The sequence below is a fragment of the Serratia sp. HNCC26DJ206 genome (assembly GCF_057180605.1).
In genome coordinates, this window is the sequence record NZ_JBXUGP010000015.1 from 1 (window position 1) to 115,343 (window position 115,343).

The 115,343-nt window shown below is 53.8% G+C and carries 103 protein-coding genes, 6 tRNA genes and 1 riboswitch (1 of these 110 running past the window's edge); of the genes, 57 read left to right on the forward strand and 52 right to left on the reverse strand.

Features of this window, described 5'->3' with window-relative positions; genetic code table 11:
• Nucleotides 1-3 precede the first annotated feature (3 nt).
• From nei to AC2A1E_RS11560, 12 genes are all read right to left on the reverse strand, one after another.
• Nucleotides 4-795 carry an endonuclease VIII gene (gene nei / locus AC2A1E_RS11505; protein ID WP_484383854.1) on the reverse strand — a complete coding sequence of 264 codons (792 nt, stop codon included), beginning with the start codon at nucleotides 793-795 and terminating at the stop codon, nucleotides 4-6.
• 67 nt (nucleotides 796-862) lie between these two features.
• Entirely contained in the window at nucleotides 863-1,507 is a 645-nt protein-coding gene (pcp, locus tag AC2A1E_RS11510; RefSeq protein ID WP_484383855.1) for a pyroglutamyl-peptidase I, read from the reverse strand.
• Between the two features lie 9 nt (nucleotides 1,508-1,516).
• Nucleotides 1,517-2,524 (reverse strand): DUF979 domain-containing protein, encoded by a 1,008-nt coding sequence (locus AC2A1E_RS11515; RefSeq protein ID WP_484383856.1) that lies wholly within the window; start codon nucleotides 2,522-2,524, stop codon nucleotides 1,517-1,519.
• Nucleotides 2,521-3,252, reverse strand: coding sequence for a DUF969 domain-containing protein (locus AC2A1E_RS11520; RefSeq protein ID WP_459399423.1), 732 nt, complete (start codon nucleotides 3,250-3,252; stop codon nucleotides 2,521-2,523). The genes AC2A1E_RS11515 and AC2A1E_RS11520 overlap by 4 nt, the downstream gene beginning before the upstream one ends.
• 53 nt (nucleotides 3,253-3,305) lie before the next feature.
• Nucleotides 3,306-4,043 carry a 5-oxoprolinase subunit PxpA gene (gene pxpA / locus AC2A1E_RS11525; protein WP_484383857.1) on the reverse strand — a complete coding sequence of 246 codons (738 nt, stop codon included), beginning with the start codon at nucleotides 4,041-4,043 and terminating at the stop codon, nucleotides 3,306-3,308.
• The gene (pxpC, locus tag AC2A1E_RS11530) at nucleotides 4,033-4,965 is read right to left on the reverse strand and encodes a 5-oxoprolinase subunit PxpC (protein ID WP_484383858.1); all 933 of its coding nucleotides are present in this window, start codon (nucleotides 4,963-4,965) and stop codon (nucleotides 4,033-4,035) included. The genes pxpA and pxpC overlap by 11 nt, the downstream gene beginning before the upstream one ends.
• Nucleotides 4,959-5,615, reverse strand: coding sequence for a 5-oxoprolinase subunit PxpB (gene pxpB / locus AC2A1E_RS11535; protein ID WP_473190467.1), 657 nt, complete (start codon nucleotides 5,613-5,615; stop codon nucleotides 4,959-4,961). Before pxpB ends, pxpC begins: the two co-directional genes overlap by 7 nt.
• A 133-nt stretch (nucleotides 5,616-5,748) precedes the next feature.
• The gene (locus AC2A1E_RS11540; RefSeq protein ID WP_484383949.1) at nucleotides 5,749-6,492 is read right to left on the reverse strand and encodes a type 2 GTP cyclohydrolase I; all 744 of its coding nucleotides are present in this window, start codon (nucleotides 6,490-6,492) and stop codon (nucleotides 5,749-5,751) included.
• 291 nt (nucleotides 6,493-6,783) lie between these two features.
• Nucleotides 6,784-7,764 (reverse strand): MBL fold metallo-hydrolase, encoded by a 981-nt coding sequence (locus tag AC2A1E_RS11545; protein WP_484383859.1) that lies wholly within the window; start codon nucleotides 7,762-7,764, stop codon nucleotides 6,784-6,786.
• A gap of 22 nt (nucleotides 7,765-7,786) precedes the next feature.
• A complete protein-coding gene (gene phrB, locus AC2A1E_RS11550) occupies nucleotides 7,787-9,211 on the reverse strand; it encodes a deoxyribodipyrimidine photo-lyase (protein WP_484383860.1) in 1,425 nt (474 codons plus the stop codon).
• A 15-nt stretch (nucleotides 9,212-9,226) separates the two neighbouring features.
• Nucleotides 9,227-10,180 (reverse strand): YbgA family protein, encoded by a 954-nt coding sequence (locus AC2A1E_RS11555; protein ID WP_484383861.1) that lies wholly within the window; start codon nucleotides 10,178-10,180, stop codon nucleotides 9,227-9,229.
• 133 nt (nucleotides 10,181-10,313) lie between these two features.
• Nucleotides 10,314-10,520: a DUF2517 family protein gene (locus tag AC2A1E_RS11560; protein ID WP_484383862.1), complete on the reverse strand. Its 207-nt coding sequence runs from the start codon at nucleotides 10,518-10,520 to the stop codon at nucleotides 10,314-10,316.
• A gap of 430 nt (nucleotides 10,521-10,950) precedes the next feature.
• Between AC2A1E_RS11560 and AC2A1E_RS11565 the strand changes: the two genes are divergently transcribed.
• From AC2A1E_RS11565 to kdpE, 6 genes are read left to right on the forward strand one after another with little or no spacing between them, the layout of a single operon-like run.
• Entirely contained in the window at nucleotides 10,951-11,040 is a 90-nt protein-coding gene (locus tag AC2A1E_RS11565; protein ID WP_459399431.1) for a K(+)-transporting ATPase subunit F, read from the forward strand.
• Complete coding sequence (gene kdpA / locus AC2A1E_RS11570) at nucleotides 11,040-12,737, forward strand: potassium-transporting ATPase subunit KdpA (protein WP_484383863.1); 1,698 nt, start codon at nucleotides 11,040-11,042, stop codon at nucleotides 12,735-12,737. Before AC2A1E_RS11565 ends, kdpA begins: the two co-directional genes overlap by 1 nt.
• Nucleotides 12,738-12,750: 13 nt before the next feature.
• Entirely contained in the window at nucleotides 12,751-14,820 is a 2,070-nt protein-coding gene (kdpB, locus tag AC2A1E_RS11575) for a potassium-transporting ATPase subunit KdpB (protein WP_484383864.1), read from the forward strand.
• A gap of 18 nt (nucleotides 14,821-14,838) precedes the next feature.
• Nucleotides 14,839-15,408 carry a potassium-transporting ATPase subunit KdpC gene (gene kdpC / locus AC2A1E_RS11580; RefSeq protein ID WP_484383865.1) on the forward strand — a complete coding sequence of 190 codons (570 nt, stop codon included), beginning with the start codon at nucleotides 14,839-14,841 and terminating at the stop codon, nucleotides 15,406-15,408.
• A gap of 30 nt (nucleotides 15,409-15,438) precedes the next feature.
• Complete coding sequence (gene kdpD / locus AC2A1E_RS11585) at nucleotides 15,439-18,132, forward strand: two-component system sensor histidine kinase KdpD (RefSeq protein ID WP_484383866.1); 2,694 nt, start codon at nucleotides 15,439-15,441, stop codon at nucleotides 18,130-18,132.
• A gap of 13 nt (nucleotides 18,133-18,145) precedes the next feature.
• Entirely contained in the window at nucleotides 18,146-18,835 is a 690-nt protein-coding gene (kdpE, locus tag AC2A1E_RS11590) for a two-component system response regulator KdpE (protein WP_484383867.1), read from the forward strand.
• A gap of 209 nt (nucleotides 18,836-19,044) precedes the next feature.
• On the opposite strand, the gene pgm is transcribed toward kdpE, so the two are convergent.
• From pgm to AC2A1E_RS11610, 4 genes are all read right to left on the reverse strand, one after another.
• The gene (gene pgm, locus AC2A1E_RS11595) at nucleotides 19,045-20,688 is read right to left on the reverse strand and encodes a phosphoglucomutase (alpha-D-glucose-1,6-bisphosphate-dependent) (RefSeq protein WP_484383868.1); all 1,644 of its coding nucleotides are present in this window, start codon (nucleotides 20,686-20,688) and stop codon (nucleotides 19,045-19,047) included.
• A 76-nt stretch (nucleotides 20,689-20,764) separates the two neighbouring features.
• Nucleotides 20,765-21,301: a replication initiation negative regulator SeqA gene (gene seqA, locus AC2A1E_RS11600; RefSeq protein WP_459399437.1), complete on the reverse strand. Its 537-nt coding sequence runs from the start codon at nucleotides 21,299-21,301 to the stop codon at nucleotides 20,765-20,767.
• Between the two features lie 415 nt (nucleotides 21,302-21,716).
• The gene (locus AC2A1E_RS11605) at nucleotides 21,717-25,055 is read right to left on the reverse strand and encodes an autotransporter outer membrane beta-barrel domain-containing protein (RefSeq protein ID WP_484383869.1); all 3,339 of its coding nucleotides are present in this window, start codon (nucleotides 25,053-25,055) and stop codon (nucleotides 21,717-21,719) included.
• A gap of 559 nt (nucleotides 25,056-25,614) precedes the next feature.
• The gene (locus AC2A1E_RS11610; RefSeq protein WP_484383870.1) at nucleotides 25,615-26,031 is read right to left on the reverse strand and encodes a hypothetical protein; all 417 of its coding nucleotides are present in this window, start codon (nucleotides 26,029-26,031) and stop codon (nucleotides 25,615-25,617) included.
• Between the two features lie 624 nt (nucleotides 26,032-26,655).
• Between AC2A1E_RS11610 and AC2A1E_RS11615 the strand changes: the two genes are divergently transcribed.
• The 6 genes from AC2A1E_RS11615 to fur all read left to right on the forward strand — a co-directional run bounded on the left by AC2A1E_RS11615 (nucleotide 26,656) and on the right by fur (nucleotide 32,105).
• A complete protein-coding gene (locus AC2A1E_RS11615) occupies nucleotides 26,656-27,288 on the forward strand; it encodes a LuxR C-terminal-related transcriptional regulator (RefSeq protein ID WP_484383871.1) in 633 nt (210 codons plus the stop codon).
• Nucleotides 27,288-29,066 (forward strand): hybrid sensor histidine kinase/response regulator, encoded by a 1,779-nt coding sequence (locus tag AC2A1E_RS11620; RefSeq protein ID WP_484383950.1) that lies wholly within the window; start codon nucleotides 27,288-27,290, stop codon nucleotides 29,064-29,066. The genes AC2A1E_RS11615 and AC2A1E_RS11620 overlap by 1 nt, the downstream gene beginning before the upstream one ends.
• A 111-nt stretch (nucleotides 29,067-29,177) precedes the next feature.
• Complete coding sequence (ybfF, locus tag AC2A1E_RS11625) at nucleotides 29,178-29,939, forward strand: esterase (RefSeq protein ID WP_484383872.1); 762 nt, start codon at nucleotides 29,178-29,180, stop codon at nucleotides 29,937-29,939.
• A gap of 297 nt (nucleotides 29,940-30,236) precedes the next feature.
• Nucleotides 30,237-30,524 carry a LexA regulated protein gene (gene ybfE / locus AC2A1E_RS11630; RefSeq protein WP_431223270.1) on the forward strand — a complete coding sequence of 96 codons (288 nt, stop codon included), beginning with the start codon at nucleotides 30,237-30,239 and terminating at the stop codon, nucleotides 30,522-30,524.
• Nucleotides 30,525-30,787: 263 nt separating this feature from the next.
• Entirely contained in the window at nucleotides 30,788-31,327 is a 540-nt protein-coding gene (fldA, locus tag AC2A1E_RS11635; RefSeq protein WP_484383873.1) for a flavodoxin FldA, read from the forward strand.
• A 331-nt stretch (nucleotides 31,328-31,658) separates the two neighbouring features.
• Nucleotides 31,659-32,105, forward strand: coding sequence for a ferric iron uptake transcriptional regulator (gene fur, locus AC2A1E_RS11640; RefSeq protein ID WP_459399444.1), 447 nt, complete (start codon nucleotides 31,659-31,661; stop codon nucleotides 32,103-32,105).
• Nucleotides 32,106-32,297: 192 nt separating this feature from the next.
• Here the strand turns inward: fur and AC2A1E_RS11645 are convergent, their stop codons facing one another.
• From AC2A1E_RS11645 to nagE, 4 genes are all read right to left on the reverse strand, one after another.
• The gene (locus AC2A1E_RS11645; RefSeq protein WP_484383874.1) at nucleotides 32,298-34,961 is read right to left on the reverse strand and encodes a beta-N-acetylhexosaminidase; all 2,664 of its coding nucleotides are present in this window, start codon (nucleotides 34,959-34,961) and stop codon (nucleotides 32,298-32,300) included.
• A gap of 156 nt (nucleotides 34,962-35,117) precedes the next feature.
• On the reverse strand, nucleotides 35,118-36,506 hold the full coding sequence (gene chiP / locus AC2A1E_RS11650; protein WP_484383875.1) for a chitoporin ChiP: 1,389 nt from the start codon (nucleotides 36,504-36,506) through the stop codon (nucleotides 35,118-35,120).
• A 580-nt stretch (nucleotides 36,507-37,086) separates the two neighbouring features.
• Nucleotides 37,087-38,751, reverse strand: coding sequence for a glutamine--tRNA ligase (gene glnS, locus AC2A1E_RS11655; protein WP_484383876.1), 1,665 nt, complete (start codon nucleotides 38,749-38,751; stop codon nucleotides 37,087-37,089).
• A gap of 189 nt (nucleotides 38,752-38,940) precedes the next feature.
• Entirely contained in the window at nucleotides 38,941-40,977 is a 2,037-nt protein-coding gene (gene nagE, locus AC2A1E_RS11660) for an N-acetylglucosamine-specific PTS transporter subunit IIBC (RefSeq protein WP_484383877.1), read from the reverse strand.
• Between the two features lie 379 nt (nucleotides 40,978-41,356).
• Between nagE and nagB the strand changes: the two genes are divergently transcribed.
• From nagB to AC2A1E_RS11715, 11 genes are all read left to right on the forward strand, one after another.
• Entirely contained in the window at nucleotides 41,357-42,157 is an 801-nt protein-coding gene (gene nagB, locus AC2A1E_RS11665; RefSeq protein ID WP_459402845.1) for a glucosamine-6-phosphate deaminase, read from the forward strand.
• A gap of 17 nt (nucleotides 42,158-42,174) precedes the next feature.
• On the forward strand, nucleotides 42,175-43,314 hold the full coding sequence (nagA, locus tag AC2A1E_RS11670; protein ID WP_484383878.1) for an N-acetylglucosamine-6-phosphate deacetylase: 1,140 nt from the start codon (nucleotides 42,175-42,177) through the stop codon (nucleotides 43,312-43,314).
• Nucleotides 43,315-43,340: 26 nt separating this feature from the next.
• Nucleotides 43,341-44,561 (forward strand): DNA-binding transcriptional regulator NagC, encoded by a 1,221-nt coding sequence (gene nagC / locus AC2A1E_RS11675; RefSeq protein ID WP_484383879.1) that lies wholly within the window; start codon nucleotides 43,341-43,343, stop codon nucleotides 44,559-44,561.
• A gap of 38 nt (nucleotides 44,562-44,599) precedes the next feature.
• Complete coding sequence (locus AC2A1E_RS11680) at nucleotides 44,600-45,352, forward strand: HAD-IIA family hydrolase (RefSeq protein ID WP_459399451.1); 753 nt, start codon at nucleotides 44,600-44,602, stop codon at nucleotides 45,350-45,352.
• A 371-nt stretch (nucleotides 45,353-45,723) separates the two neighbouring features.
• Nucleotides 45,724-47,388 carry an asparagine synthase B gene (asnB, locus tag AC2A1E_RS11685; protein WP_484383880.1) on the forward strand — a complete coding sequence of 555 codons (1,665 nt, stop codon included), beginning with the start codon at nucleotides 45,724-45,726 and terminating at the stop codon, nucleotides 47,386-47,388.
• Between the two features lie 218 nt (nucleotides 47,389-47,606).
• Nucleotides 47,607-47,683: transfer RNA gene (locus AC2A1E_RS11690), tRNA-Met, on the forward strand.
• Between the two features lie 7 nt (nucleotides 47,684-47,690).
• Nucleotides 47,691-47,775 (forward strand) — tRNA-Leu (locus AC2A1E_RS11695).
• A gap of 30 nt (nucleotides 47,776-47,805) precedes the next feature.
• Nucleotides 47,806-47,880 (forward strand) — tRNA-Gln (locus tag AC2A1E_RS11700).
• A 45-nt stretch (nucleotides 47,881-47,925) separates the two neighbouring features.
• Nucleotides 47,926-48,000 (forward strand) — tRNA-Gln (locus tag AC2A1E_RS11705).
• Between the two features lie 35 nt (nucleotides 48,001-48,035).
• Nucleotides 48,036-48,112 (forward strand) — tRNA-Met (locus AC2A1E_RS11710).
• A 16-nt stretch (nucleotides 48,113-48,128) separates the two neighbouring features.
• Nucleotides 48,129-48,203: transfer RNA gene (locus AC2A1E_RS11715), tRNA-Gln, on the forward strand.
• A 91-nt stretch (nucleotides 48,204-48,294) separates the two neighbouring features.
• Here the strand turns inward: AC2A1E_RS11715 and ubiF are convergent.
• Nucleotides 48,295-49,476: a 3-demethoxyubiquinol 3-hydroxylase gene (gene ubiF, locus AC2A1E_RS11720; protein WP_484383881.1), complete on the reverse strand. Its 1,182-nt coding sequence runs from the start codon at nucleotides 49,474-49,476 to the stop codon at nucleotides 48,295-48,297.
• Between the two features lie 184 nt (nucleotides 49,477-49,660).
• Here ubiF and miaB point away from each other — a divergent pair, with 184 nt between their 5' ends.
• From miaB to AC2A1E_RS11770, 10 genes are all read left to right on the forward strand, one after another.
• Nucleotides 49,661-51,085, forward strand: coding sequence for a tRNA (N6-isopentenyl adenosine(37)-C2)-methylthiotransferase MiaB (miaB, locus tag AC2A1E_RS11725; protein ID WP_484383882.1), 1,425 nt, complete (start codon nucleotides 49,661-49,663; stop codon nucleotides 51,083-51,085).
• A 105-nt stretch (nucleotides 51,086-51,190) separates the two neighbouring features.
• Nucleotides 51,191-51,526, forward strand: a complete 336-nt coding sequence (locus tag AC2A1E_RS11730; RefSeq protein WP_484383883.1) for a zinc ribbon domain-containing protein YjdM — start codon at nucleotides 51,191-51,193, stop codon at nucleotides 51,524-51,526.
• A gap of 213 nt (nucleotides 51,527-51,739) precedes the next feature.
• Complete coding sequence (locus tag AC2A1E_RS11735; protein WP_459399456.1) at nucleotides 51,740-52,795, forward strand: PhoH family protein; 1,056 nt, start codon at nucleotides 51,740-51,742, stop codon at nucleotides 52,793-52,795.
• Nucleotides 52,792-53,265 (forward strand): rRNA maturation RNase YbeY, encoded by a 474-nt coding sequence (gene ybeY / locus AC2A1E_RS11740; protein WP_484383884.1) that lies wholly within the window; start codon nucleotides 52,792-52,794, stop codon nucleotides 53,263-53,265. The genes AC2A1E_RS11735 and ybeY overlap by 4 nt, the downstream gene beginning before the upstream one ends.
• Before the next feature lie 74 nt (nucleotides 53,266-53,339).
• A complete protein-coding gene (gene corC / locus AC2A1E_RS11745) occupies nucleotides 53,340-54,218 on the forward strand; it encodes a CNNM family magnesium/cobalt transport protein CorC (RefSeq protein ID WP_459399458.1) in 879 nt (292 codons plus the stop codon).
• 7 nt (nucleotides 54,219-54,225) lie between these two features.
• Nucleotides 54,226-55,755 (forward strand): apolipoprotein N-acyltransferase, encoded by a 1,530-nt coding sequence (lnt, locus tag AC2A1E_RS11750; protein ID WP_484383885.1) that lies wholly within the window; start codon nucleotides 54,226-54,228, stop codon nucleotides 55,753-55,755.
• A gap of 352 nt (nucleotides 55,756-56,107) precedes the next feature.
• A complete protein-coding gene (locus AC2A1E_RS11755) occupies nucleotides 56,108-57,004 on the forward strand; it encodes a glutamate/aspartate ABC transporter substrate-binding protein (protein ID WP_484383886.1) in 897 nt (298 codons plus the stop codon).
• Nucleotides 57,005-57,164: 160 nt separating this feature from the next.
• Complete coding sequence (locus AC2A1E_RS11760) at nucleotides 57,165-57,905, forward strand: amino acid ABC transporter permease (RefSeq protein ID WP_484383887.1); 741 nt, start codon at nucleotides 57,165-57,167, stop codon at nucleotides 57,903-57,905.
• Entirely contained in the window at nucleotides 57,905-58,579 is a 675-nt protein-coding gene (gene gltK, locus AC2A1E_RS11765) for a glutamate/aspartate ABC transporter permease GltK (protein WP_484383888.1), read from the forward strand. The genes AC2A1E_RS11760 and gltK overlap by 1 nt, the downstream gene beginning before the upstream one ends.
• On the forward strand, nucleotides 58,579-59,304 hold the full coding sequence (locus AC2A1E_RS11770) for an amino acid ABC transporter ATP-binding protein (protein ID WP_484383889.1): 726 nt from the start codon (nucleotides 58,579-58,581) through the stop codon (nucleotides 59,302-59,304). Before gltK ends, AC2A1E_RS11770 begins: the two co-directional genes overlap by 1 nt.
• A gap of 46 nt (nucleotides 59,305-59,350) precedes the next feature.
• Here AC2A1E_RS11770 and AC2A1E_RS11775 read toward each other — a convergent pair whose 3' ends face one another.
• A complete protein-coding gene (locus AC2A1E_RS11775; RefSeq protein ID WP_484383890.1) occupies nucleotides 59,351-59,833 on the reverse strand; it encodes a zinc ribbon-containing protein in 483 nt (160 codons plus the stop codon).
• Between the two features lie 251 nt (nucleotides 59,834-60,084).
• Here AC2A1E_RS11775 and leuS point away from each other — a divergent pair, with 251 nt between their 5' ends.
• From leuS to lipA, 13 genes are all read left to right on the forward strand, one after another.
• Nucleotides 60,085-62,667: a leucine--tRNA ligase gene (gene leuS, locus AC2A1E_RS11780; protein ID WP_484383891.1), complete on the forward strand. Its 2,583-nt coding sequence runs from the start codon at nucleotides 60,085-60,087 to the stop codon at nucleotides 62,665-62,667.
• 14 nt (nucleotides 62,668-62,681) lie between these two features.
• Entirely contained in the window at nucleotides 62,682-63,242 is a 561-nt protein-coding gene (lptE, locus tag AC2A1E_RS11785; RefSeq protein ID WP_484383892.1) for an LPS assembly lipoprotein LptE, read from the forward strand.
• Complete coding sequence (holA, locus tag AC2A1E_RS11790; protein ID WP_484383893.1) at nucleotides 63,239-64,273, forward strand: DNA polymerase III subunit delta; 1,035 nt, start codon at nucleotides 63,239-63,241, stop codon at nucleotides 64,271-64,273. Before lptE ends, holA begins: the two co-directional genes overlap by 4 nt.
• On the forward strand, nucleotides 64,263-64,925 hold the full coding sequence (gene nadD, locus AC2A1E_RS11795) for a nicotinate-nucleotide adenylyltransferase (RefSeq protein WP_484383894.1): 663 nt from the start codon (nucleotides 64,263-64,265) through the stop codon (nucleotides 64,923-64,925). Before holA ends, nadD begins: the two co-directional genes overlap by 11 nt.
• Nucleotides 64,926-65,076: 151 nt before the next feature.
• Nucleotides 65,077-65,394, forward strand: a complete 318-nt coding sequence (rsfS, locus tag AC2A1E_RS11800) for a ribosome silencing factor (protein ID WP_484383895.1) — start codon at nucleotides 65,077-65,079, stop codon at nucleotides 65,392-65,394.
• A gap of 3 nt (nucleotides 65,395-65,397) precedes the next feature.
• Entirely contained in the window at nucleotides 65,398-65,868 is a 471-nt protein-coding gene (gene rlmH, locus AC2A1E_RS11805; RefSeq protein WP_484383896.1) for a 23S rRNA (pseudouridine(1915)-N(3))-methyltransferase RlmH, read from the forward strand.
• 38 nt (nucleotides 65,869-65,906) lie between these two features.
• Nucleotides 65,907-67,802, forward strand: coding sequence for a peptidoglycan DD-transpeptidase MrdA (gene mrdA, locus AC2A1E_RS11810; RefSeq protein WP_484383897.1), 1,896 nt, complete (start codon nucleotides 65,907-65,909; stop codon nucleotides 67,800-67,802).
• Nucleotides 67,803-67,810: 8 nt separating this feature from the next.
• Nucleotides 67,811-68,923: a peptidoglycan glycosyltransferase MrdB gene (gene mrdB / locus AC2A1E_RS11815; RefSeq protein WP_484383898.1), complete on the forward strand. Its 1,113-nt coding sequence runs from the start codon at nucleotides 67,811-67,813 to the stop codon at nucleotides 68,921-68,923.
• Nucleotides 68,924-68,933: 10 nt separating this feature from the next.
• The gene (rlpA, locus tag AC2A1E_RS11820; protein WP_484383899.1) at nucleotides 68,934-70,004 is read left to right on the forward strand and encodes an endolytic peptidoglycan transglycosylase RlpA; all 1,071 of its coding nucleotides are present in this window, start codon (nucleotides 68,934-68,936) and stop codon (nucleotides 70,002-70,004) included.
• Between the two features lie 170 nt (nucleotides 70,005-70,174).
• Nucleotides 70,175-71,386 (forward strand): D-alanyl-D-alanine carboxypeptidase DacA, encoded by a 1,212-nt coding sequence (gene dacA / locus AC2A1E_RS11825; RefSeq protein WP_484383900.1) that lies wholly within the window; start codon nucleotides 70,175-70,177, stop codon nucleotides 71,384-71,386.
• Nucleotides 71,387-71,490: 104 nt separating this feature from the next.
• Nucleotides 71,491-71,757, forward strand: coding sequence for a DUF493 family protein YbeD (gene ybeD, locus AC2A1E_RS11830; RefSeq protein ID WP_021180010.1), 267 nt, complete (start codon nucleotides 71,491-71,493; stop codon nucleotides 71,755-71,757).
• Between the two features lie 109 nt (nucleotides 71,758-71,866).
• A complete protein-coding gene (gene lipB / locus AC2A1E_RS11835; protein WP_484383901.1) occupies nucleotides 71,867-72,535 on the forward strand; it encodes a lipoyl(octanoyl) transferase LipB in 669 nt (222 codons plus the stop codon).
• The gene (gene lipA, locus AC2A1E_RS11840; RefSeq protein ID WP_484383902.1) at nucleotides 72,528-73,493 is read left to right on the forward strand and encodes a lipoyl synthase; all 966 of its coding nucleotides are present in this window, start codon (nucleotides 72,528-72,530) and stop codon (nucleotides 73,491-73,493) included. The genes lipB and lipA overlap by 8 nt, the downstream gene beginning before the upstream one ends.
• Before the next feature lie 96 nt (nucleotides 73,494-73,589).
• On the opposite strand, the gene tatA is transcribed toward lipA, so the two are convergent.
• Nucleotides 73,590-73,796 carry a Sec-independent protein translocase subunit TatA gene (gene tatA / locus AC2A1E_RS11845; RefSeq protein ID WP_484383903.1) on the reverse strand — a complete coding sequence of 69 codons (207 nt, stop codon included), beginning with the start codon at nucleotides 73,794-73,796 and terminating at the stop codon, nucleotides 73,590-73,592.
• A 372-nt stretch (nucleotides 73,797-74,168) separates the two neighbouring features.
• On the opposite strand from tatA, the gene AC2A1E_RS11850 reads away from it, so the two are divergent.
• Together AC2A1E_RS11850 and crcB are read left to right on the forward strand one after the other, a co-directional pair.
• Nucleotides 74,169-75,233 carry a diguanylate cyclase gene (locus tag AC2A1E_RS11850; protein ID WP_484383904.1) on the forward strand — a complete coding sequence of 355 codons (1,065 nt, stop codon included), beginning with the start codon at nucleotides 74,169-74,171 and terminating at the stop codon, nucleotides 75,231-75,233.
• A 69-nt stretch (nucleotides 75,234-75,302) separates the two neighbouring features.
• Nucleotides 75,303-75,365: riboswitch (Fluoride riboswitch) on the forward strand.
• Nucleotides 75,366-75,439: 74 nt separating this feature from the next.
• Nucleotides 75,440-75,823, forward strand: a complete 384-nt coding sequence (gene crcB / locus AC2A1E_RS11855; protein ID WP_484383905.1) for a fluoride efflux transporter CrcB — start codon at nucleotides 75,440-75,442, stop codon at nucleotides 75,821-75,823.
• 46 nt (nucleotides 75,824-75,869) lie between these two features.
• On the opposite strand, the gene cspE is transcribed toward crcB, so the two are convergent.
• On the reverse strand, nucleotides 75,870-76,079 hold the full coding sequence (gene cspE / locus AC2A1E_RS11860; RefSeq protein WP_002210315.1) for a transcription antiterminator/RNA stability regulator CspE: 210 nt from the start codon (nucleotides 76,077-76,079) through the stop codon (nucleotides 75,870-75,872).
• A 283-nt stretch (nucleotides 76,080-76,362) separates the two neighbouring features.
• Here cspE and AC2A1E_RS11865 point away from each other — a divergent pair, with 283 nt between their 5' ends.
• Both AC2A1E_RS11865 and AC2A1E_RS11870 read left to right on the forward strand, forming a co-directional pair.
• A complete protein-coding gene (locus AC2A1E_RS11865) occupies nucleotides 76,363-76,842 on the forward strand; it encodes a cold-shock protein (RefSeq protein WP_484383951.1) in 480 nt (159 codons plus the stop codon).
• 76 nt (nucleotides 76,843-76,918) lie between these two features.
• Nucleotides 76,919-77,080: a YnfU family zinc-binding protein gene (locus AC2A1E_RS11870; protein WP_459399480.1), complete on the forward strand. Its 162-nt coding sequence runs from the start codon at nucleotides 76,919-76,921 to the stop codon at nucleotides 77,078-77,080.
• A 2-nt stretch (nucleotides 77,081-77,082) separates the two neighbouring features.
• Here AC2A1E_RS11870 and AC2A1E_RS11875 read toward each other — a convergent pair whose 3' ends face one another.
• Nucleotides 77,083-78,531: a GGDEF domain-containing protein gene (locus tag AC2A1E_RS11875; protein WP_484383906.1), complete on the reverse strand. Its 1,449-nt coding sequence runs from the start codon at nucleotides 78,529-78,531 to the stop codon at nucleotides 77,083-77,085.
• Between the two features lie 891 nt (nucleotides 78,532-79,422).
• Between AC2A1E_RS11875 and AC2A1E_RS11880 the strand changes: the two genes are divergently transcribed.
• The 4 genes from AC2A1E_RS11880 to dcuC all read left to right on the forward strand — a co-directional run bounded on the left by AC2A1E_RS11880 (nucleotide 79,423) and on the right by dcuC (nucleotide 83,218).
• Nucleotides 79,423-79,629 carry a hypothetical protein gene (locus AC2A1E_RS11880; RefSeq protein WP_484383907.1) on the forward strand — a complete coding sequence of 69 codons (207 nt, stop codon included), beginning with the start codon at nucleotides 79,423-79,425 and terminating at the stop codon, nucleotides 79,627-79,629.
• 284 nt (nucleotides 79,630-79,913) lie between these two features.
• Nucleotides 79,914-80,771 (forward strand): MurR/RpiR family transcriptional regulator, encoded by an 858-nt coding sequence (locus AC2A1E_RS11885; RefSeq protein WP_484383908.1) that lies wholly within the window; start codon nucleotides 79,914-79,916, stop codon nucleotides 80,769-80,771.
• A 236-nt stretch (nucleotides 80,772-81,007) separates the two neighbouring features.
• Nucleotides 81,008-81,832 carry an alpha/beta fold hydrolase gene (locus AC2A1E_RS11890; RefSeq protein WP_484383909.1) on the forward strand — a complete coding sequence of 275 codons (825 nt, stop codon included), beginning with the start codon at nucleotides 81,008-81,010 and terminating at the stop codon, nucleotides 81,830-81,832.
• Nucleotides 81,833-81,847: 15 nt separating this feature from the next.
• Nucleotides 81,848-83,218: a C4-dicarboxylate transporter DcuC gene (dcuC, locus tag AC2A1E_RS11895; protein ID WP_484383910.1), complete on the forward strand. Its 1,371-nt coding sequence runs from the start codon at nucleotides 81,848-81,850 to the stop codon at nucleotides 83,216-83,218.
• A 294-nt stretch (nucleotides 83,219-83,512) separates the two neighbouring features.
• Here dcuC and AC2A1E_RS11900 read toward each other — a convergent pair whose 3' ends face one another.
• The 19 genes from AC2A1E_RS11900 to AC2A1E_RS11990 form a co-directional block, all read right to left on the reverse strand.
• Complete coding sequence (locus tag AC2A1E_RS11900; RefSeq protein WP_484383911.1) at nucleotides 83,513-84,475, reverse strand: LysR substrate-binding domain-containing protein; 963 nt, start codon at nucleotides 84,473-84,475, stop codon at nucleotides 83,513-83,515.
• 245 nt (nucleotides 84,476-84,720) lie between these two features.
• The gene (locus AC2A1E_RS11905) at nucleotides 84,721-85,476 is read right to left on the reverse strand and encodes a GntR family transcriptional regulator (protein WP_484383912.1); all 756 of its coding nucleotides are present in this window, start codon (nucleotides 85,474-85,476) and stop codon (nucleotides 84,721-84,723) included.
• Nucleotides 85,477-85,489: 13 nt separating this feature from the next.
• Nucleotides 85,490-86,230: a sugar isomerase domain-containing protein gene (locus AC2A1E_RS11910; RefSeq protein WP_484383913.1), complete on the reverse strand. Its 741-nt coding sequence runs from the start codon at nucleotides 86,228-86,230 to the stop codon at nucleotides 85,490-85,492.
• A 17-nt stretch (nucleotides 86,231-86,247) separates the two neighbouring features.
• Nucleotides 86,248-87,558 carry a PTS ascorbate transporter subunit IIC gene (locus tag AC2A1E_RS11915; protein ID WP_459399488.1) on the reverse strand — a complete coding sequence of 437 codons (1,311 nt, stop codon included), beginning with the start codon at nucleotides 87,556-87,558 and terminating at the stop codon, nucleotides 86,248-86,250.
• Nucleotides 87,559-87,560: 2 nt separating this feature from the next.
• The gene (locus AC2A1E_RS11920; RefSeq protein WP_473190408.1) at nucleotides 87,561-87,842 is read right to left on the reverse strand and encodes a PTS sugar transporter subunit IIB; all 282 of its coding nucleotides are present in this window, start codon (nucleotides 87,840-87,842) and stop codon (nucleotides 87,561-87,563) included.
• A 35-nt stretch (nucleotides 87,843-87,877) separates the two neighbouring features.
• Nucleotides 87,878-88,312, reverse strand: a complete 435-nt coding sequence (locus tag AC2A1E_RS11925) for a PTS sugar transporter subunit IIA (RefSeq protein WP_484383914.1) — start codon at nucleotides 88,310-88,312, stop codon at nucleotides 87,878-87,880.
• Entirely contained in the window at nucleotides 88,284-89,045 is a 762-nt protein-coding gene (locus AC2A1E_RS11930; RefSeq protein ID WP_484383915.1) for a creatininase family protein, read from the reverse strand. The genes AC2A1E_RS11925 and AC2A1E_RS11930 overlap by 29 nt, the downstream gene beginning before the upstream one ends.
• A 9-nt stretch (nucleotides 89,046-89,054) precedes the next feature.
• Nucleotides 89,055-90,026: a phosphotriesterase family protein gene (locus AC2A1E_RS11935; protein ID WP_484383916.1), complete on the reverse strand. Its 972-nt coding sequence runs from the start codon at nucleotides 90,024-90,026 to the stop codon at nucleotides 89,055-89,057.
• A 175-nt stretch (nucleotides 90,027-90,201) separates the two neighbouring features.
• The gene (gene tcuC / locus AC2A1E_RS11940) at nucleotides 90,202-91,512 is read right to left on the reverse strand and encodes a tricarballylate/proton symporter TcuC (RefSeq protein WP_484383917.1); all 1,311 of its coding nucleotides are present in this window, start codon (nucleotides 91,510-91,512) and stop codon (nucleotides 90,202-90,204) included.
• Nucleotides 91,513-91,660: 148 nt separating this feature from the next.
• Nucleotides 91,661-92,779: a tricarballylate utilization 4Fe-4S protein TcuB gene (tcuB, locus tag AC2A1E_RS11945; RefSeq protein WP_484383918.1), complete on the reverse strand. Its 1,119-nt coding sequence runs from the start codon at nucleotides 92,777-92,779 to the stop codon at nucleotides 91,661-91,663.
• Nucleotides 92,766-94,169 carry an FAD-dependent tricarballylate dehydrogenase TcuA gene (tcuA, locus tag AC2A1E_RS11950; protein WP_484383952.1) on the reverse strand — a complete coding sequence of 468 codons (1,404 nt, stop codon included), beginning with the start codon at nucleotides 94,167-94,169 and terminating at the stop codon, nucleotides 92,766-92,768. Before tcuA ends, tcuB begins: the two co-directional genes overlap by 14 nt.
• Nucleotides 94,170-94,255: 86 nt before the next feature.
• On the reverse strand, nucleotides 94,256-95,182 hold the full coding sequence (locus tag AC2A1E_RS11955) for a LysR substrate-binding domain-containing protein (RefSeq protein WP_484383919.1): 927 nt from the start codon (nucleotides 95,180-95,182) through the stop codon (nucleotides 94,256-94,258).
• 45 nt (nucleotides 95,183-95,227) lie between these two features.
• Nucleotides 95,228-96,430 carry a 3-(3-hydroxy-phenyl)propionate transporter MhpT gene (mhpT, locus tag AC2A1E_RS11960; protein ID WP_484383920.1) on the reverse strand — a complete coding sequence of 401 codons (1,203 nt, stop codon included), beginning with the start codon at nucleotides 96,428-96,430 and terminating at the stop codon, nucleotides 95,228-95,230.
• Between the two features lie 123 nt (nucleotides 96,431-96,553).
• Nucleotides 96,554-97,564 (reverse strand): 4-hydroxy-2-oxovalerate aldolase, encoded by a 1,011-nt coding sequence (mhpE, locus tag AC2A1E_RS11965; protein ID WP_484383921.1) that lies wholly within the window; start codon nucleotides 97,562-97,564, stop codon nucleotides 96,554-96,556.
• Nucleotides 97,561-98,499, reverse strand: a complete 939-nt coding sequence (locus AC2A1E_RS11970; protein ID WP_484383922.1) for an acetaldehyde dehydrogenase (acetylating) — start codon at nucleotides 98,497-98,499, stop codon at nucleotides 97,561-97,563. The genes mhpE and AC2A1E_RS11970 overlap by 4 nt, the downstream gene beginning before the upstream one ends.
• On the reverse strand, nucleotides 98,496-99,293 hold the full coding sequence (gene mhpD / locus AC2A1E_RS11975) for a 2-keto-4-pentenoate hydratase (protein ID WP_484383923.1): 798 nt from the start codon (nucleotides 99,291-99,293) through the stop codon (nucleotides 98,496-98,498). Before mhpD ends, AC2A1E_RS11970 begins: the two co-directional genes overlap by 4 nt.
• A gap of 14 nt (nucleotides 99,294-99,307) precedes the next feature.
• Complete coding sequence (locus AC2A1E_RS11980; protein WP_484383924.1) at nucleotides 99,308-100,165, reverse strand: alpha/beta fold hydrolase; 858 nt, start codon at nucleotides 100,163-100,165, stop codon at nucleotides 99,308-99,310.
• A gap of 26 nt (nucleotides 100,166-100,191) precedes the next feature.
• Complete coding sequence (mhpB, locus tag AC2A1E_RS11985) at nucleotides 100,192-101,136, reverse strand: 3-carboxyethylcatechol 2,3-dioxygenase (protein WP_484383925.1); 945 nt, start codon at nucleotides 101,134-101,136, stop codon at nucleotides 100,192-100,194.
• A 1-nt stretch (nucleotide 101,137) separates the two neighbouring features.
• Nucleotides 101,138-102,805, reverse strand: a complete 1,668-nt coding sequence (locus tag AC2A1E_RS11990) for a bifunctional 3-(3-hydroxy-phenyl)propionate/3-hydroxycinnamic acid hydroxylase (RefSeq protein ID WP_484383926.1) — start codon at nucleotides 102,803-102,805, stop codon at nucleotides 101,138-101,140.
• A gap of 133 nt (nucleotides 102,806-102,938) precedes the next feature.
• On the opposite strand from AC2A1E_RS11990, the gene AC2A1E_RS11995 reads away from it, so the two are divergent.
• Entirely contained in the window at nucleotides 102,939-103,748 is an 810-nt protein-coding gene (locus AC2A1E_RS11995; protein ID WP_484383927.1) for a DNA-binding transcriptional regulator, read from the forward strand.
• A 183-nt stretch (nucleotides 103,749-103,931) separates the two neighbouring features.
• Here AC2A1E_RS11995 and hcaD read toward each other — a convergent pair whose 3' ends face one another.
• From hcaD to hcaE, 5 genes are read right to left on the reverse strand one after another with little or no spacing between them, the layout of a single operon-like run.
• The gene (gene hcaD, locus AC2A1E_RS12000; RefSeq protein ID WP_484383928.1) at nucleotides 103,932-105,131 is read right to left on the reverse strand and encodes a 3-phenylpropionate/cinnamic acid dioxygenase ferredoxin--NAD(+) reductase subunit; all 1,200 of its coding nucleotides are present in this window, start codon (nucleotides 105,129-105,131) and stop codon (nucleotides 103,932-103,934) included.
• A gap of 8 nt (nucleotides 105,132-105,139) precedes the next feature.
• Nucleotides 105,140-105,952: a 3-phenylpropionate-dihydrodiol/cinnamic acid-dihydrodiol dehydrogenase gene (gene hcaB / locus AC2A1E_RS12005; protein WP_484383929.1), complete on the reverse strand. Its 813-nt coding sequence runs from the start codon at nucleotides 105,950-105,952 to the stop codon at nucleotides 105,140-105,142.
• Nucleotides 105,952-106,269 carry a 3-phenylpropionate/cinnamic acid dioxygenase ferredoxin subunit gene (gene hcaC, locus AC2A1E_RS12010; protein WP_484383930.1) on the reverse strand — a complete coding sequence of 106 codons (318 nt, stop codon included), beginning with the start codon at nucleotides 106,267-106,269 and terminating at the stop codon, nucleotides 105,952-105,954. Before hcaC ends, hcaB begins: the two co-directional genes overlap by 1 nt.
• Nucleotides 106,269-106,790 carry a 3-phenylpropionate/cinnamic acid dioxygenase subunit beta gene (gene hcaF, locus AC2A1E_RS12015; protein ID WP_484383931.1) on the reverse strand — a complete coding sequence of 174 codons (522 nt, stop codon included), beginning with the start codon at nucleotides 106,788-106,790 and terminating at the stop codon, nucleotides 106,269-106,271. The genes hcaC and hcaF overlap by 1 nt, the downstream gene beginning before the upstream one ends.
• On the reverse strand, nucleotides 106,787-108,148 hold the full coding sequence (hcaE, locus tag AC2A1E_RS12020) for a 3-phenylpropionate/cinnamic acid dioxygenase subunit alpha (RefSeq protein ID WP_484383932.1): 1,362 nt from the start codon (nucleotides 108,146-108,148) through the stop codon (nucleotides 106,787-106,789). The genes hcaF and hcaE overlap by 4 nt, the downstream gene beginning before the upstream one ends.
• Before the next feature lie 136 nt (nucleotides 108,149-108,284).
• Between hcaE and hcaR the strand changes: the two genes are divergently transcribed.
• Nucleotides 108,285-109,181, forward strand: a complete 897-nt coding sequence (gene hcaR, locus AC2A1E_RS12025) for a DNA-binding transcriptional regulator HcaR (protein ID WP_484383933.1) — start codon at nucleotides 108,285-108,287, stop codon at nucleotides 109,179-109,181.
• A gap of 18 nt (nucleotides 109,182-109,199) precedes the next feature.
• Here the strand turns inward: hcaR and AC2A1E_RS12030 are convergent, their stop codons facing one another.
• The 3 genes from AC2A1E_RS12030 to AC2A1E_RS12040 form a co-directional block, all read right to left on the reverse strand.
• Nucleotides 109,200-110,816: an Ig-like domain-containing protein gene (locus AC2A1E_RS12030; RefSeq protein WP_484383934.1), complete on the reverse strand. Its 1,617-nt coding sequence runs from the start codon at nucleotides 110,814-110,816 to the stop codon at nucleotides 109,200-109,202.
• A gap of 76 nt (nucleotides 110,817-110,892) precedes the next feature.
• On the reverse strand, nucleotides 110,893-111,573 hold the full coding sequence (locus tag AC2A1E_RS12035; RefSeq protein WP_484383935.1) for a ZirU family protein: 681 nt from the start codon (nucleotides 111,571-111,573) through the stop codon (nucleotides 110,893-110,895).
• 83 nt (nucleotides 111,574-111,656) lie between these two features.
• Nucleotides 111,657-114,251, reverse strand: a complete 2,595-nt coding sequence (locus tag AC2A1E_RS12040) for a ZirU family protein (RefSeq protein WP_484383936.1) — start codon at nucleotides 114,249-114,251, stop codon at nucleotides 111,657-111,659.
• 694 nt (nucleotides 114,252-114,945) lie between these two features.
• On the opposite strand from AC2A1E_RS12040, the gene AC2A1E_RS12045 reads away from it, so the two are divergent.
• Nucleotides 114,946-115,343, forward strand: partial view of a mandelate racemase family protein gene (locus AC2A1E_RS12045; protein ID WP_484383937.1) — the start only. It continues 757 nt past the right edge of the window; only the first 398 of its 1,155 coding nucleotides appear in the window; its start codon is at nucleotides 114,946-114,948; its stop codon lies beyond the right edge, outside the window.

A 115,343-nucleotide genomic window follows, 5' to 3' on the forward strand; every position in this document is an offset into this window, starting at 1 on the left:
CAGCTATTGCTGGCACTCCGGGCACCAATAAAACGGCCGTGATGACAGAACCGTTTTCTCGATCATCGCCCCACATCGTGGGCAAGGTTCGCCACTGCGATGAAACACATTAAAGCGGAACAAAGTGCCATGGTGGCGATTATCGTCCACCTGACCTCGAGTTTGATAAGACAAGCGGGGAATTTCCAGCAACGCCTGTGCCAATCGGTGTAACTCTTCAGGTGCTAAGCCCTGCGGCTTATGTTTGGGTGCCAATTGCGCCTGCCACAAAATTTCAGCTCGCAGATAATTTCCCAACCCCGCCAAAAAGGTTTGATCAAGCAGCATGCCACCCAATTGCCGCTTGCAGAATTTAGCAGACAACAGCCGCTGTTCAACCTGCTCCACCGTTAATGCTATGTCCAGCACGTCAGGGCCGATGCGTTTTAAAAACGGATGTTGCTCAATTTCGCCACGCAGTGCGAGAGTGATATCAGAAGCGCTATACAACAAAATCGCCCAGTCGGCCGTTTCCAGCCGAACGCGCAGATCGCGCTTGGTTTCCGGTGTCTCTCCGGCTTTCACCACTTTCCACACGCCGTAAAGCTGGTTATGGCTGTACATCGTCAACCCGTTGGAGAAATCGGTTAACAAGGCTTTTCCCCGCGGTTCGATAGCGGTAATACATTCTCCAAGCAAATCAGCTTGATAGTGTTTCAGTTGGGGAAAGGCAAACCAGACTTCAGTCAGCGGTTGGCCAATCATCACCGCCGCCAGTTTATCTGCCGCCCGGCGAATCTCCGGTCCTTCTGGCATACCACACTCCTTAACTGAAAAGGGCCCTGCGTACAGAGCCCTCAGATTTTAACCCATGGAACACGCCTTAATGCGTTGATCCACCCACCACTTTCAAATCATGCTCAACCTGCAACGCAAGCAAAATAGCCAATTCCAATGCAAGCAACACGGTCTGGCCCGCCATACTCGGTGCACCAGGGTGGAACGCGGCCTGTTCCGGCAAATACGGGATATGGATAAAACCGCCCTTCACTGCCTGTTGCCCACTTAAGCGATGCAGCAGACCATACATCACATGATTGCACACGTAGGTTCCGGCAGTCTGCGAAACTGAAGCAGGGATCCCGGCTTCACGCAGCGCATGCACCATCGCCTTGATGGGCAAAGTGCTGAAATAAGCCGCCGGCCCTTGTTCAACAATCGCCTGATCGATCGGCTGTTGCCCTTGGTTATCGGGAATACGCGCATCATCAACGTTAATCGCCACCCGTTCCAGGGTAATATCGACGCGCCCACCTGCCTGCCCCACCGCCAGCACCAAGACTGGTTGCAATTCATCAATGGCCGCGTTCAGCACCGTTAACGCTTCACCAAACACGCAAGGCAGTTGGCGCGCAACGATACGCGTACCAGCAACTTCCCGCTCGTCGAGCTGCTTCACCACTTCCCAGGAAGGATTCACCTGCTCGCCGCCAAACGGCTCAAACCCCGTGATTAATACTTTTTGCATAAGGCCCTCCTACAGGAACATCAGGAAATACAGCAAGAAGACGTTCACTATCAGCAAAGTGACCCCGGTTGGGATCTGCGCCTTGATCACCGCGTTCTTGTCTGGCAGCTCCAGTAATGCTGCTGGCACAATGTTGAAGTTAGCCGCCATTGGCGTCATCAAGGTGCCGCAATAGCCGGAGAACATGCCGATGGCCGCCATCACCGCCGGATTACCACCGTGTTGCAGCACCAGAATGGGGATACCGATACCGGCAGTGACAATCGGGAACGCAGCAAACGCGTTGCCCATCACCATGGTCAGCACCGCCATACCAATAGCGTATACCGCCACGGCGATGAAACGGTTGTCTACCGCCAGGTATTCCTGCGTCAGATGAGAAATCGCGGTGCCAACACCAGCCGTGGTGAACAATAAGCCCAACGTAGCCAGGATCTGCGGCAGAATAAACGCCCAACCGATGGAATCCAGCAGACGGCGCGCTTCCTGCACCGGCTGCAGGGCTTTTTCATGGGTCATCTTCACGGCAATGAGCAGGCCCAGCACGCAGCCGACCGTCATCGAGAATAACGTGATCAGCGTGGCATGATTACCGCTACCGAACACCGCATTTTGCAATGCCGGAATGTTGTTGAACAGCAGCACGCCGATCACCGTCACCACCGGAATGGCCAGAGCAGGAATAAACAGGCGGTTCCCCAGCCGCTGAGCGCTGGCTTCGCGCTCCTGTGGACTACGCTGATGATAACTACCCAGGCGAACACCGCCAAAACCGGCGATCAATGCCATCACCACCACCAGCACACCCACGATAATGTGCAATTGGCGTTTGGCTTCGGCACCGCTGCCGAACAGCCCGTAGGTCCAGTCTCCCACCAGGAAGATCAAACCGTACAACATCCAGAATAGACCCGTAGTCACACGACGTGGGTTAGCGCGATCGCGGAACGACATCACCGCGACGATCAGTAATACGGCACCGGCCAGCCAGTAGAGATATTGTTGCTGGAAATTCATTTGCCAGCTCCTTTCGCTTGCAGCGCGGCTTGATTGAGCTTGCTCAGCTCTGCGGTCAGTTGCTTATCCATGCGATACAAACGGAACGCGTGGATCAGGAAGGCAAAGATCGCCGTTGGGATCCCCCATAGCGCAATATGCAGCGGCTCGGTCTGAATACCGCCGGATTCCAGCATAAAGTTATGCATAAAGATGATCGCGCCAAAAGCCACGAAGATATCTTCACCAAAGAACAAACCGACGTTATCGGTTGCCGCAGACATCGCACGCAGCCGATGGCGCACATGCTCAGGCAGATCACCGTAGCGGTTTTCCGTTGCGCCTTCGGCCATCGGTGCCAACAGCGGGCGCACCATCTGTGGATGGCCGCCCAGACTGGTCAGCCCCATCGCTGCGGTGGCTTCACGCACGAACAGATAGACGATCAGCAAACGCCCGGCGGTGGCACTTTTGATTTTGGCGATCCACGCCTGCGCACGTTCCTTCAGACCGTGACGTTCCAACAGGCCGATAACCGCCAACGGTAACAGCAGGATCAACGGCAGGTTACGGGTATTGATAAAACCCTCCCCCAGTTTTTCCAGAATCACGTCTAGCGGCATCAGTGCCGCCAGCCCGGTGATAATCCCGGCGGCGATCACCACCAGCACCGGGTTAAAGCGTAGAACGAATCCAACCACGATGGCGGCAATGCCGATCAGTGGCCAGAGGTTTACTGCTTGTTCCATAGTTTTCATCCCTTATAGGTTGTGTTTCTTATTTTTATAACAATACAGCCAGGTTAATCCGCACTGACGCGGATCTGCTGTGCGGCAAAGCTCTCACGCAGCTTGCGGGCATAGGCCAACGCATGTTCACCATCGCCATGCAGACAAACCGTTTCGGCCTGAACGGCGGCCCAGGTTCCTGCCACGGTGCGTACCCGATGATGACGCACCATCTCCAGCGTTTGCTCCAGCGCCAGCTCATCACTGGCGATCAACGCACCAGGCTGACCGCGCGGCACCAAAGTGCCATCGGTCTGATAACCGCGATCGGCAAACACTTCCTGCCGCGTCGCCAACCCCAGTTTCTCTCCGGCACGAATCAACTCACTGCCAGCCAAGCCAACCAAACGTAATGCAGGATCCACCGCCAGCACGGCACGGGCAATAGCTTCCGCCAACTCGGGCTCCACGGCAGCCTGGTTATACAACATGCCGTGGGGTTTCACATGCACCATTTTGCCGCCTTCAGCACGGGCGATCGCCGCCAGCGCACCAAGCTGATAAACCACCTGCGCGTGAACCGTTTCCGCAGGTAACTGCATGCGGGTACGGCCAAAGTTTTCCCGATCGGGGAAACTTGGGTGTGCACCAATAGCCACCCCGTATTGCAGCGCCCAGCGCACCGACTGACGCATGGTTTGCGCATCACCGGCATGGAAGCCACAGGCGATATTGGCGGAGCTGACCAGTTGCAGCAACGCCTCATCATTGGCACAGCCTTCGCCGAGATCGGCGTTCAAATCAACGATCATTTAACCCCCAGGCAATCTGTTGAATAAAGTGATCCTGCTCGGCTTTGGCACGCTGCGCGTCGGCCAATGTGCAGGGGATAAAGTGAATAGCCTCACCCAATCTAATCTGCGCCAAATGGTAGAGATCGGCTTCAATCACGCAGGCAATACGCGGATAGCCACCGGTGGTCTGTGCATCGGCCATCAGCACGATCGGCTGGCCGTTATGTGGCACCTGCACCACGCCCGGCAACAACCCATGGGAGAGCATTTCACGCTCAGTGGTTCTTGCCAGCGCAGTGCTGCCATGCAGACGATATCCCATCCGGTTACTTTGCGGGCTGAGCTGCCAGGCCGTGCGCCAAAAGGCATCCTGCGCTTCTTGGCTGAACTCGTGATATTCCGGCCCTGGTAACGCCCGGATGCGGTTGTTGAACAGCAACTGTTTCACGCCTAGGCTATTAACCGGTAATTTGTGGCTATTACCCAAGGGTAAAACGTCGCCATCTTTCAGTTGTCGCCCACCAAACCCGCCGAAACCGGCTTTTAAATCGGTACTGCGCGACCCCAGCATCTCTGGCACCGCAATTCCGCCCGACACCGCCAGATAACTACGCATGCCGCGTTTAGGCGTTTTCAGCGTCAGCTTTTGGCCTTTTTTGACCGGGTAACGCCACCCCGTCCACAGCGAGTTGCCATCCAACTGGGCATCGCAACCGGCACCGGTCAGGGCGATCCAACCATTTTGGGTAAATTCAGCGCTGAACTGCCCAAGCGTGACCTCCAACCCGGCGGCCTCTACTGAGTTGCCCACCAGCAGATTAGCGATTTTCAGCGCAGGCACATCCAGTGCCCCGCCCTGGCTAATCCCCAAGCGGCGAAAACCGTTACGGCCCAAATCCTGAACCGTGGTGTAAATACCGGCACGCAGAATTTTCAGCATACTCCCTCCTTCTGCGGCACAAAGCGCACGTTGTCGCCAGGGCGTAACAGCGTCGGCGGCATTTCATTGGGATTAAACAGGGCAAGCGGCGTACGGCCAATCAGTTGCCAGCCACCGGGCGTGACGAGCGGATAAATCCCCGTCTGGCCGCCGCCGATGCCCACCGAACCGGCAGCAACCGACAGGCGCGGCTCCGCCCGACGCGGCATCGCCAGCCGTTCCGGCATGCCACCCAGATAGGTGAAACCCGGCTGAAAACCGAGGAAATACACCACGTAGGCCACCGAGGAATGGCATTCCACCACCTGCTGCGGCGTCATGCCGGTGTACTGTGCTACCTCGTGCAGATCGGGGCCATCCTCCCCGCCGTAGATCACCGGTATATCCACATCGCGGGATTCCGGTACCAGGCTTTCATTATCCTCCCACCCCTGCCGCAACAGCTCCAACATGGCTTCGGCATCCGCCTGCGGCGTATACAGCAGCAGCGTCAGGTTATTCATGCCTGGAACCACTTCGCGCACGTCAGTATGGTGGTTAAGCTTTTCCGCCAATGCCCAAATACGTTGCTGACTCTGCAACGTAACCGGTGGTGCCAATTCAAGCACGACTGCTCTTTCCCCTAACAGGTAATATTGTGCTCGCTGCACCTTGTTCTCCTTATTTATTGCAAAACGCATCAGTTATGCGTGACGGCGGCCCGGCTGTCAATAGAACAACCTTTGCTAAAGTAAGGGTTTAGAATGGGTTACGGGTTCGGCCAAGCGAACCCGTAAGGGGAAATCAGGCAGGATTCGGGATATCGATAAAGGTCACATCAAAGCCATGCTGCTGCGCCAACCACTCTCCGAGCGCCTTGATCCCACCGCGTTCGGTGGCATGGTGGCCTGCGGCAAAGAAGTGCAAGCCCATTTCCCGCGCCGTATGGATGGTTTGTTCAGAAACCTCGCCGCTGATAAAGGCATCGACACCAAACCGTGCGGCGCTGTCGATAAAGCTCTGACCACCGCCGGTGCACCAGGCCACTTTGCGGATCTGTTCCGGCGCATTATCGCCACAGTGCAACACTGTGCGGCCCAAGCAATTTTCGATACGCTGTTGCAGCTCACTGCCACTTAGCGGTTGTTCAAACTCACCGTGCGGTAGCAAAGATTCAACCTCACCCAGCACGCGGATCCCGAGCATCTTGGCCAGTTGGGCGTTATTGCCCAGCAGCGGGTGCGCGTCCAGCGGCAGGTGATAGCCGTACAGATTGATATCATTGCTCAACAGCGTTTTCAGCCGATTACGTTTCATGCCGCGCACCGACGGCGCTTCGTTTTTCCAGAAATAACCGTGATGCACCACAATGGCATCGGCCTGATGTTCCACGGCGGCATCAAGCAGCGCCTGACACGCCGTCACGCCGGTGACAATACGCTGCACCTGCGCGCGCCCTTCCACCTGTAGGCCATTTGGCCCATAGTCCTGAAAAGCGGCGCAGTTCAGCTCGGTGTTAATCAGATTTTCCAGATCGAGGTTATGCATACTCATCTCACTTTTTTTACCCTATGGATTTCAAGATGCAGGTAGGCGACAACTGAGTGACAAATCGGTCAGAGACCGATTTGAACAGCGCTTGCGCTGGCTCGTATGGGGGAGCCTCAGCCATGAGGCTCATCATCCCCAGGAGCTTACAGAAGTCAAGTGACTGGGGTGAGTGACAAATCTGCGAAAGCAGATTTGAACGCTGCTTGCAGCGGTCCCGAAGGGACGAGGCCCAGCATGGGCCGAGTAACGCAGCCAACACCCCTGCAACTTGAAAGACGACGGGTATATTCAAAATTGTTGCCGGTCGCCCTGCTCCATCACCATAAACTTCACCCCCAGCTTATTACCCTGCTCTAGCTGCTGCCTGATGGTAGCACGCACATCCTCCCCCTGCTTCAGGCTGGGTTTGATATGGCTGATCACGATGGGCAGATCTTTCAGCGAACCTTCCTCACCAATATATTGCTGCAAGTTTTTCAGCTCTTTCAGCAACCAGGCTGGGGTCAGATGACCATAGAGCGATTTATCTTCCACGCCGTTAGGGTAAGAGGTTTCGATAATCATACCTTTCAGCTTCTTCTGCTCAATCAGTGGCCCTAACACACGCCAGATGGCATCGAGGTTGCGTGACTGTTCCAAGACATCTGGACCCGTATCACCAAAATAGGCAAATGAGCCTTCGCGATCGCTAATCAGCAACATTGAAGAAGGGTAGCGATCGTGGCTGAGCGGATACATCACGCCGCTCAAGCCGGTCAGCCCCAGGGTAACTCGCTGTTGCGGGCGTACCGTTTGCAAACGGTAGGTCCCCAGCCGCGCGCCATTACCCGCATCGGTAAAGTTGGGCCAGGCCTTCCAGTTGAAATAGTGGTTGCGCAGCGTCAGAACGGTATCCGCCTGCGCATAAAGGGTTTTCTTGTTGTCTTGCGGTGAGCCGATGATCAACCCGGCGACATGATCCAAGTGTGCGTGGCTGATAAAGTAACTGTCGATCAGTTGGCGGAACACATAGCCCTGCGGAGTATAAGGGGCCGCCAATTCAGGCGTCACCTGCGGGAAGCTGCCCTTTTGCAGCCCCTTGGCAATGCCCGGCAGCAATGAACCGGCATCCAGTGCCAGATATTGCGTTTGCTTGTCGCTGCGGATCAGGTAAGAGGTCAGATTGCCATCGCTGACGCCGCCGTCGACGCCCAGCGCCACTACGTCAAAGCCGGCCATCGCCAGTGCGGAATACCCGCTCAGGCACAAAGCCAGCATTTTTTTCATCATCAGGAAGCTCCTTGGTGTTGCTTTAAGATCCCCCTCGCTTGGCGGCTTCGAAGGCCGCCAGCGTATCCAGCCGGGCCTGCTTGTGATCGACAATCGGCAGCGGGTAATCCAGCACGCGTCGCTGTTTTTCTGCCCAGCGATGGGGTTGGTGAATATCATTGTCCGGTACATCCGTGAGTTCAGGCAACCATTTACGGATAAAAGTGCCTTGCGGATCAAAACGTTCGCCCTGTGTGGTTGGATTAAAAATACGGAAATAAGGTGCGGCATCGGTACCGGTAGAAGCAGCCCACTGCCAGCCACCGTTATTGGCCGCCAGATCGCCATCCAGCAGTTGAGACATGAAATAACGCTCACCGGCACGCCAGTCGATCAACAGATCCTTTACCAGAAAACTGGCGCTGATCATCCGTAAGCGGTTGTGCATCCAACCGGTTTGATTGAGCTGGCGCATAGCGGCATCAACAATCGGGTAACCGGTCAGGCCCTGTTGCCAAGCCAATAGCGCCTTGTCATCGGCTTTCCAGGTTACCCTATCGGTCCACTCAATAAAGGGACGGTGCTTGCATAACGCAGGATGCGCTACCATCAGGTGACGATAAAATTCGCGCCAGATCAGTTCGTTCAGCCAGCAGAAAGCGCCGCTTTCCGGGTTTTCCAACACCTCCGGGCATTCAGCGCGCAGTCGGTTAAAACACTGCCGTGGCGACAGCACGCCGATGGCCAGATATGGCGATAAACTGCTGGTGCCGGCTATCGCCGGCAGATCGCGCAGCTTTGCATAATCCTGCACCTGTTCGCGGCAGAAAGTCCGCAAGCGTTGCAATGCCGCCTCTTCACCGGCCGGGTAAGCACTCCCTACATCCGCTAAGGGATAATCGAAGGCCTCCGGCACGGTAACTTTCACCGCTTCGCCGCGTGAACGCGGGGCAGGCAATGAACTGACATCGGATTCGGTCAGGCGTTGGATAAACGCCCGGCGAAACGGCGTGTAAACCTTGTACATTTCGCCACTGCCGGTTTGCACGCTGCCCGGAGGTAACAGCAGGCTATCGTCAAAGCTGTGGCAAATCACCTTGCCCGCCAGCTGTTGTTCAAGCAGCGCATCACGCTGGCGCTCATTGATTTCATACTGGCGGTTGTAAAACAGCGCGGTGATCTGCCGCTGCTGGCAGAAATCCACCAGCCAGCGCGCTGAATCAGCAAAATCGTGGCATTGATGGCAAATCAGCTCAATACCGCGCTCCGCCAACGCCTGCTGAACCTGTAACAGGTTAGCGTAGATAAAGGCCGCCTGGCGCGGTGCCATCTCATGCTGTTGCCACTGCCCAGGCGTAGCAACAAACACCGCCAGTACCTTGGCATCAGGATCGCGACAGGCAGCCTGTAGCGCTTTGTTGTCGGTAACACGCAGATCGTTACGCAACCAGACCAGATGGGTAGTCATAGCATTCCTTGCTGATTAATGGCCATAACGCAAACGCAGCGCTTCCGGGTAGGGTTCGAAATAGCGCTGCTGCGCCAGATAGCTATCAGGATATTCAGCCATGTAATGTTTCAACAGGGTGATAGGGGCCAGCAAAGGTTGCATCCCCTGGCGATAACGATCGATTAATTGCGCCAGTTCCTGACGCTGAGCGGAACTGAGCTGGCGGCGGAAGTAGCCCTGCACATGCATCAGCACGTTGGTGTGGTTACGGCGAGTCGCTTTGTGCCGCAACAACGCCATCAAGCGGCTGCGGTACTCCACGGTAAACTCTTCCAGCGATGCCCACTTTTCAATGCCTGCCACAAAACGCCCCAGTTCGCGGTATTCGGGTTGTGAATGTGCCAGCAGTGAAAGTTTATAACGACTGTGGAAAGCGATCAGCCCGCCGCGCGTCAGGCCTTTACGCCACAGCATGTTCAGCTCATAGAGCGCAAACACCCGCTCAACAAAGTTCTCACGCAGCACCGGATCGTTCAGGCGGCCATCTTCCTCTACCGGTAGCCACGGCATCTGGCGCATCAGTTCGGCGGTGAACAGCCCAACGCCGCTTTTGCGCGCCCCTTCGCCATTCTCACCGTACACCTTAACCCGCTCCATACCGCAACTGGGCGATTTGGCGCAGACGATATAACCGCATAAATCCTGTAGGCCGGCAACACGCTGCTCGGAGAATTGCTGCATCTTATCGGTGACATCTACCGTGCTGTCATTACTGTTGCACAGCACCGTCTCTTGCTGCTTTTTCATCAGCCGCAGCGCTGGCCGCGGCGCGGGCAAACCAATCGCCATTTCCGGGCAGATGGGTTCGAAGCGCACATAAGGGGCTAATTGCTCAACGGCAAACGCGAACCGCTTGTGACCACCATCAAAACGTACTGTCCCGCCCAACAGGCAAGCGCTAATCCCTACCGGAATTTTGTCACTCATATTTCACGCCCTAAAATGTTAGATGATGCAAAAAGTGTAGAGGAATTCGCGCGTTAGTACGACCTAGTAATGCACAAACAAAAAACCCCCGCCAAAATTGACGAGGGTTTCAGTGCGGGTACGCTCGCAGCAATCAATAAAAATCGCCAGACGCGGACTCTGCCTGCTGCAACCAGACCGGTTTATCACTGGTTTTTGACCAGACACGGTGCAAATAGCTGTAAAAACGGGCGCGATCTGAAAAGAACAGCATCACCGGTAAAGTCAGCAGCAGCGCCAGAAGCACTGCGCTACGGCGCAGGAAGATCCGATGCAACGGATAGGCGTGATAGTTAGACATGCGAACCTCCTTGAAAACACCTGCGGCGGAACTATCAGGAAACCGTACGGGCGTAAAAATTAAAATTAAGATGATTTGAAAACTGAGCAAAATTTTACCGCAGTTGTTGTAATTTTACTACTCATCCGACCACCAAACTGGTTAAAAAATCGCAAAAAAAGCGCAATCACGTAATTTTGTTACATCAAAGTTAATAACAAACTTAATTCAGGTTGCATGATGGTTGCTCGCCGATGACATGTTTTTTCTCCCCTAAATGACAGTAACAACACCGATTACGTCGACTTTCACGGCTACAAAATGAACTTTTCTGCTTTAATTTCAGCCATTTTTATACTTTCTTTACACCTCTCAGCGCTATTTTTTCATTTTCTTTCCACCCCGCTCCCTACACTCAGCGTATCCAAAACAACACCTCTGGAGGTGTCCCGTGAATTTCAGCGTTATTGGTGGTGCGCTGTTGGTTCTGCTGCTGTTGGGTTATTTGATTTATGCCCTGTTTAATGCGGAGGACTTCTGATGGCAGCTTCAGCCTTCTTACTGATTGCCAGCTTTATGCTGGTGCTTCTGTTGCTGGCCCGTCCACTGGGTGGCTTTATCGCCCGGCTGATCGAAGGCGAACCGCTACCGGTGCTGCGTCATTTTGAAAGCGCCGTCTGGCGCTGTTGCGGTAGTGACACCGCAGAAATGAACTGGTGGCAGTATGCCTTAGCGATCATGTGGTTCAATATCCTCGGGCTAGTACTGCTGTTTGTACTGCTGATGGCCCAAGGTTCATTGCCGCTTAACCCGCAAGGATTCGCCGGATTGCCTTGGGATCTGGCCTTCAATACCGCCGTCAGTTTTGTCACCAACACCAACTGGCAGGCTTACAGCGGTGAAAACACCCTCAGCTATCTCAGCCAGATGGTTGGGCTGACGGTGCAGAACTTCCTGTCTGCCGCCACCGGTATTGCTGTGGCCTTTGCTCTGATCCGCGCGTTTGCCCGCCGCTCCAGTGCCACCATCGGTAATGCCTGGATCGACATCCTGCGTATTACTCTGTATGTGCTGTTGCCGCTGGCGCTGCTCATCGCGCTGTTTTTTGTCAGCCAGGGCTCACTACAAAACTTGCTGCCTTACCTGCATCTGAACACATTAGAAGGTGCGCAACAAACGCTGCCGATGGGGCCGGTGGCCTCGCAGGAAGCGATCAAAATGCTCGGCACCAACGGCGGTGGTTTTTTCGGGGCTAACTCCGCGCACCCGTTCGAGAACCCGACGGTGCTGACCAACTTTGTGCAGATGTTGGCGATCTTCCTGATCCCTTGCGCACTGTGCTTCGCTTTTGGTCAGGTCGCCGGTGAAAACCGCCAGGGCCATGCGCTGATCTGGGCGATGGCGCTGATCTTCGTGATTGCGGTGATCGTGGTGATGTACGCCGAGCTGGCAGGTAACCCGCATCTGAGCGCACTGGGCAGCGCCAGCAATATCAATATGGAAGGCAAAGAATCCCGCTTCGGCATTCTCGCCTCCAGCATGTTCTCGGTGGTCACCACGGCGGCCTCCTGCGGTGCCGTCAACGCCATGCACGACTCCTTTACCCCGCTGGGCGGCCTGGTGCCAATGTGGTTGATGCAGATTGGTGAAGTGGTGTTCGGCGGCGTTGGTTCCGGCCTGTACGGCATGCTGCTGTTCGTGCTGCTGACGGTGTTTATTGCCGGGCTGATGATTGGCCGCACCCCGGAATATCTCGGTAAGAAAATTGATGTTTATGACATGAAAATGACCGCGCTGGCGATCCTGGTTACCCCGACGCTGGTGTTGTTGGGAACCGCGCTGGCGATTGCCACCGACGCAGGTCGCGCAGGCATTCTCAACCCCGGCGCGCATGGTTTCAGTGAAGTGCTGTATGCCCTGTCTTCCGCCGCCAACAACAACGGCAGCGCCTTCGCCGGTTTAAGCGTCAATACGCCGTTCTATAACCTGCTGCTGGCCTTGGCCATGTTCGTCGGCCGCTTCGGGGTGATCCTGCCGGTATTAGCGATTGCAGGCTCTCTGTGCGTCAAAAAACGCCAACCAGCGGGTAACGGTACGTTGCCGACTTACGGGCCGCTGTTTATCGGCCTGCTGATCGGCACCATCCTGCTGGTCGGTGCATTGACCTTTGTTCCAGCGCTGGCGCTGGGCCCGGTAGCCGAGCATTTACAGCTTTGGTTGGCAAACTCACAGTCATAGAGAGAACAAAACGATGACTCGTAAACAACGTGCGCTGTTTGAGCCAGCATTACTCCGTACCGCGCTGATTGATGCGGCGAAAAAGCTGGATCCGCGTGTGCAGTGGCGCAACCCGGTGATGTTCGTGGTGTATATCGGCAGCATCCTGACCAGCGCCATCTGGTTAACTATTCTGGCAGGCAAAACCGACGGTAACGCCGCTTTCACCGGCAGTATCTCGCTGTGGCTGTGGTTTACCGTGCTGTTTGCCAACTTTGCCGAAGCCTTGGCCGAAGGGCGCAGTAAAGCCCAGGCCGAAAGCCTGAAAGGCACCAAAAAAACCAGTTGGGCGAAGAAGCTTGCCAACGCGAAACGCGATGCGGCCAGCGAGAAGGTGTCTGCCGAAAGCCTGCGCAAAGGGGATATCGTACTGGTGGAAGCCGGTGACACCATCCCGTGCGACGGTGAAGTGCTGGAAGGTGGAGCCTCGGTGGATGAAAGCGCTATTACCGGTGAGTCCGCGCCGGTGATCCGCGAATCCGGCGGCGACTTCTCTTCGGTCACCGGCGGGACACGCGTGCTGTCTGACTGGTTGGTGGTGCAGTGCAGCGTGAACCCAGGTGAAACTTTCCTCGATCGCATGATCGCCATGGTGGAAGGGGCTAAACGCCGTAAAACGCCCAATGAGGTGGCGCTGACCATTCTGCTGATCGCCTTGACCATCGTCTTCGTACTGGCAACCGCCACCCTGTTCCCTTACTCGCAATACAGCGTGGAAGCGGCAGGCAGCGGCACCGTGGTCTCCATCACGGTATTGGTGGCGTTGCTGGTTTGCCTGATCCCCACCACCATCGGTGGGTTGCTGTCCGCCATCGGCGTGGCCGGGATGAGCCGCATGCTGGGGGCCAACGTGATTGCCACCAGCGGCCGGGCGGTGGAAGCCGCCGGTGACGTTGATGTATTGCTGCTGGATAAAACCGGCACCATCACGCTGGGTAACCGCCAAGCCTCTGAGTTTCTGCCTGCGCCGGGCGTTAAAGAGCAGGAGCTAGCCGATGCCGCGCAGCTTTCCTCACTGGCGGATGAAACCCCAGAAGGCCGCAGCATTGTGGTGCTGGCGAAGCAGCGCTTCAACCTGCGTGAACGTGATTTGCAGGCCTTGAACGCCACCTTTGTGCCCTTCTCTGCGCAAACCCGCATGAGCGGCGTTAACGTGCAGGATCGGATGATCCGTAAAGGGGCCGTCGATGCCATTCGCCGCCACGTGGAATCGAATCACGGCCACTTCCCGCGTGCCGTCGACGATCTGGTGGAAAGCGTGGCACGCACCGGCGGTACACCGCTGGTGGTGGCCGAAGGGCCGCGCGTGCTGGGCGTGGTGGCATTGAAAGATATCGTGAAAGGTGGGATTAAAGAGCGCTTTGCCGAACTGCGCAAAATGGGCATCAAAACGGTGATGATTACCGGGGATAACCGCCTGACCGCCGCTGCCATCGCTGCCGAAGCCGGGGTGGACGATTTTCTGTCAGAAGCTACCCCCGAAGCCAAACTGGCGCTGATCCGCCAATATCAGGCCGAAGGCCGCCTGGTTGCGATGACCGGTGACGGCACCAACGATGCCCCAGCGCTGGCACAGGCCGACGTGGCGGTTGCCATGAACTCCGGCACCCAGGCAGCCAAAGAAGCAGGCAACATGGTGGATTTGGACTCCAACCCCACCAAGCTGATCGAAGTGGTGCATATCGGCAAACAGATGCTGATGACGCGCGGTTCGTTGACCACCTTCAGCATTGCCAACGATGTGGCGAAATACTTTGCCATTATTCCGGCGGCATTTGCCGCTACCTATCCGCAACTGAATGCGTTGAACATCATGAACCTGCATTCACCGTCATCCGCCATTATGTCGGCGGTGATCTTCAACGCGCTGGTGATTGTATTCCTTATCCCACTGGCGCTGCGCGGGGTGAGTTATAAAGCGATGAGCGCAGCGGCACTGCTGCGGCGTAATCTGTGGCTGTACGGTTTGGGTGGGCTGTTGGTGCCGTTTGTCGGTATCAAGCTGATCGATCTGCTGCTAACCGCGCTGCATATGGCCGGTTAAGATAATGAGGAAATGATGATGTCTTACTTACGCCCTTCACTGGTAATGCTGATTCTGCTGACGCTGATCACCGGCATCGCCTATCCGCTGCTGACCACCGGGCTGTCACAGCTGGTGTTCAGCAATACCGCCAACGGTTCGCTGCTGTATCAAGGGGATAAAGCGGTCGGTTCGGCGTTGATCGGCCAGAACTTCGCCAAACCAGAGTATTTCTGGGGCCGCCCTTCTGCCACCGCCGATTCGGCTTATAATGCCATGGCATCCGGTGGCAGCAATTTGGCCACCACCAACCCGGCGCTGGATAAAGCCATCGCCGAACGGGTGAAACAGCTGCGCCAGGCCAACCCAGCGATGAGCGGGCCAATTCCGACCGATCTGCTGACCGCTTCCGGCAGCGGGCTGGATCCGCAGATTTCGGTGGCAGCAGCGCAGTATCAGTTGGCTCGGGTAGCCAATGCCCGTCAGTTACCGACGGAACAGATCGCCAAGCTGATTGAGCAAAACACCGAGCGTGCCACCCCCAACTTTATCGGGGAATCGGTGGTCAACGTGCTGAAGCTGAATCTGGCGCTGGATGCACTGAAATAAAAGTTTGCCTAGGTATAAAAGGAACTCCTGATGGTGGATGAAGAACAGCAACGCCCCGATCCCGACAGCCTGCTGGCGTTAGCCAATGAAAAGCCGCGCGGCAAGCTGAAAGTCTTTTTCGGTGCCTGTGCCGGGGTAGGCAAAACCTATGCGATGCTGCAAGAGGCGCAGCGCCAGCGTGCCCAGGGGCTTGATGTGCTGATTGGAGTGGTGGAAACCCACGGCCGCAGCGAAACCGCCGCGTTGCTGGAAGGGTTATCGGTTCTGCCCCAAAAGCGCATCCAGCACCGGGGGCGCTTAGTGCATGAGTTCGATCTCGATGCCGCTTTGGCGCGCCACCCGGCCCTGATCCTGATGGATGAACTGGCGCACAGCAATGCTTACGGTTCGCGCCACCCGAAACGCTGGCAGGATGTGGAAGAACTGCTGGATGCCGGGATTGACGTGCTGACCACCGTTAACGTGCAGCATCTCGAAAGCCTCAATGACATTGTGGGTGGCGTGACCGGCGTGCGGGTCAGAGAAACGGTGCCCGATCACGTCTTTGATGAGGCTACCGAAGTGGTGCTGGTGGACTTGCCGCCAGACGATCTGCGCCAGCGGTTGAATGAGGGCAAAGTCTATATTCCCGGCCAGGCCGAACGGGCCATTGAGCACTTCTTCCGTAAAGGTAACCTGATCGCCCTGCGCGAACTGGCATTGCGCCGCACTGCCGATCGCGTCGATGATCAGATGCGGGCTTTTCGCGACAGCCAAGGGCGGGAAAAAGTCTGGCATACCCGCGACAGCATCCTGCTGTGCGTCGGCCACAACAGCGGCAGCGAAAAGCTGGTGCGCATCGCCGCTCGCCTGGCTGCCCGCCTCGGTTGCCACTGGCATGCGGTTTATGTGGAAACCCCAAAATTACATCGCTTACCGGAGAACCAACGCCGGGCGATTTTGCGTGCGTTACGGTTGGCGCAGGAACTCGGGGCAGAAACCGCTACCCTTTCCGATCCTTCAGAAGAACGCGCCGTGCTGCGCTACGCCCGTGAACATAACCTGGGCAAAATCATTATCGGCCGTCGGGGCGAACAGCGTTGGAAAATGCGCGGCAGCTTTGCCGATCGTCTAGGCCATCTCGGCCCGGATCTCGATCTGGTGATCGTCGCATTGGAAAACGATGCCCCCTTACCGCAAAGTAAGGAGCACGACAACCGTACCTTTAGCGAGAAATGGCGTTTCCAGCTGCGCGGCTGCGCGCTTGCCGTGGCGCTTTGCGCCATCATTACGCTGCTCTCGCAATGGCTATTGCCGGGCTTTGATTCAGCCAACCTGGTGATGGTCTATTTATTGGGTGTCGCCATCGTTGCCCTGTTCTTTGGCCGCTGGCCGTCGGTGTTTGCGGCAGTCATCAACGTCGCCAGTTTCGATCTGTTTTTTGTGCAACCGGAGTGGTCATTTGCCGTCAGCGATGTGCAATATCTGCTGACGTTCGCCGTGATGCTGACCGTCGGCATCACCATCGGTAACCTGACCGCCGGTGTACGCTACCAGGCGAGGGTAGCTCGTTACCGGGAACAGCGGGCTCGGCATCTGTATGAAATGTCCCGCGGACTTAGCCAGGCGCTGAACAGTGAGGATATCGCCAAAACCAGCCGCCACTTCCTTTCCAGCAGTTTTCAGGCAAAAACCCTGCTGTTATTGCCGCAGGAAGACGGTTCATTGAAGCAAATGGTGGGGGAAGAAGGCGGCATGCTGTCGGTGGACGAAGCCATTGCCCGTTGGAGTTACGACAAAGGCCTGCCTGCGGGTGCAGGGACCGATACGCTGCCCGGCGTGCCTTACCAGTTGTTACCGCTCAAGACCTCAAAGCAAACCTTCGGTCTGCTGGCAATCGAGCCCACCAACCTGCGCCAACTGATGGTGCCAGAGCAACAGCGCCTGCTGCAAACCTTTGCCGTGCTGATCGCCAGCGCATTGGAACGCCTGCATCTGGCACGCAGCGCCGAAGCGGCCAAGCTGGATACCGAACGCGAGCAACTGCGTAACTCCCTGCTGGCCGCCCTCTCGCACGATCTGCGCACGCCGCTCACCGTGCTGTTTGGCCAGGCGGAAATCCTGACGCTGGATCTGGCTGCCGAAGGCTCTAGCCACGCACCGCAGGCCAGCCAGATCCGCCAACAGGTGTTAAGCACTACCCGGCTGGTGAATAACCTGCTGGATATGGCGCGCATTCAGTCCGGTGGTTTTAACCTGCGTAAAGAGTGGCAGTCGTTGGAGGAGATCGTCGGGGCATCGCTGCATATGCTGGAACCGCTGCTGACCCTGCACGAGATCAAGGTTGAACTGCCCCCCGAGATGGTGCTGATCAACTGCGATGGCAGCCTGCTGGAACGGGTATTCACCAACCTGTTGGAAAACGCCAATAAATACGCCGGTGCCGAGGCGGTTATCGGCATCCGCGCCCGTATACTGCCTGAATGGCTGGAAGTGGAAGTGTGGGACAACGGCCCCGGTATCCCCGCTGAGCAGAAGCAGCTTATTTTTGATAAGTTCTCCCGTGGTAATAAAGAATCCGCTATTCCGGGCGTCGGTTTGGGGTTGGCGATTTGCCGTGCCATTATTGAAGTACACGGCGGCCGCATCTGGGCAGAAAACGGCGAAAATGGCGGTGCCAGTTTCCACTTTATGCTGCCGCTGGAAACCCCGCCCGAGCTGGAAGGTGAAGGCTTTGACTTATAGATGATGAGGCACTGTGACCACCACGCCAACCAACATTCTGATTGTTGAAGATGAGAAAGAGATCCGTCGTTTCGTGCGTACCGCGCTGGAAAACGAAGGTTTACGGGTATTTGAAAGCGAAACCTTGCAGCGTGGGCTGATCGAAGCCGGTACGCGCAAGCCGGATCTGATTATCCTCGATTTGGGGTTGCCGGACGGCGACGGGCTGAACTATATCCGCGATCTGCGGCAATGGAGTGCTATTCCGGTGATCGTGCTTTCAGCCCGCCATGCAGAAGAAGACAAGATTGCCGCGCTGGATGCCGGGGCCGATGATTATCTCAGCAAGCCTTTTGGGATTGGCGAACTGCTGGCTCGCGTGCGGGTGGCACTGCGCCGCCACTCAAGTAGTCAGCAGGAAAGCCCGTTGGTGACCTTTTCTGAAATTACCGTTGATCTGATCAACCGCCGCGTGTTGCGCAATGATGAAGATCTGCATCTGACCCCCATCGAATTCCGCTTACTGGCCGAACTGCTGGCCAATTCCGGCAAGGTGATCACCCAACGCCAGTTGCTGAGCCACGTCTGGGGGCCAAATTACGTCGAGCACAATCACTATCTGCGTATCTATATGGGCCATCTGCGGCAAAAGCTGGAGGCCGACCCAGCGCGCCCCAAGCATTTACTGACGGAGACCGGCGTCGGCTATCGCTTTATGCCCTGAAACTACAGGCACAAAAAAAGCGCTGTAAAAACAGCGCTCAGACTGCTGACAAAGCCCGTTATTAGGGAGAGCGTGCCGAAGGGGTCGTAGCGGCGTAAGCCGCCGGAGCGCCCCTCGGTGCGCTAGGCCCGGGTATCTCGGGCTTAATACCATTTTGTCATCAAGCTCAGCGCTGTAAAAACAGCGCTTTTTCAACGTGGAAGCAGAGATTATTTGGCTGAAGCTAACACAGCGCTGACGATCTCAACCGCTTCATGCTCGATCTTCTCGCGGTGCTTAGCACCCAGGAAGCTTTCGCAATAGATCTTGTACGCTTCTTCAGTACCTGAAGGACGCGCGGCAAACCAGCCGTTGTCGGTCATCACTTTCAGCCCGCCAATCGACGCCCCGTTACCCGGCGCAGCCGTCAGGCGTGCGGTGATAGGATCGCCAGCCAACATACTGGCCTTGACCATATCGGGTGACAGTTTGGACAGCGCCGCTTTCTGCGCCGAAGTGGCCGGTGCCTGCAAACGGTTGTAGCTCGGCGCACCAAAGCGCTCAGCCAGCCCATCATAGTGGTGCTGTGGATTCTCACCGGTTACGGCGGTGATTTCTGCCGCCAGCAAGCACATGATAATACCGTCTTTATCGGTGGACCATGGCGTACCATCGAAACGCAGGAACGATGCCCCGGCGCTTTCTTCACCGCCAAAACCGAAGCTGCCGTCGAACAAGCCATCAACAAACCATTTGAAACCGACCGGTACTTCCACCAGCTTACGGCCCAGATCGGCCACCACGCGGTCAATCATCGCGCTGGAAACCAGCGTTTTACCGACGGCAACGTCAGCGCCCCAGCGTGGACGATGCTGGAACAGGTAATTAATCGCGACGGCCAGATAGTGGTTCGGGTTCATCAGGCCTTTTGGCGTGACGATACCGTGGCGGTCGTAGTCAGGATCGTTGGCAAACGCCAGATCAAACTTGTCACGCAGCGCCAGCAGGCCTGCCATGGCCGACTCGGACGAGCAATCCATGCGGATAATGCCGTCGTGATCGAGGTGCATAAAGCGGAAGGTCTGATCGATGGAGTCGTTCACCAGCGTCAGATCCAGTTTGTAATGCTCAGCAATGCGCTGCCAGTAGGCAATGCCGGAACCGCCAAGCGGATCGACACCCAGTTTCAGGCCTGCGCGCTGAATGGCTGGCATATCAACCACCTCAACCAGCCCTTCCACATACGGCTGCACCAGATCCTGCGCATGCAAATGGCCGCTGTTCCAGGCCTGAGCCAACGTTTGGCGTTGAACGCCCTGAAGCTTAAGCTCAAGCAGTTCGTTGGCACGTTTTTCGATCACCGAAGTCAGATTGGTGTCGGCCGGGCCGCCGTTAGGTGGATTATATTTGATGCCGCCGTCTTCTGGCGGATTGTGCGACGGAGTGATGACGATGCCATCAGCATGCGCGCCGCCCTTGCGGTTGTAGCACAGGATCGCATGTGAAACCGCCGGCGTTGGGGTAAAACCGTTGTTTTCCTGAATCACCACGTCCACACCGTTGGCCGTCAGCACTTCCAGCACGGAAATAAACGCCGGTTCAGACAGGGCATGGGTATCTTTACCCACATAGCAAGGGCCAGTGGTGCCTTGCTGACGGCGTACTTCAGCAATCGCCTGAGCGATGGCCAGAATGTGGGCTTCATTGAAGCTTTGGCGCAACGCACTGCCGCGATGGCCTGAGGTGCCGAATTTCACCGCATGAGCGGCATTGCCTGCTTCCGGTTGCAGCACGTAGTACTGCGATGTCAGTTGGGCTACGTTGATTAAATCACTTTGCTGAGCAGGTTGCCCGGCACGTGGGTCATTCGCCATCGACTCTCTCCCTAATGCCAGTACTGCAGCCGGGCAATGTGTCGCTGACGGCCACCGTGACGGGCTGTTTGCTAAATTAGACAGTTCCGCAAACTTTCTCGATCAGTTCCGCCGGGAACTGCATAGCCTGCATGATGTGTTCGACCATGCTGCGTTTGCGGCCAGTATTGGTATTGGTAATTACCCAGTAAGGCGTCCCCGGAACGTGTTTCGGTTTTGTATGCGTTCCATTTGCCAGCAGGGTTTGCTGATCGCCGGCAAAATAAGTACGGGTACGGCCATGCAATGCATCGGTCGCCGCGGTAAAACCCACTGCATCAATCGTATACAGTGTGGAAAGTACCAGCATAAAACGATTTACAGCTTTGCTCTGTTCGGCGTATTCATCTGACAACAACAGTTCGCGCACGGCACGTACGCGATCGCGCGCGGGGGGTACCGCAACGGCAGGCGCCTCTGCCTTGGCACCCGCAGCGACAGGCGCGACGCGCACCGGCTGCCCAGCGGTAAACTTCAACATACGCCGTAAAATATCGGACGCACTTTCACCAATATGCTGCGTGTGGCTGGCAATATAACGGTAAAGTTCTTCGTCGACTTCTATAGTTTTCATCTTTATCCAAAACAATAATTCAATTGATTTTTATAATGTTTGACGGCCATTAAAGAAAATCTCAATGCTGCCCTACATTTTTCCAACCATCTGGTTTTTACGATATTTCACTGCTTTGGCGTAGATTAACAGACTCTAGAGGGCCAGCCAACTTCCCCCGCAGTGACATTGGGTTGTCACCATGAGCTTTTCTGGATTGATATTCAACAAGGGGGGCGGCAACAGGCTTTCAGGATGTGCCTGGATGATGCGGTGACAAATCGAATCTTTTCAGGCCCTGTCCAAGCCCGTTATCAGGTAAATAGGGCTATAGCAGACTAAGAAGGAGCAAACTTGAACCATTTTATGTGGTCAGAAAGATGGGGCACCCAATGTGCCCCATCGTAACCCTAGGCGTGCCAGGACAGATCATTGATCAGAAGCTGTACCTCAGCCCTAATTGACCATTAACATCCTTAAAATCATGACTGCCGCGCTGGACCCCGATATTACCAGCAGCACTCCAACCTTTGCCCAGCACAACCTGAACGCCAGCTTTAGCTTCATACACATTGTCAGCCAGCTTATGACGAACTTTAGTGTCGTTCATCTCAACCGTCGCGTCGTTACCACCTGACCACCAGTTCAGTTGCAGGAACGGTTGGATCTGATTTGCTTTAGGATCCAATGCATTACTAAATAACCTTACGCCGAGGCGGGTAGTAGTCTGATTTTTCCGCTGTTCCGCAATCCTGGTGCCATTTTCTTCAGTATGACCATCACCACTATAGCGGGTAAAAATCGCCTGGCCCTGTGGCTCCAGATACAGGCCGCGGCTAATGCCTTCATACAATGGCAATGCATAACCCAGTTCCAGCGATCCGCTCCAGGTATTGGATTTATACTCTTCGCGGGCCAGTCCGCTGCCTTGGACTTCGTTGTCGTAGCGGCCATATTGCAGCCAACTGTCTAAGTAGAGCCCGACTGGCGAAGAGGCATTCTGGTACCAGCTACCATAAACACCAAAACTGGTTCCCGTGACCTTGCCTTTGGCATTTCGCTCGCTCAGATCGGAACTCGCTTGAGTATCAGCGCTGCCATAACCCAGCATTATCCCCGTGTGCAACCGGCTTGCGCCAAGTGTATGTTGCAATTCACCACCGATCTGCATCACGTCCAGATCCGTCTCAACCGACAATTGCTCGCCAACCACGCCGGCATCCAGATTATTACGATGTGCGCGTATCCAGACCGCGCCATTGCTCTCCTTGCCTACGGCACCCAATCCAGGCTCACCCAGGCGATCGGAACGAGTATGATCGAACATATGTACCGCCGCATTCTGGTTATTCAGATAGGCGGCCGCATCAACGCGTAGCAAAGAGGGCGAGTTTCCTGGCTGTGGGATCAAGGGATCTGTAGCCCCAGGCGCTGGAGTTTCAGGCTGAGGCACCAAAGGATCTGGCGTTTCTGGTGTGGGTGTTTCAGGCTGAGGAACCAAAGGGTTAGGTGGTTGTGGCGTAGTAATTGCCTCAGAACGCAAGTACCAGTTACCGTTGGCAGGATCCTGTTTCCCTCCTTTATGCAACAGATACTCGTATGCGCCAGCAACAACAGGTTTTTGCAGGTTAAATACGCCGTTGGACTCTTTAGCCACGCTGATGACCTCAATACCTTCAACGGTACTCGCGCCCTGGCCCCCCACGTTATTGACCTGCAACCAGGATTGGCCACTGCTGCTGCCACCGATGACCAGACGGTCGGTAACCGAGTCATCACCGCCAAGTACCGTATTCAGCCTCAGCGTACCACCTTCACCTTTATAGCTGCCGTCGCCACCGCCAAAGAAAGTGGCGTTAGACAGGGTCAGTGTCATACCTGCTTTGTTTGCATCGCCCAGATTGACAACGCCTGCATTACTCAGCCCGCTGAAATAGGCGCTGAAACCCGCCAGATCCAGCGTTCCTGCCTTGCCAACGCTGAAAACGGCAGGGCTAAAAAGGTTGGCACCAAAACCGTTTGCCACACCCGCCTGTAGAGTGCCAGCCACAACGTTCACTTGACCACCGAGAATATTATCTTTGGACATCAGGCGTGTAACCCCGGTTCCTAGATGATTGATGGTGCCCATGCCGCTTAACTTGGGAGCGAAATCCTGATTATCCGAGTAGTTGAAATTTAAAATACCGCGGCTGTGAAGAAAAACGCTGGGGGCTTCCAGAGTACCCGCTTTGCCGCCCGTACCGATGTTGAGCACCGCCTGCTTCAGTGAGCCCCCGCCACTGATTGGACTGTCACCGACTCGTACTTCTCCAGTGCTGCTTACCTTAACCAAACCACCGTCAGCAATGGTTAAGGTTCCATCGCCGTTAGTTCCACCAATATTGATATATCCGGCCGATAGCAACGATCCTTGGTCTTTGACCGTAATGTTACCGCTGGCAGGCGAGGTTCCCGAGTAAAACACGCGTTCACCGATTGTAATACCGCTGTATTTATCAGAACCCGTGCTGGTCACCTGCGCACCATCAGCGATCGTCAAGCTACCGGCACCATCTATGCCGACATTCAGTTCACCGACCTTAATTGAAGAGGTTGCTCCGCTGACGACGGCGCTGCCTTGGCTTTTGACCTTCGAAGCAATATCAAGCCCTGCAGCCTCAATCAGCCCACCGTCAATGACTTGTAGTTGCCCTTCCCCCCCATTACCCACCGTCAATACCGAGGATTTCCAGGTAGAACCGGTACCAGAAACCAGCAGAGTTCCCTTTCCGCCCGCACTGTCACCCAGATAATTTCGGTAAGAGCCACCATCAAACACTCCACCGTCGGTAATACTGACCTTGCCCTCTCCTTGTTCACCAGCCCGAATCACCACCCCACTAGGGGAAGACACCACCGATCCCACGCCGGAAATATTCAGCTCACCATAAGCACCGGTCTGGGTTCCCAAATGTATCTCGGCTGCGCCAGCCTTGGCACCGTTGGACACATTCATCACCCCCTTGCCACCGTAGCCCACATACATGCTCGAAGAGCCGTATTTGTTGTAATAAAGCTGGCTCCCTGCACCGTCGACGTTAATGGTTCCCTGACCCGTGGCGCCATAGCCAACGATGACCTTGTCGAAGGTATCCAGTACAAACTTACCGCTGTCAGAAATGTTGAATTCACCGATTCCTTGGTTACCAACCATTACCTGATGGCCCAAGAGCTGCGAGCCAGCACCCGATATCTTCAGAGTGCCTTTGGAACCTTCCTTTACGCCCAGTTCAATAAATGAAACCTCCAGCGTTCCGGCATCCAGTACGGAAACCTTACCCTCACCACCAACACCGACTTTCAGATCCTGTCCATAGAGGGGGTCATAATTGTAGAGTTTCCACCAAGAGTTTGCCCCCGAAATTGACGCCTCTCCCACGGAGCCAACTTCTCTGCCCAGATAGCCAGCACCGACCGTGGTTGCCCTGGCCCCCTCGCTGATGGTTAGCTTGCCTGAACTGGTGTCACCAATAACCAGATCTACTCGGTTACCTGTTTTCCAACCGTCTGGCTTGGTACCGGGCACGGTCTCTTCCGTACCACCATCAATCACTATTTCAGCGGCGCTGGCGTCGACTGCTGAGCCGACCATACCGGCCATGGCCAGAAACAGACTGGGAGCAATACCAACTTTGCGATTTTGAGGTGATTTGCCACCACTGCGGGAAAGTTCAGAAACGGGGACCAGAGAACCAGTACGGCAATGGCGTACCAAGCGATAAACTTTATTCATACAGAGCAACTCCTCCAATGAGTTTAATAAGCATTCAGATATTATTAGATAAGCTATTTTTACAACTACAGAAATAAAAACCCCATTTAAGGAAACTACGCTAGATTATTTTCACATATGCGTTAATCATTAACGGAGCATGTTAATAACCATAGGAAACCATCATCTCATTAACCATTTAAAGCTCCCTATTAACCTCTTACTCAAACATACAAGAGCAATCCACACACATGTTTATTAAAAAACTTAATCATTTACCCACATCAGCCCCGATGGAAATAAATTACTTTTCGGTCCAATAAGAAATGGTGGCTTTATGCAACTTAGCGTTTAATTAATCACCACCTATTTTCAGGAAACCAAGAAAAATAACCACGTACAGACGTTAAATCTCAATTTTCTTCTTTCCCTTCAGCGGTCATTATTGCGATGAAGTTAGCATTTTCTGAAAATTTCAAAGAATTTATCGATGCTCCCAGCAAAAGTTTGCTGGGAGCCTAATTGACGCTACATAACGAGTTATCATTGATGGCCAGGCACACTTTGAGGGCAATACAAGCTACATGTGCCACCGATCAACGATACCAGTGCTGTCGAAAGTGATATAAAGATATTTCGAATGGTATTCCGTATTTCCTGATACTTTAGCGGATGCCTTGTTTGCGCTGTCTGCGGCATCCGATGCCGAGCTAGCCAGGCCAAGAGCACTGGAAACGGCACTTGCCCCAGGGATGTAGCCCACAATAGATGAGGCTGCGCTCAGATTACCTTTTACTTCATACTCCCATCGCACCTCACCATCAGAATCCGCAGACTGGTCATCCGGCACGCCGTAAATTGCCTGAACCTGCGCTTTGGTTGTCTGTTGAGGTATAATATGTGCCTTCACATACGATGCACTGAATTTATCCTCTCCCGTGGAACTGCACCCGGCAAGCAGCAAAACGACCATCATACTCCATAAATACTTGCGCATATTTCAATCCAATTGATTAACTATTTATTAATGCTAATAACCGGGGTCATCAGTTGTCTTTTGCATTAATAACTGCATCAAGTATATTATCTAAGAATACACCGAGCGATAACACTAACAGGATAGCACAGCCTTTTTATATCAATAGTATTAGCGAGTAATGGGGGAAATGATAAGAACACCACCAAATACTTGCCTATTACAGCAGGCTCTTATTAATGCATTGAAATGATATGGACATAGTCAAAAAGCCACAACCCTACCAAGGTAGGGTTCGAGAGTATCTTCAATCTAGGTATGATTCAGCGCAAGTTTATGTGTTACCGTATGCTCGCTTACTTCAAGTTACCTGTGTGATAGCCTTCCTCAGCTTATCCAATCGCGCGTTGGGGTCAGTTCCTGAAGACTCACTACGTAGCACTCTGCCCTGCAATTTGCCATTAATTAGGGTATAGGACGAATCTATAAAAAATACGTTATTCACAGTGCTTATTTAACACAAAAAATATCGCCACTAGTGTATTGTTACCTGCCAGCATGCACTCGAGTTGGCATTAGATAAAAGTAGATCACAGCATGCAAAAGTCAACGTGGACGTTACATGGGTGACAAAGGGAGAGTAACGTGAGTAAACCTTACGCTTTAGTCGTTGACGATCACCCGTTGGTGGCTGGGGGAATTGCAGCGTTCTTAAGCACACATTGTGGCTACAAACAGGTGTACGTCGCCGCAAGTCGTCAAGAGTGCGATTGTCTGATAGAAGAGAAAGGCTCCCCTCAGTTGCTGGTCTTAGATTTCTGGTTACCTGATGGCACAGCCCTTCAGTTAATTAAGAAACTGCCTCAGGAAAATCCCAATATTCGTCTACTGGTGATCAGCGGGGATGAGAATAACAATGTTCAACACAAGGCCCGTGAAATGGGGGCACACGGTTTTGTTCATAAACACGACTCACCACAGATCTTCAATCAAGCCGTTACGGCGCTACAAAATGGGCAACTCTGGTTTCCAGAAGCCTCGGAACTCCCCTCTTTGTCCTCACCAACGGTTAATTATCAGGAGTTCGGGCTGACCAAGCGTCAGGGGGAAGTGCTGGCAATGATGCTACGGGGATTCTCAAATAAACGCATTGCCATGACGCTGGCAGTGTCTGAACCGACGATCAAAGAGCATATTACTGGCATTCTCAGCAAGCTTGGCGTCAATAACCGAGTCGAGGCTATCACGTTACTTCAGGGACGACGCTTCACGCTATGATGAAAACCCTCAGCGATAAAGCTCCGCACGGCATCAAGCCGCATTCGCAGCTCCGTTTGTTGAACAATGTGTTAGCGCGATTGGTTTTTAGCATCAATGCTGTGCCTTTTGTCGGTATGGTGTTTGCCATTTGGCTCTATAAGCTGCAACTGCCGCTGACGCCTACCATCTGTTGGATTGTTCTCTATCTTATTGCGGCTGTGCTCGTCAGGATTTGGCACCACCGCTATCGCCAGAAACTGAGTACAACGGCAGATACCACCATGCTGGCCCAGTGGCTGCCTTGGGTGAATCGGGTAGCCTTACTGCACGGCATCGGCCTGTCTTCGTTGATGATCGTGACAGCCATGACCCAATCCTTTGATTTTACTCTGCTGCTCAATATCAGTATTGCCGCTATCATCGCCGCCAACGCAACGCATCTGACCCCGCTACTGGGTGCATTCCAACGCTTTTTCATCAGCTGTTGGGGATTGTTGTTGGTACTGATCCCTTGGCGATCGGGTGATGTCTGGCCAATCATTTTCTTGCTTAATCTATTGTATGCCTTTGCTATTTATCGTCATGCTTTGACCTCACATGCCTTCTTCCTTCAGCAGGTCAGGCTGGAAGAAGACAGCATCTTATTGGCTGAGAAATTCCGCGTGGCGAAAGAGGAGGCGGAACAGGCATTACATGATAAAAACCTGTTTCTCACCACGGCCAGTCACGACCTCCGCCAGCCGATTCACGCGATGGGATTCTTGATTGAAGCGATCGTACACAAGAATTGCGATCCCCGGTTGAATCCGCAACTCCATGATTTGCAAGAGAGTGTGCGTTCGTTACATTTAATGTTCAACTCACTGCTGGATCTGACCATCATAGAAAATAACGCCGTCAATGTCCCCGCGACAGAAGTGGAGTTAGTGCCATTAATCGACTCCATCATCACTCTGTTTCGTGAAGAGGCGAATAACAGGGGCTTAATGCTGCGCTCAAGATTCCCTCGGCAACGCTGCGTGGCATTAGGCGATCTCTCGTTGCTCAAGCAGTCGTTAATCAATCTGGCACACAATGCACTTCGGTATACTCCACAAGGTGGGGTGCTGATCTCTGTTCGCCCGCGTGGCAAAGAGTGGTTAATAGAAGTATGGGATACTGGGATTGGCGTTGCTGATGCTGAAAAAAACCAGATTTTCTCTCCTTTCTATCGCCCGGAGCTTGCCTGGCGTATAGACAGTGCCGGGCATGGGCTCGGTCTGGCGGTGGTAGCAAGATGCGCGAAACTGATGAAAGTACAGTGCGGAATGAGCTCGATAGAAGGGAAAGGTTCACGTTTTTGGATGCGTCTGCCAGCCAGCAACACAATGGCAGCCATGGCACCATTGGCAATACAGCAGAAATCCTTATCCGCACCACACAGGTCGCTTTCCGGCACCTGTCTGGTGGTTGACGACGATCCCTTGGTTACCTCTGCCTGGGAGAGCCTGATGCAGGCTTGGGGAGTGACAGTGCGCTGCGTTGCTTCTGCCAATGAAGCTTTTGCCGCGCTTGAGAGCGGCTTCTCTCCGCAGGCGATCTTGTGCGATCAGCGCCTGCGTTCAGGTGAGAGTGGGTTCGATATTTTGCAGGAGTTACTCCAACGTTTACCACAGGCCAGTGGCGCGATGGTCAGCGGTGAATTTAACTCGGAGATCTTACAACAAGCGGAAAGAGAGGGTTACCTGGTGTTATCTAAACCACTAGAGCCCTCACAGCTTCATGCTCTGCTTTCACAGTGGCTTTCTTCTGAGTAGCTTGGCATCAAGAATGTACGGCCTGAAAGGTATTGATGACATTTATCCAACTTATAAATATCTCCCCATGCATGATACCCTGACCCCATGTTTTTAAATCGTGAACTCACCATGAAATTACATTATCAACTCTTGGCTGCCGAGGCCCCCACATTACCGATAGTGCTGCTCCACGGAATGTTCGGCAACCTGGATAACCTTGGCATACTGGCACGCGACCTGAATCAGCGACATACGGTGATCAAGGTCGATCTGCGCAATCATGGGCTTTCACCGCGCGCCGAAGAGATGACCTACCCGGCGATGGCGCAAGACCTGCTGACGCTGTTGGATGATTTGCAGTTGGATAAGGTTATCGTCATCGGTCATTCAATGGGCGGTAAAGCCGCCATGGCGCTGACCGCCATAGCCCCCGAGCGAGTTGAACGGCTGATCGTGATCGATATCGCCCCGGTGGCTTATAACACCCGCCGCCACGACAAGATTTTTGCTGCTCTGCAAGCGGTCACCGATGCCGGTATTAGCCAACGGCAACCGGCGGCACAGTTGATGCGCGAATATCTGGATGAAGAAGGCGTGATCCAGTTCCTGCTGAAGTCTTTTAATGCCGGAACCTGGCGCTTCAACCTGCCGGTATTGATCGCACAATACGCGAGCATTATCGGCTGGCAGAATGTCCCCTCTTGGCCACATCCAACGCTATTTATCCGCGGTGGGCTTTCGCCTTATGTGCAGGATGAATACCGCGAAGATATTGCCCGCCAATTCCCGCAGGCTCGAGCTTACGTCGTCGCAGGCACCGGCCATTGGGTTCATGCGGAGAAACCGGACGCAGTGCTGCGGGCCATCCACCGCTTTCTAGATGAAGCCTGAAACAAAGTGGTGAAAAAACGTGCTAAAGAGAACGAGTTAGCGCGTTTTTGGCTAAGTTAAGCATTGTCGTTGCTCTATGTGCTGGGGTAATATGGCGCGCTATTTCCGACGTCTTTCAAGCTGCTATAGCTTGGATCCTGCGGGATATAATTTTGCCGCCCTGTCCAACGTGCAAATCATCACCTGGCTGGGGGTAAATTTTGGCTTAGGGTTTATTGGCCCGAATGGTGTTAACTGAACCGTCTGGAAGTGTGAAAACGCTTTCTGATGCAAACTCCCTTGCAGTAGTCCGCAACAATGGCAAAAGAACAAACGGATCGCACGACGCTGGATCTGTTCGCAGATGAACGCCGTCCAGGGCGCCCGAAAACCAACCCGCTTTCCCGTGATGAACAGCTTAGAATCAATAAGCGTAATCAGCTACGGCGTGACAAAGTGCGTGGATTACGGCGTGTGGAGCTGAAAATCAACGCAGACGCCGTGGATGCTCTGAACAAACTGGCGGACCAGCGCAACATCAGTCGCAGCGAATTGATTGAGCAAATGCTGCTGGCAAAACTGGCGGAAGAGCAGCCAGAGCCATGATCTCTTCAGCCGCACGCGCGGCTCGGCGTTAAGGATGACGCCGGATCAACACCGCTTGTAGTGATTCCCCGGTATCGCATAAATGCGATAAAACCCCAGAGCACATTTCTGGCATGATAGATATTTACCGGTAAGAGAGAGTCACCACGCTGAACTCTTGCCTTGATCTCACGTAAGACGATACCCAAAAGGCTCGACGTTGCAGGTAAGCAACCCGCGAACTCCAAAGGTATATCCACTGAATTAAAAAGGTTATCTGCAATATGGCTCATGTAGGCATTTTCTTTGGCAGCGATACTGGCAATACCGAAAACATTGCCAAGATGATCCAGAAAAATCTTCAGCAAAAATATGGCAAAGACGTGGCTGAAATTCACGACATTGCCAAAAGCAGTAAAGAAGATCTGGAAGCTTTCGACATCCTGCTGCTCGGCATCCCAACCTGGTATTACGGTGAAGCCCAGTGTGACTGGGATGACTTCTTCCCAACGCTGGAAGATATTGACTTCAACGGCAAACTGGTGGCGCTGTTTGGTTGTGGTGACCAAGAAGACTATGCAGAATATTTCTGCGATGCGATGGGTACCATCCGTGACATCATTGAACCACGCGGTGCTGCGATCATCGGCCACTGGCCAACCAAGGGTTACCACTTCGAAGCCTCTAAAGGCTTGGCAGACGACCATCACTTTGTCGGCTTGGCCATTGACGAAGATCGTCAGCCTGAGTTGACCAACGAACGCGTAGATGCCTGGGTCAAACAGATCAGCGAAGAGCTGAGCCTGGCTGACATCGTCGGCTAAGTACCCCTTTCCAGATATTGTACAAAAGCCCTGCAAAGCGCATAGTGTTGGCTACAGGGCTGCTATCGGTATCGCGGATTAGAGTAATAGAAGCAACAAGTCTGTAACTTCCCGCACCATCAGGGTAGACTGCGGCATCGGTTTATCCCATCCATCATCAAGACGTTGCATGTACCCTATGCAACAGCGCAGATATACCTTTGTTAACGACCGACGGTTTCTATTTAGGGCAAGCGGTTCTATAATGAGACGCAATTAACTCTTTGTGCCGACCGATGCCATAGGCTAAAACGCCTCAACTTGATTAGCATAGTAACAGGACTGAATCCGCATGACTGACAACAATAACGCATTGAAGAAGGCCGGCTTAAAAGTCACGCTTCCGCGACTCAAAATCCTGGAAGTCTTGCAGGATCCGGCATGCCATCACGTCAGTGCGGAAGATCTGTACAAAAAACTGATAGATATGGGTGAAGAAATTGGCTTAGCAACGGTTTACCGCGTGCTGAACCAATTTGATGACGCGGGCATTGTGACTCGTCACAATTTTGAAGGCGGTAAATCCGTATTCGAACTGACCCAGCAACATCATCACGACCACCTGATTTGCCTGGACTGCGGCAAAGTGATCGAGTTCAGCGACGAGCCTATCGAAGTACGTCAGCGTGATATCGCCAAACAGCACGGTATCAAGCTCACCAATCACAGCCTGTACCTGTACGGCCATTGTGAGGTGGGTGATTGCCGCGAAAACGATACGCTGCACGATAAGCGATAACTCTGGCCTGCCAGAAATGAGAAACCGCCTTGATGGCGGTTTTTTTGTGCCTGCGATTTACAGATAAAAAATCCCCGGACAGGCCGGGGACAATGATAATGCCAAATATTACACTCTCTTATAGCACTTTTCTCTGACACGGGACTTCACCTGCAGCCCATCCGCCGACACGCAAATGGGCTGAGTTTTGGCTTAGGCTTTTACCGGCTCAGCACGGCTGAAGCGTTTGCCATCCGGGCTGACCGCGCGGATTTGAACATCACCCGCAACGGCCGGGCGAGCACGATCGTCATAGCGCTGCCACTGTTTGCCACCGTCGGTAGAATATTCAATCCCCAGACCTGGTAAGGCGATATTAGCCTCCAGTTTGCCATCGACAACGCGTGCCCCCGGAACTGGCAGACGGTAGCTCACGCCACTTTTATCCAGCTTGGCCAACTCACGTTGCCCGATCAGGTTGGCAAAGTGCAGCCAGTCTTTTTCTAGCGCCTTGGTATCGACCTGATGGGTTTCGCCACCTTTGTATTCACGGCCGGCTTTATAGTCCTGTTCCCAGCTCGCACGATGCCAAGCACGTTCCGCAACCGACAGCGCTCGTGGGTAAATCATATATTCCATTTGCTGATCGGTACGCACAACCTCACTCCACAGCTGGGCTGAAAGACCATAAGCACCCGGCCATGGTTTATCACTCTTGGCAGTGAAGTGGTTGCCATCACGGTCAACCGAAGTTTCAGCGTTTTGTGGCAGGTTGTCTGGCGCGAAGCTGAAGATCTTCTGCTCATCGCTGAAGCGGGTGCCCCAGTAGTAACCATGCTCTTCCGGGGTCACTTCATAAGGGAAATCCATGTAAACGTAATCCGGGTTGGAGAGCACAACGTCATAACCCTTGTTCGCCCAGTCGTTAGCCGAGTCGAAGCCGCCCCAGTACAGGGTATCCCAGAAGTTCACCGCAACATTCTTAGTCGCGAAAGCTTTCGAGTCTTTGGCATCTTTCAGGCCATCCTGCCACGCCTGCATTCTGTCAATACCGTGCGCTTTCACCAGTTGGCTAACTTCAAGCCCGAAGTAGCTCGGCAAGTGCTCCATATCTTCCACTTTGCCGCCTTTGATGATCGCCTGACAAACCTCAGACTTGGCCCATGGTTTATCTTCTTTGCTCAGATCAAGAATGCCCTTGCCCGCTTCCGGCTTCTTCACATCGGTATAACCAGCACCCAAGCGGATATTCTTCGCTTCATCCCCACCAAAGTGCCAGGTTTGCAGTGGTTGACCGGCTTCTTTGTGCATCTGGGCGACTTCACCAATCACTTTATCAACAAAGTTTTTGGATGAATCCAGGCACGGGTTCAGGTAGCTCTGACGGTTAAAATACTGCACTGAGGTGGTATTAGAGGTATCTGTCGGATCCACCAGACGGAACTCATTCGCCTCTTTCTCTTTACCTTCGGCCAGCAGTTTCTTGTAGCGCGCTTCCATGGAAACAATCGCAGCGCGAGCATGCGCAGGCATGTCGATCTCAGGGATCACTTCAATCTGGCGCGCCTGGGCATATTTGACGATATCGATGTAGTCCTGACGGGAGAAGAAACCACCGTGCGGTTCTGGGCCTGAACCGTATTGTGGCAGCAGACAGGTGGTTTCGCTCAGGTCATGGCAACGCTGCCCACCCACCTCGGTCAGTTCCGGCAAGCCTGGGATCTCAATGCGCCAGCCTTCATCATCCGTCAGATGGAAGTGGAATTTGTTCAGCTTATAGGCCGCCATCTGATCCAACAGACGCAGCACCGCATCTTTATGGTGGAAGTTACGCGCCACATCCAGGAAGATGCCACGGTATTGGAAACGCGGTGCGTCTTTAGCATCCAGTGTGGCGATCTTCTTGCTGCCATCAGACGGGATCAGCGACAGAATAGATTGCAGGCCATAGAACACCCCGGCCTGATCGAAGCCGGTGATCACGGCCCCTTTCTCGCCAATCTTCAGTTGGTAAGCGCCGGAAACTGCCAGATCGCCTTTAAATGCGCCCGGCTGAATATCGGTTTTGATTGGATAACCACCCGCATGGTTTGCCACGCCCAGCAGTTCAAAGCGCTTAGCTGCCGCATCTGCCGCTGGCTTGGCCAAAGCGCTCAGATCCAAGGTAACGCCTTTGCTCAGGTCAGCATCATGCTTATGAATGTTAACTTCCATCGGCGTAGGGATGATCTGGCCACGCAATGCTGCCGCTGGCAGCACTTTCAGATCTTGGTTCTTGGTGAAACGGCTTTCTGGCACCATCAGAATGTTATGGTCGTCCTTGGTGCGCTTCCACTGGTCACCAGTAAACGGGGTAACAAACTGGTTCACATCTTCGGTATCGGTATTCGTCAGGATCTTAGGCTTGGCATCGCCTGAAGTGGCATACCAGCGCGGCAAGAAATCACTGTGGAACACCTGCCAGTATTCGGCAATAATCGGAATTTCAACGGCCTGCTTGGCCGGGAAGCTGGTGAATTTGTCGGTAGGTTCCAGCTTGTATAGATCGCCAGTGATATGGGTAATCTTGAACTGTTCGTTATCCACTTTCAGCGTCTGACGCGGGCTGTGGAAATAAATTGCCCAGTCTTTATCTTTGATTTCCTGACCGTCGTTGGCCAGCGTGATCAACACCTTATTGCAAGATGCCCAATCGGCACCCAGCTTGGCGCAATCAACGCCATTATCAGCCGCACGGTTGTCCAGCATCTTAAGATTCACTTTCAGCTGGCTGAGTTGATCAACAACCTGCTGGTTAGCCATGGCTGAACCCACGCTGCCAAATAGCCCGACGGTGGCCGTCAGGGCTGCGAGAGCACTCATCTTGAACTTGTTCATCTTCAACCTCTTAGGTAATCAGTTGTTGTTATCGCGAATCTCTTGCCAGATTTTTTGCGGCGTGCCGTCTAAAAGACTGTTTGCTTTAGCAGCAGGCGGTAGCAGATTCGCTTTTAAAACGTTATTTCCCCGGCAGCATGGCCACCGGGGAAAACATTAGAAGATAGTGAATGGGGCAATAACGATGAACTTAACGTCTCTCTCATCCTGGAAAATATTGCCGTAACCACCGCTCCAGCTAGGCAGGTCTGAGTGATTGTCGTATTGCGTGAAGTGCAGTTTGAACAACGTGCCTTTGGCACGGCCATCCTGCAAGGTATAGGCTGCATCCAGGCTATAAGCGCTCTCTCTCAGGCGCTGGCTCTGATCGTAAATCGGGTTAGTGCTTGGCTTCGCGTCCCAGGCGTAAACGTAAGAGGCGCCGACCGACATGCCAGGAATATCCCACTTGCTCAGGTCATACATCACGCCGCCGTAAACTGCTTTTTCGCCGTTGGCGTTGAAATCAGAACGGTTATCCCACCAGATATCGAGACGGCCGTTGGAAGAGGCATAAGTCGGGGTCATACGCTGCAGGAAGAAGCCCTGGTTACCCTCAGCCTTGACCATGGTGCCTTCCAGGCGCCAGTTGAACTGACCGGTGGTATAACCGAAGGTCAGCGCCTGCAACCAGGCCAGACCATCATAAATGCTGTTAGGGTCACGGCTGTCACTGATACGATCTTCAGCGCCGTAGAACTGATAGCTGGTGGTCAGTGGGTTGCCCGCAACATCAAATTTGTAAGAGGCTTTGGTGAAATACTGATTCACATACCCCTGTGCCTGACCGAAAGCGGCTTCCAGCACCAGATCGTTTTTGAAGTCGTACTTAGCACCCAGTGAATGCAGATAGGAAACGCGAGTGTCGCGATCGTTCTGACGGAAATTATCCATCTCGAGATGCCAAGGCGCTTTATACCTGTTGGTCCACATGTAGGAGAAGCTCAGAGCACCGGAGTCACCGTAGTCAAAGTTGGCACCGGCTTCGGCCCCTTGATAGGTGCCTGGCATTAAGCTCCAGTGTGGAGCCAGCAGCGTCTGGCCGCTTGGCTGGATATAACCGGCACGAGCCCACATCGGGCCATATTTGAATTTACCGGCGGCTTTGTACAGGCTGATACCGCTTTTATCGCCGGAGTAATCTTCATCATAGGTACGATTACGGCTGGAGAAGGCGATTTCGTTAGGGTGGCCACTTTCACTCGACTCTGCCATTTCGATGGCGGTAAATGCCGCTACATCGATACCAAACATGTCAGCCGCATAGCCAGACGCGAAATCGAGGTTAGCGTTCCACGTTGAGTGGGAAAGGTTGGTTTTGAACTCACCGGTCTCAATGTCTTTGCGATCGCGCTGGCGTTGCCAGTAATAAACTCCGCCAGTCAGCGTAGAGTCATCAATGAATCCGGCAGCTTGCGCTTCAGGCGCCATGGTAAATCCAGTTCCTAATAACGCACCCGCGATAGCGAGTACCAACGTTTTACGCTGAGCACCGTGCATACCCATAAGAAAATTCCTCTTTGACTTGACGTTAAAAGTGCGTCCGCCAGTGTTCACCACTGCCCTGAACGGCCGCTAATAAAAACCCAATCGGGTAAAAGTTCTGCTGATAGGAGAAAACTCCACCCAGCTTTATTGCTAGCGCTAGACTATTTTTCGCGACGCGAATTATCAAATGAAAAGTGAGATAGAATTGTTAAAGTATGACAAGGAGCACATATTGATGAGATTTTGTTACACGAATGAGCAACACCCATTTTTGAATAAAAAATTCAATAAAATCAGAATAATTACTGATATCCCAGTAAAATCATCATGAAAAGAATGGTTTCATCCTGACATGAGCAAATATTTATAAAAAAATGAGAGCGCTCTACAAATGATATTAATTTGCATCGCGAATATACAGGATGAAGTTATGCAAGCAGTGAAAAACATCAAAACCAGGGGATTTCACAGCAAAAGAGAAGAGATAACGCCAAGTTATCAGTGAAAAGATGGAGCGCTACAGATGAAAAACACGTTATTTCAATCAATAAAAAAGCGCAGCCTGAGCTGCGCTTGAAAACAGTGACAAAATCAGCGTTTATTCGCCCATTTTAGCCCAGGTATCACGCAGGCCAACGGTACGGTTAAACACCAGATTCTCCGCTGAAGAGTAACGGCTGTCAGCACAGAAATAGCCTTCACGTTCAAACTGATAGGCTTTCTCTGGCTGTGCTGCCGCCAGACTTGGCTCAACAAAACCCTGCTTAATCACCAGCGATTCCGGGTTGATGGTAGCCAAGAAATCCTCTGCCGCTGCCGGGTTAGCGACACTGAACAAGCGGTCATACAGGCGGATTTCCGCTGGCAGCGCGTGTGCCGCAGACACCCAGTGGATCACACCTTTCACCTTGCGGCCATCTGCTGGATCCTTGCTTAACGTCTCAGGATCGTAAGTACAGAAGATGGTAGTGATTTCACCCGCGGCATCTTTCTCTACGCGCTCGGCCTTAATCACATAGGCATTACGCAGGCGAACTTCTTTACCCAACACCAGGCGCTTGTACTGCTTGTTGGCTTCTTCACGGAAGTCGGCACGATCGATATACACTTCACGGCTGAACGGCACTTCGCGGCTGCCCATTTCCGGCTTGTTCGGATGGTGAGGCATGGTAACCATCTGCACATCATCCGTCATGTTCTCAATGATCACTTTTACCGGATCCAGCACGGCCATGGCCCGTGGGGCATTCTCATTGAGATCGTCACGAATGCAGGACTCCAGCGCCATCATCTCGACGTTGTTGTCCTGTTTGGTCACACCGATGCGCTGGCAGAACTCGCGAATAGACGCAGCGGTGTAGCCACGGCGACGCAGGCCGGAAACGGTCGGCATACGGGGATCGTCCCAACCTTCCACCACATTCTCGGTCACCAGCAGGCTCAGCTTGCGCTTTGACATGATGGCGTACTCAAGATTGAGGCGTGAAAACTCATACTGGCGTGGATGGCACGCAATAGTGATGTTATCCAGCACCCAGTCATATAGGCGGCGGTTGTCCTGGAACTCCAGCGTACACAGCGAATGGGTGATCCCTTCCAGCGCATCGGAAATGCAGTGGGTGAAATCATACATCGGGTAGATGCACCATTTGTTGCCGGTCTGATGGTGCTCGGCAAACTTGATGCGGTAGATCACCGGATCGCGCATGACGATGAACGGTGAAGCCATATCGATCTTGGCACGCAGGCAAACGCTGCCCTCGGCAAACTCGCCGTTGCGCATCTTTTCGAACAACGCCAGGTTATCTTCCACCGAGCGGTTGCGATAAGGGCTGTCTTTACCCGGCGCGGTCAGGGTGCCGCGATACTCGCGGATCTGCTCAGGCGTCAGTTCGTCGACATAGGCCAAGCCTTTACCGATCAGTTCAACCGCATACTGATGCAGTTGATCAAAATAATCCGAAGAATAACGAACGTTGCCGCTCCACTTGAACCCCAACCACTCCACATCGTGTTTGATGGAATCAACAAATTCGATGTCTTCTTTTACCGGGTTGGTATCATCGAAACGCAGATTGCACTTACCTTGGTAATCCTGCGCAATGCCGAAATTCAGGCAGATGGATTTCGCATGGCCGATATGTAAATAGCCATTCGGCTCCGGTGGGAAGCGGGTCTGGACCGACGTATGCTTCCCTGACGCCAGATCTTCATCAATGATCTGACGGATAAAATTGGTTGGGCGGGCTTCTGCCTCACTCATGTCATTATTCCTCTAATGCAAAGCGCTACACATAACCACCTATGTTCCAACAAGCCACGTCTGGAAACAACCGTTAGTTTCACGAAAATAGGCTGCGCCGTACAAAAACAAAAAAGCGGGAAAAGATCGCTCTTTTCCCGCCAAGGTTATGGTTTGTTTAACACCCGAAATAACTCGGGGGAAACAGACTTACTTTTGAATCTCGAACAGTTTGGTCTGGCCAGCCACCACGTGGCCGGTTGCCAGCGCCGTCAGGCCTGCATAGTCATCCGCATTACTGACCACCACTGGGCTGATCATTGAGCGCGCATTGGCATTCAGGTATTCCAGATCCATTTCCAGAATCGGCTGACCGGCTTTCACTTCTGCGCCCTCTTCCACCAGGCGTTTAAAGCCTTGGCCATTCAGCGCCACGGTGTCGATACCCATGTGCACCACAATCTCCGCGCCTTTATCCGTTTCCAGACAGAAAGCATGGTTGGTGTTGAAAATCTTCACCACGGTGCCATCGGCTGGCGCTACCACGGTTTTGTCGGTTGGGCGAATCGCCACACCGTCACCCACCGCTTTGCTGGCAAAAGCTTCGTCAGGCACCTGGTCCAGCGCCACAACCTCACCGGTTACCGGCGCTACCAACACCTGGAAACAGGCTTTCTGCGCGTTAGGCACCGCCTGCGGCTTCACTTCTGCTGCTGCAACAGCGGCGGGTGCCGTAGTGGCAGCTACCGGGCCTGCGGCCACGATATTGCGCATAGCGCTGGCAATCAGTTCGGCACGGGTGCCAACGATAACCTGCACACTTTGCTTGTTCAGACGGATCACACCGGAAGCACCCAGTCGTTTGGCAACGGCATCGTTAACCAGCGCAGAGTCCTTCACGTTCAGACGCAGACGAGTGATACAGGCATCGATACCGGTCAGGTTTTCAGAACCACCGATCGCCCCAACATAGCGACGAGCCAGCGTTGTAGTTTCGTTTTCGTCTTTACCTGCATCGCTATTCACATTCACGTCATAACCATCGGTTTCGTCACCGGCAACAGCCAGTTCACGACCTGGGGTCATCAGGTTGAATTTGTTAATAGTGAAACGGAATATCACGTAGTAGATAGCGAAGAACACCAAACCTTGTGGGATCAGCATATACCAGTGGGTTGCCAGCGGGTTACGCGTTGACAAGAACATATCCACCAGACCGGCACTGAAGCCGAAGCCCGCAATCCACTGCATACTGGCAGCGATGAACACGGAGATACCGGTCAGCAAGGCGTGAATCACATACAGCACCGGAGCCACGAACATGAAGGAGAATTCCAGCGGTTCGGTGATACCGGTAAAGAAGGCCGCAAAAGCCCCTGCCAGCATGATACCCAGCACTTTGGCTTTGTTCTCAGGACGGGCACAGTGATAAATCGCCAATGCCGCACCCGGCAAGCCGAACATCATGATTGGGAAGAAGCCTGCCTGATAACGACCAGTAATACCGACAACGGCTTTACCGGATTCGATTGACTGCTGGCCACCCAGGAAGTTAGGAATATCGTTAATACCGGCAACGTCAAACCAGAATACGGAGTTCAGCGCATGGTGCAGACCCACCGGGATTAACAGACGGTTGAAGAACGCGTAGATACCCGCGCCAACGGAACCCAGCTTCTGAATGTGCTCACCGAAGTTCACCAAGCCGCTGAAGACCACCGGCCAGACGTACATCATGATGAAAGCAACCAGGATCATCAGGAACGAGATCAGGATTGGCACCAGGCGACGGCCGCTGAAGAACGACAGCGCCTTCGGCAGTTCAACGCTGCTGAAACGGTTGTAGACTTCGGCTGAGATGATCCCTACCAGAATACCGACGAACTGGTTCTGAATTTTACCGAACGCAGCAGGCACCTGATCAACGGGGATTTTCTGGATCATCGCCACGGCACCCGGTGAACATAGGGTGGTTAATACCAGAAAACCGACAAAACCGGTCAGCGCAGCGGCACCGTCTTTGTCTTTTGACATACCATAAGCTACACCGACGGCAAACAGCACTGCCATATTGTCGATGATGGCTGCGCCAGATTTGATAAACAATGCTGCCAGAGCGTTATCACCGCCCCAACTAACAGGGTCAATCCAGTACCCGACGCCCATCAAAATGGCAGCGGCAGGCAACGTGGCGACCGGAACCATCAAGGCCCGACCTACCTTTTGCAAATAACTAAGAATGTTCACCTTTTCCCCCTATTCGTCCGCGGACGGACCCTATTAGTAGTTTATTGAGAAAACTCACTACCTTTTTAGAAATAAACAACGCGTGGTACCTAACAGACCGTATCTCAACCGGATTAATGGTGGGATACATTCTCTTAATGCGGAGTGTAAAAAAATTATTTCGTATCGCAAATTAAAACCTCCTTTTTTGTGATTTACATCACCAAAAAGCAGTCTTAAGCTGCCACATTGCTAGCCATCGCACAAAACTTATTTTATCATTCAAAAAATCAAAGGGCGCTAACGTTTAACGCGAGCTTCGCAAAGCTGGGTTACGCTTATGACTCCAGCTCTGACCCATCACAGTATAGCCACAGTTTATTTTACTAAGAGGTGTATGATGAGACTTATCCCACTGAAAGATACTGCACAAGTCGGCAAATGGGCTGCACGCCATATCGTCCAGCGTATTAACGCGTTCCAGCCAACGGCCGATCGCCCATTTGTACTTGGTCTGCCGACCGGCGGTACTCCGCTTGAAGCCTACAAACACCTGATTGCCATGCACAAAGCAGGGGAAGTCAGCTTTAAACACGTGGTCACCTTCAACATGGATGAATATGTTGGCTTGCCGCAGGAACACCCTGAAAGCTATCATACCTTTATGTACAGCAACTTCTTTAATCACGTTGATATCCCAAGTGAAAATATCAATCTGCTGAACGGCAATGCGCCAGACGTGGACGAAGAATGCCGCCAGTACGAAGCCAAGATCAAGTCCTACGGTAAAGTTCACCTGTTCATGGGTGGCGTGGGCGTCGATGGGCACATTGCGTTCAACGAGCCAGCCTCTTCCCTGTCTTCACGTACTCGCATCAAAACGCTGACGGAAGAAACCCGCATCGCCAACTCACGCTTCTTTGACGGCGACGTCAGCCAGGTACCAAAATACGCCCTGACCGTAGGCGTCGGCACTTTGCTGGATGCGGAAGAAGTGATGATCCTGGTCACCGGCCGTGGCAAGGCACAGGCACTGGAAGCCGCCGTAGAAGGTTGTGTCAACCACATGTGGACCATCAGTTGCCTGCAGTTGCACGCAAAATCTGTTGTGGTCTGCGATGAGCCTTCTACCATGGAGCTCAAGGTGAAAACCGTTAAATACTTCCGTGAATTAGAAGCGGAAAGCGTTAATAGTCTTTAATTTTTGCAGGGGGCTACATGTTCGCTTTAACCCAATGCCGGATTTTTACCGGCCTAGACGTGCTTGATAACCATGCAGTAGTGATTGCTGATGGTCTGATTGAACGGGTCTGTCCGCTGGCTGAACTGCCCGCGGGTATTGAAATGCGCGATCTGGGTGGTGCCATCCTAGCCCCCGGTTTTATTGACGTTCAGCTTAATGGCTGTGGCGGCGTGCAATTCAACGACTCGCTGGAAGCCATCTCGGAAACAACGCTGGAAATCATGCAGCGTGCCAATGAGAAATCGGGCTGTACCAGTTATCTGCCCACGCTGATCACCTGTAGCGACGACTTTATGAAGCACGGCATCAACGTGATGCGCGCTTATTTAAAGAACAACCCGAATCAGGCGCTTGGCCTGCATCTGGAAGGGCCATACCTGAGCCCGATCAAGAAAGGGACGCACAACCCGGCGTTTATCCGCAAGCCGACCAGCGAGATGATCGACTACCTGTGTGCCAACGCCGACGTGATCACCAAAGTAACGCTGGCACCGGAAATGGTTGAGCCTCACTTCATCAAGCAATTGACCCAGGCCGGTATCGTGGTTTCCGCCGGCCATTCAAACGCCACCTACGATCAGGCACGTATCGGTTTCGCGGCGGGCATCACCTTCGCCACGCATCTATACAACGCCATGCCGTATATTACCGGGCGAGAACCCGGCCTGATGGGCGCTATTTTCGACACGCCTGACGTCTATACCGGCATTATTGCCGATGGGCATCACGTCGCCTGGGCGAGTATCCGTAACGCCAAACGGGTGAAAGATGATAAATTGGTTCTGGTTACCGATGCCACGGCACCCGCAGGCGCGGATATTGACCAATTTATTTTCGCTGGAAAAACAATATACTATCGCGATGGATTATGTGTTGATGAAAACGGTACCCTAAGTGGTTCCGCACTGACCATGATCGAGGCGGTACAGAACAGTGTGGAGCACGTGGGTATCGCACTGGACGAAGCGCTGCGTATGGCCACGCTGTATCCAGCGCGCGCCATTGGCGTTGCACAACGCTTAGGCACGATCGAAGCCGGTAAGGTGGCAAACCTGACCGCATTTACCCGTGATTACCAGATCACAAAAACCTTCGTTAACGGTAACGAGGTTTAACTCATAGACAGAGAGTATAATTATTGATGAGCACTGGCGGACAGGCACAAATAGGAAACGTTGACTTAGTCAAACAACTTAACGGCGCAGCAGTTTACCGCCTGATCGACCAACAAGGCCCGATCTCGCGGATTCAGATTGCTGAACTCAGCCAGCTTGCCCCCGCCAGCGTCACTAAAATTACTCGTCAGCTGTTGGAGCGCGGGCTGATCAAAGAAGTTGATCAGCAAGCCTCTACCGGCGGCCGCCGTGCCATTTCCATTGTCTCCGAAACCCGCCAGTTCCATACCGTCGCCGTGCGCCTTGGCCGCCATGATGCCACCATTACGCTGTACGACATGAGCGGCAAGTCACTGGGCGAGGAGCACTACCCACTGCCGGAGCGCACCCAGGAGACACTGGAAAACGCACTGTTCAACGCGATTGAGCAGTTTATTGACAGCTACCAGCGCAAGCTGCGCGAGCTGATCGCCATCAGCGTTGTCCTGCCCGGCCTGGTCGCTCCGTCCAAGGGCGTGGTGCACTACATGCCGCACATCAGCGTCAATAACTGGACGCTGGTGGATAACCTTCAGCAACGCTTCAACGTCACCAGTTTTGTCGGCCATGACATTCGCAGCCTGGCGCTGGCGGAGCATTACTTCGGTGCCACGCGGGATTGTGAAGACTCCATTCTGGTGCGTTTGCACCGCGGTACCGGTGCCGGGATTATCGTCCATGGTCAAATCTTCCTGAGTAATAATGGCAACGTCGGCGAGATCGGCCATATTCAGATCGATCCCCTCGGCGAACGCTGCCACTGCGGCAATTTTGGTTGCCTGGAAACCGTAGCGTCTAACGCAGCGATCGAGCAGCGCGTGCGCCATCTGCTGGCACAGGGCTACCCGAGCAAGCTGACGCTGGACGACTGTAGCGTCGCCGCCATCTGCAAAGCGGCTAACCGTGGTGATTTGCTGGCAAGTGAAGTGATTGAACACGTTGGTCGCTATCTGGGTAAAGCGGTGGCGATCGCCATCAACCTGTTCAACCCACAAAAAGTGGTGATTGCCGGTGATATTACCGAAGCCGACAAAGTGTTGTTGCCAGCGATCCAAAGCTGCATCAATACTCAAGTGTTGAAGGATTTCCGCAAAAATCTGCCGGTGGTCACCTCAGAACTCAATCATCGCTCGGCGATCGGCGCTTTCGCTCTGGCCAAACGGGCCATGCTCAATGGTGTGCTCTTACAGCGGCTGCTGGAAAGCTGAACCGCCCTCCGGTAAGTCAATCAAGAGAAACAGCAACAATGATGATTAAAAACGTAATATGTGACATCGACGGCGTGCTGATGCACGACAACACTGCCGTTCCTGGTGCCGATTTGTTCCTGGCACGTATTCAGGAAAAGGGCATGCCGCTGGTGATGCTGACCAACTACCCATCGCAGACTGCGCAGGATCTGGCTAACCGCTTTGCCGCCGCCGGGCTAGACGTGCCGGAAAGCGCGTTTTATACCTCAGCCATGGCCACCGCCGATTTCCTGCGTCGCCAGGAAGGTAAAAAAGCCTATGTGATTGGTGAAGGCGCACTGATTCACGAACTGTACAAAGCCGGCTTTACCATTACCGATATCAACCCGGATTTTGTCATCGTCGGTGAAACGCGCTCGTACAACTGGGATATGATGCATAAAGCGGCCTACTTCGTGAATAACGGCGCGCGGTTTATCGCTACCAACCCAGACACCCACGGCCACGGATTTGTGCCTGCCTGCGGAGCACTGTGCGCGCCGATCGAAAAGATCACCGGGCGTAAACCTTTTTACGTGGGTAAACCGAGCCCATGGATTATCCGCGCCGCGCTAAACAAACTACAGGCCCACTCGGAAGAAACCGTGATTGTCGGTGACAACCTGCGCACCGATATTTTGGCCGGTTTCCAGGCCGGGTTGGAAACCATTCTGGTGTTATCCGGTGTTTCCACCTTGAATGATGTCGAAACCATGCCGTTCCGCCCGAGTTATATCTTCCCTTCGGTGGCAGATATCAATATTTTCTAATCTCCAGGGCGGCCATCTCAGCCGCCCGGTCATTTTCGCCCCCCCAAAGCCCCTCTTCATTTTTCACGCTACAACCTTGTTAGCTATGACCTAAAATCTACTCAATAGATTGCCGAAAATTTCCAGCGGAATCTCCGTATCACCTTAAAAATTACACATTCACTCACTTTTTAAGCCTAAAACTGAAGATCCGTTAATTTTCGAGAACATCTGAATGACTATTTTTCAACGCAACGTTAAAACGCTTGCATCTTCCTCAGGTTTTGACGCATTTTCATCATCAGAAGGCAATAAAACCGCACTATCCTTGATAAAACGGTAATGCCGTACATCAACATCACAGCCCAAGAAAAGTCGTTAGGAGAGTTTGTATGTGTTCTATTTTCGGTGTGCTCGATCTGAAGTCCGATCCGGTTGAACTGCGTAAAAAAGCGCTGGAGCTGTCTCGCCTGATGCGCCATCGCGGCCCGGACTGGTCCGGCGTCTATGCCAGCGATAAAGCCATTCTGGTGCATGAGCGCCTGTCGATTGTCGACGTCAATAATGGTGCCCAACCGCTGTATAACGCTGCGCACACCCACGTTTTGGCCGTCAACGGTGAAATATACAACCACCAGACGCTGCGCCAGCAACTGGGCGATCGCTATGAATTCCAGACCGGTTCCGATTGTGAAGTGATTCTGGCGCTGTACCAGGAAAAAGGCCCGGACTTCCTCGACGACCTGCAAGGCATGTTCGCCTTTGCCCTGTATGACGCAGAAAAAGATGCCTACCTGATTGGCCGCGACCATCTTGGCATCATCCCGCTGTATATGGGCCACGATGAGCATGGCAACCTGTTTGTTGCCTCCGAAATGAAAGCACTGGTGCCGGTATGCCGCAGCATCAAAGAGTTCCCGGCGGGTAGCTACCTGTGGAGCCAGGACGGGGAGATCCGTGAATACTATCAGCGTGATTGGTTTGACTATGAAAACGTTAAAGACAACGTAACCGATGCCAACGCGCTGCGTAACGCGCTGGAAGAGGCGGTGAAGAGCCATCTGATGTCCGACGTGCCTTACGGTGTGCTGCTCTCCGGCGGCCTGGATTCTTCGGTGATTTCTGCCATCACCAAAAAATATGCCGCACGCCGCGTGGAAGATGACGAGCGCAGCGAAGCCTGGTGGCCGCAGTTGCACTCCTTTGCCGTCGGCCTGGAAGGCTCACCAGACCTACGTGCCGCCCAAGAAGTGGCTAACCATCTTGGCACCGTACACCATGAAATCCACTTTACCGTGCAGGAAGGGCTGGATGCGATCCGTGACGTGATTTACCACATCGAAACCTACGATGTGACCACTATCCGTGCCTCAACGCCGATGTACCTGATGTCGCGTAAAATCAAGGCGATGGGGATCAAAATGGTCCTGTCTGGCGAAGGCGCTGATGAAGTGTTCGGTGGCTATCTGTACTTCCATAAAGCGCCGAATGCCAAAGAATTCCACGAGGAAACCGTGCGTAAGCTGCTGGCACTGCATATGTATGACTGTGCCCGTGCCAACAAAGCCATGTCGGCCTGGGGCGTAGAAGCCCGCGTTCCGTTCCTGGATAAAAACTTCCTCGATGTGGCGATGCGCATCAACCCGAAAGACAAAATGTGCGGCAACGGCAAAATGGAAAAACACATAATCCGCCAGTGTTTTGAATCCTACCTGCCAGCCAGCGTCGCCTGGCGCCAGAAAGAGCAGTTCTCCGATGGCGTAGGTTACAGTTGGATCGATACGCTGAAAGAAGTGGCTGCCCAGCAGATCAGCGACCAACAGCTTGAAACCGCACGTTTCCGTTTCCCGTACAACACGCCAAGCTCGAAAGAAGGCTACCTGTATCGCGAGATTTTCGAAGAGCTGTTCCCACTGCCAAGCGCGGCTGAATGTGTTCCTGGCGGCCCGTCGGTGGCTTGTTCGTCAGCAAAAGCCATTGAATGGGATGAATCTTTCAAAAAGATGGACGATCCGTCCGGCCGTGCCGTTGGCGTTCACCAGTCGGCCTATAAGTAGATCTTCCTCTTTTTTACCCTCGGCGGGCCTCAGGCCCGCCTTTTTGTTGCTGTTTTCACGCATTAATTACCTTAATTGCTGGTTTTGTCGCCAACCTGTTCACAACCCAGACAAACGAGACGTTCAGGTGCTTTTTCGGGAAAAAACTTGTTGACGCAAAACGACCATATACGCATAATGCGCCCCGCAACGCCGATGAAGGTTGCGCGAAAAAAGATGGCTACGTAGCTCAGTTGGTTAGAGCACATCACTCATAATGATGGGGTCACAGGTTCGAATCCCGTCGTAGCCACCATCTTTTTGCGGGAGTGGCGAAATTGGTAGACGCACTAGATTTAGGTTCTAGCGCCGCAAGGTGTGCGAGTTCAAGTCTCGCCTCCCGCACCATTTTCTTTCATCACGTTGTGTAACAGCAGGTGGGGTATCGCCAAGCGGTAAGGCACCGGTTTTTGATACCGGCATTCCCTGGTTCGAATCCAGGTACCCCAGCCATCTTTATTTAGGATGGAGCGCTGTATAAAAAGTTGATTGTGTTATTGGGGTATCGCCAAGCGGTAAGGCACCGGTTTTTGATACCGGCATTCCCTGGTTCGAATCCAGGTACCCCAGCCATTCAATACTGTTGACCAATAGCATAAGCAGTGAACGGCTACGTAGCTCAGCTGGTTAGAGCACATCACTCATAATGATGGGGTCACAGGTTCAAATCCCGTCGTAGCCACCATACTGTATGCACCATTTGGGGTGTCGCCAAGCGGTAAGGCTCTGGTTTCTGATACCAGCATACCCAGGTTCGAATCCTGGCACCCCAGCCAAATTCAGAAAGGCCCGCCTCGGCGGGCTTTTTGCTTTTCTGTGCCTGAACAATCGGCTGGCCCAGCCGTGCTGAGCCTTACCGACAGAAGATCACAACCCTAACGCATACTTCAGCGCATGTTCCTTCAGCTTGCCCGCCCGCTGCGCCACCATCAGCGCCAGATTACGCGCCACGCCCAGCGGGGCCAGGTTGTTGCTGAAAGCGGTATAAAACAGATCCATACCGCTTTGCATTAGCAAATTATCGGTACGCCGACGGCGCTGATAGCGCATCAATACCGCTTCGCTGGCCCAATCTTCCCCCAATTCACACGCGTCGCTTATTACATCAAGCAACGCATCCACATCACGGTATCCCAGATTAACCCCCTGCCCGGCCAATGGGTTGATGGTATGGGCGGCATCACCCAGCAATACCAGCCCTGGTTGTATGTAGCGCTGCGCATGACTGCGCACCAGAGGGAAAGATCCGGCCGCATGCACTTTCACCGCCCCTAACCGCGCCGGGAAAGCCGCAGCGATTTCACGCTCAAGCTGCTCCAGTGGCAAAGCCTGTAGCTGACGGATGCGCTGTGGGCTGTCGTACCACACTAATGAAGCCCATTGATCGTATAAAGGTAAGAAAGCACGCGGCCCAGAAGGGAAAAACTGCTGCCAGGTCACATCCTGTTGCGGCGCGCCGGTTTCCACGGTGATCAACATACAGGACTGGCGGTATTGCCAACCGCTGGTGCCAATCGCCGCCAGTTTGCGCACCTGCGAGTGCGCCCCATCCGCCCCTATCACCAAACGCGTCTGTAAGGTCTCAGACGAGCTTAACGTCACTTGCCAATGGTCTTGGGCATGTTGCATCGATTGCAGCCTGGCCGGGCAGTGGAGCGTCAGATTCTCGCACTGTTCCAATTGCTGCCACAGCGCCAGCTGCAAAATGCGGTTCTCGACCATAAAACCCAACTCTGGCAACCCCAGAGAGGCCGCATCAAACGCCACCCGTGAGGATTCCCATTCCCAGGTTTCCAACCGGCGATAGGGTGCTAAACGCATCTTTTCCACCGCTTGCCAGGCACCCAACTGTTTCAATAAGCCCACAGAAGTGCAGCCGATAGCGGAAATCCGCAGATCCGGTGGGCTTTGCGCATCGAACTCTTCTGGAGCCTGATGCTCCAGCAATGCAACAGATAATCCGGCCTGCGCCAACCCCAAGGCCGCCGCCGCACCGACCATACCGCCGCCGACCACCACCACATCAACCCGTTTTTGCGAAGTCTTCATTTTGGCCATACTTTTCGATTAATTGAGCGCCGCCCGACCGGTTACGGCATTTCCCGCCAGTGTAACGGATTTTTAATTTGGCTTCAGGTCGCTCTGCTGGTCACAACCGCAGCAAATGTTTACAATACCTCTCCTGCATGGCGCTTAACGCAATTTTCTCTTCGCACTGAGTAATAGCAAATCAATGATGAAAAAACTGCATATCAAAACCTGGGGTTGCCAGATGAATGAGTACGACTCATCCAAGATGGCCGATCTACTGGGAAGCACGCACGGTTACGAATGGACTGATAACGTTGAAGAAGCGGACGTGTTGCTGCTGAATACCTGCTCGATCCGTGAGAAAGCACAGGAAAAAGTTTTCGGTATGCTGGGCCGCTGGAAGCTGCTGAAAGAGAAGAATCCAGAGCTGATTATCGGCGTTGGGGGTTGTGTCGCCTCGCAGGAAGGCGAACATATCCGTAAACGTGCGCCCTGTGTCGACATCATTTTTGGTCCGCAGACGCTGCACCGCCTGCCGGAGATGATCAACCACGTCAAAGGGACGCACAGCCCGATCGTGGATATCAGCTTCCCGGAAATCGAGAAATTTGACCGCTTGCCGGAACCCCGTGCCGAAGGGCCGACCGCTTTTGTCTCAATCATGGAAGGCTGCAACAAATACTGCACCTTCTGCGTGGTGCCTTACACCCGTGGTGAAGAAGTCAGCCGACCGAGCGATGACGTGCTGTTTGAGATCGCCCAATTGGCCGCTCAGGGCGTGCGCGAAGTGAACCTGCTCGGCCAGAACGTTAACGCCTATCGTGGCGCAACCTACGATGGCGGGATCTGCTCCTTTGCCGAACTGCTGCGCCTGGTTGCCACGATCGACGGTATTGACCGCATCCGTTTCACCACCAGCCATCCGATCGAATTCACCGATGATATTATTGCGGTGTATGAAGACACGCCGGAACTGGTGAGCTTCCTGCATCTGCCGGTGCAGAGCGGTTCAGATCGTATTCTGACCATGATGAAACGCTCGCATACTGCACTGGAATACAAAGCCATTATCCGCAAGTTGCGTAAAGTGCGGCCCAATATTCAGATCAGCTCCGACTTTATCATCGGCTTCCCTGGCGAAACCCAGGCCGATTTTGAGCAGACTATGAACCTGATCGCCGAAGTGAAGTTCGATAACAGCTTCAGCTTTATCTATTCGCCGCGCCCTGGCACACCGGCCGCCGATCTGCCTGACGATATCAGCGAAGAAGAGAAAAAACAGCGGCTGTATATCCTGCAAGATCGTATTCATCAGCAGGTATTAGCATTCAGCCGCCGTATGGTGGGCACCGTACAACGTATTCTGGTGGAAGGCACATCGCGTAAGAGCGTGATGCATCTGGCTGGCCGTACCGAGTGCAATCGCATGGTCAACTTCGAAGGCTCGCCGGAGATGGTCGGCCAGTTTGTCGATGTCGAAATTACCGAAGTGCTCGCCAATTCACTGCGCGGCACCGTGGTGCGCACCGAGCAGCAGATGGATCTGCGCGTGCATGAATCCCCGCAGGCGGTGATCGCACGCACCCGTAAGGAAAATGAACTGGGTGTCGGCACCTACCAGCCTTGATAGCGCGTTAATACCGGGTAGCTTGTTCTGCTCGGCAACCCTTTTTCTCTGCCGGGCTGTCTTTGCCCGGCGATTTTTTTATTTTGATGATGAGGCAATACAATAATGCAACTCCCACACTGCCCGAAGTGCAATTCCGAATACACCTATCAGGACAACGAGATGTTCATCTGCCCTGAATGCGCCCATGAGTGGAGCGATAGCGCCGCGGCAGAAGACGCGGATACGCTGATCGTCAAAGATGCCAACGGCAATCTGCTGGCCGATGGCGATGCGGTGACCGTAATCAAGGATCTGAAAGTCAAAGGCAGTTCCTCCATGCTGAAGATCGGCACCAAAGTGAAAAACATCCGTCTGGTGGAAGGCGATCATAATATCGACTGCAAAATCGATGGCTTTGGCCCGATGAAGCTGAAATCCGAGTTTGTGAAAAAGAACTGATTCCTGCCGATTTAAAGGGCCAAATTCATTGGCCCCATCACTTTCCCCTCTTGAATTCTCCTCTTGGCGCACAGATAGATCCGGGTAGACTTGCGCCCATGCGGTACACCATGAATAATTCAAGAAACAGCGTTCGGGGTTTGCCCTGAACGCGCGCGTTGAAAACGCGTTACGTGACATCAACCAGGCCCTGTGTGAGCCTTGAGGAATAGTTTGAACGTCGCAACACAAGAAATCCTGTTAGAGCCCGCAGACAACCAGCGCCTGCTGAGCCTGTGCGGCCCGTTTGATGACAACATCAAACAACTCGAACGCCGGTTGGGGATCGAAATCAATCGCCGCGACAACCGCTTCAAGCTGGTCGGTAAAAACCTGTGCGTGGTTGCTGCCGCCGATATCCTGCGCCATCTGTATGTGGATACCGCCCCGATCCGCGGAGTGATCCCGGATATCGACCCGGAACAGATCCACCTAGCGATCAAAGAGAGCCGGGTGCTGGAGCAGGTTGCCGACAGCGTGCCAGATTACGGCAAAGCGGTCACCATCAAAACCAAGCGCGGCATGGTTAAACCCCGCACGCCGAATCAGGCGCAGTATGTCGCTAATATTTTCGCTCACGATATCACCTTCGGCATTGGCCCAGCGGGTACCGGTAAAACCTATCTGGCGGTCGCCGCAGCGGTTGATGCGCTGGAGCGTCAGGAAATCCGCCGTATCATGCTGACCCGCCCGGCGGTTGAAGCCGGTGAAAAACTTGGCTTTTTGCCAGGGGATCTGAGCCAGAAAGTGGACCCGTATCTGCGCCCGCTGTATGACGCACTATTCGAAATGCTGGGCTTCGAGCGGGTGGAAAAACTGATCGAACGTAACGTGATTGAAGTGGCCCCACTGGCCTATATGCGCGGCCGCACCCTGAATGATGCCTTTATTATTCTGGATGAAAGCCAGAACACCACCATCGAGCAGATGAAGATGTTCCTGACGCGCATCGGTTTCAACTCCAAGGCGGTGATCACCGGTGATGTCACCCAGATCGATCTGCCGCGCAACCAGAAATCCGGCCTGCGCCATGCGGTGGAAGTGCTGTCTGAAGTGGAAGAGATCAGCTTCAACTTTTTCCACAGTGAAGACGTAGTGCGCCACCCGGTGGTCGCCCGTGTGGTGATCGCCTATGAAGCTTGGGAGGCCGCTGAGCAGAAACGCAAAGACGCTGTCGCCGAACAGCGTAAACGTGAGGCATACATCGCCTCTGAGCAGGAGGCCCCATGAGCCTGGTGATCCTGGATTTACAAATCGCCTGCGCCAGCAGCCAAGGGTTGCCGGATGAAGCCACCTTCCAGCGTTGGCTAGAGGGCGTGCTACCGCAGTTTCAGGAAGAGGCCGAAGTCACCATTCGCATCGTGGATGAAGCAGAAAGTAATGAGTTGAACCTGACTTATCGCGGTAAAGATAAGCCTACCAACGTGCTGTCGTTCCCGTTCGAAGCGCCGCCGGGGATCGAGCTACCGCTGCTGGGCGATCTGATCATTTGTCGCCAGGTGGTTGAACAGGAAGCGGTTGAGCAACAGAAGCAGCTTGAAGCGCACTGGGCGCATATGGTTGTTCACGGTAGCCTTCATCTGCTAGGGTATGACCATATTGATGACGATGAAGCCGAAGAAATGGAGTCTTTGGAAACCGAGATCATGCAAGATATGGGCTATCCAGACCCTTATCTGGCGGAAAAAGACCCCAACTGACGTCAGCATCAGCCCCGATCTGGCGCTGAAGCTGACTACCTTAACTCTGACATGAGTGATATTCACTAAACGCCATGAGCGACGACCATTCACAAAGCAATGACAGCCCCAGTCCCAAAAAGGGGTTTTTTACTCTTATCCTTAACCAGCTCTTCCACGGTGAACCTAAGAATCGTGGCGATCTGGTTGAGCTGATCCGTGATTCCGAACAAAACGATCTGATCGATCCCGATACCCGCGACATGCTGGAAGGCGTGATGGATATCGCCGAGCAGCGTGTGCGCGATATCATGATCCCGCGCTCCCAGATGGTGACGCTCAAGCGCAACCAGCGGCTAGAAGAGTGCCTGGATGTGATCATCGAATCTGCCCACTCGCGCTTCCCGGTGATCAGTGAAGATAAAGATCACATCGAAGGTATTCTGATGGCCAAGGATCTGCTGCCGTTTATGCGCGCCGATTCCGAACCATTCAGCATCGACAAGGTGCTGCGCCCCGCCGTGGTGGTGCCTGAAAGTAAGCGGGTTGACCGGATGCTGAAGGAGTTCCGCTCCCAGCGTTATCACATGGCGATCGTCATTGATGAATTCGGCGGCGTATCCGGCCTGGTGACCATTGAAGACATTCTGGAGCTGATTGTCGGCGAAATTGAAGACGAATATGACGATGAAGACGATCTGGATGTGCGTCAGCTCAGCCGCCACATGTTCACCGTGCGTGCGCTGGCACCGATCGAAGACTTCAACGAGGTTTTCGGCACCCACTTCAGCGATGACGAAGTCGACACCATCGGCGGCTTGGTGATGCAAGCGTTCGGCCACCTGCCTGCACGCGGGGAAACCATTGAAATTGAAGGTTACCTGTTTAAAGTGGCGATGGCCGACAGTCGACGCATCATCCAAGTGCATGTCAAAATTCCGGACGATTCTCCGCAACCGAAACTGGAAGAATAAATCACACATGGCTAAAGCCTATTTACTTGAACGCCAGCGGGTTCGCGCCCTGCTGGCGCTATTGTCAGGTGCCTGCGGTACGCTGGCATTTTCCCCTTACGATTTTTGGCCCGCAGCCATTGTCTCGCTGTTTGGCCTGCTGGCCGTAACTCTCAACCGCACCACCCGCCAATCCGCCCTGCTCGGCTTCTGCTGGGGATTAGGGCTGTTCGGCAGCGGGGTGAACTGGGTTTACGTCAGCATTGCCGATTTCGGCGGTATGCCGTTTGCCATCAATATTTTCCTGGTTGCGCTGCTGGCGGCCTATCTTTCGCTGTATACCGGGCTGTTTGCCGGGTTGCTGACGCGCATCTGGCCACGCACCACCTGGTGGCGGCTGGCGATTGCCGCACCGGCCCTGTGGCAACTGACGGAGTTCCTGCGCGGCTGGGTGCTCACCGGCTTCCCTTGGCTGCAATTTGGTTACAGCCAGATCGATGGCCCGCTGAAAGGGATTGCGCCACTGCTGGGCGTGGATGCCATCACCCTGATCCTGATGTCTCTCAGCGGCCTGCTGGTGTTTGCCGTGGCTCAACGCCGTATCGCTCCGGCGGTGATTGCCATCGCCATGCTGTTGCTGCCTTGGCCGCTGCGCCAGCTGCACTGGTTCACTCCACTGCCGGAAAAAGCGGTAAACATCGCTATGGTGCAGGGCAACATCGCACAATCGATGAAGTGGGATCCCAAGGTGTTGGTCAGTACGCTGCAGACCTATCTCGATGAAAGCCGTCCATTTATGGGCAAAGCGCCAATCATCATCTGGCCGGAATCGGCCATTCCAGACGTGGAGAGCAACCAGAACGGTTTTCTCACCATGATGGATGACCTGATGCGCGCCAAAAACAGCAGCCTGATTACCGGGATTGTTGATGCACGCGCTACCCCGCAAGGTACGCAGTTCTTCAACAGCGTGATCGTTCTGGGTGAAGAAACCCCGTACAACTACCCGGCGGCCAATCGCTACAACAAGCATCACCTAGTGCCGTTCGGCGAATTCGTACCATTAGAAACGCTGCTGCGCCCGCTGGCACCTTTGTTCGATTTGCCGATGTCCTCTTTCAGCCGTGGCGATTACGTGCAGCCACAGTTGAGCGTGCGCGGCTTCAACCTGACGGCGGCCATCTGCTATGAAATCGTGCTTGGCCAGCAGGTACGTGACAACTTCCGGCCAGATACCAACTTCCTACTGACCGTCTCCAACGATGCCTGGTTCGGCCACTCCATCGGCCCGTGGCAGCATTTCCAGATGGCGCGCATGCGTGCGCTGGAATTGGGCCGTCCTTTGCTGCGCAGCACCAATAATGGGATTACCGCAGTGGTTGGCCCGCAGGGCGAAGTGCAGGCGTCGATCCCGCAGTTCACCCGCAAAGTGCTGGCGGTGGAAGTCACCCCGACCACCGGCGTCACACCGTATGCCCGCTTCGGTTCCGCACCGGTTTGGATCATCACCGTGCTGCTGGGTGGCATTGCACTGATCGCTGGGTTACGTCGTAAGTAATGACTTTTCAGGGCGCTAATGCGCCCTGCTTCATTTCTCCCTCCTTTTCTGGCACGCACCTTGCTTTAATTCCTAGGTAACAGGTTCTGATCGATTTTTACTGATATCGTGCGGCACTTGATGCACAACGCCAGAGCATAATATGCACCTTCACAGTGCACTGGCGGTTTATTGCATCCATTTGGTGCGCGTGATGTCGCAAAAAATGAAACAACTTAGTTTCATACTGTTCACAATCGGCTATTTTCTATCGGTAATCCGTCTAAGAGTCTCTATAACACAAGTCGGTAATAGCCGTTTTCACCCGATGCTCGCTAAGCTCGGGCAATCACAACATCAGAGGAGTTGGACCATGCAAATGCGCAAGTTGGCGTTATCGCTACTGCTTATCGGTATGTCTTGTAGCGTAGCCCATGCGGAAGAACTGACCGGTACGCTGAAGAAAATCAAAGACAACGGTGTGATTGTTGTTGGTCACCGTGAATCCTCAGTTCCGTTCTCCTACTACGATAACCAGCAGAAAGTTGTGGGCTATTCTCAGGATTACTCCAACCTGATTGTTGACGCCGTTAAGAAAAAATTGGATGCGCCGAATCTGCAAGTGAAAATGCTGCCGATCACCTCGCAAAACCGTATTCCACTGTTGCAAAATGGCACCTTCGACTTTGAATGTGGTTCCACCACCAACAATCTTGAGCGTCAGCAGCAGGCCGCGTTCTCCAATACCATCTTCGTCGTAGGCACCCGCCTGCTGGTGAAGAAAGGTTCCGATATCAAAGAGTTCAAAGATCTGGCAGGTAAACCGGTCGTCGTGACCTCGGGCACCACTTCTGAAGTGCTGCTCAACAAACTGAACGACAAAGACCAGATGAAAATGCGCATCATCAGCGCCAAAGACCATGGTGACTCTTTCCGTACTCTGGAAAGCAGCCGCGCAGTGGCCTTTATGATGGATGATGCTCTGCTGGCAGGTGAACGTGCGAAGGCCAAAAAACCCGATCAGTGGGAAATCGTTGGCACGCCGCAATCCAAAGAAGCCTATGGCTGCATGATGCGTAAAGACGATGCAGAATTCAAAAAGCTGGTTGACGATACCATCGCTCAGGCACAGACCTCGGGTGAATCTGCCAAACGCTTTGATGTCTGGTTCAAACAACCGATCCCACCAAAAAATCTCAACATGAACTTCGAACTGTCTGACGACATGAAGCAACTGTTCAAAGAGCCTAACGACAAAGCACTGAACTAATAAAAGATAAGGCCGGAGCAACCGGCTTTGTTGATGGCTGACAATGGGCAGACAGGACTGCGGGAGGCCGTTCCCCTCCCGCAGTCTCCCTTCACTCAGGGGCCCTACTGAATAGTCATCAAGCTTTAAGGTGCTCTGCACCTGCTTAACGGAGTTTGTTATGTCAATAGATTGGAACTGGGGTATCTTCCTGCAGCAGGCCCCGTTTGGGAATACCACTTACCTTGGCTGGATTTGGTCCGGCTTTCAGGTCACGGTCGCCCTCTCCGTCTGTGCATGGGTTATCGCTTTCTTTGTCGGTTCACTGTTCGGTATCTTGCGAACCGTGCCAAACCGTTTTCTCTCAACGCTGGGAACCTGCTACGTCGAGCTGTTCCGTAACGTGCCGCTGATCGTACAGTTTTTCACCTGGTATCTGGTGATGCCGGAATTGCTGCCAGCCGACCTCGGCATGTGGTTTAAAACCGAGCTGGATCCTAACATTCAGTTCTTCGTCTCTTCCATGCTGTGCCTTGGATTGTTTACCGCTGCCCGCGTCTGCGAACAGGTACGCGCCGGGATCCAATCCTTGCCGCGCGGCCAGCGTGCTGCTGGGCTGGCAATGGGCCTGACGCTGCCACAAACCTATCGTTACGTGCTGTTGCCGAATGCCTATCGGGTGATTGTGCCGCCGATGACCTCGGAAATGCTCAACCTGGTGAAAAACTCCGCGATTGCGTCCACCATCGGATTGGTGGATATGGCTGCCCAGGCCGGTAAACTGCTCGATTACTCCGCGCATGCCTATGAATCCTTTACTGCCATCACTCTCGCGTATATCGGTATCAACGCCGTCATTATGTTGTTTATGCGTATCGTCGAGAAAAAAGTGCAGTTACCCGGCAATATGGGGAGTAAATAATGTACGAATTTGATTGGGGATCAATTGTCCCGAGCTTCCCGTATCTGCTGCAAGGGTTAATGGTCACGCTGAAAATCACCGTGATCGCCATCGTCTTCGGTATCCTCTGGGGCACCGTTCTGGCGGTGATGCGTCTGTCGCCGATCAAGCCGATCAGCTGGTTTGCGGCACTGTATGTCAACCTGTTCCGCTCCGTTCCGCTGGTGATGGTGCTGCTGTGGTTCTATCTGGTGGTGCCAAGCTTATTACAACAGGTTCTAGGCCTGTCACCGAAAACCGATATTCGCCTGATCTCAGCTATGGTAGCCTTTTCCCTGTTTGAAGCTGCTTATTACTCGGAAATTATCCGCGCCGGTATTGAGAGCGTGTCACGCGGCCAGTCTTCAGCGGCCTTGGCGTTGGGGATGACGAACTGGCAGTCGATGCGGTTGGTGATCCTGCCGCAGGCGTTCCGCGCCATGGTGCCACTGCTGTTGACCCAGGGGATCGTGCTGTTCCAGGATACCTCGCTGGTTTACGTACTGAGCCTGGCTGACTTCTTCCGTACCGCCTCAACCATTGGCGAGCGCGACGGCACGCAGGTTGAAATGATCCTGTTTGCGGGTCTTGTCTATTTTGTTATCAGTATTGCCGCATCGGCGCTGGTAAGTTATTTGAAGAAAAGGACTGTTTGATGATTTCCCTGAAAAATGTTTCTAAGTGGTACGGTCACTTTCAGGTTCTGACCGATTGCACCACTGAAGTCAAAAAAGGCGAAGTGGTGGTGGTCTGCGGTCCTTCAGGCTCAGGCAAGTCTACCCTGATTAAAACGGTTAACGGACTGGAGCCGATTCAGAAAGGCGATATCCTGGTTAACGGCACGCCGGTCAACAACAAAAGTACCAATCTGGCACAGCTGCGTTCCAAAGTCGGCATGGTGTTCCAGCACTTTGAGCTGTTCCCGCACCTGTCGATCATTGAAAACCTGACGCTGGCACAGATCAAAGTGCTTAAGCGCGATAAAGATGCCTCACGCGAGAAAGCGCTGAAACTGCTTGAGCGCGTGGGCCTTTCCGCACATGCCAACAAGTTCCCTGGGCAGTTATCCGGCGGCCAGCAGCAGCGCGTGGCAATTGCCCGTGCGCTCTGTATGGATCCGATCGCCATGCTGTTCGATGAGCCCACTTCCGCGCTCGACCCGGAAATGATCAACGAAGTGCTGGACGTGATGGTGAAGCTGGCGCAAGAAGGGATGACCATGATGGTGGTGACGCACGAAATGGGCTTTGCCCGTAAGGTGGCTCACCGGGTGATCTTTATGGATGAAGGGAAAATCGTTGAAGATCGTAACAAAGATGATTTCTTTAACAATCCACAGTCCGATCGCGCCAAAGACTTCCTGGCCAAAATTCTTCATTAAGGCTTCAGATGCGCCCCGCTATGGGGCGCTCTCTACTTAATATCCCTCAAGGCTCAAACGGCCGACGTTGGAACTGATCGTGCCCACACTTCGGACACAGAGGCAGCACTTCCGGCGTGTAAAATGCCAGATGGTGGTGACATTGCTCACACACCAGATTCCCCAGCCCCACCACTTCACCACTGTGATACACGCCGTGATGGCTGACATCCTTGAAAACCTCACGCCATTCCAACTGGGTTTTGTCGGTGATATCCGCCAGTTCCTGCCAGAGGCTTTCTTTAATCACCCGCATAAATACGCTGTCGGTGAGATCATCCTGGCTCTCTTTATAGCTGCGGGCAAACTCTTCTAAATCTCGGCGCACGGCTTGAGTAACCTGTTCCACCTCCGTACGCGTCAATTCACCTACCTCGTTCAGACGTTTCTCGGCGCTGGCAACCAATTCGTCGATATCACGCTCCCCGTTCTGCAAACGTTCCGTCAGAGATGCCACTAATTCGCGGTAATACTGAGCAACCTTGTTCATAGTCTCTCCTCGATGAACCACTGTGACAGGGCTTTCTTCCTTTATTTTAGCCTTAAAACACTGATGAAACCTGATAAGGTGACAGATTGACCGGTTGTAGATCACATCGTAGCGATGTTTTTTTTAAATACGCCGTGCGGGGCGCTTGGTGTTGTTGCCGGGAGGTCTTATCAGCTATGCTATGCGGATCTCAGTACTCAACAGAATGCTACGGATGTAGCTGTTACACACCTACAGGACCACCGGCCGCCATGCAAGAGCAATACCGCCCCGAAGAGATAGAATCGAACGTACAGCTTCACTGGCAAGAGAAGCAAACTTTCAAGGTTACCGAAGATACGAGCAAGGAAAAGTATTATTGCCTTTCCATGTTGCCATACCCTTCGGGTCGCCTACATATGGGCCATGTGCGCAACTACACCATAGGCGACGTGATCTCCCGCTACCAACGTATGTTGGGCAAAAACGTCCTGCAACCGATCGGTTGGGATGCGTTCGGCTTGCCGGCAGAAGGCGCGGCGGTGAAAAACAACACCGCACCGGCTCCATGGACCTACGACAACATCGAATATATGAAGAACCAGCTGAAACTGCTGGGCTTCGGTTATGACTGGGATCGCGAGATCGCCACCTGTAAACCAGACTACTACCGCTGGGAACAATGGTTCTTCACCAAGCTTTACGAAAAAGGCCTGGTTTACAAGAAGACCTCTGCGGTTAACTGGTGCCCGCACGATCTGACCGTGCTGGCCAACGAACAGGTGATCGACGGCTGCTGCTGGCGCTGCGATACCAAAGTTGAGCGCAAAGAGATCCCACAGTGGTTCATCAAAATCACCGCTTACGCCGATCAGTTGCTAAACGATCTGGACACGCTTGAAAGCTGGCCAGAGCAGGTGAAAACCATGCAGCGCAACTGGATTGGCCGTTCCGAAGGCGTAGAGATCACCTTCAGCGTAGCCAACAGCAGCGAGCAAGTCACCGTTTACACCACTCGCCCAGATACCTTTATGGGTGCCACCTATGTGGCCGTGGCGGCCGGTCACCCGCTGGCACAGCTGGGTGCAGAGAATAACCCGGCTCTGGTTGAGTTTATCGACGAATGCCGTAATACCAAGGTGGCCGAAGCTGAAATGGCCACCATGGAGAAGAAAGGCATGGCCACCGGCCTGTTTGCCACTCACCCACTGAGCGGTGAAAAGCTGCCGATCTGGGTGGCTAACTTCGTCCTGATGGAATATGGCACCGGTGCCGTCATGGCAGTGCCTGCCCACGATCAGCGTGACTGGGAATTCGCCACCAAGTATGACCTGCTGATCAAACCAGTAATCTTGAATCTGGATGGCAGCCAGCCAGATATTCATGTCGAAGCCATGACCGAGAAAGGCGTGCTGTTTAACTCTGGTGAATTCGACGGCCTGGAGCACGAAGCAGGCTTCAATGCCATCGCGGATAAACTGGTTGCCCTCGGCGTTGGCCAGCGCAAAGTCAACTATCGCCTGCGCGACTGGGGGGTTTCCCGCCAGCGTTACTGGGGCGCACCGATCCCGATGGTGACTTTGGAAGACGGAACCGTGATGCCAACGCCAGAAGATCAACTGCCGGTGATCCTGCCGGAAGATGTGGTCATGGATGGCATCACCAGCCCGATCAAAGCCGATCCTGAGTGGGCGAAAACCACCGTTAACGGCCAGCCAGCGCTGCGCGAAACCGACACCTTCGATACCTTTATGGAGTCGTCCTGGTACTACGCACGTTACACCTGCCCGCAGTATGACGAAGGAATGCTGGATCCGGCGGCCGCCAACTACTGGCTGCCGGTCGATCAGTATATCGGTGGTATCGAACACGCGATCATGCACCTGATGTACTTCCGCTTCTTCCACAAACTGATGCGTGACGCTGGCTTGGTGGATTCGGATGAACCCGCCAAACGCCTGCTGTGCCAAGGCATGGTACTGGCCGATGCGTTCTATTACAGCGGCAGCAACGGCGAACGCATCTGGGTTTCTCCAGCGGATGCCATCGTTGAGCGCGACGAGAAAGGCCGTATCGTCAAGGCCACCGATCCTGATGGCCACGAGTTGGTCTACGCGGGCATGAGCAAAATGTCGAAGTCGAAGAACAACGGCATCGATCCGCAGTTGATGGTGGAAAAATACGGTGCGGATACCGTTCGCCTGTTCATGATGTTTGCCTCACCAGCAGAAATGACGTTGGAATGGCAGGAATCCGGGGTTGAAGGAGCGAACCGCTTCCTGAAACGCGTCTGGAAACTGGCTTACGATCACGTTGAAAAAGGTGCCGTTCAGCCGCTGGACGTAGCTGCGCTGAATGAAGATCAGAAATCATTGCGCCGCGACGTACACAAAACCATCGCCAAAGTAACCGACGATATCGGCCGCCGTCAGACCTTCAACACCGCGATTGCCGCCGTGATGGAACTGATGAACAAACTGGGCCGCGCGCCACAGGAAACCGAACAGGATCGTGCGCTGCTGCAAGAAGCCTTATTGGCGGTGGTCCGGATGCTGTATCCGTTCACTCCGCACGTTTGCTTCACCCTGTGGCAGGCACTGAACGGCGAAGGTGATGTAGATACCGCCGCCTGGCCAGTGGCCGATGAGGCTGCCATGGTGGAAGACTCCAAGCTGGTGGTGGTACAGGTCAACGGTAAAGTCCGCGCTAAAATCACCGTGGCTGCCGATGCAACCGAAGAGCAAGTGCGTGAGCGCGCCGCTGAAGAACATCTGGTGGCCAAATATCTGGAAGGGGTCACGATACGTAAAGTGATCTACGTTCCAGGCAAATTGCTTAACCTGGTTGTGGGTTAACACAAGGAGGCATTGTGCGACATCGTATTCTGACGCTGTTGCTGGGGTTGGCGGTGCTTGTCACCGCCGGCTGCGGTTTTCACCTGCGTGGCACCACGCAGGTCCCCACGGAAATGCACCAGCTGATGCTGGACAGCTACGATCCCTTTGGCCCACTGACGCGTGCTGTGCGTTCTCAGTTGCGTATCAACGGCGTCACCATTGTGAGTGATACCACTCGCAAAGATGTGCCGTCTCTGCGCATCGTCACGTCGACCCAGAGCCAGGATACCGTTTCGATCTTCCAGGATGGTAAAACGGCAGAAAACCAAATGGTGATGACCGTGCAGGCCCAGGTCTTGATCCCGGGTCGTGATATCTATCCGTTGAACGTCACCGTGTTTCGTTCGTTCTTTGATAACCCATTGACGGCACTGGCCAAAGACGCCGAGCAGGAGATCATTCTGCGGGAAATGCGCCAACAGGCCGCGCAGCAGCTTGTGCGTAAATTGATGACAGTGCATGCCGCGGAAATAGGGATTCAACAGAAAGCAGCGGCCGCCGATGAAAAAGCGGCAAGTCAATCAGCACAATGATTCGTCTCTATCCTGAACAACTTGCCGCGCAGCTCCGTGAGGGGTTGCGCGCTTGTTATTTATTGAGCGGTAACGATCCGCTGCTGCTGCAAGAAAGCCAGGATTTGATCCGCCAAGCGGCGCAGCAACAGCAGTTCACCGAGCATTACAGTATTTCCCTCGATGTTCATACCGACTGGGATGCCATTTTCAGCATCTGCCAGGCAATGAGCCTGTTTGCCAGCCGACAAACCCTACTGCTGATTTTCCCAGAAAATGGCCCAACCGCGCCGATTGGCGAGCAATTGGTCAAGCTGGCGGGTTTGCTGCATGACGATATTCTGCTGGTGCTGCGTGGCCCTCGCCTGACCAAAGCGCAGGAAAACAGCGCCTGGTTTAAAGCGCTCAGCTCGAACGGCGCGCTGATCAGTTGCCAAACCCCTGAGCAGGCGCAACTGCCACGCTGGGTGGCACAGCGTGCAAAATCCATGCAGTTGGAGCTTGATGACGCCGCCAATCAACTGCTGTGTTATTGCTATGAAGGCAACCTGCTGGCACTGTCGCAGGCGCTGGAACGCCTCTCCTTGCTGTATCCAGATGGCAAGTTGCTTCTGCCGCGCGTTGAGCAGGCGGTTAACGACGCCGCACATTTCAGCCCCTTTCACTGGCTGGATGCCCTGCTGGCGGGCAAGAGCAAGCGCGCCTGGCATATCCTGCAACAATTGCAGCAAGAAGATGTCGAACCGGTGATTCTGTTGCGTACCCTGCAACGCGAACTGCTGATGTTGCTTACCCTACAGCGTCGTATGGCAAACACCCCGCTGCGCACGCTGTTCGACCAGTTCAAAGTCTGGCAGAATCGCCGCAGCCTGATTACCCAGGCACTGCAACGCCTGTCGGACCAGCAGTTGCAGCAGGCCGTCCACCTGCTGGCACAGATTGAAATTACCCTTAAGCAGGATTACGGTCAGTCTGTCTGGTCGGAGCTGGAATCCCTATCGATGCTGATTTGCGGCAAACCTCTTATCACGAGTCTCTCAGATGGTCAGTAAACCGGAAAATGCCAATACGCTGCATGCCTTTTTTGGCGGCACCTTTGACCCGATTCACTACGGCCATCTGCGCCCGGTTGAAGCTCTGGCTCAAGAAGTTAGCCTGAGTCAGGTAACCCTGTTGCCAAATCATGTGCCCCCTCACCGTCCGCAGCCGGAAGCTAACCCACAGCAACGGTTGAAAATGGTGGAATTGGCGATCATCGGCAATCCGTTGTTTACGGTGGACGATCGTGAACTGCATCGCACCACTCCTTCCTACACCATTGAGACGTTGGAAACGATTCGTAAAGAACGTGGCACCGCGCTGCCTCTGGCGTTTATCATTGGCCAGGATTCACTGCTGACGCTGCACAAATGGCATCGCTGGCAGGCGCTGATGGAGGTCTGTCATCTGCTGGTACTGGCGCGCCCCGGCTATAACAGCCGGATGGATACGCCAGAGTTGCAGCACTGGCTGGAACAGCATCAGGTTACCGATGCCCGCCAGCTCAGCCAGCAGCCGCAGGGTTATGTCTATCTGGCCGATACCCCGCAGCTGGAAATATCGGCCACCGAAATACGCCAGCGCCGCCATCAGGGCATCAGCTGTGATGATTTGTTACCGCGCGCCGTGCAACGTTATATCGAGTTACAGGGTTTATACAGATAGTGCTATACTGCGCCGCTCTTTTTCAGGTATCCGCTGAAAACCTTGGTTGACCGGGCGATGACCAGAAGTCACAGAGTAGGATCCTACCGATACCATCATAATTCAGGCCACACCGTGGTCCGATAAACAGAACATACCCGAGGGGGAACCTTTGCAAGGTAAAGCGCTCCAAGATTTCGTCATCGATAAAATTGATGACATGAAAGGCCAAGATATTATTGCTCTGGATGTACAGGGCAAATCCAGCATCACCGATTGCATGATTATCTGCACCGGTACCTCAACCCGTCACGTAATGTCGATTGCCGAGCACGTGATAGATGAAGCCCGGGCCATCGGTATGGAACTGTTTGGCATGAAAGGCCAGGCAGTTTCTGACTGGGTGGTGGTTGATCTGGGCGAAGTGATTGTGCACGTGATGCAGGAAGAAAGCCGTCAATTGTACGAACTGGAAAAGCTCTGGAGTTAAGCGGTGAAACTGCAATTGATTGCAGTCGGCACCAAAATGCCTGACTGGGTGCAGACCGGCTTTATGGATTACCTGCATCGCTTTCCGAAAGACATGCCGTTTGAGCTGACCGAAATCCCGGCGGGCAAGCGCGGCAAGAATGCGGATATCAAACGCATTCTGGAAAAAGAAGGCGAGCAGATGCTGGCAGCGGTCGGCAAAGGCAACCGCATTGTCACCTTGGATATCCCAGGAACACCGTGGGAGACACCCCAGTTGGCGCAACAGCTCGAACGCTGGAAGCAGGATGGCCGCAACGTCAGCCTGCTGATCGGTGGCCCGGAAGGGCTGGCTCCGGCGTGTAAAGCAGCGGCAGAACAGAGCTGGTCGCTCTCGCCGTTGACGTTACCTCATCCTTTAGTGCGTGTTTTGGTAGCCGAAAGTCTCTACCGCGCCTGGAGTATTACCACAAATCATCCTTACCATCGGGAATAGCCGGTGGTGACAGTAACAGAGTGAAATAAAGTAACGGGATGAAAATAGATCGTAACCCTTTTCGCGACTATACGGCAGAATCTGCCCTGTTTGTACGCCGCGCCCTGGTGGCGCTTTTGGTTATTCTGGTGCTGACAGGCATCCTGATTGCCAATCTGTATAATCTGCAAATCGTTCGCTTTGAGGATTACCGCACCCGTTCCAATGAAAACCGCATCAAGCTGGTACCGATCCCACCCAGCCGCGGCATTATTTACGATCGTAACGGCACGCCGCTGGCGCTGAATCGCACCATTTACCAGTTAGAGCTGATGCCAGAAAAAGTTGACGATCTCAACGCCACGCTACAGGCGTTACGCCCGATCGTTGATCTTACCGATGAAGACATCGCCAACTTTGAGAAAGAGCGCAAACGCTCACGTCGTTTTGTTTCGATCCCGGTCAAAACCGCGCTGACCGAAGTTCAGGTCGCCCGTTTTGCCGTCAACCAGTTCCGCTTCCCCGGCGTGGAAGTGAAAGGCTATCAGCGCCGCTATTATCCCTATGGTTCGGCCCTCACCCACGTGATCGGCTATGTGTCGAAGATTAACGATCGCGACGTCGAACGCCTGGATAAAGATGGCAAGCTGGCCAACTATGCCGCCACGCACGATATTGGCAAGTTGGGTATCGAACGTTTTTACGAAGATACCCTGCACGGCAAAACCGGCTATGAAGAGGTCGAGGTCAACAACCGTGGCCGCGTGATCCGCCAGTTGCATGAGCAACCGCCCTCCGCCGGTAAAGACGTTTATCTGACCCTCGATCTCAACCTGCAACGTTACATCGAACAACTGCTGGTGGGCAGCCGTGCAGCGGTAGTGGTCAGCGATCCGCGCACCGGTGGCATTCTGGCGATGGTTTCCAACCCCAGTTACGATCCGAACCTGTTCGTTGACGGTATTTCCAACAAAGACTATCAAGGATTACTCAACGATCCGAACCGCCCGCTGATCAACCGCGCCACGCAAGGGGTCTACCCACCTGCGTCAACGGTGAAACCCTATATTGCCGTATCGGCCCTCAGCGCCGGGGTGATCACCCGCAATACCGTCGTGTTCGATCCCGGCTGGTGGCAACTGCCCGGTTCAGAAAAACGCTTCCGCGACTGGAAAAAATGGGGCCATGGCCGCCTCAACGTCACCAAAGCCTTGGAAGAGTCTGCGGATACTTTCTTCTATCAGGTTGCCTATGATATGGGGATTGATCGTCTGTCGAGTTGGCTGAGCAAATTCGGCTACGGTGACTACACCGGTATCGATCTTTCTGAAGAGCGCTCCGGCCTGATGCCAACGCGCGACTGGAAGTTCAAACGTTACAAGAAACCGTGGTATCAAGGGGATACTATTCCGGTGGGTATCGGCCAGGGCTACTGGACCGCTACGCCGATCCAGATGTCCAAAGCACTGAATACGCTGATCAACGACGGTAATGTCAAAATACCGCACCTACAGCAGAGCACCAGAATCAACGGGGTTCTGGTGCCGTATCAACAGGAAGAGCATAAGCAGATTGGTGATATTCATTCTGGCTTCTGGGAAATAGCCAAAGACGGTATGTACGGCGTCGCCAACCGGCCAAACGGTACGGCCCGCAAGTACTTTGAGGGAACCCCCTATAAAGCCGCGGCTAAGTCGGGTACCGCACAGGTATTCGGCTATGAAACCTATAACGCCCACAAACTCGCAGAGCATCTGCGTGACCATAAATTGATGACCGCCTTCGCACCGTACGACAACCCGACGGTCTCAGTCGCCATCATTCTGGAGAACGGCGGTTCAGGCCCGGCGGTAGGTACCATCACCCGCCAGATCCTCGACCACATCCTGTTGGGCGACAACAATACGCAATTACCGGATGCAGCCCCACTGCCGCCAGGTATAGAAGGTGATTAAGGTAGAACATGACTGAAAGCCAACAAAAGGGCTCCATCTGGACCAAAATCCACATCGACCCCACTTTCCTGTTATTTATTCTGGCATTGCTGGTCTACAGCGCCGTTGTGATGTGGAGCGCCAGCGGCCAGGATGTCGGCATGATGGAACGCAAGATTGGCCAGATCCTGATGGGCCTGATCGTCATGGGCGTCATGGCGCAGATCCCTCCACGGGTGTATGAGAGCTGGGCACCCTACCTGTATATTTTCTGCGTCATCCTGCTGATTCTGGTGGATGCCTTCGGGCAGATCAGTAAAGGGGCACAGCGCTGGCTGGATCTGGGTTTTGTCCGTTTCCAACCGTCGGAAATCGCTAAAATCGCCGTGCCGCTGATGGTGGCCCGCTTTATGAACCGCGACGTGTGCCCGCCTTCGCTGAAAAATACCGGCATCGCGCTGGTGCTGATCTTCCTGCCTACCCTGCTGGTGGCCGCACAGCCCGATCTCGGCACCTCGATTCTGATCGCCGCTTCAGGGCTGTTTGTGCTGTTCTTGTCTGGCATGAGCTGGAAGCTGATTGCGTTTGCCGCCGTACTGGTGGCAGCCTTTATTCCGGTGCTGTGGTTCTTCCTGATGCATGACTACCAGCGGGATCGCGTGATGATGTTGCTCGATCCGGAAAGTGATCCTTTAGGGGCCGGTTACCACATTATTCAGTCAAAAATCGCCATCGGCTCCGGTGGCCTGGCCGGTAAAGGCTGGCTGCACGGCACGCAGTCACAGCTGGAATTCCTGCCCGAACGCCATACCGACTTCATCTTCGCAGTGCTGGCCGAAGAGCTTGGCCTGATCGGCGTTCTGGTGTTGCTGGTACTGTATTTGCTGGTGATCATCCGCGGGCTGATGATCGCCGCGCGGGCGCAGACCACCTTTGGCCGCGTCATGGTCGGCGGCTTGATGCTGATACTGTTCGTTTATGTGTTTGTTAACATTGGCATGGTCAGTGGCATTTTACCGGTAGTTGGCGTACCTTTGCCTCTGGTCAGCTATGGGGGGTCGGCGCTGATTGTCCTCATGGCCGGGTTCGGCATCGTCATGTCGATCCACACGCACCGGAAAATGCTGTCTAAAAATCTATAAGAGGTGAGTAATGCGTAAGGAATGGCTTTGGGTCGGTGCAGTTGCTGTTGCGGTATTACTTTCAGCCTGTACCACCACGCAGGAAGAAACACAGGCTCCGCCACAGCAGCAACCCTACAGCGGGCCAGTGACCGAAATCGGCGGTGTGGAACCTCACTATGAACCCTATAACCCTGGTACGTTGCAGGACTATAAGGTTAATGGCGATACTTATCGCATCGTGAAAGATCCACAAAACTTCTCACAAACCGGCCTGGCGGCCTGGTATGGCGAAGAAGCCAACGGCAATACCACCGCCATTGGTGAACGATTCGATCCCAACGCTCTGACCGCAGCACACCCGACTCTGCCGATCCCAAGCTATGTGCGCGTTACCAACCTGGCCAATGGCCGCCAGTTGGTGGTGCGCGTCAACGATCGCGGCCCTTATACGCAAGGCCGGATTATCGATCTGTCAAAAGCGGTTGCCGATCGTCTTAACCTGACGAGCAACACCAAGGTGAAAGTGGACTTTATCAGCGTTGCCCCTGATGGTTCACTGAGCGGCCCCGGCACTATCGGCACCGTAGTCGCCAAACAGAGTTACGCCCTGCCGCAGCGCCCGGATCTCGGTTCAAGCAGCATGGGGACACCAATACAGCAGGAAACCCCTGCCGCCAATGATGCCGCCGTACGCCCGATTGACAACAGCAGCCTGAACGTTGATGACAGCAACGGTGAGCCTGTGCGTAGAGGCGGGTTCCTGGGTGCGCCAAGCGCCTTGCCGGCTGGGGTACTAGAAGGTTCAGAACCACCACCGGCCATCAGCGCCCCTGCTGTTGCCGCGCCAGTGGTGGTAAGCACGGCCAGTGAAGGCGGCAACTTCGTGGTTCAGGTCGGTGCCTTGAGCAACGCCGAACGCGCACAAAGCTGGCAGCAGCAACTGAGTCAACAGTTTGGCGTTCCCGGTAAAGTCTCTGCCAATGGCAGCATCTACCGCGTGCAGTTAGGCCCGTTCAGTAACCGTCAGCAGGCAGCACAACTGCAGCAGCGGCTGGCCAGTGAAGCGCAACAACAATCATTCATCACTGCTGCACCCTAAAACGTGAAGCCCGCTAGGCCAACACGGCTGATAGCCCGTTTTTTAGCTGAAACATTTTCTTGCAGCTAAACCACTATCAGCCGGGTGAATGCTTAATGCCTGCCGGGATCCCATCTGTTATAGTGTGGCTCGTTTTTTAACTTAATCTCACGGATGTTGTCGTTCCGATCATGAAACATGTAACTTCTTTTCGCTTAATCAAGAGCATAACACTCGGCACCGTCATCGCGATAAGCGCAGCGTCAGTTGCCCATGCAGACGATGTTAATATCAAAACCATGATCCCAGGTGTCCCGCAAATTGATGCGCAAGCGTACATCCTGATTGATTACAACTCCGGTAAAGTATTGGCAGAATCTAACGCCGACGCCCGTCGTGACCCCGCCAGCCTGACCAAAATGATGACCAGCTATGTCATCGGCCAGGCGTTGAAATCCGGCAAGATTGGCCAGGATGATATGGTCACCATTGGTCAGGATGCTTGGGCAACCGGTAACCCGGTGTTTAAAGGCTCCTCACTGATGTTCCTGAAACCCGGCGACCGGGTACCGGTATCCAAACTGACGCGCGGCATCAACCTGCAATCAGGCAACGACGCCTGTGTGGCCATGGCCGATTACGTTGCCGGCAGCCAGGATGCGTTTGTTAACCTGATGAACACCTACGTCAAACAGCTTGGCCTGCAAAATACCCACTTCCAGACCGTGCATGGCCTGGATGCTGAAGGCCAGTTCAGCTCTGCGCGCGATATGGCGCTGATCGGCCAGGCATTGATCCGTGACGTACCAGACGAATACGCCATCTATAAAGAAAAAGAATTCACCTTCAACAACATCCGCCAGATGAACCGTAACGGTCTGCTGTGGGATACCAGCCTGAACGTTGACGGCATCAAAACCGGTCATACTGACGCAGCAGGCTACAATCTGGTGGCTTCCGCCACCGAAGGCCAGATGCGGCTGATCTCCGCCGTGTTGGGTGGCCGTACCTTCAAAGGCCGTGAAACCGAAAGTAAAAAGTTGCTGACCTGGGGCTTCCGCTTCTTCGAAACCGTTTCACCGCTGAAGGCCGGTAAAGAGTTTGCCTCCGAACCCGTCTGGTTTGGCGATGCCGATCGTGTCGAGTTGGGCGTGGATAAAGACGTTTTCCTGACCATCCCGCGCGGCAGGATGAAAGACCTCAAAGCCAGCTATGTGCTGAACACGCCAGAAATCCACGCGCCGCTGGCCAAAAACCAGGTTGTCGGCAGCATCAATTTCCAGCTGGATGGCAAGACCATCGATCAACGCCCGTTGGTGGTGCTGAACGAAGTGAAAGAAGGCGGCATCTTCAGCCGTCTGGTGGATTACATCAGGCTGATGTTTCACCACTGGTTCGGCTAAGGCTTGAAACCGGGGATTTCGGCCCCATATCCTACTTAACAATCACTCCCGCTCCGGCGGGAGTTATACTTTATAGACAAGCTTTACCCACGGAGCGCATTCACATGCAAAAAACTAAACTGAACGAACTGCTCGAATTCCCTTGCACCTTTACCTACAAAGTAATGGGCCTGGCACACCCCGAGCTGGTAGACCAGGTGGTTGAAGTGGTGCAGCGCCATGCTCCTGGGGACTATAACCCACAGGTTAAACCGAGCAGCAAAGGCAATTACCACTCCGTTTCCATCACCATTACCGCCACCCATATCGATCAGGTGGAAACATTATACGAAGAGTTGGGCAACATTGAGATTGTCCGCATGGTGCTGTAATTTCACACTGGCACAGCCTGTTCGGGTTGTGCCAGGATCCTGAGGGATAAATGCTGGTCGTGAGCCAGAGCGCTCGGTATAATGACTTTCTCACTTCTGTAACCTGACGATGACTCGTTTGCAACATAATAAGATCATTTTGCGTCAACTGGGGTTGCAGCCCTATGAGCCTGTATCCCAAGCCATGCACAACTTCACCGACTGTCGCACCGAATCCACGCCCGATGAGCTGTGGCTGGTGCAACATCAGCCGGTGTTTACCCAAGGGCAGGCAGGCAAAGCGGAACACGTTCTGATGCCAGGGGATATCCCGGTGGTGCAGAGCGATCGCGGCGGCCAGGTAACCTACCATGGCCCTGGCCAGCAGGTGCTGTACGTGATGGTGGATCTGAAACGCAACAAAGTTGGCGTGCGCCAACTGGTCACCGCTCTTGAAGACACGGTTATCAATACCCTCACCCATTTCGAAATAACATCGCGCGCACGCCCAGATGCGCCCGGCGTTTATGTGGGGGAGCAAAAGATTTGTTCACTGGGTTTGCGCATCCGCAAAGGCAGTTCATTTCATGGCCTGGCCCTGAACGTCGCCATGGATCTGACCCCATTTCAGCGTATCAACCCCTGTGGTTATGCCGGAATGCAGATGACACAAGTCAGCGCGCTGGTGCCTGGCGTTAGCATCGAAGACGTTCATCCAATCCTGGTACAGGAATTTGTTCATTTACTCGGCTACCAGACGGTCGAGCTTCGTAACTGGAACCTGCACGATTATGAGTAAACCAATTCAGATGGAACGCGGCGTCAAATACCGCGATGCAGACAAAATGGCGTTGATCCCGGTAAAAACGGTGGTCACCGAACGGCAGGAGCTGTTACGCAAACCCGAGTGGATGAAGATCAAACTCCCTGCTGATTCTACGCGCATTCAGGGCATCAAAGCCGCAATGCGCAAAAATGGTCTGCATTCGGTGTGCGAAGAGGCTTCGTGTCCGAACCTGTCTGAATGCTTCAATCATGGTACAGCAACCTTCATGATCCTGGGTGCCATCTGCACCCGCCGCTGCCCGTTCTGCGACGTCGCCCATGGCCGCCCGGTCGCGCCGGATGCCAATGAGCCGGAAAAGCTGGCGCAGACCATTGCCGATATGGCGCTGCGTTATGTGGTTATTACTTCGGTTGACCGCGACGACTTGCGCGATGGTGGTGCACAGCACTTTGCCGATTGTATCGCTGCGATCCGTACCAAAAGCCCCAATATCAAGATTGAAACGCTAGTACCCGATTTCCGTGGCCGTATGGATCGCGCGCTGGAAATCCTGACCGCCACCCCACCGGACGTGTTCAACCACAATCTGGAAAACGTGCCGCGTATTTATCGCCAGGTGCGCCCAGGTGCTAACTATGAGTGGTCACTGAAGTTGCTGGAGCGTTTTAAAGAAGCTCATCCGGATATCCCAACCAAGTCAGGCCTGATGGTCGGCCTGGGGGAAACCAATGCGGAAATCGTAGAAGTCATGCGCGATCTGCGCCGCCATGGCGTCACCATGCTGACTCTGGGCCAGTATCTGCAACCGAGCCGCCATCACCTGCCAGTGCAGCGCTATGTCAGCCCGGCAGAGTTTGACGAGATGAAAGAAGAAGCGATGGCGATGGGCTTTACCCATGCCGCCTGCGGCCCGTTTGTGCGCTCTTCCTATCATGCCGATCTACAGGCGAAAGGGTTGGAAGTGAAATAAACTCGGTAATTTTTTGTTACGCTTCGGCGAATGAAAACGCCAAAAAACGGATGTCCTCACGGCATCCGTTTTTTATTGCATCAGTGAAAAACAGGACTAATCGTCTTTCTTCTCGACGCTCTGCTGTGCAGACTGGCTTTCAGCCGTATTTTGCGCTGGTGGCGTATCCTCCCCCACGGCTTTTTTGAAGCCTTTCAGCGCAGCACCTAAATCCGCCCCGAGAGTGCGCAGTTTGCTGGTGCCAAACAGCAAGACGATCAACACCGCAATCACCAGAAGTTTGGTAATACTAATACCTTCCATATTCACCTTCTTTTTCATTATGGCTGCAAAGTGCAGCGAGGGAACAAGCCTTGCCTATCAATATTTAGCTACTTTCTTCCCTTTAGGACAACAACAACATGTAACAGAGTGAGATCTGCCAGAGATGTTCTATGCTTACACGGTGGGGCATATATCTATACCCAAAATAATTCGAGTTGCTTGTAGGCGGCAACTGAGTGACAAATCGGTCAGAGACCGATTTGAGCAGCGCTTGCGCTGACCCGAAGGGGCGAGGCCCCGCATGGGCCGAGTCACACAGCCAACACCCAAGCAACTTGAAGTATGAAGGGTATGTTTAGCGTTTCTCAAGTGCATGATACGCTGCATCATTAATCACAGGGGAGGCGTTGGATGCCAATCGCTCCATCAGCGACCAATACCCGACGTTCGGGGATCAGTTTTGCCAAACGTACTTACCTGCCACGTATCGTCGGCCTGGGGATTGGCTTTTTTTGCGTGCTCGCCGCAATCATCCCCTTACATCCACCGCTTGGCATGTGGATCCTACTGGCATTTAATGGCTTTATCTGGCCACACATCGCTTATCAGTGGTCGATCCGTTCTGAAAATCCCTTTGCCACCGAGACCCGTAATCTGCTGATAGATGCCTTGATGGGCGGTGTCTGGGCGGCCGTCATGGGCTTTAATGCTCTGCCTGCGATCGTGATCCTGTCAATGATGGGCATGAACAATATTGCTTCCGGCGGGCTGTCACTGTTCTTCAAAGGGCTATTAGCACAGATTATTGGGGCCGTGCTGACCAGTGCCGCACTCGGCTTTCCGTTCTACCCACAAACCACACCACAGCAGGTGTATCTTTGTTTACCCATGATTTTCATCTACCCAACATTTCTTGGTTTTGTCACCTATAATACCGCCAAACACTTGGCAGAAAAAAAGCGAGAATTGCTGCGCATTAGTATGCGGGATGGTTTAACGGGCCTCTATAACCGTCGTCATTGGGAACACCTTCTACACAATGAGTTTGACAGCTGCCGACGTTATGACCGTAAAGCCACGCTGATCCTGATAGATATCGATCGCTTCAAAACCATTAATGACACCTTCGGCCATGCTGTGGGGGATGAAGCGCTGATCGTTCTAGCGGAAGAGTTGCTCTTGGGGTTACGCGTGGTGGATATCGTCGGCCGTTACGGCGGTGATGAATTTGGCGCCGTGTTGCCAAACACTACCTCCGAGCAAGCCAGCCTTGCCCTGAACCGCATTCAGGAAAGTTTAAGCGAAATCATTTTCCGCGAAGCCCCTGAGCTAAGGCTGCACATCAGTGCCGGCATCGCTGATTATCAACCAGAGATGCGCGGCTATCAGGAATGGTTGAAAGCGGCTGATGGTGCTCTGTACCGAGCTAAAAATAATGGCCGCAACCGTCAAGAACTCGCGATCCCTCAATCCTGACTGAATGGTCAGACTACAAAACAACAGCCGCAGCGTGTAAAATCCTTCGGGCCCGGAAAAATACCGGTGCCGACAGACGGAGATGACATTCCTCCATAACCGCCCTCACAGGCTGATGATGTCTACGTAACCTCTCAGAGAGGGACGTAGCGTTATACCTGAACCTTTCTGAGTTTCCTCAATTTTTTGTGAAAGGGTTTTCGATCATGTTGAGTTCTTTACTGGCAGTATTCATTGGCGGTGGTTTAGGCAGTGCGCTGCGCTGGATAGTGAGTATGAAGATGAATCCATTGCATCAGCATATTCCTTTGGGCACGCTGACCGTGAATCTGCTCGGAGGGTTCATTATCGGTTTGGCCCTGGCGCTGTTTACGCGTATGACGCACCTAGATTCAACCTGGAAACTGCTGATCACCACCGGTTTTTGTGGTGGATTAACCACTTTCTCTACATTCTCTGTCGAAGTGGTTTATCTGTTGCAGGATGGGCGTCTGGTCTGGGCAATCGCCAATATGCTGCTCAACCTGGCTGGCTCTTTGACCATGACGCTGCTGGCCTTCATGCTGGTCAGTTGGCTGAGCGGGCAATAAAAAACCCGCTCATAGAGCGGGTTTTAAGAATTTCGGCTACTGTAGCTTAAATAGCGATAACGTTAGCAGCAGATGGCCCTTTGGCACCGTTCGTGATTTCAAATTCTACACGCTGGCCTTCAGCAAGAGTTTTGAAACCATTGCTAGCGATGGCAGAGAAGTGGACGAAAACGTCTTTGCTACCATCTTCCGGAGTAATGAAACCGAAACCTTTGGATTCATTAAACCACTTAACGCTACCTTTAATCTTAGACATCAAACTTACCTTTAACGTGAATGTAAGACACAAAACGTGTGTCAACTACAGTACAGCAATTAGATGGGATTTTGTCCACAACCGAGATCACATAAAATCGATAAAAAGTGAAAAAGTCCGCAGTCGGCGCAGTAAATTGATTGTTACAGTCAGCAATTTTTAGCAAAGCAGCCCGATCCTCTGAGAACCTCCATGCTTTTACCGTAGAATACCGCGCCCCTGTCGCAACAGGGCATTCCGCGCTATTATAAACACTGTTACGAACGACTTTATGAGAATGATGATGAACGGCAAGATAACGACTTTTTTTGAAGACAAAGGCTTCGGCTTTATCACCGACGAGAACGGGGAAAATCGTTATTTTCACGTGATTAAAGTGCAAAACCCAGAGCTGATTAAGAAAAATGCGCTGGTGACTTTTGAACCCACCAATAATACCAAAGGACCATCCGCTTATGCGGTCAAAGTGCAGGCGCTCAGCAAATACATCACCATTGCTAATGAAAGAATCAAAATATCCAGCATCAAATCCTTTCATACCTTCAGCAAAGAAGTGCCGGTAAAGGCAGATATTGATAAAGAAAATACCGTGCTCTCGGTCGGTTTACTGATGAACCGCATCCGCCCGCAAGTGGCTGAAACACCGCAAGCGATGGAGACATTGCGTATGCTGTCGATTACCACATTCCAGAATGCGACCCACACCTTCTCAGAACATGAAGTCGATATTGATGAAACGTTACAGGCATTAAAAGCACTGTAACGCGGTAGAAAAACAATCAAAGCTATTTAATGTCACCTGTGTTAGCGTGGGCTTTCACCTGACACAGGTATATGCCATGTCTGAATCCATTAGCGTCAAAGGTTTTAACAACCGCACCACTCAGATTGCCTGCCCTAAGTGCAGCTATGTTACCAAACAGCAATGTTCTAAACTGCGCAAGAATATCACGCTGATCTGCCCTAATTGCGGCACACAGTTCACACCAAAACAGGGTTGATATTATTTGAACATGTTATGATTCAGTGTATTACTGTTGAGCATGCTAAAGGATTCAACACGATTGTGGCCTTGAGACTTGGCACGGTACAGCGCAATATCCACCATATTCATTAGTTGCTCGAGGGATTTCACCTCATTCATTGCCAAGCTGGCAACCCCGACGCTTATGGTGATCCGCAGCGGTGTTTTACCCGTTGGGTTCATATCTGCATTTTCCACTCGCCTGCGCAGATGCTCCCCTAATGCAACGGCTTGCACAGCCAGCGCACGCGGCATCATGATGGCAAACTCCTCACCACCTAGACGGCCAAATAGCTGATCGTGGCGCAATTCACGCCGGAGAAGATGAGAAAAAGTTGCCAACACCTGATCGCCGATCACATGGCCATACATATCATTAATCAATTTAAAATGATCGATGTCGATCAACAGCAATGACACCGCCTCTTTCGCTTGATACTTATGTTCCAGCAATTCCCTGGCTTTACGCGTAAATGCACTGCGCCCCAATGCGCCGGTGAGCAAATCATGATTGGCAGTGTGGTTCAGTTGGCGCAGCAGCTTGCGGTTCACGACCAGCGAACTGGCGAGGATCAGCGGCCCCATCACCAACATGGCAATACCCAACCGGGCTGACATCAGCGTATCAAACACAGCAACACGAGGCCCCAGTATTTCATACAGCATCATGTTGGTAGAAACGCTGATAATCTGGGTAATACCGGTGAGTAACGTCAGCAAAGTGACGGTAAACAGCTGGTAGCTCACCGTACACCACAGCAATGCCGGGATCGGGAAGGCTATCGCTCCCGGCCCACCGATATACACGCTGAACGCCAGTGAACACAGCAAAGCCAGTAACGGCATACTGGTACGCCATTGCCAATGTATCTGAATACGCAGCAGCTGTTGCAAGCGTGGAGCTGCCAGGATCACAGGTAAGATCAGCAAGTTAGTCGAGAATTGCTCACTGAACCACGCTCCCCAGGCGATAAAGACCGTATTGTTATACAGGCTGTCATGGCGCAGCACCGACAGCGAGGCAGAGAACGCAGCCCCGAGAAAACACGCCGTGAACATGTATAAAATTGCCTGCGGTTTCCCTAACCGTCGCTGGGATTGTGGCAGCATCGACATCACCACATAACCGGTCGCTATCAGCGACATATTGCAGGCGTTGAGCCAAAGCGCGAGCGACCATCCCTCAGCGGTGGCTAAATCGGCAGTAACCATGCCAAAGTAGATGGCTCCCCACCCCACAAAAGTGGCATAACCGGGTTTGCGCAGCAGCAACCCAAGCAGAATGGCATTCACGGGCCAAAACAGCGAAAGCGCTCCCATAGGGCGAGTAAAAATACCCACCAAAGAAAGCACAAAGGCCAGCATAAAAAGATTTATCAGCAGGATCATGGCAGGCAAACGTTGCGTCGAATGTAATCCGGCTTTCATAACCTGAACCACTGCGAGGGAATAACCATAAATATTTTGTGCATATTATCTTTACCCGACAAAGTGAGAATGAAAAATCCAGTTTTCATCTAAAAAAACCAAATTAATCAATCAGAAAACTGTACAGCTCCTTATTGAACGGAATCAGCTTAATTCACTTATTGGGGAATTGTAGGTTCACGTTTACAGGGATTAATCCTTAATAACACACGACTAATGAAAGCATAGCTTAAAATGTTACAGCTCGAAAAATAGTTAACACTGATAAATTAAAAGGATATAACTTATTTTTAAGATTTTTCTAAATCCCTGCTTATTTTCCTGCAAGTCTCACCAAAGCACAATCAAAAAAGCCAGTCATAATCATTAACATGATTTACGGGTCCTTCAGGCCCCACCTCACGACGGCGCACTTGCGCTTCACTGCTGCTGCCACCATCAGGCAGCACTGGGGTTCTTACCCCGGGCGGCTGAGCCTGCGTAGCATAAAAAAATCCCGCACAAGGCGGGATAAACGTCAATTAGGGACAACTATACGCTACAGAAAAGAAATAACACAACATCATCGGGTAAGCTCTAAACTACCAGCCAAAATGTATAGAACTGTCATGTAAAAGTAAGTCTAATCTGATAGATGTAACTTCTGATGGAGTCATCAGCGAGTTGCATCAACTTGGCTAACAAATAAGCCCCCTGATTTTCACACCGCATAAATGTATTACTTAGCTTTTGCTGGCTACCAGCAAGACCCCAGCCGATTCAGCAGCAAAGGGGTGGCAACCCTTGAATAAGCAGCAAAATATTTAGGAAATACCTTGAAAAATGCGGAGACAACCTCAATATACAGCATGTTGTCTGCCATTTCGGTAGGTCTAGCAAAGGAAAACGAATATGTTAGAGAATTATTTTGGCTCCGGGCTCGTACCAACAGAAGAGCAAAAGCGCAGATTACTGGCCGTGCAGGCGGCACTGGAACTCTTGAAGGCAACGCTGTCTGACACCAATGACGGCAACGGTGTTGAGTACCAATTAAAGACGGCAGAAAAATACATTGGCTCTCTCGCTGATGCCATCCAGATTGCCGTAGAAAAAAAGTAACTCCGCCATAAGGCTGAATCCCCCCGCACAATGCTGAACGCTGATATTGTGCGGGGGTTAGTTAAGATACCTGAAATCCTACCGACATCATTCATAGCGCGATTTCCCGCCCTCCCCGTATCTTACCTGAACAACAAACCGTAGCACGACAGCGCAGCGGCGCAGATCTGCGGGGGGAATGAGAGATGGCACACACTTCCGACAAGGGAATTTTTGATTCCCCTTTTTTCTACCTTGGGTTTTGTTATTAATGGATAAAGAATTAGCGCAGAGGGAAAGGTGACATGAACAGAGCTGATTTCTCTCAACGCGTTGCCAGCCTGGGTAACCTTACCGATACCGACAGGCGCATCATTGACTACTTTGACAAACATTTTGAGTCAATACCCTACAGCAAAGTCGTTGATATCTGTAATGAAGTCGATATTGCCAAGTCAACGCTGGGGCGATTTATGATGAAAATCGGCTTCAATGGGTTCCGAGATTTTAAAGAATCCACCGGTGAGCCGGAGCTGCGCAGAAACATTTCGCCCATAGAGCGCTTTAATAAAAAGAGCAACACAAAAAATGGCATTGATTATATTGAGAAACACTGTAGCGAAATCACCAATAATATTAACAATACGCTAAAGAACATTAATAGAAAGGATCTGGAGAAAACCATTGCGCTGATTTGCGATCCGGAAAAGCGGCTTTATGTTATTGGCAGCGCAACGGCACACGCTTTAGCAGAATATTTTTATCTGCTTGGTCGATATATCAAGAAAGACATTGTGCTGCTTGACGCCAATATTGCCAATCTGCCGCATAAATTGATCGACTCACGCAAAGGTGATGTGTTGCTTGCCATCTCCTATTACCGTTTCTCCAGCGTGACCACGCGGCTGATAAAATGGTTTTATCAAAACCGCGGAGATACCATCGTGATCACCGATAACGCGGTCAATCCTTTCAGCCACTTCGCAACCGCACTACTGCTGATGGAGAGCCAGCACAGCGGGCTGTTCAGTAGCCGCAGCGCCGGATTTGTGTTGATTGAAGCGCTGGTGAATTACATGGGGGAAGTGACCGATAATGAATTGGGTGACAACTTCCATGTTATGGAATCCTTATTTGAAGCCTTTAATGTTTTTAACAAATAAATATACCCGTCATACTTCAAGTTGCTTGGGTGTTGGCTGCCTTTACTCACCCCAGTCACTTACCTAAGTAAGCTCCTGGGGCTTCGCTCAGTTGCCGCCTACAAGCAACTCGAATTATTTTGGGTATAGACATTAATTAACGTTAGGATAAATAACTTCTTTATCTACGGACAGCTTTTATCTGAAATTAGCGACACCCCGCACTGGCGTTTATTTTATTCAACGAGGTTTTTATTATGAGCAGTGAAAACAGAGCAATTCCTGTTTGTCCTGAGCAACAAACACTCACCACATCACAGGGGAATTTATCCTTCCGCACCTGCGGAGAGGGTGAAACTATTATCTTCTTGCACGGTATTCTCGGCAGCTCCAAAGCCTGGCCATTCCAATTTGCCGCACTGTCCCCTAATTACCGCGTTGCCGCCTGGGATGCGCCGGGTTACGCCGGTTCTACGCTGGTGGCCGCCGATATTGATGCCTACGAACAGATGCTGCATAACCTGATTTTGCACCTTGGTGATAAAAAAGTGTCCCTGGTCGGGCACTCGATGGGGGGAACTATTGCCAGCCGCTACGCTGCCCGGCATCCCGACAAAATCAAGAGTCTGGTATTGTCCTGCACCCATCCGGGCTATGGCGCGCCAGAGACGGCCCCCATCTCGGAAAAGCTGGAAATACGGCTTAGAGAGCTGGCTGAAATCGGCCGTGAAGCCTATGGCAAAAACCGCGCGCGTGATTTGTTACCCTTCCCGGAGGTGCCCGCTTCGGTGTTGGATTATGCCGCTGAAATTGCGGCCGAAACCAACCTGGAAGGCCTGAGACGCGCAACGCGGATGCTGCAACTGGCTGATAACCGCCCTCTGCTGCCGCAAATAGCCGTGCCGACGTTAATCTTGACCGGCGAAAAAGATGGTGTTGTTCAGCCGAAATTAAAAGCCGATCTGTTAGCACTGGTGCCTTATACCCAACACATTGATATGCCCGGTTTGGGTCATGCGCCTTATTTTCAGGCCCCGGAATATTACAACGCTTTGCTGCATGAATTTATCGCCAATCACTGAATATAGGGGATTATGATGACTGGATTTATAATCGGCATAATCGTTACCGTACTTGCCGCCTGGTTTATTATCAAAAACTATCAACCACAGGCCGTACTGCTGTTGGCCGGGTTGAGTTTATTGCTCATCACGGCAATCTTCTTTCCTGAACAATCAATACTGTACGGCAAAGCAAAATCCATCGGCTGGGTCGGCGGGGATATTTTCGCGTTTGTTAAAGAGTCTTTGACCACCCAGATCGCCGGTATCGGTCTGATTATTATGGCGGCAGGCGGTTTTGCCGATTATATGGATCACATTAAAGCCTCGAACTCGATGGTGAATCTGTGCATCAAACCGTTGCAGATGATCAAGGCTCCCTATCTGATCCTGGCAATCGGCTACATCTTGTCTCAATTGCTGCATGTGGCGATCTCCAGCGCGGCTGGTTTGGCCATGCTGTTATTGGTCACCTTCTTCCCGGTATTGGTGCGTTTAGGGGTCAGTAAAGCCGCAGCCGCATCCATGATCGGTATGTCAGCGTTTATGGATCTCGGCCCGGCGGTGGGCACCGCGAACCTGGCGGCGAAACATGCCGGTATGGAAACAGCGATCTACTTTGCTCATTACCAATTGCCGGTAGCTACCGGGGTCATGCTGGTGGTGTCTGTCTTAATCTTCTTCACCGCGCGCTATTTTGATGCCAAAGACGGGCACGTGGTTGCCCAGCAACACCACCAGCCACAAACCGATGAAAGCAGCGAAAAAGTACCGGCGTTCTACGCCTTTCTGCCGGTTTTCCCGGTGATTCTGGTGATTTTGTTCAGCCCGCTGGTTGTCAGCAGTATCAAGATCGACGTAGTCACCGCGATGATTATCGGCACCCTGCTGGCCTTTTTCTGCGAACTATTGGTCAGACGGGATTTCAAAGCGGCCTGTAAAGGCATTCAGGTGTTCTTCAAAGGGATGGGTTCAATGTTTACCAGCATCGTTTCCCTGCTGGTATGTGCCGACGTTTTCGCTCAAGGGCTGCAAATCATCGGTGCCGTGGACTTTATCATCCAAACCGTTCAGGCTGCCGGTTTTGGCTTCGGCAATATGACCGTTGTGATGGCGCTGTTGGTCTGCGTAACTGCTGCTCTGACCGGTTCTGGCGTGGCCGCCTTCTTCTCGTTTTCCGGCCTGGCACCCGGTATTGCCGCCAAATTTGGTGAAAGCGCCGTGAGCATGATCCTGCCGATGCAACTTATGGCGGGAATGGGAAGATCGATTTCCCCGGTGGCTGGCGTGATTATTGCGGTCAGTAAAGCCGGTGAGTGCTCGCCATTTATGATCGTGCGCCGCACGCTGATCCCGGCAGCAGGTGGGATGATTACCATGCTGGTGCTGAACGGTATTCTGAATTAACTCCCTTATGTTTAGGGCGGCAGACTCGCCGCCCTAAACAAGTGCCTACCCATTTACCTAGTCAATTCTGAAATCATCAAACGGGTCTATATAACCTCGCGATCCAGTTGTACACTGCCTATCAGCCACTTGGCGTGAAAAGTTCTGATTTTATTAACAAGGAGTGTTGATATGTTCTCGAGGATTATGTTTGTCCTGTTCGCTGCTGCCGTCTTATTGGTGCTGATTAACTGGGAACGGATGTGGGCAATCATCCGCCCAATGGTGTAACACCGTAATGGGCCAGCAACAGCCTCACCCCCTCTCCTGCGGGGTGCTGATGCTGAAAACGCTCCGTCCTCTATTTATGGCAATATCATTGCTGCACTCTTTGTGGATCTCCGAGATTAAAAGCCGTGCTAGCGGTGGCAACGTGGTTTGCTGGCGGTAGAGCAAACTGTAATGGCCATCAGGAAGTTTTTCTTTTAGCGGGATGAAGCAAAAAAGATCTTTCATCGAATCCGTGTGTTCAATCAGCTTGGGGCTGATTGACAGATAGTCAGCCTCTAAAATCAGATGTTCTGCCATGGCGACAGAATCCCCTTTCAATATCCAGTTTTCTGCTTTTGCTTCTGCCGGGAAAAAAAGAGACTCGAGATCGTTGTAATATCCAGCATCGGCCACGGGGAGATACCATTTGGCATTGCGAAGCGCTGCCAAAGAGGTTGCATGCGCCAAAGGATGGCCTTTTCTGGCAATGACACCGAATGAACAGGAAAAGAGAGGCTCTTCGATAAACTCTCCCAGGGAGATTGCATCAGAGATTATGCCAATAAAGAAATCCAGCTTCCCTTCCCGCAGGGCGGGCAAAATCTCAGACTGCTGGCCTTCGTAAAGTGTTATCTCTGCATTGGGATAAGCCTGCAGAATGCCAGTAACGGCACTGGAGATAAATTTGAACACCCTGATGTGCGAACAACCAAATGAGACACTCCCCTGGTGCAACTCCTTGACCTGCTTCACTTCGTTTACCGCAGTCTCTAACTCACTCAGCACCCGTCTGACACGGGATTCGAAGCGCCTTCCAATATCGGTCAGCACCATACCTTGCGAGTTTACAACCATCAATTTAGCCCCCAAAATCGTCTCCAGCTCACGCAAAGAACGGGACATATTCGATTGAGTTTGGTTTAACACCTTTGCGGCCGCACGCATGCTGCCATGCTGAATAATGGCCTCAAAAATTTTGAGATGACTGACTGTAGGCAGACGCGACACAAGGCACCTCTGGGTTAATCAATTTAGAACCACTTTCCAAAGCTCTTTCTATACTCGTCATACTTCACGTGGCCTGAGGGTTCGCCAGGCTGGAAGGCCCAAGACATGTCATCTGTCTCCGAGGTTTTCAAACTTGCCGCGCCCCGCAACTTGAAGAACTAAGGGAATACATAAAGAGACATCAGCAAACACATCGCTTCAATGAAAATATAGCAAAATAATAAACTCACCAGTCAAAATAAAGCTCACCGGGCTTTATCGATGGTGCAATTCCACTGCTGGTTCACCACGCTCTGATTAGCAACGATCTGTAACGATAATGCCGCATCTTGCATATGTGTAACGCTGTACTCAAGCACCACATCATCCAAGTTACTGGCGGTGCGCTCGATTCTAAACAGTGCGCAACCCTGCTCGATGTTCAACAGATGGGCTAATTTGGCGTCGCAGATCACCGGCGAATAGCGCTCCGCTGCCTTGGTCGGGGAATAGCCGAAGGTTTCCCGCAGTTGCCCATATAAAGGGCTGCTATTGTCGACATGGCTCAGATCATTATACACCCGGCCATTTAAATAGGTGACCGCATGGCCAACCACTTTCTCCCCCTGCATAAACACGCGTTCCAGGCGCATCAACTGGCTGCCTAAGTCCAACCCCATCCGCTCCGCCACTTCTTGGCTGGCCATCGTCGATAACAGGGAGAGGATTTCCACCTCAACCGGCGTTGCCGAGTTGAAGGTCACCAAGGCATCCGGCAGATCGGTATAGTGCTTATGCAGCGCATCACGATTGATAAAGGTGCCTTTACCCTGCTCGCGGTAAACCATGCCAATACTGGCCAGTGAATCAATCGCTTGTTTGATGGTACCGCGCGCGACTTTGAACTCGTCGGCGAGCAACAGCTCGCCGGGGAGTTTATCGTTATAGGTAAAGGTGATGATTCGTTGCAGGATAATGCCTTTTATCCTGAGATACAGTGGAAGTCCGTCAGACTCAAACATACTCATGCTCCACTCAGAGGTAGTGTATTTGGCTCCTGTAAGCGTCAAGTATATCCTGATTTATCTGCTGATTACCGTCTATGTTTGCGCTCGCCAGGATCGGCGGCGTGCGCTGTTGCTGTTGCATCAGTTCGCAAATACGCAGAACCAGGCTGTTGGCGATGGTCGCCCCCATAATGGTCGACAGCGGCGCGGCTTTTTGCGCCAAGCCCGGCAGGCTGACGGCGGCATCGCCATAATCGCACTGGTTATCGATGGTGATGTCCGCAATATCCACCAACAGCTTGCCGCTGGAATGACGCGAACTGACGCGCGCGGCGGTAGCCAGGCTGGTGATGGCAATCACCTTGGCACCCACGGCTCTGGCGGCTAGCGCCACATCAATGGTAATGGCATTGCGACCAGACACCGAATGAACCAACAGCGTATCGCCCGCTTGCAGCGGTGATTGTTCAATCAGCACCCTGCCCAGATGTTCTACGTTTTCCACGGCACTGGTCAGCGTCAATGGCCGCACGTTAAGCATCAGTGCGGGCGTGAACAACGGGTTGACGATAGCTAACCCCCCTGCCCGGTAGCTCATCTCCTCCGCCAGAATGCCCGCATGGCTGGCACCAAACACAAACAGGTTGCGGCCAGCCAGCGCCGTTTCGGCCATCACTTCCGCCGCGCGATTAATCGTCTCTGGTTGCTGTTCCAACTGTGCCAACTTCTGCCGGATTTGATCGTAGTATTGGCTTAATGCCTTGCTCATAACCTTCCCTCATCTATTCAGAATGTCAGCAGCTTGGTCAACGCACTAATCAGCGGTGCCAGCATAAACATATCGCTGTCACCGGCCCACAGCGCGGTGTCAGGAATAGTGTCACTGATAAAGTAATTAACGCAGAAGTATTGTCCCCAGGCCACTACCGTGGAAGTGACAAACCCGGCAAGTAACGCCCCTTTATACCCGCCGGTGATATTGCCAAATACCCCCGCCGTACCCGCGTGGAAGAAAATCACAATCATGCTGGGAATGAAAACATAGCCGGTATAATGGCCAATCAAGGTGAGCCACAACAGTGAACCAACAAAGGCCCCTACAAAGCCCAGCACCACCGCATTCGGGGCAAAGTTGAACAGGATCGGGCAATCCAGCGCAGGTTTGGCACCGGGCACCAACCGCGAGCCAATGCCGTTAAAAGCAGGCACCATTTCACCAATAAACATCCGCACGCCGAGCAGCACTACGGCAATGCCGCCGGTAAACATCAGCGATTGCTTCAACGCATAAATATAGAAACTCAAGTCACCAGACTGCGCCAGAATTTCCGCCGCTTTTGGCGTGCCTTTGATTTGCAGAATAAAAGTGCCGATAAAGAACAGCAGCGACATGGTCAGCGCCGTGACCACGTTGGAATCGCGCAGGAAACCAAGTTTTTTCGGCACCTTGATGTCTTCAGAACTGATTTTATTCGCCGAGAAAAGCTGGCCAAACAGCGCCCCTAACAAAGCGACGGAAGCCGAGGTGTGCCCCAAGGCCACATTGTCGTTGCCGGTAATTTTGCGCACCCAAGGCTGCACCAGCGCCGGTTGTAACGTCCAATACAGCCCCATGATCACCGTCAGCATCAGCGTCAGTTGCAGGCCGGAAATCGCCGGGTTGCTGTTCACCATCACACCGGCAAAAATCATGGTGGTCCAGAACATCATATGGCCGGTCAGGTAGATATATTTAAACCGCGTCAGGCGAGCCAGCAGCAGGTTGAGCGCAAATCCCCCGGCGATGGCGATGGTGACGCTGCTGCCATAGCGTTCGGTGAAATGCACTTGGCCGATGATATTGGTTAAGTTCATCGAACTCAGGCCGAACACTTCCGTCCAGATGGGCTGAAAGATCAGCAGCGCCGAGACGATAATGCCTGCCCCCGCCCCAATAATCAGGAATCCCAAAATGCCTTTCAGCGTGCCAGAGACAATATCGGCCAGCGGTTTGCCTTGTAATACCAGCCCCAGCAGCACAATCAGGCCGATTAAAATAGAAGCTTCCCCAAAAATATTGACCGTAATCCAGCGCAATACCCCCAGAAATTCGCTCATGGCTATGCTCCCTGTTGCAGAATACCGGCCTGTTCCAACGCCTGGGCAATCTCTTTGTTGTCGATATAGTTATTCACAATCACCACCGGGCACGGCATATGCCGCAGATTGTCCACCAGCTCTGCATTGGTGATCACCACGTCAGCACTGGCCGAGGCGGCCGAAGAGACATCCATATGCTCAACGGAAGCCTGAATACCGTGCTGCTTTAACACCGACTCCACGTTCATTTTAAGAATCAGGCTAGAGCCCATACCCAAACCGCACACCGTCAGAATTTTCATTGCTCTTCACTCCGTGTTAAGCCATCAAGATCGGGTTATACCGCGCAAGCCATCAGCCGATAAAGCTGCTCAGGGTCGCGGGAATTCATTAGCGTATGCAGGTTATTTTCATCTGCCAGCAGGGTGACAATGTGTTGAATCAGTTGAATATGCCGATCGCTGCTGGTGGCAGACAGCCCCAGCACCACCTGCACCGGATCGTTTTCGGCATGGTTAAATACCACTGGCTCACGCAGCCGTATCAGGCTGAACTGTGGCTTGATCGCCCCTTGCTCCGGGCGAGCATGTGGCATTGCCAAACCGGGGGCAATTACAAAGTAGGGGCCAAACTCCCGGTAGTTGGCCACCATCGCCTGCACATATTCCGGCTGGCAGGCACCCGCTTGGCACAGCGCGTCTCCCGCCGCCTGAATGGCCTGTTCCGCATTGCTGGCCGGATAATCAATACTGATGGCTTGCCGAACGATCATTGTTGCCTCCCTCTGCCAAATGAAGGCGGATGGAAGCCAGCGTGGCCTCCAGCGCCTGCTGCACAAATACCTGTCCTTTTTCCTGGCTGGCGCAGCCGGGGTCCCCTAACACCGCATAGTCAGAAAACTCCGTCCAGCGTACTGGCTGGTAGCGGAAATTCTCTGGGAATCGCGGGTAGTGCGCGCGCGCCAGCGCCATATCAACGTGTTCCGGTGCCAATGCCAGCATCAGGGACGTTTCAATCTCATCGGCATGCATATAGCCAGGGTAGGCAACGGCAGAGGTGCGTAATTGGCTAACGCAGGCGTCCATACCGGCCCAGCTATAGCTGAGCAGCGTAATGCCCTCTTCCTTCAGCAGTCTGGCGGCGGCTTTGATGGCGTCAAAATTGCCGTAATGGGCGTTAATCACCGCCGTGGTCGCAACACCATAGCTGGCCATATTGCGTGCCAGCGATACCAGCAGTGGCACCAGCAGATCGTTACCAATATCGATCGCCCCCGCGTGCCCGCGCAGTGACCACACCTGGCTGTAAGGCACTACTGGCAGGCTGATCGCCGCTTCTCCCAGTTGCTGATCCAGCAAGGCACAGAAACGTTCGGCCAGCAGATTGTCGGTATCCAACGGCAGATGATCGCCATGCGGCTCCACCGCGCCCAGCGGCAGCAGTGCAATCTGCGCCTTTGCCAGCGCCTGTTTGGCCTGTTGCTCATTTAACGCGTGCAGTTTCATGGTGCCCCCTTAGCCGAAAGCAAAATAACGGGCGGGGTTTTCTACCAGGAAGTCATGCAGCAAGGCTTCGCCATCCAGCCCCTCTTCCTGAGCTTCGGCAATAAATCTTGGCCGCCAATCGGTCAGGATAAACTTCAGCCCCAGGCCGCCTTTACCGTAGTGGGCACTCATGGATTTACGGGCGAAATCGCCGCCAATTAAAATTTGTTTCTGATAGCCGCGTTTGCACAGTGCCAATATGGCCTGCGTGCGGACATGTTCTGGGTAGTATTTGATGCGGCTCATCCCATCAAAGGAAAGAAATGCCCCGGTGTTGGCAATCTGACGGTGGAGCCACGGATCGGGATTACGATCCATATGAGCAAAACAGAGGCGGGAAAAATCCAGCCCCAAACCTCGAAATATCTGCGTCTGTTCCAGCCCCATGGTGCCCATTTCCGTATGGCTATGCATCGGCGCGCCAGTGCATTGCTGGGCCCTGACGATGACTTCCATGGTTTTGCGTTCTAACGGGGAAATAGTGTTGTAGCCGGTGCCGCATTTCACCACTCCGGCGCGATAATGGCTCCCTTCAATGCCGGTAGTGACTTCATGGCAAACGTGCTCCACCAATGCATCGATTGATGAGTGTTCAATCCAGTCGGCAAAGGTTTGTGTTGAGCCAGGCCGGTTGCTGCTCCAAAGGAATCCTTTGTTAAAGCCGCTGGTCGCAATAACCTGCACCTGCTGGCGCTTGGCCATTTCAGCAACGGCAACCACCTGGCGGCCATAATCGGGAGCGGTAGCATCGTAAATGGCCCGTCCACCCGCCTGATAAAAATCAGCCAGCTCCCGTTCGGAAGCGGCGGGATCATCCAGCAGCAAATCGTCATCCTGACGTTCTGCCCAGTAGGGGGGAATGCAATAGATGTGATCGTGGCTGTAGGTCACACCGAGTTGGCTGGCGTCAATATCACCGTTTAGCGTGCGAATAGATCCCATGAGAACCGCTCCCTGGATCGGAAAAGAAGGTGCTCTCAACATAGGGTAGGATCACTTGACCGGTCAAGTGATCAAGCTCGCAAATTAACCAATCTGTGATTAGCTTTGTTAGCTGATAAATGACAATGGCCACGCCCTAGCGCAGCCATCAAGAGAAGGGAAATAGCCTGATTCGCTAAGCCGCCTCACTCACCGCCTTACCGTTTTTGGCTAATTTGAAAAAGAGCATCCAGGTCGCGATCAATCCAGAAAACGCGGCAAACATCAGCCAGTAAGAAGGCGAACTTTTACTCCCGGTGATCTCCACCAGGCCGGTTGAAATGATCGGCGTCAGGCCACCAAACACCGCCGTTGCCAGGCTGAAGGCCAACGAGAAACCTACCGTACGCACATAGACAGGCATCACCTCGGTCAATGCCGCTACCATCGCGCCGTTATACATACCAAAGAAAAACGACAGCCACAGCAATACCACCGTCATGCGTTCAAAGCTCGGTGCCTGAGTCAGCCATTCCAATGCCGGATAAGTGGTCAGCAATGCCAAAACGGTGATAGTCATTAAGACCGCTCTGCGGCCAATACGATCGGAAATCGCCCCGCCGATCGGCAACCAGAAGAAGTTGGACAAACCAACCAGCATGGTCACGATCAGGCTGTCCTCGGCGCTGAGATGCAGCACGCTTTTGCCATAGGTGGGCGTATAAACGGTAATAAAGTAGAAAGTAGTGGTGGTCATGGCTACCAGCAGCATACCAGCCAGGATCACCTGCCAGTTTTGTACCACCGTATACAGAATCTCCCGCGTATCAGGCCGATGCTTACGATTAAGGAACTCTTCGGTTTCCACCAGCGATCGGCGTAATACAAAGATTAATGGAATAATCATGCAGCCAATAAAGAATGGAATCCGCCAACCCCAGGCGGATATTTCCGCCGGTGTCAGATGGGCATTCAGGTAATAACCAATCAGCGCCGCCGCAATAATAGCAATTTGCTGGCTGGCAGATTGCCAACTGGTATAAAAACCCTTATTTCCCGGCGTGGCAATTTCGGCCAGATAAACCGACACGCCCCCCAGTTCCACACCGGCAGAAAACCCTTGCAGCAAACGCCCCAGCAGCACCAGCGCAGGTGCCAATAAACCGATGGTGTCATAACCGGGCACTATGGCGATCAACAAGGTTCCGCAGGCCATAATAGCTAACGTCACCATCAGCCCTTTGCGGCGGCCAATTCGGTCGATATAAGCCCCGAGCACGATGGCCCCGATCGGGCGCATCAGAAACCCGGCACCAAATACGGCAAACGTCAGCATCAGTGAGGCAAATTCATTATCAGTTGGGAAAAAGGTTTTAGCGATATAGGTGGCATAAAACCCGAACAGAAAGAAATCGAATTGCTCAAGGAAATTCCCGCTGGTCACGCGCAATATGGCACCCAAATTGGCGAACCGCGGGTTGGCTTTTTTGACGGTATTTTCAACCATTGTATATGTTCTCCATGGCAATCATTTGTCGCCATATTTATATATACCCGTCATACTTCAAGTTGCATCTACGTTGGCTTTCCTGCAACTCGAATTATTTAGGGTAAAATTATGTAGGGTAGATTTATTAAACACCTTGAAAGTTGAATCAGGCTTTACGCCTTTTTTCTATCGCCCACTTTAATAAAGCCGCAGTACGATAAAAACCATGGGCAAACTTGCCGTAAGGCAGCAATAAAAACAGCGCCATCACGGTTGCCAAATGAATAGCCAGCAGTGCTCCCATTAGCGCAGTATCACGGCCAATCAGTAACGCGATGCCGGTCACGCTCACCAGCAGCAGTAACAGAATAAAACCGCGATCCATCGGTTTTTGCGCCGCGTCTCCATGAGCCGGGTTGCGGCGCAGGTTCAGCCACAGCAGGCCTGCCGGGCCAATAATCAACCCTATGCCGCCCAATGTGCCCAATATCACCGGCAAACTCAGCAGGTCATAGGGTGCCTCTTCTCCCAACAGGTAGTGGTAGCCGGTAGCCACCAGCGTGGCGGCAAAGCACAGCATAAACCCGTAGAAGGTAAAGTGATGGAACCGACGCCGCCGCAGGGTAAAGGCATCATCCTCATCATTGCAGCCTTCACCATGCCCCCCGTCCAGATAGGTCAAGGTCAGTACATTACGGGTGGTTTCTGCCAGCGCAGGCAGGCTTCCCGCCACCGGTGAGATCTCGCGCCAGAACTTGCGGGTGCTGAACAGCAATGAACCAAGGGAAAAGACAAATACGCTGCCGAACATCACCGCCAGCAGGTTATGCGGGAATATCTGATAGAAATCACCGGCCAGCGGCGGATGTATTAGTGAACCATTGATAAACATCATCAATAACAAAAACAGCCCCAGAGCAAAAGCCAGCGCCACGGCTACCGCCGTTCCCGCCCGCTGATACAACACGCCCAATCTGGCTGGCCAAGCGTATTCCTGATAGGTTTCGACGCGCACTTTGGCCATCGCCTGCGGTACATTCACGCCGAACTCATGGGGCGGCGCGTATTGGCAGGCGTGCAGGCAGGCCCCACAGTTATGGCAAAGATTAGCCAGATAGTTGATATCAGCCTTGCCGAACGTCAGCCGATAGGTCATGGCAGGGAACACGGCGCAAAAGCCTTCGCAGTAACGGCAGGCGTTACAGATTTGCATCACCCGTTCCACCTCCTGCTCGTTATCGGTCAGGGATTGTGCCTCACGGATTAGCAATTCAAGCTGTTGCATACTCAGCCTCCTGCTGCGCGGCCAGTGCCGCTTGATGACCGGCGATACGACCGAAGGCCGTGCCGATAGACATGCCAACGCCTGCGGTATACCCCTTGCCCAGTACGTTACCGGCCATCATCTCTCCGGCGACAAACAGATTGCGGCTAGGCTGGCCGTTAAAATGCACCGCAGCCTGCTCATTCACCTTCAAACCCAGATAGGTAAAGGTGATGCCCGGCCGAAGCGCGTAGCCATAAAAAGGAGGGGTGTCGATCGGTAACGCCCAGTGGGTTTTCGCCGGAGTCAGGCCCTCGGTGTGGCAATCGTCCAACAGGGTATGGTTGAAGGTTCCTGGCTGACAGGCGCGGTTATAAGCCTCCAGGGTTTGGATAAACTGCTCGGGATCCAGCTCCAGTTTCACGGCCAGATCGTGCAGGCTATCGGCTTGCACCCCAGGGAATACCGGCGGCATAAAGCGCCCGATAGCTTTGCTATCAATAATCGAGTAACCAATTTGACCGGCCTGCTGCGCCACCAGGCGGCCCCAGATCGCATAACGCTTCGGCCAGAAGTCTTCCCCTTCATCATAGAAACGCTGCGCTTGGCGATTCAGCACAACCCCCAGCGAAACGCAGTCGACACGGGTGCAGATCCCGCCGTCATACAACGGAGCACGCGCATCGATCGCCACACAGTGGGATTGGGAAGGATCGCCGATCACATCCGCCCCAGCCTCCATCATAAACTTCAGCAATACGCCCTGATTAAACCGGGTGCCCCGGATCAGAAAGTTGTCTGCGGGCCATTCACCGGCAGCGTTTTGCCCCCAGGCCTCACGCAGCCAATCGCGGTTAGATTCAAACCCACCGGCGGCCAGCACGCAGGCACGGGCCGTTATACGCTGCTCGCCAATCCGCGCCGCAACAAATTGCCCGTTCTGCAACTCCAGGGAATCTACCGGGCTGTTATAGCGGATCACCACGCCCAGTTTTTCTGCACTGCGATAGTAAGCATTGATTAATGCTTTCCCACCGCCCATAAAAAAGGCGTTGGTGCGGGCGACGTGTAATGCGCCGGAAAGCGGCGGTTGAAAATGCACGCCGTGTTGTTTCATCCAACCACGGCAGGTGGCGGATGCCCTGATCGCCATTCTGGCCAGCGGTTCATCGGTCAACCCACCGGTCACCTTCAGCAGGTCTTGCCAGAATTCTTCCTCAGGATAGCTGTCGACCAACACATCCTGTGGCGCATCATGCATGCAGCGTAAATTGCGCGTGTGCTGAGAATTCCCGCCGCGCCACTCTTTGGGGGCCGCTTCCAATAGCAGGACGGAAGCCCCCCGCTCTCTGGCGGTGAGGGCCGCGCACAGCGCCGCATTGCCCCCGCCGATGACCACAACATCAAACATAGTCACACTCTCGGTGTTATCCTTTTGTGACTAAAATGTAACCTGCGGTCTAAACAAGCAGCTAGCGGGTAGCGCTTAACGGGGGTTTAGCGATCGTGAAGGGTCGCACCCGGCCAACTACCTTGCGTCACCAGCTGCTGGATCACGCTTTGCAGCACCACCCTGGCGGCCAGCCCAACCGGGGAGAGTTCATCATCAGACAGGCTGACCAGAAAATTGGGGCGGCTTAACAGCGGATTATCTATGGCGATCACCTTCAGATTGTCATCCACCATGCGAGACACCGCCGCACCCGGCTGAATGGTGGCCCCCAGCCCATGGCGAACGGCATCCATCAACATCGCCAAGCCGTCGATCTCCGCCAGAATATTCAACTCTACCCGTTGCCGGGCAAAAACCGTGTTGAGCAACGCCCGCAAGCCGTGCGCTTGGCTGGGTAAAATCAACGGTAAGCTGGCCAACTCTTCAGGCGTAATGGGTTGATGCTGAAAGCGCCCGACGATCTCCTGTCTACCGATCAGAAATAGCCGTTCGGCCAAAATCGGCAGCGCGCTCCAGGTCTGGACGGTTTTATGCTGAAACAGGATCGCCAAATCCAACTGGCGGGTGTTAATCATCGCCGCCAGATTGCCCGACAGGCTTTCCACCATATGCAGCCGGATGTGCGGATAACGCTCCTGCATCGCCAGCATAAAAGGTAGCCCTAGCACCGAGGCGGTGCTGGGTGCCATTCCGACGCTGACGTGCCCGGAGAGCCGGGCCTGCTTTGCCGCCCGCACCGCATCATCGGCATGGCGCAAGGCCAGTTGAGCCTGAGAGAAAAAGGCCAGACCGGCATCCGTTGCCACGATACCGCGCGAGGTTCTTTGCAATAAGCGGATGGCCAGTTCGTTTTCCAGACGGCTGATTTGCTGGCTCAGGGCAGAAACGCCGATATTCAGATCGAGTGCCGCTTTCCCCATACTGCTTAACTCAACGGCTCGCACAAAATAGCGTAACTGTCTCAGCTCCATATTTTTCTCCCACTCATCCGCAAGGTATTTCCCGCTATAGGTTCTTCAACCCACATTGCGCCGGTTGAGGTTAAGCAGCCAGAATACGGCAATCCCAGCAATTACGATCCCCGGCGCCGATGCCGCCATCACTCCTACCGTCCCAGTCCCTAATGCCAGCATCTTACCGGCGATCAATGGGCCACTCATCGCCCCTAAGCGGCCAACGGCAACGGCGGTACCAACGCCTGTCGCACGTATCTCGGTAGGATAAAACTGCGGAGCGAGAGCATAGAGCACGCTTTGCCCACCGGTGGCGAACAACCCGGCAACAAATCCGGCGGCCAGCATGGTGTCAAAATGGGTTGAGCATCCCAACGAAACCAGTGAGAGCAGCATGCCAACGTAAATCAGTGCCGACATCACCAACGGGCGTAACCTGTTCATCAAAGCCCCTAGAATAAGCGTGCCAACCGCCGCGCCAATCTGCAGGGTAAACACCACCCAGGATGCCTCCGCAGCCTGAAACCCTTGATTAACCAGCAAGGTTGGCAACCAGTTAATCAGCATGTAAACCACCAGCAGAGTAAAAAAATAGCTGAGCCACAACAGTAACGTGGGCAACGCAGCTCCGTGGCGGAACAGATCGGCCAATGGCAATGCGGCGATCGCCTGCCGATGATCGCTGAACAGGCGAGATTCGGGTAACCTGTTGACCAAAAGCGGCACCAAAATTAGCGGCACCACGCCGCCAAGCCAGAAGATCGTTTGCCAGGGCAAGGTCACCCCCGCGATCCCCACGGTTGCAGCCAATGCCGCCCCCAGAGGAACACCACAATACATCATGCTGACAGCAAACCCGCGCAAGCGAGGCCCTGCCGCCTCAGAAGTCAGTGCTATCAGATTGGGCAGGGCTGCTCCTAGCCCGGCCCCCGTCATCAAGCGGGCAATCACTAGCGTGCTAAAATCCCAGGCAAGTGCTGTCGCAATAGAAAACAGACCAAACAGCGCCACCGAACCTATCAGTACTTTCTTGCGACCATAGCGATCGGCCAGCCGCCCGCCAGCGAAGGCCCCGGGTAACAGCCCCAGAATGCCAGCGCTGAAAATCCAGCCCATTTGCATCTTTTGCAGCTCGAACGCCTGAGCGATGGCAACGGCTGCAATCCCCATGGCCTGTAGATCCAGCCCTTCCATCAGGGCAACCAGGAAACATAAACCTATCGTAATGACCAAACGTGAATCGACTTTAGACAAAGCGACATTCATAAAGGTACCTTTGGAATAAGCGATTATTCGATGAGGTGAAGATATTCAAACGCAGGCAGCCCTTCGATCTGGCGATCGAATGAGCGGATAGAGTGCAGGCCAGTCTGGCTGGCCTGCTTATAATTATCGAGAACGTAAATCCAAAGCCACATCAACGATCATATCTTCCTGACCGCCCACCATCCGGCGTTTACCGAGCTCAACCAGAATATCCACCGCGTTGATGCCGTATTTCTTCGCCGCCACTTCGCAGTGGCGCAGGAAGCTGGAATAGACCCCGGCGTAACCGAGCGCCAGCGTTTCGCGATCGACACGCACTGGCCGATCCTGCAACGGGCGAATCAGATCGTCGGCGGCGTCCATCAAGGCATACAGATCGGTGCCATGGTTCCAGCCGAGCTTATCCACCGCCGCGATAAACACTTCCAGCGGCGCATTGCCTGCCCCGGCCCCCATGCCTGCCAGGCTGGCATCCACGCGATCGCACCCTTCTTCCACCGCAACAAGCGAGTTTGCCACGCCAAGGCTGAGGTTGTGGTGCGCATGCATCCCGGTATGAGTTTCCGGCTTCAGCACCGCTTTCAGCGCGCGGAAGCGGGCACGAATATCGTTCATATTCATCGCACCGCCGGAATCCACCACGTAGATACAGGTTGCGCCGTAGCTTTCCATCAGCTTGGCCTGGCTCGCCAGATTTTCCGGCGTAGTCATGTGGCTCATCATCAGGAAGCCCACGGTGTCCATCCCCAGTTCACGGGCATAGGCAATGTGCTGTTTTGACACATCCGCTTCGGTGCAATGGGTCGCCACGCGCACTACCCGCGCCCCGGCGTTATAGGCATCCTTCAGATCGTGAATGGTGCCGATCCCCGGCAGCAGCAGAGTAGCAATTTTTGCGTGCTTGGCGACGTCCGCCGCCGCAGCGATCCACTCCAGATCGGTATGTGCGCCAAAGCCGTAGTTGAAGCTGGAGCCTTGCAGGCCATCGCCATGCGCCACTTCGATCGAATCCACCTTCGCCGCATCCAGCACGCGGGCAATGTCCTGCACGTTTTGCAGCGTATATTGGTGGCGAACCGCGTGCATGCCGTCGCGTAATGTCACGTCCGAGATGTAGATTTTTTTCCCATTCATACCCGTTCTCCCATCGACTGGGCCATACGCTCGGCGGTCGCCAGCGCAGCAGAAGTCATGATATCGAGGTTGCCAGCGTAGGCAGGCAGATAGTGCGCCGCCCCTTCAACCTCCACAAATACCGAGGTTTTCAGGCCAGAAAAACGGCCAATTCCCGGCAGATTGAGCGGGGCTTCTGGCGGGATCACATCAAACTGCACTTTCTGCTTCAGGCGGTAACCCGGCACATAGGCCTGCACGGCGGCGGCCATTTCATTGATCGACGCCTCAACTTTGGCCTGATCCACCGCTTCGCTGAGCACATAAACGGTATCGCGCATCATCAGCGGCGGCTCTGCCGGGTTCAGCACGATAATGGCTTTGCCGCGCACGGCACCGCCCACCACCTCAATCGCTTTGCTGGTGGTTTCGGTAAACTCATCAATATTGGCACGGGTGCCTGGCCCGGCAGATTTACTGGCGATCGAGGCGATGATTTCGGCGTAATGCACTTTCGCCACTCTAGAGACCGCCGCCACCATCGGAATAGTCGCCTGCCCGCCGCAGGTCACCATGTTGACGTTGCCCTGGCTGAGATTCTGTTCCAGATTCACTACCGGAACGCAGTAAGGGCCAATCGCCGCCGGGGTGAGGTCGATAAGCCTGATCCCCGGCTTGGCCGCCCGCAGCACCGCATCATTCTTCACATGCGCACTGGCGCTGGTAGCATCAAACACAAAGTCGATCCCGGCAAATTCCGGCATCGCGATCAGCCCCTGCACACCGGCATGGCAGGTCGGCACGCCCAGGCGGCGGGCACGTGCTAAACCATCCGACTCTGGGTCGATCCCCACCAACACACCCATTTCCAGGTGTTTGGCGTTACGCATAATTTTGATCATCAGATCGGTACCGATATTGCCGGAACCGATGATCGCCACTTTTCTCTTACTCATGACGCGTTATCCTCATAAAAATAGGTCGCTACCGTGCCAACACCGTCAATTTCTGCCTTAAAACTGTCACCAGCATTCACCGCGACCATCGGCCCCAGCGCTCCGGTCAGTACCACATCACCCGCTCGCAGCGGTGTGCCCAGGCTGGCCATGGTGCGTGCCAGCCACACCGCCGCATTGATCGGATGCCCCAGACATTCGCTGCCGCGCCCGGTAGACACCACCTCGTTATTGCGCGTCATCCGCATGCCGCAATTCTGTAAATCCAGCCCGGCAAAGCGGCGCGCGGGGCCGCCCAATACATACACGCCACAGGAGGCGTTATCCGCTACGGTATCAACAAACTTGATCGACCAATCTTTGATGCGGCTGCCGACCACTTCCAGCGCAGGCATCACCCATTCCACCGCACCGCACAGCTCATCAAAGGTGGTATCGGCATTCGGTAGATCGCGGTTCAACACCAAGGCAATTTCTGCCTCAATGCGCGGCTGCATCACGCGAGAAAACGGGATGCCCTGGTTATCGCCGTAGCACATGTCGGCAAACAGCGTGCCAAAGTCAGGCTGGTCCACCCCCAGTTGCTGCTGGACTTTAGGGTGGGTGAGGCCCACTTTGCGCCCCACCACGCGGCGGCCAGCGGCCTGCCAATGCTGCACATTCAGTTGCTGGATGGCATAAGCCGCTTCGCCATTGCCCACGCCGAGACGATCGCGCAAGGGTTCAATCACCTTGCCGCTGGCCTCTGACTGGCGCAACGCCTCAGCCAACTGCTCCAGACTGTAATCACTCATGACTCACTCCCTGACTAATGGCTGAGGAAATCCAGCACCATACGGTTAAAGGTCTCAGCATGTTCCCATTGCGCCCAATGCCCGCAGTTGCTGAACACATGCAGTTGAGATCCGGCAATGCCCGCCAGCAGGCGCAGGCCGGTATCCATCGGCACAAAGCGATCGTTACGCCCCCAGACAATCAGCGTTTTAGCCTTGATCTCACCCAAGCGCGGGCTGAAATCCGGGAACTGTTTTGGATTGATCGTCAGGCTTTTGGTGAAGTTTTCCAGGTGATCGCGATTCGCCAGAATATTGTCGAGGCGCGTTTTGAACAGTTCTTCGGTCAGATCGCTCGGATCGTAAACAAAGACGTTCATCATTTTGCGCAGGTTGTCGATATTGGGCTCGCGGTACAGCCCTTGCAGCAGTTTGATGCCTTCGGTCGGCATTGGCACAAACGGGCTGGCCCCGCCGGTACCGCCGCCCATCAACACCAGTTTGCCAACGCGCTCTGGCCAGGTCAGGGTAAAGGCCACGGAGCTGTGGCCGCCCATCGAGTTCCCCAGCAGGTGTACCTGTTGCAGATCCAGCGCATCCACTAACCCTTTCAGGATGCGGGCATTAAGATCCGAACGGGAACCGGTGCTGACGATCGAGTCACTTTTGCCCCAGCCGGGGCAATCCAGCAGGATCACCCGGTAACCGGCCGCCACCAGCGGTTCGATATTGCGGCTGAAATTGGCCCAGCCGCTGGCACCGGGGCCAGAGCCGTGCAGCATCACCACGGTTTCTGCGCCGCTGCCACAGTCGTTGTAATGGATTCGCAGATCGGCTTCGCCTTCACGGATTTGCACGAAGTGGCTGGTATTTTCTTCAGTAAATGATGTCATGACTTTCTCCTGTCATCCTGGTGATTTCAGCGGCGTGGCGCAGCGCTAAGGGAACCAAATCCGGTGATCCACTCCGGCAGTTCGCGGTAATAACGGTTTTCGGCCTGATACGGGCCAAATGCCGACAGCGCCGCAAAGGCGGCCATCCAGGCTTTAACCTCATGGGTCGAGCGGCCCGCAATGTCTGACAGCTCCTGATTACCGAGCGCATCCAGTTCAGCAAGCTTGCCGCTGGAAAGGATGTCCATAAACTGGTTATCCCAAACCGGGTTAAGCGGGTGCAGCGAGTTGTTATCTTCCACAAAGCCGCGCGCCGCAGAAATAACGCGGTGCTGGCGAGCCTGACGCTCGTCTGGCGGTAAGTGGCGGCCGCTGCCTAACAGGCGATCACGCGTGTGAGCATCGGCCCCGGCCAGTTGCGGCACCGGTGGCTGGTGCGAGAGCCCGCCGGAGCCGAGGAACAGCACCCGCTTATTGAGGCCACGGGCAAAACGGCCAACGGCCTCACCCAGCAGGCGCGTACGCTGGAAGCTTGGCATCGGCGGTGCCACGCCGTTGACGAACACTGGCAGCACCGGGTAATTGGCCAAACCGCCGAGCAAATACTCCAGCGGCTGAGCAAAACCGTGATCCACCTGCATACAGTAGGAAACCGCCACATCCACCCCGGCATCCATCACCGCTTGGGCACAGGCTTCGGCCAGTTCGGCAGGAACCAGGATTTCGCCCGCCGCGCTGCTGAAGTCACCGATCGCCGTGGCCGCCGTACCAATACAGAACGACGGCATAATGTCGTAGAAGAAACCGTTGTAATGATCCGGCGCGAACAGAATCACCAGTTCGGGATCGAATACGCGGATCCGTTCCCGCGCATCAGCAATGGTTTTTTCCACTTCAGCCAACACGTCGGGAGCCGGATCAACGTAGCCCACCAACGGTGAGTGTGAGAGGCAATGGAGATAAGCGTTCATATCAAGCCACCTTATTTTCAATAATGGGAGTGAACACCGGGGAGCGCAGCGAAACGGCCACGGCCAGAGCATCCATCAGGGTGCCAAGCGTCTGTGGCGTCGCTATACCGGCGATAAAACGATCGGGGCGCAGTACGACAATCGAATGCTGCTGACTGGCGAACCACTCTTTGAGCCGCCCGGTGGTATCGCCGAGGCAAATCACACCGGCCGGACGTTGGCCTACGGCCGGTAGCTGTACTTCCGGCACCACCTGAATAAACTGCGTGCCTGCCTTTTGCCACTGAGCAATCTGCTCGTCGCTCAGGCCCCATTGCGGGTTACAGCCCCAGGCGATAATGGCAAAGTGCGGCCCAATCACGTCGTCCAGCAGCCGCTGTACACCGCCGTTGAGCATGACTTTGGGTTGAATAAACATGCGCCCGACCGGCGAGTTTTTCTCTTTACCCGCCACCAGTGCGCCGGTTTGGTATTGCGGCATCGGCTTAAAGCGCATTTCGAGGAAATAACGTTTGATCGGCGGCAGGTAGTTGAATGCCCAAGCAAGACCATCGCGCACTTTGCCCTGCCAGCGGTGTGGCGGTGCCAACACATGCCCGGCGGTGACCGAGAGATCGATCATCGCTTTGGCGTGATCGCGGCGCTCCTGTTGATAGGTGTTGAGCAGCGTCTCTTTTGCCTGTTCGTTGACCACCATCGCCAGTTTCCAGGCCAGGTTGAAGGCATCGCGCATGCCGCTGTTGTAGCCCTGCCCTTGCCACACCGGCATGATATGCACCGCATCCCCTGCCAGCAGAATGCGATCGACGCGGAACTGCGCGGCCAAACGAGCGTTATGGGTATAAACCCGCTGGCGGATCAGCTCCACCCGATCGGGATCGGGCAGCACCTTCGCCAGCAGTTCGCGCATTTTTTCCGGCTTGCTCAGTTCGCTTTCGGTTTCACCCGGCATTACCATAAATTCGAAACGCCGCACGCCATGGGGCAACGCCGCCGAGACGTAGGGCCGCACCGGGTCGCAACACATATAGATATGTGGTGTGCTGAGCGGATCGTTAGCGATATCCACCACCACCCACTGATTGGGGGCGGTTTTGCCATCAAAGGCGATGCCCAGAGTACGGCGTACGAAGCTGCTGCCGCCGTCACAGGCCACCAGCCAAGCGGCACGCACCGTTTCGCGCTGGCCTTCGTCATCCTCAATTTGTAGCGTGACGCCGGTGGCGTCCTGGCTGAACGCCATCAGGCTGCGGGAGAAGATGCTGCGCACCTTGGGGAAGCGCTTCAGGCCATCGAACAGCACGGCATCCACCTGCGGCTGAATAAAGGCGTTGCGGCGTGACCAGCCAAACTCGTCGGTCATCGGCTGAATGTCGGCAAAGCAGCGCCCTTTCGGCGTCAGAAAACGCATCGCGTGCCACGGGGTGGTATGCGGCAGCACGTTATCAACCAAACCGACGGCCTGAATGGTGCGCAGGGCTTCGTCGTCAATGCCAATGGCGCGCGGGTAATCGATCAGGGTATCGAGCTTCTCGATCAGCAGAACCTCAATTCCCATCTGGCCGAGATAATTCGCCATCATCAGGCCGACCGGGCCAGCACCGACAATAGCGACCTGAGTCTGGTAATCGGCAACCAGACTTTGTTCTGAAGAATTGCTGTAGGGCATAGGTTACTCACTTGTTAACAATTTTTTATTGTTTTGGGAGTATATGAGGCGCATTTTTCGCCTACAATGAAAACCCCTTAAGCTGTGCACCAGGTGCACAGCAATGTTTTAAAAGGATTTATTGAGGCTAATAATGCAACCCGACCACAATACCGAATACAAAACCGTGCGCGGCCTGACGCGCGGATTGGCGTTGATCAACGTGCTGAATCGGTTGGACGGCGGTGCCAGCATTGCGCAGTTGAGCGCCATCACACTTTTGCACCGCACCACCGTGCGCCGCCTGCTGGAAACATTGCAGGAAGAGGGCTATGTACGCCGCAGTTCCTCGGACGACAGCTACCAGCTCACGCTCAAAGTGCGTGAATTGAGCGAAGGGTTCCGCGATGAGCAATGGATCTCGGCCATCGCGGCCCCGCTGCTGGGGAAGCTGTTGCAAGAGGTGGTGTGGCCCACTGACCTCACCACCCTGAATGTCGACGCCATGGTGGTACGTGAAACCACCCACCGTTTCAGCCGCCTGTCGTTCCACCGCTCAATGGTCGGGCGCCGCCTGCCCCTGCTGTTGACCGCTTCCGGGCTGACTTATCTGGCGTTTTGCCCAGATCATGAGCGGGAAGCGTTGATCTCACTGCTGGCCACCCGCGATGAAGTGGAATACCGCCTGGCGCGGGAACCGCTGCGCTTGGGGAGTATTCTGCAACGCATCCGGCAGCGCGGTTACGGCGAGAACTACATGGGTTGGCAGCAGGAGCAGAAGATCGCCTCAATTGCCGTGCCCATCCATAGTCAACAACGGGTGATCGCTAGCCTGAACCTGGTGTATATCGCCAAAGCGATGTCGATTGAGCAGGCCGTCGAGCGCCATCTGGCCGCGCTACAGGAAACCGCACGACAGATTGAAGCGGGCATACGCCGGGAAATATCTGGGCATAGTGCCTAAGCGCCCCTCACCCTAGCCCTCTCCCGCAGGGAGAGGGAACTGTCCGCGCCACGGGGTGATCCTGAAGCCGAACTCCTCTCCCTGGAATCGCTGCCACTGTTACCCCTAAACCTAAAAACCGGCACCGCTCAGCCCCCTCTCCCTTGGGGAGAGGATTGAGGTGAGGGAAAAAGCGTCACCGCGCTAAACCAGGCTTTTCAGCGCCACCTGCGGATCAACCAGTTGTTTCTCATCCACCTCTTTGCCCTGTTGGATCATTTTGCGCAGATGGCGGAGTTCGCGGCCCTGATTCAGTGTGATGGCCCCGATCAGCTTGCCGTCTTGCAACGCAAACCAGATCGCGCTGTGCCCTTCGGTATTGCCACGCATCAGCCAACGTTCACTCTGCATCGCGCCAACAAACTGGATATTGCTGTCGAACTGATCGGTCCAGAACCACACGGGCACCGGTGCTGGCAGCGGTTTATCCAACATGGCACAGGCCGCCACCAACGCTTGCTGGTTGGCGTTGTCCCAGGTTTCCAGACGTACCAGTTGATCCCCCTGGCGGCGCAAAGTGACATCACCGGCCGCGTAAATCTGGGCAACCGAAGTCCGGCAACGATCGTCAACGATGATGCCGTTGTTAGTCGCCAGCCCGGCCTGGGTAGCCAGTTGATCGTTGGCTTCAATCCCGATGCCATAAATCACCGCGTCACCCGTCAGCCGCTCGCCGCTCTGCAAGGTCAGCACCACCCGATCCTGCTCGATGGCGGCGTGCTCAATCCGCGCATTCAGGCAAAAACGCACCTGATGGTGTTGATGCAGGTTCGTCAGATAATCACGCACCGGCGGTGGTGCGTTACGCCCCATCACTATCGGTGCCTGTTCAATCACCGTCACCTTGCAGCCGCGCTGCGTGGCGCTGGCCGCCAGTTCCATACCGATGGTGCCCGCCCCCACAATCAGGATCTGCTGGTTTTCGTTCAGCACAGAGCGCAACCGCCGGGCATCTGCCGCCGTGCGCAGCGTATGTGATTTTTCACCCAGCGCGTCCAACTGCGCCAAACGGCGCGCTTTGGCTCCGGTCGCTAACAGCAATTTGTCCCACACCAGCTCTTCACCATCGGCCAATACCACGCTGTTTTGGCTGATATCAATGGCAACCACCCGCGCATTGTTGCGCAGGGTGATGCGATTTTCTTCATAGAAGGTGGCTGGCAGAATGTCTTGCAACTGCGGGGTTGGCGACAGCAGCATGTCTTTCGACAACGGCGGACGCTCGTAAGGGATCTCTGGCTCTTCGCTGATTAAGGTGATGCTGCCGGTAAACTGTTGCGCGCGTAGCGCGGCAGCAGCCATGGCTCCCGCCTGACCGCCGCCGATAATCACTATCTGTTTCATTTAGGCTCCTATAACGACAAGCCACCAGCAACGTGGCGGATACCTCGGATTGCCAGGCCCGCATCGGCATTGATCATCACACCGCTCAGCGTGCGATTGTTACGGCGCGACGCGAGCATGACATAAGGGCCGGTAAAATCTTCCGGCGCAGGAGAGAACTGCAAAGGCAAAATAGCCGCGATCTTTTCTGGCGTCAGGGACTGCATAATCGAAGTGTCCTGCTGCCCCAGCGCCTGCGGACCACGCAGATCGCTTGCCATGCCGCACGGCCCAACGCCGTTGACCCGTACCTTGGGTGCCAATTCATAAGCCAGTTGGCGAATCAGCCCCACGGCGGCATGTTTGCTAGCGGTGTACAGCGGGCCGCCGCCGCCCGGATACCAGGCAGCGTTGGAGAGCGTAAAGATCATGCTGCCGCCGGATTCGACCAGCGCCGGAGCGCTGGCCTTGGCCCCCAGCAGATAGCCTTTGACGTTGACGCCAAACAGCTCGTTAAAACCGGATTGCAGCTGTTCCGCCGGGGTCGCCAGCAGCGAAGCGTTGTGATCCCAGATCCCGGCATTGCCAATAAAACAGTCCAGGCGGCCAAAACGCGATAGCGTCATCTCTACCGCGCGCTGATTATCGGCAAAACAGGTGACATCACCCTGTACGGCCACAATCTGCTCGCCAAACTGTTGCTGTAACCGGCTCACCTTCTCCGCAGAACGTTCGAGGGTCGCCACGCGGGCGCCCTCTTCTATAAAACGTGCCACCAGCGCCAGCCCTAGACCCGAGCCCCCGCCGGTAATCAGTACTACGTCATCGTTGAGATCGGACATCAGGCTTCCTCCGGGATATCGATAAACACCGCCCCTTCTGCGACGGTGACCGGGTAGGTTTGCAACGGTATCGTGGCTGGCAGGCACAGCGCTTTGCCGGTTTTCAGGCAAAAGCTGGTGGCATGCAGCGGGCACTCCACGGTAGCGTCATCCTCGATATACCCCTCAGACATAGAGGCATTGCCATGGCTGCACTGATCGTTAATGGCATAATATTCGCCGCCCACGTGGAACAGCGCGATCACCGGCTTGGTATCCAGCCGGAGGGCTTCACCCTCCGGCAGCTCCTCAGCAAAACAGGCATGAATTCGCTTCATCAGAACAGGACACTCAGGTTGTGGGAGGTAATAACCGCCTGATCGAGAATGATTTCACGCCCGCACAGGCCCCAGCCTGCCAATGTTTCACGGCGGCGCAACAGATCGGTTCGAGTACCCACGTAGATAGTCTCATCCCGCTCTTTTTGCGCCCGGTACAGCAGGTAGTTAACCCGTACGGAAAACACATCAGGCTGTGCGGTTTCAGTCACCACGCAGTTACTGACCAAGTGGCGCGTGCGCGACGGCGGCTCTTCAGCCCAGGCCATACCGGTTTCCAGACGTGCGACCCGGCGTTCCAGCTGCGATTTGGTATCGTTGAAGATCCAGGTGGTCGGTGGCTGTGCCCCTTTGCGTCGATCGCGAGTCTGGGTATTGACGGTGGTGCGCATGGTGTAACGCAAATCATCGTCCAGCAGATCCAGCCAGGCACGGAATTCCCAATCATCCAGCAACGCGGCTTCGTAATAGAGAAATTGGCTTATTTGATGATGGAGCTCAAAAGAGACGGACATACTCATTTCATCACCTCCTGTTGATACGCAGCGGTTTTCTCTTGCACTTCTTTCCAGGTGTCGCTGCTCAGTAAATCCGCCCAACGCTGGTACATACCGCGCGCGGCGGTTTCAGAGAAGATGTAGTTGGTGATACCAGGGACATCATCAGTACGGCGTTTTTCCTGATTTAACCCCATCTCCAGACACAACGGGTTGTTGCGGGCCTGATGACCTTTAAGCAGTTTCTGGATCTCGCACCAGTTTTCTGAATCATCCTGTTCGAGGAAACCGGCCGGGCCGAAGGCTCGGGTGGCACTGTTTTCGAACGCAGCTTTGGTTTCGTCCGATGCGGCTTTGTCGGTAATGCAGAACGCCCAGACTTCGACCTGATCCGGCCCGCGTGGGTGCCAGACGCGCAACGTCGCGGTACCGTTAAGCCAGGAAAGGGTAGGAAAAATGTTGTTATGCCCGGCCAGACGCAAAGCACGGGTCTTGCCAAGGCGCTGTTCCGCTTCGGCATAGCTTTCACGGTAGTAACGCGAGACTTCACCATCGACCCACACGTTGGCATCCGGTTGCTCGGTGAAGAAGAAGCCGCAGCCGTGGCCATCCTGACCAAACTGCACAGCGTCTTTGGCGGTTTCCCACACCGGACGAGGGGTCTGATCGGCACCGAGTTTTTTCTCGCTGCCATCCGCCATGCCGCCTAGCACCTGTACTGCCGAAACGTGGCTGAACAGGGCGTGATACTGATCGCTGGCGAATTGCTCAGCTGGGAATTTCCAGTTACAGTTAATCACCCACTTCTGCACACCGCCGACGATTTCGGTGCCGCCTTCTCGACGATCCAGCAGGCCGTCAAGATACCAGGCCATATCACCCAGATAGTCCGTCAGCGCAGGGGCGCTGGTGTCCCAGTTGCCGAAAATCAGGCCTTTGTACGATTCCACGCAGGGAACTTCTTTCAGCCCCCAGTGCGATTTGCACAGCCCTTGTGGATAGGCGCGCGGTTCCAGTGGCACTTCGACCAGTTCACCGTCAATGCCATAGGACCAGCCGTGATAAGGACAGGTAAAAGCGCGGGTGTTGCCGCTATCGGCATAGCTGACGCGCATTGCGCGGTGCCGACACTGGTTGAGAAACGCTTTGATGGAGCCATCTTTCTGGCGAATCACCACCACCGCGTCTTCACCCATGTAGGTGTTAAAGAAGTCTCCTGGTTTTGGGATCTGGCTTTCATGGGCCAGAAACAGCCAGCAACGACCAAAAATCCGTTCCAGTTCTAGTTGATAAATTTCCGGATCGGTATATATACGGGGCGTAACCTGCCCGTTTTTAGCGTCGATCAAGCTGTAGATGTCTAATTTTGCGCTCGTGGTCATATTATTTGATCCTCATCCAAGAGATGTATTGACCTTCGTAGGGGTTGCACAAAGGATGTTGCTTTCCAGTTGCTAGTTTGTGAAATAGTAAAAATCTACCGTACTAGACATTTTTTCTATGATGGGAGGAAAAAGTATGGAGCTAAGGCATTTACGTTATTTTGTCGCGGTAGCCGAGGAACTTAATTTCACCCGGGCAGCGGAAAAACTGCATACGTCGCAGCCTTCCCTGAGCAGCCAGATCAAAGATCTTGAGCACTGCATCGGTGTGCCGTTATTGGCCAGAAGTAGTCGTCAGGTTTCACTGACCCGCGCGGGTGAGGTGTTTTTACAGCAGGCGATCAATATTCTTGAGCTGTCCGAACAGGCCAAACAGTTGGCGCGTAAGGCGATGGAAGAACAGGTACGGCTGACTATCGGTTTTGTTCCCTGTGCGGAAGTGAATATCCTGCCCGAGGTTCTGCCAAAGTTGCGCCAGCAACTCCCCGCAGCCGGTATCGAATTGGTCAGCATCATTACCACTCAGCAGGAAGAGAAATTATTGAAAGGGGAAATTGACGTTGGCTTTATGCGGCGGCCGATTATCAGTAACCAGTTAAACTATCGGGTGGTTTATCGTGAACCGCTGATGGTGGTGATGCACGTCAATCACCCATTAAGCAAAGAAACGCAGCTCAACCCGCAGCATCTTGATGGCGAAAACTTTATCAGCACCGATCCGGCTCACTCTGGTGCGCTGTATCAGATGGTGGAAACTTACCTGGCGCAAGCCCACAGCAAGCCCAATACCGTGCAGGCCGCCACCAATATTCTGGTCACCATGAATCTGGTGGGGATGGGGCTCGGGATTTCCATTGTGCCGCGCTATGTCTGCCATTTTCAGTCGGCGAACGTGGTGTTCCGGCCGTTACCGGCCAATGCCCCGCAGATCGAGTTACTGATGGCCTGGCACAAAGAAAATAACAGCCCCGGTTTGGCTCAAATGCTCGAGCTGGTTGTCGAGCAGGCAGAAGCGTTAGAAGAACCCGTGTAGGATCATCCCCCTGCTGACTTACAGCGATGTCGAACAGGTGACATAGGTTACACCATCCAGCGGGAAATCGAACAAACTGCCATTCCCCAGATAAACGTAATGCCGGGCGTTACCACCGCTGACCAGTTCAGTCACCCAATAGTTACCGGCAAACCAGCCGTTAGAGTAACTGTTCATGGTGCCCCATTCATTCCACAATCTGCCGTCGGCATCCCGGTTGGCACCGGTCTGGCTGGCCGGGGTTCTATCGGTCATCTGACCATACCCCGGAACAGCGTAGCCGCTGCCTTGGGAGCTGCACCAGGCTGCGGCAGCGCTGTATGTCATAATGTTGAAGTCATTATTTCTAAACCAACGACTCACGGTGAACTGGTAGGTTAATGTGGTGCCATTGTCTGGGTTTTCAGCCGTAACGGTGACGCTGTTATTGCCCGATGTCGGCTCCTGATTGAATCTGACGTTGCCGCTGCCATCGACGCTTGCCCAACTCTGATTGCTACTCCAGTTATAGGCGTTGTTATCTGCCGGGCTTTCGCCGATAACCAGTTGGAATGCTGCACCGACAAATCCTGTTCTTGGGAATCCGTCATCAACCGAGAAAGAAGCGCCGTTGACCAGGATCTGCGTCATACTGAGCTCCTCAGAGAAATTAACGGTCACCGTAGAAGACACGCCGTTGCTGGCGGTGGCCGTCACCTCACTGCTGACCGCCGATTCGCTGGTCAATGATAAGGTCACTTCGCCTTCGCTGTCGGTTTGAGCGCTGGTGGTGTTCAGCGTCACGCCGTTGGTGGCGGTGAAAGTAATGGTTTCGCCTACCACACTGTTGCCACGGCTATCCTCCACGCTGACCAGCACATTGTTATCGTCAACGCCGTTGGCCTGCGCGTTGTTCTGGGTCACTTCCGCATCGACGACATAGGCAGGGCCTGCAACAAACAGCGTATCGATAGACTTGCTGTCATTATCAATACTGGCCGTTACGTGGGTGGTACCGGCGATCACGTTGGTCACGTAGGCCGTCGCCACGCCATCGACGCCCGTTTGCGCGGTGGCGGAGATTACGCCCATGTTGTCCGCATCAAACAGCACGGTGGCCCCCACGGCAGGGGTACCATCCAGATATTGCACGCTAGCGCGCACGGTATTCACCGCCTGCCCATCGGCCACCACGCCCAATGGCGCTTCCGCCCACGTCAGGCTGGCAATAGTGCGTTGCCATTTGATATTGATCGGATTAGCGAGCTGTACCGGCAAGCCTTCGCTGGGTACGGTGATATTGGGATCGGTCTGCGGGGTGACGATCACATTCAGTTCACTACCCGCCAGAATATCGCTGAGATCCAAGGTATAGCTTGGCGCTGTCGCCCCGCCGATCGCGGCACCGTCCAGCGTCCACTGATAGGTGGTGCCCTGTTCGGCATCACCATCTGCATCATTGAAGACTGAGGTGACCGTGATAACGTCCCCAGCCTGTGGTTGTGTATTATTTACCGAGAGCGTCGCCGTTGGCGCTCGCCCGTGAACTGGCGTAGTGGATTGCTGGACGGCCTGCACCGCCTGGCTCATGACGACAATCAGAACCAGTAATATCCTGAATAAAAAATCATTGAAGATATGAGCACGGCGCAGCATCCAGCGTATCCATCATACTGATTGATTAAATTAATAGGCCCAGGCAGTGATCACACCTGCCTGGGCTGACGCTTTATTAACGAGTTGGTGAATTACCTACAACCACCTGGACTCTCAGTCTCTGGTCGGTCCGTACTGGCGTGTAGGTGCTGCTGGTTGCTCCGCTAATGTCAGTGAAGGTATTGGTGCCTACGCCAGTTTCGATCTGCCACTGGTAGGTCACACCGATACAGGTACCGCCCGCACAGGTTGCTGTTGCGGTCAGAGCCGTATCAACTTGTGGATAGCCACCCACTTCACCGGTCACCTCTACGCTAGTAACAATACCACCCTCAACCACCGTCAGGGCATTAGACGCAACGGCCAAACCCTCGGCCGGATCGGTGATGGTCGGATCGGTATGTGGAGTCACGACCACCGTGATGGCTTTGCCCAAGTCACCGGCCACAATGGTATAGCTATTGCCGGTAGCCCCGGGAATATCGGCTCCATCGGCCTGCCATTGATAGGTTTGCGGTATCGCCGCATCGCCATCCTCATCGCTGAACGTCCCTGGGGTGCCGATACTCAACGTATCGCCGACATCAACCAGACCGTTGCCGCCAGCATCGTCAGAAACAATGGTGCTTTGCGTCACCACCGGGGCACGACCTCTTACGGTAGTCGTCGGGCTGGATGTGACAGCCGACCAGGCCGAGCCAATGATCAACATGCTGAGCAACATCCCCGATAGCAGAGAGCCAATTTTATGCTTCATCGTTTTCTATCCTCTATCTGTACTCAAAATCAATGTTTGAATAGCATTCCAGAACCGCTTGGAATGGTGATAAAAACCCAGCGTTAATGCGAAACCACTCTTATAGCCCGTTTCTGTAAATCACCTGTCACCGTCAATGTTTCTGAAGTGGCACCAGGAATAGCGATGAACACCCCAGAACCGACAGCAGACTCAACTTCCCACTGATAATTCATTGATACCCCGTTACACAGCGCAATCGAGCACATCGCAACCGCCACCAGGGTATCCCCAACCACCGGGTGCTCAGTCAATTCAGCGCCGTTGTGGTAGATCAACAATTTCTCCGGTGTTTCCGGCATAAAGGAGATTTCGATACGTTCCTCATGCCCACCGCTGATAGCCGTCACCGTGGTCACACCTGGATTAATATTGGCCAGTTCCACCGTCACCTCCCCTTCGGCGTCCGTAATGCCTTCGGGAGGTATCACCGTCGCACCGTTGTCGGCGTCAAATTCTACCGATTCATCGACTAGAGGATTGCCGTGTTGATCTGTCACGCGCGCTTTGACTTTGTTGACATCAACGCCATCCGCTAATGCTTCATCGTTAATGACCGTCAGACCAATAGTGGCGGTGCTGTGATCGGCGATGAGCGTGACTTCGTGTGATGTCACCGCTATGGCATCACCATTCACCGTAGGAGCCACCGTCACGGTGCCTGCCACAACCCCGCTCAGTGTTGCGCTATACACACCGTTAATTTCCGTGACTGCACTCAGAGTCACCTCCGGCTCGCCGGTGACGTGAAAGGCCACCGTTAATCCTGTAATCGGCTGATGGTGACTATCCTGGGCGCTAAAGCTGAGGGTGCTGGTATGCACGCCATCCGCAATAATCTCGGCAGGCTCAACGCTGAAAGAAGAATTATCCACGTTCGGTGTATGGCTGCTCTCTGTTAAAATAACTTTAGCTGATGCTAGAGAGATGTTTTGAATAGTTGGAACAATAATGGCTTCCCCCTGGGTGAAACCTGCCGTTAGCTGGGCGGTATAAACACCCGGCGCGGTTTCAGCCACCGCACTCAACAGCGGTTGGTTAGTTGGCTGGGTTGCCGTAGCGTCTGGCGTAAAATGTAAATCCAGCGTCAGCTGATCCGCCATGCCCTTCACCGGCAGATTATTCACGTCTTTTAAATTCAGGGTAATCTGGCTATCGGCAACGCCATCCGCCGGTATTTCCGCCGGGGCAACCTCCAAGGTGGAATTGTATTTACTGACCACTTGCTGCGTGACGATAATCTGCGTTGTGCTGTGGTTTGAGGCATTACCCTGGCTATCGTAGGCCACGGCACCCAGCGTATAAATATTGCTACCTGCCGTATAAGACGGCAGTTTTATCGAGATACTTTGCGAGGAGATTTGTTGCACCACGCCGCCCGCCGCCACTAACGATGCAGTATCCCAATCGATTCGCTCAAGCCCGTATTTCGCCGTTACCTGCGCATCGATTTTGATGGTTTCATACGCACTGCCGGTCATTTGACCCGGTAATGCCAGCTGGATCAGATCCTGTTTCTGATACTCCAGCACAATATCGTTGTTACGCTCCACCAGATCATAACGGCTACCGGCCAGCGTGCGGCTGGCGGCCACTGCGGAAGGATCGATCTGTGTCTGCCAGGGTTCGCCAAGGTGATAATTCAGTTGGACGCTGATATTGCTGTCGTTTCTGCCACCTTTACCGGCGCGGTGCTCTGCCCCAATGGTGATCAAGGGGATGGGCGTATAGTTGATCCCCGCGGTGAAGGCATAAGGATCTTTCTGCCTGTCGTCCTTGCCGAACAGCGCCACTTCGTTGCCCCAGTAATGTTCATACATCAAGTTACCGCCAAGCTGCGGATAAGCCGGTAAATAAGCATCGACACGCAGATCGTAGCCATTGGCCGGGCGTTCATTGTAATCGGCAAAGTCACCGGACTGATGCCAGCCCGTCATGCGTAAATAGCTGTTCGCCGAGAGCTTGAGGTAATCCGTCCAGGCCTCGGCGCCAAAACCTACCCGGCTATTCTTGCCCGTCATATCCCGATCAAAAAAAGCGTTAGCGCCGTACATCCAGTTATCCTGCAAGGTGCGGATGCCCGCGCCAATATTGACGGTATTGCGGCTGTCTTTATTGCGCAGGCCAAACTGGCTGAAGAATAAGGATTGCTGGTCATCATAAAGCGGCACCAGCATGTCGAATGAGCTGCCCTCAAGGCTGAATTGGTCATTCAGACTGAGCTGGACACGTGCGGTACCGAACTGGTTCAGCCAATGCTGCACGGAGTCGTTGGCTTCACCGACCACCATCGAGCGCGCCATACCGGCGGCGGCCAGCGGCGTGTTGTCGTCGGCCACCAGCGTCGCACCTTTCAACAGGTTATGCGCCAAGCGCTCTTGATATTGAGCAGGCGGCGTCGTTTGAGCATCTTCCTGGTGGGCTTTCAAAGGTAACGAGGTGCTGTGCGGAATATCAATTTCATCGCCGCTACCCAACTGTTCGAAGGGCTTTGAAAATACACGAAACTGATTAACTTTTTTTAATTCATCGACCGTAAGATGGTGCTTTTTTGCCACCAGAGAAACCGTTTCACCCGCTGCCATGGTGTAGGGTACCGTTTCATAAGGTGTCACTGTTTGGGAAGAAGGGGTCAGCATTTTGGCTATTGCAGGGTAAAAAGATAGGCTCAACGGCAATAGCAGTTGTAAGACTATATTAATCCACACAACAATAGGTTTGCAGGTCACCGAGGAAAACTCCTTCTGGATATCAGTTAGCGTAGACTCGCTTCCGGCTTTTCTCAAACCGTGAACGGTAGTCGCAGCGATGCTGACCTCAGGATTTTCTGTTGCAAAATCAATTAATTTATACCGTATATAGCCTAGTGCTCGGCTGGCGACGTATTTTAAACAATCATCGTCATGCTTTCGGTATATGAAAAAGCTTTGCAACATTCCCCAGCGCAACCAAGAGACAAAGACGCGATGCCGTTTGCTCTGGCGTAAATGAAAAATGTCTTTAGCTCGCGTAACCAGATACATCGCCCCGAATACTACGCTTCTATACCGGCAAACCTGGCACCTGCATATAGGGGCTTTCCTGCTCTCATTGTGATACGACTCACAGCCCCTTGTGCATCCGCCCAAGTGAAATCCTTATTCTCGGAGCAATTCGCATTAATTTCCTAATGACTCTTGGATGAATATCCTCAATACTTTCAATACGTGAAATATTATTTCTTTTTAAATGGAACGGTGTTTTATTTTATTGAAATTACGTTAATAACATTAATCTAAATAAGGTCTTTTCAACGCAGATATTTAGGGTTCAATATTCGAGGCAGGTAACACAATGAAAATAGAGTCTGTTAACGTCCAGGTATTTACCTATCCCACCCGTCGCGTTTCCGATAGCGCGGGGCATTCCCACCCAGGCAAAGAGTCGCTGGCAAAAATGGCGATGTTGACCATCACCTGCGACGATGGCAGCGCGGGTTATGCCTTTGCTCCACCGGAGGTGATCCGCCCGCATATCATCAATGCTTTTTTCCGTAAGGTGCTGATCGGGCAAAACCCGTTCGACCGCGAGCGGCTATGGAACGATCTGGTGCATTGGCAACGCGGCAGCGCCAATCAGTTGACCGACCGCGCGCTGGCCATCGCCGAACAGGCAATTTGGGATCTGCTGGGGCGCAAGCTTGATCTACCGGTACACAAGCTGCTGGGCGGCTACCGCGAGAAGGTGCCAGC

What these genes read in the sequence shown, in the direction of transcription:
- nei (WP_484383854.1), bottom strand. Translation starts at nt 795, where the DNA reads ATGCCAGAAGGACCGGAGATTCGCCGGGCGGCAGATAAACTGGCGGCG.
- pcp (WP_484383855.1), bottom strand. Translation starts at nt 1,507, where the DNA reads ATGCAAAAAGTATTAATCACGGGGTTTGAGCCGTTTGGCGGCGAGCAG.
- AC2A1E_RS11515 (WP_484383856.1), bottom strand. Translation starts at nt 2,524, where the DNA reads ATGAATTTCCAGCAACAATATCTCTACTGGCTGGCCGGTGCCGTATTA.
- AC2A1E_RS11520 (WP_459399423.1), bottom strand. Translation starts at nt 3,252, where the DNA reads ATGGAACAAGCAGTAAACCTCTGGCCACTGATCGGCATTGCCGCCATC.
- pxpA (WP_484383857.1), bottom strand. Translation starts at nt 4,043, where the DNA reads ATGATCGTTGATTTGAACGCCGATCTCGGCGAAGGCTGTGCCAATGAT.
- pxpC (WP_484383858.1), bottom strand. Translation starts at nt 4,965, where the DNA reads ATGCTGAAAATTCTGCGTGCCGGTATTTACACCACGGTTCAGGATTTG.
- AC2A1E_RS11540 (WP_484383949.1), bottom strand. Translation starts at nt 6,492, where the DNA reads ATGCATAACCTCGATCTGGAAAATCTGATTAACACCGAGCTGAACTGC.
- AC2A1E_RS11545 (WP_484383859.1), bottom strand. Translation starts at nt 7,764, where the DNA reads ATGATGAAAAAAATGCTGGCTTTGTGCCTGAGCGGGTATTCCGCACTG.
- phrB (WP_484383860.1), bottom strand. Translation starts at nt 9,211, where the DNA reads ATGACTACCCATCTGGTCTGGTTGCGTAACGATCTGCGTGTTACCGAC.
- AC2A1E_RS11555 (WP_484383861.1), bottom strand. Translation starts at nt 10,180, where the DNA reads ATGAGTGACAAAATTCCGGTAGGGATTAGCGCTTGCCTGTTGGGCGGG.
- AC2A1E_RS11560 (WP_484383862.1), bottom strand. Translation starts at nt 10,520, where the DNA reads ATGTCTAACTATCACGCCTATCCGTTGCATCGGATCTTCCTGCGCCGT.
- kdpA (WP_484383863.1), top strand. Translation starts at nt 11,040, where the DNA reads ATGGCAGCTTCAGCCTTCTTACTGATTGCCAGCTTTATGCTGGTGCTT.
- kdpB (WP_484383864.1), top strand. Translation starts at nt 12,751, where the DNA reads ATGACTCGTAAACAACGTGCGCTGTTTGAGCCAGCATTACTCCGTACC.
- kdpC (WP_484383865.1), top strand. Translation starts at nt 14,839, where the DNA reads ATGTCTTACTTACGCCCTTCACTGGTAATGCTGATTCTGCTGACGCTG.
- kdpD (WP_484383866.1), top strand. Translation starts at nt 15,439, where the DNA reads ATGGTGGATGAAGAACAGCAACGCCCCGATCCCGACAGCCTGCTGGCG.
- pgm (WP_484383868.1), bottom strand. Translation starts at nt 20,688, where the DNA reads ATGGCGAATGACCCACGTGCCGGGCAACCTGCTCAGCAAAGTGATTTA.
- seqA (WP_459399437.1), bottom strand. Translation starts at nt 21,301, where the DNA reads ATGAAAACTATAGAAGTCGACGAAGAACTTTACCGTTATATTGCCAGC.
- AC2A1E_RS11605 (WP_484383869.1), bottom strand. Translation starts at nt 25,055, where the DNA reads ATGAATAAAGTTTATCGCTTGGTACGCCATTGCCGTACTGGTTCTCTG.
- AC2A1E_RS11610 (WP_484383870.1), bottom strand. Translation starts at nt 26,031, where the DNA reads ATGCGCAAGTATTTATGGAGTATGATGGTCGTTTTGCTGCTTGCCGGG.
- AC2A1E_RS11620 (WP_484383950.1), top strand. Translation starts at nt 27,288, where the DNA reads ATGAAAACCCTCAGCGATAAAGCTCCGCACGGCATCAAGCCGCATTCG.
- ybfF (WP_484383872.1), top strand. Translation starts at nt 29,178, where the DNA reads ATGAAATTACATTATCAACTCTTGGCTGCCGAGGCCCCCACATTACCG.
- ybfE (WP_431223270.1), top strand. Translation starts at nt 30,237, where the DNA reads ATGGCAAAAGAACAAACGGATCGCACGACGCTGGATCTGTTCGCAGAT.
- fldA (WP_484383873.1), top strand. Translation starts at nt 30,788, where the DNA reads ATGGCTCATGTAGGCATTTTCTTTGGCAGCGATACTGGCAATACCGAA.
- fur (WP_459399444.1), top strand. Translation starts at nt 31,659, where the DNA reads ATGACTGACAACAATAACGCATTGAAGAAGGCCGGCTTAAAAGTCACG.
- AC2A1E_RS11645 (WP_484383874.1), bottom strand. Translation starts at nt 34,961, where the DNA reads ATGAACAAGTTCAAGATGAGTGCTCTCGCAGCCCTGACGGCCACCGTC.
- chiP (WP_484383875.1), bottom strand. Translation starts at nt 36,506, where the DNA reads ATGGGTATGCACGGTGCTCAGCGTAAAACGTTGGTACTCGCTATCGCG.
- glnS (WP_484383876.1), bottom strand. Translation starts at nt 38,751, where the DNA reads ATGAGTGAGGCAGAAGCCCGCCCAACCAATTTTATCCGTCAGATCATT.
- nagB (WP_459402845.1), top strand. Translation starts at nt 41,357, where the DNA reads ATGAGACTTATCCCACTGAAAGATACTGCACAAGTCGGCAAATGGGCT.
- nagA (WP_484383878.1), top strand. Translation starts at nt 42,175, where the DNA reads ATGTTCGCTTTAACCCAATGCCGGATTTTTACCGGCCTAGACGTGCTT.
- nagC (WP_484383879.1), top strand. Translation starts at nt 43,341, where the DNA reads ATGAGCACTGGCGGACAGGCACAAATAGGAAACGTTGACTTAGTCAAA.
- AC2A1E_RS11680 (WP_459399451.1), top strand. Translation starts at nt 44,600, where the DNA reads ATGATGATTAAAAACGTAATATGTGACATCGACGGCGTGCTGATGCAC.
- asnB (WP_484383880.1), top strand. Translation starts at nt 45,724, where the DNA reads ATGTGTTCTATTTTCGGTGTGCTCGATCTGAAGTCCGATCCGGTTGAA.
- ubiF (WP_484383881.1), bottom strand. Translation starts at nt 49,476, where the DNA reads ATGAAGACTTCGCAAAAACGGGTTGATGTGGTGGTGGTCGGCGGCGGT.
- miaB (WP_484383882.1), top strand. Translation starts at nt 49,661, where the DNA reads ATGATGAAAAAACTGCATATCAAAACCTGGGGTTGCCAGATGAATGAG.
- AC2A1E_RS11730 (WP_484383883.1), top strand. Translation starts at nt 51,191, where the DNA reads ATGCAACTCCCACACTGCCCGAAGTGCAATTCCGAATACACCTATCAG.
- ybeY (WP_484383884.1), top strand. Translation starts at nt 52,792, where the DNA reads ATGAGCCTGGTGATCCTGGATTTACAAATCGCCTGCGCCAGCAGCCAA.
- corC (WP_459399458.1), top strand. Translation starts at nt 53,340, where the DNA reads ATGAGCGACGACCATTCACAAAGCAATGACAGCCCCAGTCCCAAAAAG.
- lnt (WP_484383885.1), top strand. Translation starts at nt 54,226, where the DNA reads ATGGCTAAAGCCTATTTACTTGAACGCCAGCGGGTTCGCGCCCTGCTG.
- AC2A1E_RS11755 (WP_484383886.1), top strand. Translation starts at nt 56,108, where the DNA reads ATGCAAATGCGCAAGTTGGCGTTATCGCTACTGCTTATCGGTATGTCT.
- AC2A1E_RS11760 (WP_484383887.1), top strand. Translation starts at nt 57,165, where the DNA reads ATGTCAATAGATTGGAACTGGGGTATCTTCCTGCAGCAGGCCCCGTTT.
- gltK (WP_484383888.1), top strand. Translation starts at nt 57,905, where the DNA reads ATGTACGAATTTGATTGGGGATCAATTGTCCCGAGCTTCCCGTATCTG.
- AC2A1E_RS11770 (WP_484383889.1), top strand. Translation starts at nt 58,579, where the DNA reads ATGATTTCCCTGAAAAATGTTTCTAAGTGGTACGGTCACTTTCAGGTT.
- AC2A1E_RS11775 (WP_484383890.1), bottom strand. Translation starts at nt 59,833, where the DNA reads ATGAACAAGGTTGCTCAGTATTACCGCGAATTAGTGGCATCTCTGACG.
- leuS (WP_484383891.1), top strand. Translation starts at nt 60,085, where the DNA reads ATGCAAGAGCAATACCGCCCCGAAGAGATAGAATCGAACGTACAGCTT.
- holA (WP_484383893.1), top strand. Translation starts at nt 63,239, where the DNA reads ATGATTCGTCTCTATCCTGAACAACTTGCCGCGCAGCTCCGTGAGGGG.
- nadD (WP_484383894.1), top strand. Translation starts at nt 64,263, where the DNA reads ATGGTCAGTAAACCGGAAAATGCCAATACGCTGCATGCCTTTTTTGGC.
- mrdA (WP_484383897.1), top strand. Translation starts at nt 65,907, where the DNA reads ATGAAAATAGATCGTAACCCTTTTCGCGACTATACGGCAGAATCTGCC.
- mrdB (WP_484383898.1), top strand. Translation starts at nt 67,811, where the DNA reads ATGACTGAAAGCCAACAAAAGGGCTCCATCTGGACCAAAATCCACATC.
- rlpA (WP_484383899.1), top strand. Translation starts at nt 68,934, where the DNA reads ATGCGTAAGGAATGGCTTTGGGTCGGTGCAGTTGCTGTTGCGGTATTA.
- dacA (WP_484383900.1), top strand. Translation starts at nt 70,175, where the DNA reads ATGAAACATGTAACTTCTTTTCGCTTAATCAAGAGCATAACACTCGGC.
- ybeD (WP_021180010.1), top strand. Translation starts at nt 71,491, where the DNA reads ATGCAAAAAACTAAACTGAACGAACTGCTCGAATTCCCTTGCACCTTT.
- lipB (WP_484383901.1), top strand. Translation starts at nt 71,867, where the DNA reads ATGACTCGTTTGCAACATAATAAGATCATTTTGCGTCAACTGGGGTTG.
- lipA (WP_484383902.1), top strand. Translation starts at nt 72,528, where the DNA reads ATGAGTAAACCAATTCAGATGGAACGCGGCGTCAAATACCGCGATGCA.
- tatA (WP_484383903.1), bottom strand. Translation starts at nt 73,796, where the DNA reads ATGGAAGGTATTAGTATTACCAAACTTCTGGTGATTGCGGTGTTGATC.
- AC2A1E_RS11850 (WP_484383904.1), top strand. Translation starts at nt 74,169, where the DNA reads ATGCCAATCGCTCCATCAGCGACCAATACCCGACGTTCGGGGATCAGT.
- crcB (WP_484383905.1), top strand. Translation starts at nt 75,440, where the DNA reads ATGTTGAGTTCTTTACTGGCAGTATTCATTGGCGGTGGTTTAGGCAGT.
- cspE (WP_002210315.1), bottom strand. Translation starts at nt 76,079, where the DNA reads ATGTCTAAGATTAAAGGTAGCGTTAAGTGGTTTAATGAATCCAAAGGT.
- AC2A1E_RS11865 (WP_484383951.1), top strand. Translation starts at nt 76,363, where the DNA reads ATGAACGGCAAGATAACGACTTTTTTTGAAGACAAAGGCTTCGGCTTT.
- AC2A1E_RS11870 (WP_459399480.1), top strand. Translation starts at nt 76,919, where the DNA reads ATGTCTGAATCCATTAGCGTCAAAGGTTTTAACAACCGCACCACTCAG.
- AC2A1E_RS11875 (WP_484383906.1), bottom strand. Translation starts at nt 78,531, where the DNA reads ATGAAAGCCGGATTACATTCGACGCAACGTTTGCCTGCCATGATCCTG.
- AC2A1E_RS11880 (WP_484383907.1), top strand. Translation starts at nt 79,423, where the DNA reads ATGTTAGAGAATTATTTTGGCTCCGGGCTCGTACCAACAGAAGAGCAA.
- AC2A1E_RS11885 (WP_484383908.1), top strand. Translation starts at nt 79,914, where the DNA reads ATGAACAGAGCTGATTTCTCTCAACGCGTTGCCAGCCTGGGTAACCTT.
- AC2A1E_RS11890 (WP_484383909.1), top strand. Translation starts at nt 81,008, where the DNA reads ATGAGCAGTGAAAACAGAGCAATTCCTGTTTGTCCTGAGCAACAAACA.
- dcuC (WP_484383910.1), top strand. Translation starts at nt 81,848, where the DNA reads ATGACTGGATTTATAATCGGCATAATCGTTACCGTACTTGCCGCCTGG.
- AC2A1E_RS11905 (WP_484383912.1), bottom strand. Translation starts at nt 85,476, where the DNA reads ATGTTTGAGTCTGACGGACTTCCACTGTATCTCAGGATAAAAGGCATT.
- AC2A1E_RS11910 (WP_484383913.1), bottom strand. Translation starts at nt 86,230, where the DNA reads ATGAGCAAGGCATTAAGCCAATACTACGATCAAATCCGGCAGAAGTTG.
- AC2A1E_RS11915 (WP_459399488.1), bottom strand. Translation starts at nt 87,558, where the DNA reads ATGAGCGAATTTCTGGGGGTATTGCGCTGGATTACGGTCAATATTTTT.
- AC2A1E_RS11920 (WP_473190408.1), bottom strand. Translation starts at nt 87,842, where the DNA reads ATGAAAATTCTGACGGTGTGCGGTTTGGGTATGGGCTCTAGCCTGATT.
- AC2A1E_RS11925 (WP_484383914.1), bottom strand. Translation starts at nt 88,312, where the DNA reads ATGATCGTTCGGCAAGCCATCAGTATTGATTATCCGGCCAGCAATGCG.
- AC2A1E_RS11930 (WP_484383915.1), bottom strand. Translation starts at nt 89,045, where the DNA reads ATGAAACTGCACGCGTTAAATGAGCAACAGGCCAAACAGGCGCTGGCA.
- AC2A1E_RS11935 (WP_484383916.1), bottom strand. Translation starts at nt 90,026, where the DNA reads ATGGGATCTATTCGCACGCTAAACGGTGATATTGACGCCAGCCAACTC.
- tcuC (WP_484383917.1), bottom strand. Translation starts at nt 91,512, where the DNA reads ATGGTTGAAAATACCGTCAAAAAAGCCAACCCGCGGTTCGCCAATTTG.
- tcuB (WP_484383918.1), bottom strand. Translation starts at nt 92,779, where the DNA reads ATGCAACAGCTTGAATTGCTAATCCGTGAGGCACAATCCCTGACCGAT.
- tcuA (WP_484383952.1), bottom strand. Translation starts at nt 94,169, where the DNA reads ATGTTTGATGTTGTGGTCATCGGCGGGGGCAATGCGGCGCTGTGCGCG.
- AC2A1E_RS11955 (WP_484383919.1), bottom strand. Translation starts at nt 95,182, where the DNA reads ATGGAGCTGAGACAGTTACGCTATTTTGTGCGAGCCGTTGAGTTAAGC.
- mhpT (WP_484383920.1), bottom strand. Translation starts at nt 96,430, where the DNA reads ATGAATGTCGCTTTGTCTAAAGTCGATTCACGTTTGGTCATTACGATA.
- mhpE (WP_484383921.1), bottom strand. Translation starts at nt 97,564, where the DNA reads ATGAATGGGAAAAAAATCTACATCTCGGACGTGACATTACGCGACGGC.
- AC2A1E_RS11970 (WP_484383922.1), bottom strand. Translation starts at nt 98,499, where the DNA reads ATGAGTAAGAGAAAAGTGGCGATCATCGGTTCCGGCAATATCGGTACC.
- mhpD (WP_484383923.1), bottom strand. Translation starts at nt 99,293, where the DNA reads ATGAGTGATTACAGTCTGGAGCAGTTGGCTGAGGCGTTGCGCCAGTCA.
- AC2A1E_RS11980 (WP_484383924.1), bottom strand. Translation starts at nt 100,165, where the DNA reads ATGACATCATTTACTGAAGAAAATACCAGCCACTTCGTGCAAATCCGT.
- mhpB (WP_484383925.1), bottom strand. Translation starts at nt 101,136, where the DNA reads ATGAACGCTTATCTCCATTGCCTCTCACACTCACCGTTGGTGGGCTAC.
- AC2A1E_RS11990 (WP_484383926.1), bottom strand. Translation starts at nt 102,805, where the DNA reads ATGCCCTACAGCAATTCTTCAGAACAAAGTCTGGTTGCCGATTACCAG.
- AC2A1E_RS11995 (WP_484383927.1), top strand. Translation starts at nt 102,939, where the DNA reads ATGCAACCCGACCACAATACCGAATACAAAACCGTGCGCGGCCTGACG.
- hcaD (WP_484383928.1), bottom strand. Translation starts at nt 105,131, where the DNA reads ATGAAACAGATAGTGATTATCGGCGGCGGTCAGGCGGGAGCCATGGCT.
- hcaB (WP_484383929.1), bottom strand. Translation starts at nt 105,952, where the DNA reads ATGTCCGATCTCAACGATGACGTAGTACTGATTACCGGCGGGGGCTCG.
- hcaC (WP_484383930.1), bottom strand. Translation starts at nt 106,269, where the DNA reads ATGAAGCGAATTCATGCCTGTTTTGCTGAGGAGCTGCCGGAGGGTGAA.
- hcaF (WP_484383931.1), bottom strand. Translation starts at nt 106,790, where the DNA reads ATGAGTATGTCCGTCTCTTTTGAGCTCCATCATCAAATAAGCCAATTT.
- hcaE (WP_484383932.1), bottom strand. Translation starts at nt 108,148, where the DNA reads ATGACCACGAGCGCAAAATTAGACATCTACAGCTTGATCGACGCTAAA.
- hcaR (WP_484383933.1), top strand. Translation starts at nt 108,285, where the DNA reads ATGGAGCTAAGGCATTTACGTTATTTTGTCGCGGTAGCCGAGGAACTT.
- AC2A1E_RS12030 (WP_484383934.1), bottom strand. Translation starts at nt 110,816, where the DNA reads ATGCTGCGCCGTGCTCATATCTTCAATGATTTTTTATTCAGGATATTA.
- AC2A1E_RS12035 (WP_484383935.1), bottom strand. Translation starts at nt 111,573, where the DNA reads ATGAAGCATAAAATTGGCTCTCTGCTATCGGGGATGTTGCTCAGCATG.
- AC2A1E_RS12040 (WP_484383936.1), bottom strand. Translation starts at nt 114,251, where the DNA reads ATGCTGACCCCTTCTTCCCAAACAGTGACACCTTATGAAACGGTACCC.